68 protein-coding genes and 10 pseudogenes are annotated in these 88,635 nt (G+C 69.5%); 41 read left to right on the top strand and 37 right to left on the bottom strand.

Annotated features, from left to right (window positions below):
• Window positions 1–120 (top strand): annotated as a pseudogene (locus ACIF80_RS33885) (rhomboid family intramembrane serine protease); the annotation flags it as partial.
• Between the two features lie 978 nt (window positions 121–1,098).
• Here ACIF80_RS33885 and ACIF80_RS33880 read toward each other — a convergent pair.
• The 5 genes and pseudogenes from ACIF80_RS33880 to ACIF80_RS33860 all read right to left on the bottom strand — a co-directional run.
• Window positions 1,099–1,215 (bottom strand): annotated as a pseudogene (locus ACIF80_RS33880) (4-hydroxy-2-oxovalerate aldolase); the annotation flags it as partial.
• A gap of 100 nt (window positions 1,216–1,315) precedes the next feature.
• The gene (locus ACIF80_RS33875) at window positions 1,316–2,302 is read right to left on the bottom strand and encodes an ABC transporter substrate-binding protein (protein WP_399811875.1); all 987 of its coding nucleotides are present in this window, start codon (window positions 2,300–2,302) and stop codon (window positions 1,316–1,318) included.
• 1 nt (window position 2,303) lies between these two features.
• Window positions 2,304–3,179: an alpha/beta fold hydrolase gene (locus tag ACIF80_RS33870; RefSeq protein WP_399811873.1), complete on the bottom strand. Its 876-nt coding sequence runs from the start codon at window positions 3,177–3,179 to the stop codon at window positions 2,304–2,306.
• A 19-nt stretch (window positions 3,180–3,198) separates the two neighbouring features.
• Window positions 3,199–3,456: a hypothetical protein gene (locus tag ACIF80_RS33865; protein ID WP_399811870.1), complete on the bottom strand. Its 258-nt coding sequence runs from the start codon at window positions 3,454–3,456 to the stop codon at window positions 3,199–3,201.
• Window positions 3,453–4,271: a hypothetical protein gene (locus ACIF80_RS33860; RefSeq protein ID WP_399811867.1), complete on the bottom strand. Its 819-nt coding sequence runs from the start codon at window positions 4,269–4,271 to the stop codon at window positions 3,453–3,455. Before ACIF80_RS33860 ends, ACIF80_RS33865 begins: the two co-directional genes overlap by 4 nt.
• Before the next feature lie 417 nt (window positions 4,272–4,688).
• Here ACIF80_RS33860 and ACIF80_RS33855 point away from each other — a divergent pair, with 417 nt between their 5' ends.
• From ACIF80_RS33855 to ACIF80_RS33840, 4 genes and pseudogenes are all read left to right on the top strand, one after another.
• Complete coding sequence (locus ACIF80_RS33855) at window positions 4,689–5,291, top strand: TetR/AcrR family transcriptional regulator (RefSeq protein ID WP_399811865.1); 603 nt, start codon at window positions 4,689–4,691, stop codon at window positions 5,289–5,291.
• Between the two features lie 226 nt (window positions 5,292–5,517).
• Complete coding sequence (locus ACIF80_RS33850) at window positions 5,518–7,641, top strand: hydantoinase/oxoprolinase family protein (RefSeq protein WP_399811862.1); 2,124 nt, start codon at window positions 5,518–5,520, stop codon at window positions 7,639–7,641.
• 2 nt (window positions 7,642–7,643) lie between these two features.
• The gene (locus ACIF80_RS33845) at window positions 7,644–9,830 is read left to right on the top strand and encodes a hydantoinase B/oxoprolinase family protein (RefSeq protein WP_399811859.1); all 2,187 of its coding nucleotides are present in this window, start codon (window positions 7,644–7,646) and stop codon (window positions 9,828–9,830) included.
• A 587-nt stretch (window positions 9,831–10,417) separates the two neighbouring features.
• Window positions 10,418–10,879: pseudogene (locus tag ACIF80_RS33840) on the top strand (rhomboid family intramembrane serine protease); the annotation flags it as partial.
• Between the two features lie 829 nt (window positions 10,880–11,708).
• Here ACIF80_RS33840 and ACIF80_RS33835 read toward each other — a convergent pair.
• From ACIF80_RS33835 to ACIF80_RS33825, 3 genes and pseudogenes are all read right to left on the bottom strand, one after another.
• Complete coding sequence (locus tag ACIF80_RS33835) at window positions 11,709–12,086, bottom strand: hypothetical protein (protein ID WP_399811880.1); 378 nt, start codon at window positions 12,084–12,086, stop codon at window positions 11,709–11,711.
• A 127-nt stretch (window positions 12,087–12,213) separates the two neighbouring features.
• Window positions 12,214–12,600, bottom strand: a pseudogene (locus ACIF80_RS33830) (ISAs1 family transposase); the annotation flags it as partial.
• Between the two features lie 83 nt (window positions 12,601–12,683).
• Window positions 12,684–12,953 (bottom strand): annotated as a pseudogene (locus ACIF80_RS33825) (transposase family protein); the annotation flags it as partial.
• Window positions 12,954–13,370: 417 nt separating this feature from the next.
• On the opposite strand from ACIF80_RS33825, the gene ACIF80_RS33820 reads away from it, so the two are divergent.
• Together ACIF80_RS33820 and ACIF80_RS33815 are read left to right on the top strand one after the other, a co-directional pair.
• Entirely contained in the window at window positions 13,371–13,676 is a 306-nt protein-coding gene (locus tag ACIF80_RS33820) for a winged helix-turn-helix domain-containing protein (protein WP_399811857.1), read from the top strand.
• Complete coding sequence (locus tag ACIF80_RS33815; RefSeq protein ID WP_399811854.1) at window positions 13,673–14,200, top strand: transposase; 528 nt, start codon at window positions 13,673–13,675, stop codon at window positions 14,198–14,200. The genes ACIF80_RS33820 and ACIF80_RS33815 overlap by 4 nt, the downstream gene beginning before the upstream one ends.
• A 38-nt stretch (window positions 14,201–14,238) precedes the next feature.
• Here the strand turns inward: ACIF80_RS33815 and ACIF80_RS33810 are convergent, their stop codons facing one another.
• Window positions 14,239–15,090 (bottom strand): hypothetical protein, encoded by an 852-nt coding sequence (locus tag ACIF80_RS33810; RefSeq protein WP_399811852.1) that lies wholly within the window; start codon window positions 15,088–15,090, stop codon window positions 14,239–14,241.
• Between the two features lie 148 nt (window positions 15,091–15,238).
• On the opposite strand from ACIF80_RS33810, the gene ACIF80_RS33805 reads away from it, so the two are divergent.
• The 4 genes from ACIF80_RS33805 (at window position 15,239) to ACIF80_RS33790 (ending at window position 20,447) form a co-directional block, all read left to right on the top strand.
• Window positions 15,239–16,099 carry a VOC family protein gene (locus ACIF80_RS33805; protein ID WP_399811849.1) on the top strand — a complete coding sequence of 287 codons (861 nt, stop codon included), beginning with the start codon at window positions 15,239–15,241 and terminating at the stop codon, window positions 16,097–16,099.
• Between the two features lie 98 nt (window positions 16,100–16,197).
• On the top strand, window positions 16,198–17,013 hold the full coding sequence (locus tag ACIF80_RS33800; RefSeq protein WP_399811845.1) for a phytanoyl-CoA dioxygenase family protein: 816 nt from the start codon (window positions 16,198–16,200) through the stop codon (window positions 17,011–17,013).
• A 54-nt stretch (window positions 17,014–17,067) separates the two neighbouring features.
• Window positions 17,068–19,047 (top strand): FAD-dependent oxidoreductase, encoded by a 1,980-nt coding sequence (locus ACIF80_RS33795; protein WP_399811843.1) that lies wholly within the window; start codon window positions 17,068–17,070, stop codon window positions 19,045–19,047.
• Window positions 19,044–20,447: an MmgE/PrpD family protein gene (locus tag ACIF80_RS33790; protein WP_399811840.1), complete on the top strand. Its 1,404-nt coding sequence runs from the start codon at window positions 19,044–19,046 to the stop codon at window positions 20,445–20,447. Before ACIF80_RS33795 ends, ACIF80_RS33790 begins: the two co-directional genes overlap by 4 nt.
• Here ACIF80_RS33790 and ACIF80_RS33785 read toward each other — a convergent pair.
• The 3 genes from ACIF80_RS33785 to ACIF80_RS33775 are packed head-to-tail and all read right to left on the bottom strand — an operon-like array spanning window position 20,437 to window position 23,734.
• On the bottom strand, window positions 20,437–21,426 hold the full coding sequence (locus ACIF80_RS33785) for an ABC transporter substrate-binding protein (protein ID WP_399811837.1): 990 nt from the start codon (window positions 21,424–21,426) through the stop codon (window positions 20,437–20,439). The genes ACIF80_RS33790 and ACIF80_RS33785 overlap by 11 nt on opposite strands.
• 20 nt (window positions 21,427–21,446) lie before the next feature.
• Window positions 21,447–22,655 (bottom strand): FAD-dependent oxidoreductase, encoded by a 1,209-nt coding sequence (locus tag ACIF80_RS33780; RefSeq protein WP_399811835.1) that lies wholly within the window; start codon window positions 22,653–22,655, stop codon window positions 21,447–21,449.
• Entirely contained in the window at window positions 22,652–23,734 is a 1,083-nt protein-coding gene (locus ACIF80_RS33775; protein WP_399811832.1) for a cupin domain-containing protein, read from the bottom strand. The genes ACIF80_RS33780 and ACIF80_RS33775 overlap by 4 nt, the downstream gene beginning before the upstream one ends.
• A 134-nt stretch (window positions 23,735–23,868) precedes the next feature.
• Here ACIF80_RS33775 and ACIF80_RS33770 point away from each other — a divergent pair, with 134 nt between their 5' ends.
• Both ACIF80_RS33770 and ACIF80_RS33765 read left to right on the top strand, forming a co-directional pair.
• Window positions 23,869–24,096 (top strand): hypothetical protein, encoded by a 228-nt coding sequence (locus tag ACIF80_RS33770; RefSeq protein ID WP_399811830.1) that lies wholly within the window; start codon window positions 23,869–23,871, stop codon window positions 24,094–24,096.
• 32 nt (window positions 24,097–24,128) lie between these two features.
• Window positions 24,129–24,983 carry a fumarylacetoacetate hydrolase family protein gene (locus ACIF80_RS33765; RefSeq protein WP_399811827.1) on the top strand — a complete coding sequence of 285 codons (855 nt, stop codon included), beginning with the start codon at window positions 24,129–24,131 and terminating at the stop codon, window positions 24,981–24,983.
• An 82-nt stretch (window positions 24,984–25,065) separates the two neighbouring features.
• Here ACIF80_RS33765 and ACIF80_RS33760 read toward each other — a convergent pair whose 3' ends face one another.
• Entirely contained in the window at window positions 25,066–25,818 is a 753-nt protein-coding gene (locus ACIF80_RS33760) for an SDR family NAD(P)-dependent oxidoreductase (RefSeq protein WP_399811825.1), read from the bottom strand.
• Window positions 25,819–26,078: 260 nt separating this feature from the next.
• On the opposite strand from ACIF80_RS33760, the gene ACIF80_RS33755 reads away from it, so the two are divergent.
• Window positions 26,079–26,813: a GntR family transcriptional regulator gene (locus ACIF80_RS33755; RefSeq protein ID WP_399811823.1), complete on the top strand. Its 735-nt coding sequence runs from the start codon at window positions 26,079–26,081 to the stop codon at window positions 26,811–26,813.
• Between the two features lie 303 nt (window positions 26,814–27,116).
• Complete coding sequence (locus ACIF80_RS33750) at window positions 27,117–27,992, top strand: IclR family transcriptional regulator (protein ID WP_399811821.1); 876 nt, start codon at window positions 27,117–27,119, stop codon at window positions 27,990–27,992.
• Between the two features lie 104 nt (window positions 27,993–28,096).
• Here the strand turns inward: ACIF80_RS33750 and ACIF80_RS33745 are convergent, their stop codons facing one another.
• From ACIF80_RS33745 to ACIF80_RS33725, 5 genes are all read right to left on the bottom strand, one after another.
• Entirely contained in the window at window positions 28,097–29,413 is a 1,317-nt protein-coding gene (locus ACIF80_RS33745) for an MFS transporter (protein WP_399811818.1), read from the bottom strand.
• Window positions 29,414–29,603: 190 nt separating this feature from the next.
• Window positions 29,604–30,803, bottom strand: a complete 1,200-nt coding sequence (locus ACIF80_RS33740; RefSeq protein ID WP_399811816.1) for a flavin reductase — start codon at window positions 30,801–30,803, stop codon at window positions 29,604–29,606.
• Entirely contained in the window at window positions 30,793–32,151 is a 1,359-nt protein-coding gene (locus ACIF80_RS33735) for an MFS transporter (RefSeq protein WP_399811814.1), read from the bottom strand. Before ACIF80_RS33735 ends, ACIF80_RS33740 begins: the two co-directional genes overlap by 11 nt.
• Window positions 32,144–33,391 (bottom strand): acyl-CoA dehydrogenase family protein, encoded by a 1,248-nt coding sequence (locus ACIF80_RS33730; RefSeq protein WP_111002251.1) that lies wholly within the window; start codon window positions 33,389–33,391, stop codon window positions 32,144–32,146. The genes ACIF80_RS33735 and ACIF80_RS33730 overlap by 8 nt, the downstream gene beginning before the upstream one ends.
• An 85-nt stretch (window positions 33,392–33,476) precedes the next feature.
• Entirely contained in the window at window positions 33,477–34,478 is a 1,002-nt protein-coding gene (locus ACIF80_RS33725; protein ID WP_355243476.1) for an alpha/beta hydrolase, read from the bottom strand.
• A gap of 493 nt (window positions 34,479–34,971) precedes the next feature.
• On the opposite strand from ACIF80_RS33725, the gene ACIF80_RS33720 reads away from it, so the two are divergent.
• Window positions 34,972–35,202 (top strand): transposase, encoded by a 231-nt coding sequence (locus tag ACIF80_RS33720; protein WP_399811809.1) that lies wholly within the window; start codon window positions 34,972–34,974, stop codon window positions 35,200–35,202.
• Window positions 35,203–35,478: 276 nt separating this feature from the next.
• On the opposite strand, the gene ACIF80_RS33715 is transcribed toward ACIF80_RS33720, so the two are convergent.
• Window positions 35,479–36,342, bottom strand: a complete 864-nt coding sequence (locus ACIF80_RS33715) for a fumarylacetoacetate hydrolase family protein (protein ID WP_399811806.1) — start codon at window positions 36,340–36,342, stop codon at window positions 35,479–35,481.
• 363 nt (window positions 36,343–36,705) lie between these two features.
• Between ACIF80_RS33715 and ACIF80_RS33710 the strand changes: the two genes are divergently transcribed.
• From ACIF80_RS33710 to ACIF80_RS33665, 10 genes are all read left to right on the top strand, one after another.
• Entirely contained in the window at window positions 36,706–37,467 is a 762-nt protein-coding gene (locus ACIF80_RS33710; RefSeq protein WP_055592520.1) for an SDR family NAD(P)-dependent oxidoreductase, read from the top strand.
• Window positions 37,468–37,591: 124 nt separating this feature from the next.
• Window positions 37,592–38,413, top strand: a complete 822-nt coding sequence (locus ACIF80_RS33705; protein WP_399811803.1) for a phytanoyl-CoA dioxygenase family protein — start codon at window positions 37,592–37,594, stop codon at window positions 38,411–38,413.
• 294 nt (window positions 38,414–38,707) lie between these two features.
• Window positions 38,708–39,757, top strand: a complete 1,050-nt coding sequence (locus ACIF80_RS33700) for an extracellular solute-binding protein (protein WP_399811801.1) — start codon at window positions 38,708–38,710, stop codon at window positions 39,755–39,757.
• Between the two features lie 9 nt (window positions 39,758–39,766).
• Window positions 39,767–41,560, top strand: coding sequence for an ABC transporter permease (locus tag ACIF80_RS33695; RefSeq protein WP_399811798.1), 1,794 nt, complete (start codon window positions 39,767–39,769; stop codon window positions 41,558–41,560).
• 13 nt (window positions 41,561–41,573) lie between these two features.
• On the top strand, window positions 41,574–42,764 hold the full coding sequence (locus tag ACIF80_RS33690; RefSeq protein ID WP_399811796.1) for an ABC transporter ATP-binding protein: 1,191 nt from the start codon (window positions 41,574–41,576) through the stop codon (window positions 42,762–42,764).
• Window positions 42,765–42,919: 155 nt separating this feature from the next.
• On the top strand, window positions 42,920–43,681 hold the full coding sequence (locus tag ACIF80_RS33685; protein ID WP_079034623.1) for a GntR family transcriptional regulator: 762 nt from the start codon (window positions 42,920–42,922) through the stop codon (window positions 43,679–43,681).
• A gap of 156 nt (window positions 43,682–43,837) precedes the next feature.
• Window positions 43,838–44,911, top strand: coding sequence for a cupin domain-containing protein (locus ACIF80_RS33680; protein WP_399811794.1), 1,074 nt, complete (start codon window positions 43,838–43,840; stop codon window positions 44,909–44,911).
• Window positions 44,912–44,941: 30 nt separating this feature from the next.
• Window positions 44,942–46,162 (top strand): FAD-dependent oxidoreductase, encoded by a 1,221-nt coding sequence (locus ACIF80_RS33675; RefSeq protein ID WP_399811792.1) that lies wholly within the window; start codon window positions 44,942–44,944, stop codon window positions 46,160–46,162.
• 1 nt (window position 46,163) lies between these two features.
• Window positions 46,164–47,147: an ABC transporter substrate-binding protein gene (locus ACIF80_RS33670; protein ID WP_399811790.1), complete on the top strand. Its 984-nt coding sequence runs from the start codon at window positions 46,164–46,166 to the stop codon at window positions 47,145–47,147.
• A gap of 48 nt (window positions 47,148–47,195) precedes the next feature.
• The gene (locus ACIF80_RS33665) at window positions 47,196–49,175 is read left to right on the top strand and encodes an FAD-dependent oxidoreductase (protein WP_399811788.1); all 1,980 of its coding nucleotides are present in this window, start codon (window positions 47,196–47,198) and stop codon (window positions 49,173–49,175) included.
• Between the two features lie 266 nt (window positions 49,176–49,441).
• Here ACIF80_RS33665 and ACIF80_RS33660 read toward each other — a convergent pair whose 3' ends face one another.
• The 3 genes and pseudogenes from ACIF80_RS33660 to ACIF80_RS33650 all read right to left on the bottom strand — a co-directional run.
• Entirely contained in the window at window positions 49,442–49,651 is a 210-nt protein-coding gene (locus tag ACIF80_RS33660; protein ID WP_399811786.1) for an integrase core domain-containing protein, read from the bottom strand.
• A 104-nt stretch (window positions 49,652–49,755) separates the two neighbouring features.
• A pseudogene (locus ACIF80_RS33655) lies at window positions 49,756–49,884 on the bottom strand (cupin domain-containing protein); the annotation flags it as partial.
• Window positions 49,878–50,027 (bottom strand): annotated as a pseudogene (locus ACIF80_RS33650) (alcohol dehydrogenase); the annotation flags it as partial. The pseudogenes ACIF80_RS33655 and ACIF80_RS33650, both read right to left, overlap by 7 nt.
• Before the next feature lie 181 nt (window positions 50,028–50,208).
• On the opposite strand from ACIF80_RS33650, the pseudogene ACIF80_RS33645 reads away from it, so the two are divergent.
• The 3 genes and pseudogenes from ACIF80_RS33645 to ACIF80_RS33635 all read left to right on the top strand — a co-directional run.
• Window positions 50,209–50,445 (top strand): annotated as a pseudogene (locus tag ACIF80_RS33645) (transcriptional regulator); the annotation flags it as partial.
• A gap of 17 nt (window positions 50,446–50,462) precedes the next feature.
• A complete protein-coding gene (locus tag ACIF80_RS33640) occupies window positions 50,463–51,191 on the top strand; it encodes an SDR family NAD(P)-dependent oxidoreductase (protein ID WP_399811784.1) in 729 nt (242 codons plus the stop codon).
• 23 nt (window positions 51,192–51,214) lie between these two features.
• Window positions 51,215–51,577: pseudogene (locus ACIF80_RS33635) on the top strand (rhomboid family intramembrane serine protease); the annotation flags it as partial.
• A gap of 13 nt (window positions 51,578–51,590) precedes the next feature.
• On the opposite strand, the gene hemE reads toward ACIF80_RS33635, so the two are convergent.
• A complete protein-coding gene (hemE, locus tag ACIF80_RS33630) occupies window positions 51,591–52,658 on the bottom strand; it encodes a uroporphyrinogen decarboxylase (RefSeq protein WP_399811782.1) in 1,068 nt (355 codons plus the stop codon).
• A 178-nt stretch (window positions 52,659–52,836) separates the two neighbouring features.
• Between hemE and ACIF80_RS33625 the strand changes: the two genes are divergently transcribed.
• The 3 genes from ACIF80_RS33625 to ACIF80_RS33615 all read left to right on the top strand — a co-directional run bounded on the left by ACIF80_RS33625 (window position 52,837) and on the right by ACIF80_RS33615 (window position 56,181).
• A complete protein-coding gene (locus ACIF80_RS33625; RefSeq protein ID WP_399811780.1) occupies window positions 52,837–53,514 on the top strand; it encodes a DUF3000 domain-containing protein in 678 nt (225 codons plus the stop codon).
• A gap of 505 nt (window positions 53,515–54,019) precedes the next feature.
• Window positions 54,020–54,676 (top strand): response regulator transcription factor, encoded by a 657-nt coding sequence (locus tag ACIF80_RS33620; protein ID WP_042164084.1) that lies wholly within the window; start codon window positions 54,020–54,022, stop codon window positions 54,674–54,676.
• A 206-nt stretch (window positions 54,677–54,882) separates the two neighbouring features.
• Window positions 54,883–56,181 (top strand): HRDC domain-containing protein, encoded by a 1,299-nt coding sequence (locus ACIF80_RS33615; protein ID WP_399811777.1) that lies wholly within the window; start codon window positions 54,883–54,885, stop codon window positions 56,179–56,181.
• Window positions 56,182–56,311: 130 nt separating this feature from the next.
• Here ACIF80_RS33615 and ACIF80_RS33610 read toward each other — a convergent pair.
• Window positions 56,312–56,972 (bottom strand): annotated as a pseudogene (locus ACIF80_RS33610) (carbohydrate ABC transporter permease); the annotation flags it as partial.
• Between the two features lie 159 nt (window positions 56,973–57,131).
• Here ACIF80_RS33610 and ACIF80_RS33605 point away from each other — a divergent pair.
• The 4 genes from ACIF80_RS33605 to ACIF80_RS33590 all read left to right on the top strand — a co-directional run bounded on the left by ACIF80_RS33605 (window position 57,132) and on the right by ACIF80_RS33590 (window position 61,556).
• Window positions 57,132–58,349 carry a thiolase family protein gene (locus tag ACIF80_RS33605; RefSeq protein ID WP_399811775.1) on the top strand — a complete coding sequence of 406 codons (1,218 nt, stop codon included), beginning with the start codon at window positions 57,132–57,134 and terminating at the stop codon, window positions 58,347–58,349.
• Window positions 58,346–60,475, top strand: a complete 2,130-nt coding sequence (locus tag ACIF80_RS33600) for a 3-hydroxyacyl-CoA dehydrogenase NAD-binding domain-containing protein (protein WP_399811772.1) — start codon at window positions 58,346–58,348, stop codon at window positions 60,473–60,475. The genes ACIF80_RS33605 and ACIF80_RS33600 overlap by 4 nt, the downstream gene beginning before the upstream one ends.
• An 86-nt stretch (window positions 60,476–60,561) precedes the next feature.
• Window positions 60,562–60,933 (top strand): NTP pyrophosphohydrolase, encoded by a 372-nt coding sequence (locus ACIF80_RS33595; RefSeq protein WP_399811769.1) that lies wholly within the window; start codon window positions 60,562–60,564, stop codon window positions 60,931–60,933.
• A 374-nt stretch (window positions 60,934–61,307) separates the two neighbouring features.
• Entirely contained in the window at window positions 61,308–61,556 is a 249-nt protein-coding gene (locus tag ACIF80_RS33590; protein ID WP_399811767.1) for a hypothetical protein, read from the top strand.
• Between the two features lie 71 nt (window positions 61,557–61,627).
• On the opposite strand, the gene ACIF80_RS33585 is transcribed toward ACIF80_RS33590, so the two are convergent.
• From ACIF80_RS33585 to ngcE, 9 genes are all read right to left on the bottom strand, one after another.
• The gene (locus ACIF80_RS33585; protein WP_399811764.1) at window positions 61,628–63,151 is read right to left on the bottom strand and encodes an amino acid permease; all 1,524 of its coding nucleotides are present in this window, start codon (window positions 63,149–63,151) and stop codon (window positions 61,628–61,630) included.
• A 331-nt stretch (window positions 63,152–63,482) separates the two neighbouring features.
• Window positions 63,483–65,405: a 1-deoxy-D-xylulose-5-phosphate synthase gene (gene dxs / locus ACIF80_RS33580; protein WP_399811762.1), complete on the bottom strand. Its 1,923-nt coding sequence runs from the start codon at window positions 65,403–65,405 to the stop codon at window positions 63,483–63,485.
• 252 nt (window positions 65,406–65,657) lie between these two features.
• Window positions 65,658–66,947 carry a sugar ABC transporter permease gene (locus tag ACIF80_RS33575; RefSeq protein WP_399811760.1) on the bottom strand — a complete coding sequence of 430 codons (1,290 nt, stop codon included), beginning with the start codon at window positions 66,945–66,947 and terminating at the stop codon, window positions 65,658–65,660.
• The gene (locus ACIF80_RS33570) at window positions 66,944–67,735 is read right to left on the bottom strand and encodes an ATP-binding cassette domain-containing protein (RefSeq protein ID WP_399811757.1); all 792 of its coding nucleotides are present in this window, start codon (window positions 67,733–67,735) and stop codon (window positions 66,944–66,946) included. Before ACIF80_RS33570 ends, ACIF80_RS33575 begins: the two co-directional genes overlap by 4 nt.
• Window positions 67,736–67,926: 191 nt before the next feature.
• On the bottom strand, window positions 67,927–69,030 hold the full coding sequence (locus ACIF80_RS33565) for a substrate-binding domain-containing protein (RefSeq protein ID WP_399811877.1): 1,104 nt from the start codon (window positions 69,028–69,030) through the stop codon (window positions 67,927–67,929).
• 133 nt (window positions 69,031–69,163) lie between these two features.
• Window positions 69,164–70,375 (bottom strand): ROK family protein, encoded by a 1,212-nt coding sequence (locus tag ACIF80_RS33560; RefSeq protein ID WP_399811754.1) that lies wholly within the window; start codon window positions 70,373–70,375, stop codon window positions 69,164–69,166.
• Between the two features lie 265 nt (window positions 70,376–70,640).
• Window positions 70,641–71,564: a carbohydrate ABC transporter permease gene (locus ACIF80_RS33555; RefSeq protein WP_399811752.1), complete on the bottom strand. Its 924-nt coding sequence runs from the start codon at window positions 71,562–71,564 to the stop codon at window positions 70,641–70,643.
• Window positions 71,565–71,568: 4 nt separating this feature from the next.
• Window positions 71,569–72,495 (bottom strand): carbohydrate ABC transporter permease, encoded by a 927-nt coding sequence (locus ACIF80_RS33550; RefSeq protein WP_399811750.1) that lies wholly within the window; start codon window positions 72,493–72,495, stop codon window positions 71,569–71,571.
• Window positions 72,496–72,610: 115 nt separating this feature from the next.
• A complete protein-coding gene (gene ngcE, locus ACIF80_RS33545; protein WP_399811747.1) occupies window positions 72,611–74,101 on the bottom strand; it encodes an N-acetylglucosamine/diacetylchitobiose ABC transporter substrate-binding protein in 1,491 nt (496 codons plus the stop codon).
• A gap of 421 nt (window positions 74,102–74,522) precedes the next feature.
• Here ngcE and ACIF80_RS33540 point away from each other — a divergent pair, with 421 nt between their 5' ends.
• The gene (locus tag ACIF80_RS33540) at window positions 74,523–78,344 is read left to right on the top strand and encodes a GH92 family glycosyl hydrolase (RefSeq protein ID WP_399811745.1); all 3,822 of its coding nucleotides are present in this window, start codon (window positions 74,523–74,525) and stop codon (window positions 78,342–78,344) included.
• 110 nt (window positions 78,345–78,454) lie between these two features.
• Here ACIF80_RS33540 and ACIF80_RS33535 read toward each other — a convergent pair whose 3' ends face one another.
• From ACIF80_RS33535 to acnA, 4 genes are all read right to left on the bottom strand, one after another.
• The gene (locus ACIF80_RS33535) at window positions 78,455–79,543 is read right to left on the bottom strand and encodes a lytic polysaccharide monooxygenase (protein ID WP_399811742.1); all 1,089 of its coding nucleotides are present in this window, start codon (window positions 79,541–79,543) and stop codon (window positions 78,455–78,457) included.
• Between the two features lie 291 nt (window positions 79,544–79,834).
• Window positions 79,835–81,379: a caspase family protein gene (locus tag ACIF80_RS33530; RefSeq protein ID WP_399811739.1), complete on the bottom strand. Its 1,545-nt coding sequence runs from the start codon at window positions 81,377–81,379 to the stop codon at window positions 79,835–79,837.
• An 11-nt stretch (window positions 81,380–81,390) separates the two neighbouring features.
• A complete protein-coding gene (locus ACIF80_RS33525) occupies window positions 81,391–81,831 on the bottom strand; it encodes a hypothetical protein (protein ID WP_399811736.1) in 441 nt (146 codons plus the stop codon).
• A 233-nt stretch (window positions 81,832–82,064) separates the two neighbouring features.
• On the bottom strand, window positions 82,065–84,788 hold the full coding sequence (gene acnA, locus ACIF80_RS33520; protein ID WP_399811733.1) for an aconitate hydratase AcnA: 2,724 nt from the start codon (window positions 84,786–84,788) through the stop codon (window positions 82,065–82,067).
• A gap of 444 nt (window positions 84,789–85,232) precedes the next feature.
• Between acnA and ACIF80_RS33515 the strand changes: the two genes are divergently transcribed.
• From ACIF80_RS33515 to ACIF80_RS33500, 4 genes are all read left to right on the top strand, one after another.
• Window positions 85,233–85,433: a DUF4236 domain-containing protein gene (locus tag ACIF80_RS33515; protein ID WP_388436246.1), complete on the top strand. Its 201-nt coding sequence runs from the start codon at window positions 85,233–85,235 to the stop codon at window positions 85,431–85,433.
• 81 nt (window positions 85,434–85,514) lie between these two features.
• Window positions 85,515–87,044 carry a UDP-N-acetylglucosamine 1-carboxyvinyltransferase gene (locus ACIF80_RS33510; RefSeq protein WP_399811729.1) on the top strand — a complete coding sequence of 510 codons (1,530 nt, stop codon included), beginning with the start codon at window positions 85,515–85,517 and terminating at the stop codon, window positions 87,042–87,044.
• Window positions 87,045–87,384: 340 nt separating this feature from the next.
• The gene (locus tag ACIF80_RS33505) at window positions 87,385–87,777 is read left to right on the top strand and encodes a hypothetical protein (RefSeq protein ID WP_399811726.1); all 393 of its coding nucleotides are present in this window, start codon (window positions 87,385–87,387) and stop codon (window positions 87,775–87,777) included.
• 5 nt (window positions 87,778–87,782) lie between these two features.
• A complete protein-coding gene (locus ACIF80_RS33500) occupies window positions 87,783–88,451 on the top strand; it encodes a nucleotidyl transferase AbiEii/AbiGii toxin family protein (RefSeq protein WP_399811724.1) in 669 nt (222 codons plus the stop codon).
• Window positions 88,452–88,635 lie beyond the last annotated feature (184 nt).

The raw sequence follows: 88,635 nt of genomic DNA, 5'->3' as shown, positions 1-88,635 counted from the left end.
GCCCACGTGGCCGGTTTCGTCGTGGGCATGCTGATCGCCTGGCCCCTCAAACCGGGCACTCCCCCACCGCCCGAACCGGGCGGCATCCTCTTCGGGCGGCAGACCCGACGGGGCTGGTAGGCCGCACACCAAGGGCCGGGCAGCACAAGGAAACCTGGAACCACTTCGCATAGGAGACGTTTACATTTCCGGGTCGGCCGTCGATTGTTGATCGATTCAACCACCTGCATATTTTGCCAAATTTTTGAGCCTCTGACAGGACTCATGCTGACCCATTGCTGGCCTTCCTGACGCCCCATCAGACAGAGAGCGTCCCACAGGAGTCACTCCGAGCCCATTCATCACGGCTCGGAGTGGAGGCCCCCAGGGGCTCACAGCCGAGTCCGACAGGGCCCCCGAGCGCCCTACGTCGAAGGTGCCGCATCACGAGGCGGCGCGGAGCATGGCCGGAGTTCCCCGGTTGGCCAAACCGGCGTTACTCCGCATCATTCTCCTACCTCGACCAAGCCGGTCATCCGTCTTGACGAATGACCCTCGGGCCCCGATGGGTACCTCACCGAACAGAGAAGAGATGCCGATGCACACGGGACGGAACCGCTCCGAGAAGACCCCTCGGCCTCATTCCGCTGGGGGCAGCAGCTCCGCTGTGGAGCCCATACTCATGGATACTTCCGAGCTCGCAGCCATGATCAACATGTCCTAGAGCTGGGTATCCAGAGAAGCCCGAAAGCTGGGGCTCAAGGGCTACAAGCTTGGTCGGGGCAGAAACGCGAAGGTCCAGTACAAGAGGTCCGATGTCTTCAGATGGCTGGAACAGCAAAAGCTGCGCTGACGTACTGACAGCCACGGGCACGAGCAGGCCCAATTCTTCGAAGGCAAGGCCAAGGAAGAGGCGGGCTCAACCAACCGACGCCCCAAACGCTGGCTGTCAGCGGTTCGCCCTGGTCTGCAAAGCCGGGATCGCGGCGATCTTGGCCGCGTCAAGGTGGTTCCAGAGGATCTCCAACTGGCTTCAAGCCGCTTGACAGGCGACAGGAGCATCGGCGGTGGGACCGGCCCCGCCAGGTGCCGACGGGGCCCGGCACCGGTCGCTCCTGGTCAGCCGACGGGGCGAGACGCCGCGAGGTCGAGGGCGATGTCGGTGATCATGTCCTCCTGGCCGCCGACCATCCCCCGGCGCCCGACCTCCACCAGGATCGCGCGGGTGTCGAGGCCGCGTACGGGCGAGCATGCGGTGGAGTTCGTCCGGGGGCCTGGCGCGGCCTCGATGGGCCGATCGTCGGTGGGGCCCGCCGCTGGGCCGGTGGGGCCAGGATCAGACCAGGGTCGACTCGAGGGTCTCCGGCGCGAAGAGTTCTTCGGGTTCGAGCGGGCGGGCGGCGAGCCCCTGGTCGTAGGAGTAGCGGAGGAAGGTGCGGAGTGCCTCGCGGTTGGCCTCGAGTCCGTAGGGCCAGAAGTCGTCGCCCAGGATCGAGCGGGTGCGGTCGACCTCGTCGAGCAGCCACGGCAGCATGTAGCGCAGCGCGGCGGTCTCCGCGAAGTTCTCCTCGCACAGGCGCTTCGCCTCGGCAAAGGCGTCGTACAGGGACCGCGCGAGCCACCGGTGGCGTTCGTAGACCTCGCGGCGCAGCACGACGACATGCATGATCGGGAAGATGCCGGTGCGCCGGAAGTAGGCGGCCTCGGCTGGTCCGGCGGGGTCGAAGAGCCTGCGCACCCGGCCGTCCCCGACGGTGAAGGAGCGCGGCTCCCGAGGTGTGTAGACGGCGTCGATCTCGCCTGCCGCGAGCAGGTCGGACAGCGTCTGGTCCGGGCCGATGGGCCGCACGGTGACGCCGGACGGCAGGTCGACCTTGAGCTTCTCTGGCCGCCCCGGGTCATGGAGGCCACCGGTGCGGTAGGTCACCGACTCCACCGGTACGCCGTGATCGTCGGCGAGGAAGCCGCGGATCCACACGTTCGCCGTCAGCTGGTACTCCGCGATGCCGACCTGCTTGCCGGCCAGGTCCTGCGGCTTCTCGATCCCGGACGTGGCAGAGACATAGATGCCGCTGTGCCGGAAGAATCGCGAGGGGAACACGGGGATCGCGACGAACGGCGCCTCACGGGTGAGACCGATGACGTAGCTCGACAGCGACATCTCCGCCGCGTCGAACTCCTGGAACCTGGCCATGCGGAAGAAGGTCTCCTCCACCTGCTGCGGCAGGTAGGTGAGGTCCACTCCGGCCGGACGGACCCGGCCGTCGCGCAGGGCCTCGGTCCTGTCGTAGCGCTCGCACGCGAGCGTGAGAGGGATGCTCATGTCACTTGTCCTTGGTGAGGAACGCGCCGACGATCTTGTTGAACTCCTCGGGCTGCTCGAACATCGGCCAGTGGCCTGCGCCGTTGATCATCGCGAACGAGCCGTTGGGGAGGAGCTCCGCAGCACGCCGCCCCACCTCGGCCGGCGTGGTCGGGTTGTGGTCCGACCAGAGGACCAGCGTCTCGTGCTCGAGGGCACGCAGGTCTGCCTCGGTGAGCAGGTACGGCCGGTTCGCCTCGCCGGGCGCCTCGGCGACGAGCTTAGGCATGGCGGCCTGGCTGTCGGGCAGGGTATAGATCCGGTACCGCGCCTCGACCAGCTCGTCGGTCACCGTGGCGGAGTCGAGCATCAGCCACTCGAGGCGGGTGCGCACGCTCTCCCGGGTGGGCGCGGCCAGGGCACGCTGGGTGACGGTGCGGACCCGGTCGCCGACCTCCTTGCTCTCCTGGGCGCGGGCGTCGTCGTCGAGAAGGATGCCGGCGCCGGTGACGTGGACCAGCTTCCCGACCCGCTCGGGGTAGGTCTTGGCGGTGTGGAGCGCGATCCACCCGCCGAGGCTCTGGCCGACCAGGTGGGCCTTCTCGATACCGAGCGCGTCGAGGAACGCGATCACATGGCGGGCGAAGAGCGGACAGGAGTACTCGACGTCGGTGGGCTTGTCGGTGAAACCGTGCCCGACCACGTCGATGGCGTGGACGTGCAGGCCCTGCTCGGCCAGCGCCACGACGTTGCGCGTCCAGCCCTCGACATGGCCGGTGATCCCGCTGAGCAGCACCACGTGCTGGTCACCGGTTCCCGCCTCCAGAGTCCGGGTCCGCCACGGGCCGGCCTGATGAAATCGCACCTCGGCGCCGAGCGCATCGGTCCACAGTGACATGTCCGTTCCTTTCGCGATGTCAGCCGCGCAGCCCGCGGTCGTGGGTGTAGAGGTCCGGGTTCGGGACGCCGGCCGTGACGAGCAGCGTGCGCATGACGAGGGGGTGGACGCCCAGCTCGACGAGCGTGGACGCGTCCAGGTCGAGCACGGCCGTGCGCTCGGCCTCGGTGAGCGGGTACTCGGCGAGGAGGTCGTCGGGGTCCGCGAGCAACCGGGCCCGCGTGGTCTCCTGGCGCTCGACGTCCCGTACGAGACGGTGCAGGGCGACGACGCTCATGCGGTCACCGCCAGTTCGACGATGCCGATGCCGGTGACCCAGGCGTGCATCGGTGCGTAGGCCAGCAGGCGGCCTCCCGAGGACCCGGCACACGCCGCGGCGACGATCCAGGTGCGGATCTCGAGGGCGCCGTTCCCGGCGTCGGCATCGATCTGGTCGTCCGTCATGGCGAGGACGGGGTCGAGATCGCCGGACTCGATGAGCTCCAGGAACCGGCGGTCCCATGCCTCGTTGATGTCACCGGTCCGGGGCACGCCGACCCAGTGCGAGACGCCGCCGGTCCCGATCACGGCGACCCGCAGGCCCTCGGGCAGCCGCTCGATCGCCTCACGGAGCGCGGAGCCGAGATCGCGGCACCGGCGCAGCGCGGGCAACGGCGGCGTGTTGCAGTTGACGAAGAAGGGGATGATGCGGCGCTCGTCGAGGCCCAGCCGCTGGACCGGGACCGTGAATCCGTGGTCGAGCCGCATGTCCATGCTGCGTGCCACGTCGAACCCGGCGGCCACCAGCTCGGTGTGGAGCGTGAGGGCGGCCCGCTCGTCGCCGCGCACGGTGCGGCCGGGAATGCCGTGCTCGTTCCAGGGCTCGTGCTGGTCGGCGGCACCGATGCAGAAGATCGGGTAGTTCTCCAGGCCGAACGTCTCGTAGTGGTCGGTGGCGATCACGATGACGACGTCCGGATCGGCCGCTTCGAGAGCGGCCGCCATGTCCTGCCATGCCCGGTCCAGGCGCGGGCTGTGCTCGGGATGCGCGTCTGGGTTGCGGATGATCCCGCTCACGTGCGATGTCGCGCCGGCGTACACCAGTGTGCCCATCGTCCTCACTCCTTCCGTCCACCTGCGGAGGTCGGCTCGGGGAGCGGATCCCCGAGCTCTGCGAAAGGTGCCATTAACACGACTCCACGTCAAGTGGATCGCCGCAGTGTATCTTTACTGGACACTCTGTAGCGCGATCTCTGCGGGGACGACATGTGAGCCGGCGACACTCGGCCGCGCCGGAGCCCGGTTCCCGACGGCTCCCCCGAACCGGCGCCTGCTCGCGGATCGACGTCGGGCGACGCGACGGCCTCGGGCGGCGGGGCGGGCCGATCGCGGGCCGCAGTCGCCCCCGGACACGGCCGCCCGGTCGGTCACGCAGCACCCATCGGGGCAGGTAAGGCCCGGCGCCTCCGTGGATCCGCCCTGCGGTGCGAGGCGTCCAGGACCCCGACCGGCCTCCGATACGCTTGCCTCATGTCGAGCCTGCGTACCGCCCAGAAGCAGATGACCCGGAGCCGGTTGCTGGCCTCCGGAATCGAGCTGTTCCAGAAAAAGGGGTACGCCGCGACGACCGTCGACGACATCGCTGCCGGCGCGGGCGCAACCCGCTCGACGTTCTATCTGCACTTCGCCTCGAAGACCCAGCTGATGATCGCGCTGATCGACGAGATCAACGACAAGGTCGTTGCCTCCGACGTACCGCGGCTCACCCAGGTCGTCGCGACAGGAGACCGCGACCAGATCCGCACCTGGCTCTCCCGCCGCTTTGACCAGTGGCCCGAGATAATGCCGTACGTCACCGCCGGCCATCAGGCGGCCGGAACCGACCCCGAGATCGCGGCGGCGGTCAGGAGGTGGCTGGAGAGCGCGGTCGACGAGATCCACGCGGGCTTGGACCAGGCCGGCCGATTCGCCCCGGCCTCGCGCCGCGTCCGCGCCGTGCTGGCCTTCGGCCAGGTCGAGTTCCTGTCCCGCCGCTGGTTCTCCGAGGGCTGGGACGAGTCCGTCGACCGCGACGCCACCCTCCAGGCCCTCACCGACACCTGGCACTACCTCCTACTCGAGCCGGCCGCCTGACGCCTGCCCCGATCAGCCCCTCGGCACTGCCGAACCACCGAAGCCCCGCGGACTTGGTCCGCGGGGCTTCGGCGTGTCCGAACCCGGGCGATCGAACACCGCGTGACTCCGCCGGAACATACAAATCACACTGTCGTGCCGGTTGACGAAGCAACCATTCAATAGACAGCATGTCCACTCACGGGTCCCTGTGGCCCGCGACACTGTCCACAGAGAGGTGAAAACAGTGGGCTATTTCGTCGGCATCGACATAGGTGGGACCTTCACCGACGCCGTACTTCTCGACGACCAGGGCGTGGCGCGGCTGCTGAAGACGCCGACGACCCTCGACGAGCCGGCACGCGGCGTGAACCACGCGCTCGCCCTGGCGGAGCGTGAGCTGGAGCTCCCCGAGGGCTCGCTCCTGGGCCGGGTCGGCTACTTCGGCCTCGGCACCACGGTCGCGACGAACGCGCTCATCGAGCGCAAGGGCGTCAGGACCGGCATCATCACGACCAAGGGCTTCCGCGACACCCTCCTCGTCCAGCGAGGTATGGGTCACTGGGCCGGCCGGGAGACTCACGAGATCGCGCACTTCTCGCGGCGCAGGCATCCGGACCCGGTCGTGCCGCGCGGGCTGATCGAGGAGGTCGTGGAGCGGATCGACTACAAGGGCTCCGTCGTCACGCCGCTCGACGAGGCCGACGTGCGCCGCGCCGTGCGAACGCTGCTCGACCAGGGCGTCCAGGCGATCGCGGTCTGCCTGCTGTGGTCGTTCCGCGAGCCCGCCCACGAGCAGCGGGTCGCCGAGATCATCACGGAGATGGCCCCGGAGGTCCACCTCTCCACGTCGAGCGACCTGGCCCCGGTCCTCGGCGAGTACGAGCGCACCGCCACCACGGCGATGAACGCCTACCTCGGACCACACGTCAAGCGGTACATGAGCAACCTCGACACCTCACTGCGCGAGCGCGGCATGACCGGCACCCTGCGCATCGTCGACTCCGGCGGCGGGGTCATCACGCCCGAGCGCTGCGGACAGACCGCCGTCTCGATCCTCACCTCCGGCCCGACCGGCGGCGTGCTGGCCAGTGCCAAGCTCGCCCAACAGCTCGGCACGCCGAACGTGCTGACCACCGACATGGGCGGCACCTCCTTCGACGTGGGCATAATCGTCGAATACGAGCCGGTCGTCACGCCCCGGCAGGAGGTGAACGGCTACCACATCCTCAAGCCCGCGGTACAGGTGACCGCGATCGGCGCCGGCGGCGGCTCGATCGCCCAGGTGGTCGACGGGAAGCTGCTGGTCGGCCCGGAGAGCGCCGGGTCGGTCCCCGGCCCCGCCTGCTACGGGCGCGGCGGCACTCTGCCGACCGTCACCGATGCCGACGTCGTCCTCGGCATCATCGACCCGGACTACTTCCTCGGTGGGACCTTCTCCCTCGACAAGGAAGCCGCGATCCGCGCGGTGCGCGACCACGTCGCCGTCCCCCTGGGCATCGGCGTCGAGGAGGCCGCAGCCGGCATCAAGGAGATCGCCGACCACCGCATGGCGGATCTCCTGGACACCCTCACGGTCGGCAAGGGCCACGACCCTCGCGACTTCGTGATCTACGCGTACGGCGGCGCGGGCGGCGCCCACTGCCACAGCTTCGGCGCGGAGCTCGGCTGCCAGTCGGTGATCGTCCCCTCGACCGCGACCGTGCACTCCGCGTTCGGCGCGGTGATGAGCGACCTGCACACCATCGCCGAGCTGTCCGACCCGATGCACTCGGTGAGCTGGGAGAACGCCTCCGACGTCCTGGACCCGGAGCGGATCACCCGCAATCTGCGACGGCTGGAGGAGCAGACCGTCGCGCAGCTCACCGAGTCCGGTGCGGCGCGTGACCGGATCGAGCTGCACCGCTCGGCCGAGGTGAAGTTCCGCATGCAGGCCAAGAGCCTCACCGTGCCGGTCCCGGCCGGAGACCTCACCCGCGAGTCGATCGCACAGCTGCTCGACTCTTTCCTGCGGCAGTTCACGGAGACCTACGGCAGCGAGGCCGTCTTCCTCGGTGCGGGCGTCGAGATCGTCTCGCTGCGTGTGCAGGCCCGCGGCCTCCTGGACAAGCCGGACATCAAACGTGTGGTCAGCGGCGGCTCGGCGATCAGGGACGAGGGCCCGCGGAGCCGGCAGATCTACCTGGGCCGCGAACTCGGCTGGACCACCGCCGCCGTCGTGCGCGGGACCGACCTCAAGGAGGGCGACGTGCTCACCGGCCCCACGGTCGTCGAACACCCGGGCACCACGATCTTCATCGGCCCCGGCCAGACCGCCAGGATCGACCACCTCGAGAACACCGTCATCACGACCAGCCCGAAGGGAGTCTGACCATGGCACTGGCACCTGACCTGAGCATCGCCACGCTGGACGTCGACCCGGTGACCTACGAGGTCATCCGGCACCGCCTCATGGCCATCGTGGCGCAGCAGTCCGCCGTCCTCAAGAACGTCTCCGGGTCGCCGCTGGTGACCGAGGCCAACGACTGCAACACTGGCCTCTACCTGCCCGACGGGCAGATCGCCGCCATGGGCCCGCACATCGTCTTCCACTCGGGCTCGATGGAGCTGGTGGTGTCCCACATCATCGCTGACTGCGCATCGAACCCCGGGATCAACGACGGCGACGTCTTCATCACCAACGATCCGTACAAGGGCGCCCTCCATCTCCCCGACGTCACCATGCTGGAGCCGGTGATCCATGACGGCGTCCGCGTCGGCTGGGTCGGCTCGTGCTGCCACGTCCTCGACATCGGCGGCATGACACCGTCGAGCTGGTGCCCCGATGCTACCGAGAGCTACCAGGAGGGATTGATCCTGCCGCCGACGAAGCTCGTCGAAGGCGGCACGATCCGCAGTGACGTCTGGCGGCTCATCCTCTCGGCCTCGCGCCTGCCGGCGAACCTCGGCCTCGACCTCAAGGCCATGATCGCGGCGAACCATCACGCGAAGCGCGGCCTGCTGCGGCTCATCGAGCGCTACGGCGTCGAGACCGTGACCTCGGTCATGCACACCATGCTCGACACCTCCGAGACCGCAGCCCGCAAGCGGATCCAGGCCCTGCCCGACGGCGTCTTCCGCGCGCGGAACTACTTCGACCACGACGGCCGCAAGAACAGCCTGACCCGCATCGCCGTCGAGCTGACCAAACAGAACGACGAACTGGTCTTCGACTACGCGGGGTCCAGCCCCCAGATGCCCGGCATCTACAACTGCACCCGGTCCGGTCTGCTCGGCGGTGTCTTCGCCTCGGTCCTGCCGGTGATCGCCCCGGACATCCCGTGGAACAGCGGCATCATGCGCGCCATCAAGGTGCGGGCCCCCGAGGGCACTGTCGTGAACGCGAAGCACCCGGCCCCGTGCGGTGCCGCCACGGTCGGCGGCTCCTACATGGTCAAGAACGTCGCCCATGCCGTTGTCTCCGCCCTCGCCGGCACCGATGACGCAACCCGCGGCGAGGGAATGGCCGGCACCACCGGTTCCATCCCCGTATTCCACCTCGGCGGCCGCAACCAGTACGGCGAAGGCTTCGGCGGAGCCGTCACCGAGGCACTCGCCGGCGGCGGCGGCGCGACCGCCGGAGCCAACGGGATCGACTACGCCGGCCCGCACGAGATCCTCTCGTACCAGATCACCAACGTGGAGGGCGACGAGGCGACCTTCCCCCTGCTGTGGCTGCGCCGCGAAGTGAACACCGACAGCGGCGGCGCCGGACGGCAGCACGGGGGCACCTCGCTCAGCGCCGCCTTCACCGTGCACGACGTCGACTTCGTACACGGCGTACTGATGTGCCACAGCCTCTCCATGCCCTCCACCTCCGGGCTGCACGGCGGCTTGCCGGGCTCCACCCACCGGGTCTCGGTGTCCCGCGGCACGAATGTCGCCGACGCGCTCGCCACCGGTGCGGGCTGTACGGGAATCACCGCACTGAGCGGTGAGGTCACCGACTACGCCGGCACCCCCGGTGAGCTCCTGCTGCACCCCGGCGACGTCCTCGACTGGTCCTTCCACGGTGGCGGCGGCTGGGGCGACGCCCTCGACGCCGACCCCGCCGGCGTCCTCGCCGACGTCCGCACCGGCCGCATCTCCACCGCGGCCGCCGAACGGTACTACGGCGTGGTCATCACCGACGACGCCCTCGACACCGCGGCGACGCAGGCCGCCCGGGAACGGCAGCGCGCACAGCGGCGAGCCTGGCCGCGAACCCGCACGGCGGACCTGCCGGCCGTGGCGGCGGACGCCCCCCGACGCCTGGTCGGCGACCGACTGGTCGTCACGGAGGCGGTGGACGAGACCTCGGTACTCGGCTGCACCTGCGGCGAGCTTCTCTCACCCGCGTCCGAGAACTGGAAGGAATTCTCCTGTCGGTCGCCGCTGTCGGCCGACGACCTGGGTGCGAAGGTGCGGCTGCACCCCGAACTCCTCGCCGAAGGCTTCGCCTGCCCGGGGTGCGGTTCCCTGCTGGCGGTCGAAGTGCGCTGGCACCGGGACGAGCCGCTCCACGACCTCCAGATCGGCTGAGCCAGGCGTAAGTCACGCCACCCTGCCTCTGGCAGTGCGCCGGCGCACTGCCAGAGGCAGGGTGCGTGTCCGCGCGAGCCGACCACGTCCGCCTCGACCTCGGCAAGACGCGGCGCGCCGTGGGTCACGCCGCTCTTTGTCGCATGATGCAGCTTCAGCCCCGACACCCTCCCCTCCTCGGCTCGGTGATCAACAACACTGGTCGGGTGGCCCGAGGGAGTCTCGCCCCGGGCTCCCACAGAACGGAGCGTGACAGTCTCCCGTCACTCCGCCCTTGTCACTCTGATCACCAGAAGCACGGCATCCATGCCCAGTGGGCGAAGAGCCTGGGGTGCCAGCTGGTGATGCGCCGCCAGCACCGGTGGGCTGCTTTGAACGGCTGGAACCGTTTGTACTTCTTGCAGATAAGGAGCCCATGTCGCGGGCGAGCCGACGAGCCAAGGAGCGACACCTTCCGGAGGACGAGTGAACCAGCGGACCCGGTCCCGCTGACGCGCCCCGCGGTCGGCAGGGCGGGGCCTCCCGCTCGCCACTTGCTGACCACTTGCTGACCCAGGGCTCAGCAATCACGCCTGTGACCTGCACTGATGTCCACCCTTCAGATCTTCGGCAACAACATCGAGGACCGCATGGGGCATGTGCGGTACCTGCTGTTCTACCTCGTCTGCGGGTACGCGGCCGCATACGGATTCGCACTCACGAACACCGACTCCACCACCCCCCTGATCGGCGCCTCGGGAGCCGTCGCCGGCGTCCTCGGCGCCTACCTGGTGCTCTACCCGAGGGCACGCGTCTGGGTCCTCGTCCCCTTCCTGATCTTCCTGCCGCTGCGGCTGCCCGCCTGGACCGTGCTCGGCCTGTGGTTCGTGCTCCAGGCGGTGTACTCGTCCGGCGCGGGCGTCACCGACGCCGGGTCCGTGGCGTACGCGGCCCACGTGGCCGGTTTCGTCGTGGGCATGCTGATCGCCTGGCCCCTCAAACCGGGCACTCCCCCACCGCCCGAACCGGGCGGCATCCTCTTCGGACGCCAGGCGCGACGACCCTGGTAGGGCCACCCGCCAGGGCCAGGCAGCGCAGGGAAAATCTGGATGACCTTACATAAGCGGCATTTGCGCTCCCGGGCCAGCCGCCAGTCGTTGAACGATTCAACCACCTACATGTTCTGCCAGATCTTTGAGCCTCTGGCAGGGCTCATGCTGACCCATTGCCGACTTCTCTGACGCGCCGTCAGGCGAGAAGCGTCCCCCGCGAGGGTCGCACCGAGCCCGTCCATCACAGCCCGGAGCGGATGCCCCGGGGGCTCACAGCCAAGCCCGACGGGCCCCGAGCACCCCATGTCGAAGGTGCCGCATCACGAGGCGGCGCGGAACATGGCTGGAGTTCCCCGGTTGGCCAAACCGGCGATACTCCGCATCATTCTCCTACCTCGACCAAGCCGGTCATCCGTCTTGACGAATGACCCTCGGGCCCCGATGGGTACCTCACCGAACAGAGAAGAGATGCCGATGCACACGGGACGGAACCGCTCCGAGAAGACCCCTCGGCCTCATTCCGCTGGGGGCAGCAGCTCCGCTGTGGAGCCCATACTCATGGATACTTCCGAGCTCGCAGCCATGATCAACATGTCCTAGAGCTGGGTATCCAGAGAAGCCCGAAAGCTGGGGCTCAAGGGCTACAAGCTTGGTCGGGGCAGAAACGCGAAGGTCCAGTACAAGAGGTCCGATGTCTTCAGATGGCTGGAACAGCAAAAGCTGCACTGACGTACTGGCAGCCATAGGCACGAGCGGGCTCAAATCTTCGAAGGCAAGGCCAGGAAAGAGGCGGACTCAACCCCATGACACAGGGCTTCGGCAAAGTTGCTCGATGCCCGATTCGTGATCACGTGAGTCCAAGGAAGGTGTGCGGTCGGCGGACGTCGCGGGCGTTGTGCCGAAGGGCGGAAGCGATGCTGGTCTTGCCGGCCATGCGGAGGGCTCCGATGGCGAGGTTGCGCCAGGTCGCCATGGCGCGGGGTGCGGCGCCTGTCCGCAGCTGGGGGGCGTCTTCGGCGAAGGTCACGTCGCGGATGTGGTGGAGGACCTCGATCTTCCAGTGATCGCGGATGAGCGCCGCGAGCTGGGCCGGAGTGGCCTGCTCCGCGGTCAAGTCGGTGACGGTGTAGACGGTCTTGATGCTGACCTTGCCGGTCTTCCGGTCGACTCGGCGACGCTTGAGCTGCACAACCTGAAGCGCCCCGGGGAAGAGCAGGTTGTTCACGGTGCACACCTTGATCCTGGGGGTTGGCCCCTCCGGGGAGGATCTCGCCGCGGCCATGGCCGGTGCCGCGGGTGCGGCCCTGCAGCGGGATCCGCTTCCAGGGAAGGGACTTCAGCTGCTTGCGGAGCTTCTTCTGGTTTCCCTTGACGATCACGATGTAGTGCGCCGCCCGGCCGAGCAGGTACTCGGCGTGCTCGCACTGGGTGTGCATCGCATCGCTGGTCACGACGGTGCCCGCCAGGTCGGCGACGGTCTTCAGCAGTGGCTGGAAGCAGGTGATTTCGTTGGTCTTCTCGCCCACGTCGAGCTGTGCCAGGACCAGGCCGGTGGTGTGCTCGCAGGCGGCGAGCAGGTGGATCTTGCGCCCGGTCGCTTTGGCGGCGCCGCGCAGGCTCTTGCCGTCGACCGCCAGTCCGCGCAGTTGGCCGTCGGTACTGGTGCGCCGGTCGGCCAGCCAGCGGCCCACTGTCTGGTCCAGCGCGTCGCCATCGATGCGGCCCAGCAGTCGCCGCACCGTTGTTTCCGCAGGCAGAGACCGTTTCGGGAACAGCGGATCGGGGCGTACGCCGAGGCGTTCCACAGGACCGAGGAGGGGGCGTCAGCGATCCACTCGCCGACCGCGAGCAGGGAGGTCGCTCCGGCCAGTACCGCGCACGCGGTCAGCGCAAGCACAACGACCAGAGCGTGCCGCACGCCTCGCGGATCTCGCGGGTCGGGCACCTCGGCCGGCCGCTCCAGCAGACCCGGGACCTCCTCGGCCACGGCCTCGGGGTGCTCGCGGAGTTGGTCAAAGGCAGGCGGGATCGGCGATGACGCGTCGGCAGGCACGGTCTTCCAACTCGGGTCACGGGGCGTAGAGAACTCCATGATCCACAGGCGCCGTGCCCGCTCTGTGTCCGGAGCCCGCCGCATGATCAAATCGGGCGAACGCGACTCTCCCCGGGGCCTTTTCCCTGCAGGTCACGCCGATATAGGCCGGCAGTCGGATGCTACTGAACTTGATTGGGTGAAGTCGGGTCGTCTGTCTGACGGTTGGGTGGCGGTTCCGGTAGGTCTGTGCGGGTGAGATACGCGCAGGGCGGTGGGCTGTCCGACGCCGGGAGGGCCGCGCGGGAGCGTATCCGGCTGCAGGCCGTGGAACGCTTCGAGCTCGGGGAGAAGAACAAGGGACATCGCCGTCGCACTGCGGGTGTCGGAGCGGTCGGTGGAGCGCTGGCGGAAGTCCTGGCGTGAGTGGGCCTGTCGAAGGGGTCACCGGGCCGCCCAAGGCTTACGCCGGCCCAGATGGAGCGTCTGGAGCGGAAGCTAAAGCGTGGTCCGCTCGCGCACGGCCGGCCGGATCAGCGGTGGACGCTGGCGCGGATCAGGGCGCTGATCGGCCGGCTGTTCCACGTCTCGTACACCATCGAGGGCACCTGGCTGCTGCTGAGGCGGCACGGCTGGTCCTGGCAGCAGCCCGCCCGGCGGGCGATCGAGCGGGACGACGAGGCGGTCGAGCTGTGGAAGAAGGAGGTCTGGCCGCAGGTAAAAGACAGGCCGCGGCCCGGGTTGCGTGGATCGCCTTCGAGGACGAGGCCGGGCAGTCGATGACGCCGCCCAGGGCCAGGACCTGGGGCCGGGTCGGCCGCACGCCGGTGGTCAGGGTCCGCGGCCGGGGCAGTGGCCGCCTGTCCATGGTGGGCATGTGCTGCTTCAAGCCGGGGTCCCGGTCGCGGCTGATCTACGGGCTGCGGGAGTACCAGGGCCGCAGGGGCGGGCCGAAGGGCTTCGGCTGGCGCGACTTCTGTCGCCTCCTGGTCCGGGCCCGGATCCAGCTCGGCGGCCCGATCGTGCTGGTCTGGGACAACGTACGCCTCCAACTCACCCGCGACATGCGGGAGTTCATCGAGAAGAACGCCGACTGGCTGTCCGTGTTCCAGCTGCCCACCTACGCGCCGGACCTCAACCCGCAGGAGGGCATCTGGTCGCTGGTCAAGCGCGAGATCGGCAACCTCGCGGCCGCCGGTCTCTCCCAGGTCACCCGGGCCGTCAGGCGCAGGCTCGAGCAGATCCGGTACCGGCCCGACGTGGTCGACGGCTGTCTCGCCGGTACCGGCCTGACCATGAACGACTGACCGACATCACGAATTCAAGTTCAGTATCGTGACGCAAGTCAGCTCGCGGGCGTCAGGGGCTCGAACCCCTCCTCATAGCTGCCCTGGCCGTGGCTGACCCGCACGGTTCCGAAAGACCCGGCGGTCAGCGTCGCGGTGGCGTCCGGTGCGAGCTCGAGAGCACGCCCCTCGCATGGCAGGACCACGACCTCACCGGGTTGGACCGGGCCGAACAGCGCGATCGAACGACGCAGCGCATGGGCGAGCTGCGTCCACGTCCCCGCAGACAGCCAAAAACGTCCCGCGGCGGTGTCCGTCGCCAGGTCGAGCCCGATCGAGGCGAGGTCTACGCCCGTGGGAGCGAGCCAGGTGTCGGAGACGACGACATGCCCCGCGTGCGCGTTGTCCGCGATGCGCTCCAGCGTCGTCGAGGGCTCGTCGATGACGGTCCGCCGACTGTTGACCACCAGCGCTGCGTACATCCCTGTGGCGGCGGCATGGATCTCAGGCACGGTGACGTCGAGGTGGTGCAGCGGGGTGCCGATCCGGATGGCGAAGGCACCCGTGACCAGCGGTTGGACGAGCTGGTTGCTCGGGATCACCGCTCCCGAGCCGTGCACCGAGCCGCTGAGGTAGTAGCCACCGACAGCGACCGCCCCGTCCGGAGACTCCGGCAAGGACACCGCCCGCCCGGCCACACGGCAGCCCTCGTCCGTGGCTCGCCGGAAGTTGAGTGACGCGACTGTCTCCGCGCCTTGTTCGGCGTACGGCTCCAGCAGGGCGGTGACGCCTCGGGCCGGACGTCCGGTCAGGTCGGCGTTGAGGAGCATGTTGGCCGCGCGTTCGAGGTCGGCGTGTTTCCGGGTCTCGTCCCACGGCGGCGGCTGCGTGGTCTGAGGGTTGGCGGGCATCGGCACATGGTGTCCCGGCATGTGGTTTGGGTCGCTGTATGCGGTTTCACGCAGTGGCACCACAGGAATGAGCGATGCGCGTGACCGGCACCACACTCCGAGAAGGCATGCACAACGGCCTGGGACCTGCATGCAACGAGGAGGAGAGATGAGACGCATCCGCGAGTTCGGATACCTGGTCGCGACCGTACGCGACATCGACGCCTGGAAGGTCTTCGCCGGCGATGTGCACGGCATGCAGATCGTCGAGCACACCGAGGACCGGCTGAAGCTCCGGCTCGACGAACGCAGTTGGCGCATCGACCTTCACCGGGGCGAGGTCGAGCACATCGACGCGGTGGGCTGGGAGGTCCGGGGTCCGGGCGACATCGAGGCAATCGAAAAGAAGTTGCGCGATCACGGCTACACCCCGCACCGCGCCACGACCGAGGAGGCCGCCTCCCGAGAGGTCACCGACTATCTCGCCTTCGAGGACCCCGATGGCAACGGCGTCGAGGTCTACTACGGCGCCCGGCGCGACCAGACGCCGTTCATCTCGCCGACGGGCGCCCGCTTCGTCACCAAGAACATGGGCATCGGCCACGTGATGTTCGCGGTCAGTTCCTCGGTCCCCTTCCGCGAGCTCTACCTGGACATCTTCGAGCTCGGGCTGAGCGACTTCATCGACATCGGTCCCGACCCGGGAACCTTCCTGCACTGCAACCCGCGCCACCACTCCATCGCCTTCGCCAACCGGCCCGGCGTCGCTCCTCGCCTGGGCCACCTGATGGTGCAGGTCGACGACATGGACACGGTCGGACGTGCGTACGACAAGGTCCTCGACGGGGCCGCCGCACTCGGCTCGACGCTGGGCAAGCACACCAACGACGAGATGGTCTCCTACTACGTCAAGACGCCGTCGGGCTGGGAGATGGAGTACGGCTACGGCGGCCTGGAGATCGATGAGGAGACCTGGGTCCCCGGGCGCTGGAGCGCCGCGCACTTCTGGGGCCACAAGCGGGTCGGCTGAGCCGTACGTGCGGCAAAAGAATGAGTCATTCGGTTGACCGGATGAATTCCATCTGGTGTTCTGGTCTTACGGAACTACGCATGAATAGGGGCTCATCCATGACTGCAACACTCGCCGAGTCCCGCGTCGAGGACTACCGACGCGACGGCTTCCTCTTCCCGATGCGCGCCATGAGCGCCGAGCAGGCGGCGTCCTACCGGGCTCGGCTGGAGGCCTTCGAGGCCGAGCACGGGCCGCAGGCCGGCCCTGTCCTCCGCTCCAAGTCCCACCTGGTGCTGCCCTGGGTCAACGAGATCATCCGGCTCGACCCGGTGCTGGACGTGGTCGAGAGCATCATCGGCCCCGACATCTACTGCTGGGGCTCGTCGTTCTTCATCAAAGACCCGCACCACCCCGGCTTCGTCGCCTGGCACCAGGACGCGCCGTTCTCCAACATCCCCGCGGGCGGGGAGATGCTCACCGCCTGGATCGCCCTGGCTCCCAGCATCCCCGAGAACGGCTGCCTCAAGGTCGTGGCCGGCACGCACACCGAGCAGGCGCCGCACTCCTTCGTCGAAGGCACGGACAACCTGCTCTCGCAGGGCCAGGAGATCGCCGTCGAGGTGAACGAGGACGACGCCACCTCACTCGCCCTGGAGCCGGGGGAGTTCTCCCTGCACCACCAGTTCATCTTCCACGGTTCGGCCCCGAGCCGCTCCGACCAGCGCCGCGTCGGCATCGCGGTGCGCTACATGGCGCCGTACGAGCGCGAGGGCGAGCCCACCGACTACGCCACGCTCGTACGCGGCGAGGACCCGTACAACGCCTTCATCCCCGAGCCCGTCCCGTCCTCCGACATGGACCCGGCTGCGGTGGCCTACCGCAACGACCAGCTGGTGCGACTCCACGGTGACCGCTACCGGACCACGATGTGACGCGCCTTCGGACGACGTCGTAGGACCTCACCGCGTAAAGGACGGAAGACCCCCATGCCCGACGCTGCCTACAGCCGCCTGCTCTCCCCGGTCACGGTCGGGAGCTTCACGATCCCGAACCGGATCATGCTCACCACGCACAACCCGAAGCTGAGCGAGGAGCGCTACCTCAAGTACCTCGAGACCCGAGTGGCCGGCGGCGTCGGGCTGGTCGGGATCCCGGTGCTCCACGAGGCCATCTCCACCCTCGCCTTCGTGGACACCGGGCACCTCGACCATGTCGGCGTCCACGACATCGACAACGGTCCGGACGCCGAGACCGAGGAGGGCGACGCCTACTACGACGAGCGCCTCCTGCCGCCGCTCCGGGCTCGCGCCGAGATCGTGCACCGGCACGGCGGGGTCGCCTTCGGCCAGGTCGCCAACCGGGGCGCGATCCGGCTGCCCGAGACGTTCCAGGCGATGGTGTCTCCCAGCGGCCTGCCCGACCCACAGGTGCGAGCCCAGCCGCACGAGCTGTCCACCAGCGAGGTCAAGCGGGTCGTGCGCCTCTTCGCACGTGCGGCCTCCCGCGTCCAGCGGGCCGGCCTCGACGGTGTCGAGATCCACGCCACCCACGGCTACCTGATCGAGCAGTTCCTCTCCCGCACCACCAACCGTCGCACCGACGAGTACGGCGGCTCGCTGGAGAACCGGACACGATTCCTCGTCGAGACGATCGCGGCGATCCGCGAGGCATGCGGCCCCGACTTCCCGATCGCGATGCGGATCAGCGGCCACCAGGCCGAGACCGACGGGCTCACCACCGAGGAGATCTGCCGGATCGTCAAGGCGGTCGAGAAGGACCTCGTCTACGTCAACATCACCGCCGGCACGATCATGGCGCTGCACGACGGGGTCGTTCTCCCGTACGTCGCCTCCACCCTCTTCGAGCCAGGCTTCAACGCCGAGGCCGCAGCGGCCGTCAAGGCCGCCGTCTCGATCCCGGTGGGCCTGACCGGCCGGATGAACAGCCCCCAGCTGATGGAGCGGCTCCTCGAAGAGGGCGTCTGCGACCTGATCGGCACCACCCGGGCGCTGCTGGCCGACCCCGACTTCATCCGGAAGACCGCCGGCGGGCGTGCCGACCGGATCCACCGATGCATCGGCATCAACGAGTGCCACTACCCCGACCGGGCCTCCTCCTGCCCGGTCAACCCCTGGGCCGGCCGGGAGGACGAGCTCGACCTGCCCGACCCCGTCCGCCGCAAGAAGGTGCTCGTCATCGGCGGCGGCCCGGCCGGTCTGATGACCGCCAGGACCGCCGCTCAGCGCGGGCACGACGTCGTGCTCGCCGAACGGTCCGACCGGCTCGGCGGCAAGATCGCGACCCTCGTGAGCGACCCGTTCCGCAAGGAGATGGCCAACCTGCTCGGCGACCTGGTCCGGGAGGTCCACGAGGCGGGCGTCGAGGTGCAGCTCGGCCGCGAGGTCGGGCCCGGGGACATCGCCGCGTACGGTGCCGACGCGTTGGTCGTGGCCACGGGCTCGGTGCCCGACATCCCCGACATGGCCGGGATCGACGACGTGCCGGTCTACTCCGGGCTCTCGCTGCTGGAGGAGGACCTCGACCGGATCGGTGACCGGGTGCTGGTCGTGGGCGGGCTCAACGACCACGTCGCCCCGCTGGCGGCGGCCGATTACCTCGCCCAGGCGGGCAGGAGCGTCACGCTGATCTCGGAGTGCCTGCTCCCCGGGCAGAGCGCCGAGCCGTCCATCCTCCACCTGCTCACCAAGCGGCTCCACGAGAAGCAGGTCGACATCCGGCCGGTCACCCGGTTCCACAAGGCGGGGGTGGAGCCTGAGCTGCGCGACGTCTTCAGCGGCCGGATCAGCTCGCTCGGGCAGGTCGACGCGGTGGTCTTCGTGACCACCTCCACACCGGTGCCCTTCCCCGAGACCGCCGGCGAGTTCTATCGCGTGGGGGACGCCCTGGCACCCCGCCGACTGGTCCACGCGACCCTCGACGGTGCCCGCACGGGGAGCCGGATATGACGGCGCCCGCCCCCTCCGAGGTCACGGCGGCGATCCTCGCCGCCGTGACGCGCACGCGTTTCGAGGACCTCCCCGCGGCAACCGTCCGGCACGCGAAGCAGCGGATCACCGACATCGTCGGGTGCGTCATCGGCGGTGCGGACACCGCCGGCAGCCCTGAACTGCGCAGCCTCCTCGTCGCTCGGGGCGGAAGGCCCGGCGCCACGGTCCTGCCCGGCGGAGAGCGCCTCCCGACCGCCCCGGCCGCGTTCGCGAACGCCATCGCGGCCCGCGGCAACGACTTCGGCGTGCTCATCCCCTACATCGGCACCACACCGGTCTGGTCGCACATCTCCGAGTCCACCGTGCCGGCCGCCCTCGCGATGGCGGAGAGCACCGGCGCGTCCGGTCGTGAGCTGATCACCGCCCTCGTTCTCGGCGACGACCTGGCCGCCCGGCTCACGGCGGGAGCGACGTACGTCCCCGGAGCCGGATGGGACAGTCCGGGGCTGGTCAACAAGTTCGGCGTCGCAGCGATCGCCGGCAGGCTCCTCGGCCTGGACGAACTCCGGCTGCGCGACGCGTTCGGGATCGTGCTCCACCAGCTCGGTGGCACCTTCCAGGCGATCGACGCCGGCGCCCACACCTTCAAGCTGGCCCAGGGCCTGGCCGCCCGCGACGGCATCGAGGCGGCGGAGCTCGCGGCTCACGGCTGGACCGGCAGCCCCGATCCGTTCTTCGGTCCGAACGGCTACATCGACATGTACTGCGACGGCGTCGACCTGGACGTCGTGGCGGACGGTCTCGGCGCCGTCTTCCACGGTGACGCGACCTTCAAGCCCTATCCCTCATGCCGCTTCACCCACTCGGCGATCGACTGCGCGCTCGAGGTCGCCGCCCGGCTCCGTGAGGCCGGCACGGACGCCGGACAGATCGGCCGGATCCACCTCGACGTCGCGCCGATGCACGTCGACTCACCGCTGGACCAGCCGTTCGCCCCCGGCCGGAACCCGCAGGGCCACGCGATCTTCAGTCTGAGGTACGCCGCGGCCAGCGCGCTGCTCCGCGGCCGGGCAACTCTGGCGGAATACACCGAGGAGGCGGTCGGCGACCCCGCCGTCGCGGCGCTGGCCGACCGCGTCTCGATCACGGGTGGCCGTCCGACGGCGACCCCCGAGGCAGCGACTCTCACGGTCGGGCTGCGGGACGGTACGTCCCTGACCGCCGGCCGCGACACGGCCACGGGCAACCCGCTCTCGTCCCCGCTCAGTGCGGCCCGGATCGAGGCCAAGTTCCGTGCCAACTGGTGCTTCACCGGGATGCTCGAGCCGGCCCGTGCCGACGACGCCCTCGAACTGCTCGGCCGGCTCGACGAGGTCGACGACCTCGCCGAGCTGACGGCGATCCTGGTCAGACCGTGAAGCCGGCGGCGGTGGTGGTCTGGGCGAAGAGCTCCTCCGGGCTCCACTTCCGCTTGGCGAGTCCCTGACGCCTGGAGTAGCGCAGGAACGTCTCCAGGGTGTGGCGGTTGGCCTCCGCCCCGTACTTCCAGAAGTCCTCGCCCATCACCTCGACGGTCTCCTCGAGGTGATGGGCCAGCCACGGCAGCATCAGCTTGAGCGAGCTGCGGTACTCGAGGTCCTCCCGGGCCAGGGCGAGCGACTGCTCGAACGCCTTGAAGAGCGACAGCGGCACCCACGGGTTCGTCTCGACGACGTCACGTCTGATCGCCACCACGTGCATGATCGGGAAGATCCCGGTGCGCCGGTAGTAGTCGGCCTCGACCGCCTTGTAGTCCGGAAAGAGCCGGGTCACGTCGGGGCTGGTGTGGAAGCTGGACGGCGTGCTGGCGCTGAAGACCGCGTCGAGCTCACCGGCCGCGAGCATCTGCGAGAGCGTCTGCTCGGGACCGATGGGCCGCACGGAGATGCCCTCGGGCAGGTCGAGCCGGATCTTCTCGCTGCGGCCCCTGTCCTCGACGCCTCCGGTGAAGAACCGCATGTCCTCGACGGCGACGCCGTACTCGTCCTCCAGCATGCCGCGCTGCCAGACACCCGCGGTGATCTGGTACTCGGGCAGGCCGACGCGCTTACCCCTCAGGTCGGCCGGTGAGGCGATGCCGCTGTTGCGGTTGACGAACATCGACTGGTGCCGGAAGTAACGTGACGGGAAGGCGGGGACGGCGACGAACGGCGCGCCCTGCTCCAGCGTGAGCACGTACGACGACAGGCTCATCTCGCTCAGGTCGAACTCGTGGTGCTTGATCTGGCGGTGGAAGATCTCCTCGACCGGGAGGGTCAGGTAGTTGAGGTCGATGCCCTCGGCCCGCACCCGTCCGTCCTGCAGAGCGCGCAGGCGGTCGTAGTTGGTGGCCGCGAAGGTCAGGTTGAGCTTGCTCATCGGAGGATCGTCAGCCGCCTTCAGCTCTTGGAGTAGATGTCCATGTGGCCGGGCACCCTCGGCGGTGCGACGCCGTCGGTGCCGTAGAGCCACTGGGCCAGGGAGTAGTCGTTGTCGGCGAGCGTGCCGAGGTAGGCGTCGCGCAGGATGGCGCCGGCGCCGCCGAGGTGGACCATCTCGCCGAAGAACCGGGTGTTCTCCTGCACCGCGCTGGTGCGCGGGTAGCGGATCTCCTCGTACTTCGCGAGGGCGGCCGGGACGTCCGCGGCGCCGCTTCCCAGAGCGTCGGCGAGCACGACCGCGTCCTCCATGGCCTGACCGGCGCCCTGCGCGAGGTACTGCCGCATCGGGTGCGCGGCATCGCCGAGCAGGGTGATGCGGCCGTCACTCCAGCCGGCCATCGGCTTGCGGTCGAACTGCACCCATCGGGTCTCCAGATCGAGAGTGTGCAGCGACTCCTTGATGTGGTCGCAGGTGTTCGCGAACCGCTCGAAGAGCTCCTCGCGGGTGGCCCATTCCTCACTGCCGGGTGCCGCCGTGCGGCTACGGAAGGAGAGCACCCGGTTGAGCAGCTCGCCGCCCTGGACGGGGTACTGCATGAGGTGGATCTCGTCGCCGGCGAAGAGCATGACGGCGTCCTCGGTGCCCTCCGGCCGGGGCCCGGGACCGCGGTAGATGACGTACTCCGACCGGATCGGCTCGGAGTCGTCCAGCGTCAGCCTGCGTACGGCCGAGCGCAGGCCGTCGGCGCCGATGACGGCGTCGCCCCGATAGGTGCTGCCGTCGGCGCACCGGACGTGCGCGGCGGTGTCGGTCTGCTCGACGGCGACGACCTCCTTGCCGGTCACGACCTCGACGTTGCCGGTGGCGAGGGCGACCTCCAGCAGCGCGTCGAGCAGGTCGGCGCGGTGGATGACGGTGTACGGGGCGCCGTACCGCTGCACGAACTCCTTGCCCATCGTGGCCTGGTAGATCTCGTTGCCCGTGTAGATGTCGCGCAGGACGAAGCGGTGCGGGAGAACCGCGGTGCGCAGGACGGCGTCCATGACGCCGAGGTCCTGGAGGACGCGTCCGGCGTTCGGGCCGAGCTGGAGGCCGGCGCCGATCTCCTTGATCTCGGGGGCGCGCTCCAGGACGGTGACCTCCATCCCGCGCTTGGCGAGGGCGACGGCGGCGCTCACGCCGCCGATTCCCCCGCCCACGACGACGATCGTGCCAGGTGCGGTCATGACTGCTCCTCCCGCTCTTCGCGGTAGAGCCCGAACGGCTCGTACAGGGGTCGGTCGTTCATGCTGAAGAGAACCGCGTCGGTTCCGTCGTCGGCGACGTGCCGGTACGTCGACCAGGACGGGATCGCGAGGAAGTCGTGCTGCTCCCAGTCGAAGCGCTCGCCGTCGATGACCGTGTGGCCGGCCCCCTCGACGGCGCAGAAGATGACGCTCGAGGTGTGCCGGCGCGTGATCGAGGCGTTGCCGGCGGGCACCAGGTGCATCCCGCAGGTCATCGTCGGAAGGACCGGCCCGCCGGTGAGGGGGTTGGTGAACTCCAATTCGACCCCGTGCTCCGGGGAGCCCTCGTCCACCCGCAGTTTGGTGAGGGCCTCCTTCGTCGCGGCGTACGGGTATTTGGTCAGGGGCGAGTGCAACGTCCCGGAGCGGGTGCCGTACGGAACCATCCCGGTGCCGTACCGGTTGGTGCTCGCGTCCTCGGCCTGGGTGAGCGGCTGGAGCTGCTTGCCGGGAAAGTCCTCGTAGAACTGGGCGTTCATCGTCTGCACGAAGGGGACATCGAGCGCGTCGAGCCAGAGCATGGGCTCGTCGCCGTCGTTACGGTGATCGTGCCAGGTCCAGCCGGGGGTCAGGATGAGGTCGCCCGGGTTCATCAGCATCGGCTCTCCCTCGACCATGGTGTGGCCGGAGCCGGAGAGCATGAGCCGGATCGCGGACGGCGTGTGCCGGTGCGCGGGGGCTGTCTCGCCGGGCAGGACGAGTTGGTAGCCGGCGATCATCGTGTGCGTGGTGCCCTTGCGGCGCGCGGGGTTGACGGCGTTGAGGGCGCGGCGATCGGACTCACCGCCCAGGTCGACCGCCGTGGCGGCCTCGTCCATGAGCGCCATGACGTCGCGTCGGTGCCAGACGTGGGGAACGTCGGTGACCACCGGCTCCGGAGCGTCGGTGCCGGGGACACGCCACAGGGGGGCGAGATGGGCCTCGCCCAGACGCCCGTAGAAGGCGGCGTCGGGTTCTCCCGGAACCGCGAAGTTCGGACCGGTGCTCGCCGCTGCACGGCTTTCGGCTGTCGTACTCAAGCTGTTCCTCCAGAGGTGGGGAGGGTGGTGCCCAGAAGAGTCCTTCGTGTCGCGGGGAACGAGCCATGCGGCTGTGTCACCAGGTGGCATCGCGTTCAGGTGGGCGTGCTGATCGGTGCCTAGGCTCCGCAGGGGTGCCTCCGTCCACCGATCTCACCGGGACCCGCACCGGGAAGGAACCGTGCACGGCGGTGTTCCTCGGTGCTGTCGGGGCCCTGAGCGACGGGGCACTCGCCGAGTCGTCCCGCCTGCCCGGCGACGGCGTCGTCACCGGCCGGATCGCCCCGGGCCACGCGGCGGCCCTCGTCGCCCGGCCGGCCGGGCGCGCCTCGACAGGTCCCGGGCCCGGGTCCTGGATCTGACCCCACTCACACCAGCCCACCAAGGAGTCCGGATGCGCTTCGGAGTACTCGACGACCGCCTCATCGCCGTCCTGCCGGACGGCGCGGCCCACGACGTCACCGGCCTGGCAGGCCCGCCGACCGGTCCGGCCGGCCCGCTCCAGAGGCTGATCGAGCGCGGTCGGCCGCTGAGCGCCGCCGAGGTCCGCACCGCCCCGGCGGTCGACGTCGGCGGTGCGGCCTGGGACGCGCCACTGCCGTTCCCGCGGAAGGTCATCGGTGCGCCGGCGAACTATCGCGCTCACGTCGCGGAGATGGGCAACCCGAACACGATCGTGGAGTGGGGCGTCTTCCTCAAGGCCAGTACGTCCGTGATCGGGCCGGGTCGGACGGTCGAGCTGCCCTACACCGACGTGCGCACCGACCAGGAGGGCGAGCTCGCGGTCGTCATCGGGAAGGAGGCCCGGCACGTGTCGGCGTCGGACGCCTTGGACCACGTCTTCGGTTACACCTGCGTCCTCGACATCACGACCCGCTCGACCGAGGACCGCTCGACCAGGAAGTCCTACGACACGTTCACGCCCCTCGGCCCGCTCGTCGTCACCCCCGAAGAGGTCGGCGACCCGGACGACCTCGCCCTGAGGTGCTGGGTCGGCGGGGAGCTGCGCCAGGACTCGAACACCAGCCGGATGATCTACGGTGTCCGCCGGCTCATCGCGTACGCGAGCTCCGTGATGACCCTGCAGCCGGGTGACGTGATCGCCACCGGCACCCCGGAGGGGGTCGGCCCCCTCGCCGACGGGGACGAGATCGTCGTCGAGATCGAGCGGGTCGGCCGGCTCGCCGTGACCGTCTCGGCCGCCGGCGCGCTGCCGTACGGGAACCGCATGGGCATGCCGACCGCCTGACGGGGCGCGGAGCGGGGACCGGCATCCCGTCATGGGCGCGGTGCCGGTCCGCGGCCCGATCGGGTCGGCCGGGGGTCCGTCGTCAGCGTGCGGTGTAGCCGCCGTCCACCGGCAGGACGGCGCCGGTGAGGTAGGACGCGGCATCGGAGCCCAGGAAGGCGATGCACGAGGCGATCTCGCCGGGCTCGGCGAAGCGCCGCCCGAGGAGGCGATCACGCTGATCCTCGGGAAGGGCACCGCGTTCGGTGATCCGTTCGGTGAGCGTCAGGCCCGGGCAGACCGCGTTGGCCCGGAGGCCGGCTGCGGAGTGCTCTGCGGCCAGTTGCTTGGTGAATCCGATCAGTCCGGCCTTCGAGGTCGCATAGCTGGCGGCGCCGGGCATGCCGACCAGTCCGTGGGCCGAGGAGACGTTGACGACGCTTCCGCCGGTCGGGCACTCCAGCAGCGGGTCGAGCAGTGCCTGGGTGAGGAAGACGTTCGCGCTCAGGTTGAGGTCGAGGGCACGGTGCCAGCGCTCTCGGGTGGTGTCCGAGGCGGCCAGTTTGTCGTTGACGCCGACGTTGTTGACCAACGTCTTCAGGGGTACGCCGCTGGACGCCACCGCCCGGACGATCCGGTCCATGTGGCCGGCGCAGGTGACATCCGCGGTCACCAGCGTGTGCCGGGCGTCGCCGAGGCTCTCGGCGAGCACCGGGAGCCGTTCGCTGTCGCGGTCGACCGCGATGACGTACGCCCCCAGCTCCGCGAAGGCGCGGGCCGTCGCCGCGCCGATCCCCGCGGCCGCGCCGGTGACCACGACGCCCTGGCCGTCGAACCGCATTCTCTCGAGAAGCACCGCATCCACCCCATCAGTCACTGTCATCCGCACTTCCGTATGAATAGACTAGGGTCGGTGTCTCCGCAGGGCCGTGGCCATGGTGCTGCACAGTGGCACAGGCCGAAGAGGAGCTGAACGTGGCACCTGAGGGACACTGGTCCGATCGGGGCGTGCGCGTACCTCCCTGCCCGGAATCGCGGTGTGCCGCTGTTCCGGTGACCGGCACGGCAGGCTGACCGGGCCCCGGGCCGGGGGCCGGACCGAGAAGGGGGACCGAGATGGCGTTCACGCCGATACCGGCGCCGCTCTACCAGCGCATCTTCGCGGTGCTCTCCCAGCGGATCAGCCAGGGCGGTTACGTGCCCGGCTCCCGGTTCGCCACGGAGGACGAACTGGTGGCGGAGTTCGGCGTCAGCAAGGCGACCGTCCGCAGAGCGGTCGGTGAGCTGGTCGCGCGTGGTCAGCTCATCCGGCGACAGGGGAGCGGTACGTACGTCCGAGGCTCCGGGGACGACCCCGCGGCACGCGGCTTCGTGGGGTCCGTCGGCGATCTGATCCGCGGTACGCCACAGCTGAAGGTCCTCGACGTCCACGTCGAGGAGGACGTCCGGTTCCCCGCGAGCGTGCGGCAGGCCCTCGGAACGGACACCGAGACGGGCACCGTCTATCGCACCAGGCGGCTGTGGGGGGATCAGCCCTTCGTGTACTCGGTCCACTACGTCGGTCCCACCGTCGCGGCGGTTCTCGGCCGTGCCGAGCTCGCGGAGGAAGGGCTGATGAGCCTCCTGCGCCGGGAGAACGTCGAGATGAGCGAAGCGGAGCAGACCCTGTCCGCGCGACTCGCGGACGTGGAGGTCGCGGACCGGCTGAACATCGGGCTGGGAGCCGCCGTCCTCTTCGCCGAGCGGGTCCTGCGCTCGCCCTCCGGACCGCTCGACTGCCTGCACAGCTGGTACCGGGGGGACCTCTACCGCTGGCAGGCACGGCTCGCCGTCGAGCCGGCCGGTCGTTGAGTCCGCGTCGGCCCCGTCGGTCAGCGGGGGTGGTCCGCTGCACGGACGCGTCGGCAGGGTTCTGGGCCCGGCTCCACTCCGTGCGCCGACGCATCGCTTTCCTTGCCCTGCGTTCCGCGTCCTCCGACGGCGTGGAGTCGCGAATCCGGGGTTCGTTCTCCGAGACCGGCGATCCGTACGCCGTTCCTTGGGATCGGGCTGACCAGGGCACTCGAGGCCTTGCGGGTTGTCCTCCCTCGGGAAATCATCGGTCGGACATCGGTGTGCGCCCGTACGGCGTCGGGGGAGGGAAGGAAGTTGACCATGGCTGACGAGCATGCGGGCGGAGGCTCGGATCCTCTCGAAGCTTCCTTCCGCGTCAAACCGAGTGTCGCGGTCAGCCGGGCCCTGGCTCTCCTCGATGCCTTCCTCGAGGCCGGGCACACCGTCAGTGTCACCGAACTGGCACAGCGGACCGACATCCCGAAGTCGACCGCCTTCCGCATCCTCGTCCAGCTCACCAAGAGCGGTCACGTCATCCGCAGCGGGAACAGCTACCGGCTCGGCCTACGCATGTTCGAACTCGGAAACCACTTCGTCCACGCGCGTCCCGAGGGTCTGAGGGAGGTCGCGGCTCCGCTGCTGGGTGATCTCTTCCTCGAGCTCGGTGCGGCGGTAGGCCTGTCGGTCCTGGACGGCTCCGACGTCATCCTGATCGACCAGGTCACGAGTTCACGGAGCAGCATCGCCTCCTCCGTGGTCGGCGTACGGGAAGACGCGTTGACGACGGCATCGGGCAAGGCGATGCTCGCCTTCGTCAACGCCGCGAACCGCGACCGTGCGATCGCGCAGCACCTCGAGCTCTCCCGCCGCACGCGGCACACCGTGATGCACGCCGGACGGCTGCGGGCGCAACTGCAGCTGACGCACGGGACGTGCCTCGCCTACACGCACGAGGAATACACCATGGGCGAGGGGGCCGTCGCGTCTCCGGTCCTGGTGAACGGCCGCCCCATCGCCGCGGTCAGCGTCTCGGCGCCGAGCAGTCGCATCGACAAGGCCAGGACGGACGGAGCGGTGCTGCGCACCGCGCGTCTGGTGGCCGGCCGGTTCATCCGCGCTCGCGAGCTCGCGGAGGACTACGGGCTCCAGGACGTCCACTGGGACATGGAGGCGGAGTTCCCGCACGGCTGTTCCTGAGAGGCCGTCACGCCGCGCCCGTCGCGCCGCCGGCATCACCACGACCCACGCGGTGCCCGGCCGGGAGTCCGGCCGGGCACCGCGTGACGGATTCGGAAGTCCGATCAGGAGACGGGGGACGGGCTCGCCGGCACCTGCGCCCGGTGGACTTTGCCCGCATCTCCCTTCTGCAGTCGGCCCAGGACGATGATGCAGACCGTGCCGATCGCGAGGGGTACGGCCATCAGGTAGAACAGGCTCCCCGCGGACCAGCCGCCGTCAAGGAGGTAACCGATGCTGATCGGCGAGACGATCGACACCAGCCGTCCGACACCGAGCATCCAGCCGACACCGGTGCCGCGCAGCGCCGCCGGGTAGACCTCGGGTGCCACGGCGTAGAAGCCGGCCACCGCGGCGACCGCGAGAACCCCCAGGAGGACTCCCAGGACGACGGCGAGCCAGGCGACCCCGAACGTGGCCCCGTAGGCAACGGTGCCGACCACGCTGAGGGCCATGGTGACCTGCAGGATCCTCCTCGGCAGCACCCGTATCGCGACGGCCGCGAAGAGCAGGCTGCCGAGGATGCCGCCGAAGTTGAGGAAGGAGCCGACCGTGGTGCCCATCTGATCGTCACCGGTCGACTCCGCGGCCAGTTTGGGAATCCAGGAGTTCGCGAAGTAGTAGGCCGCCATCAGGCAGGCGTAGCCGAGCCACAGTACGAGTGTCTTGCGCCCGGTGGCACCACCGAAGACCGCGGTGACACTGAGGTGCGCACGCTCGGCCTCGGTCACTTCGGGCAACTCCTTCAGGCTTGGCCGCCCCATCTTGTTGAGGACGGTGTTGACCCGTTCGAGGGCGTTCTTGGGACGGCGGGCCACCAGGAAGTCGATCGACTCCGGAAGGAACGCCCATGACACGACGAGCATGACGAGAGCCAGGACCGCACCGGCCACGAACATCGACTTCCAGCCGGCCGGTTCGACGAGCAGGCTCGCGGCCACGCCGGCCAGGGTGGCACCGATCGGAAATCCGGTGGCGTAGATCCCGACCACCGTTCCGCGACGGCGATCGGAGGCGAACTCCGAGACGTACGCGTTGAGCTGCGACATCGCTCCGATGCCGAACCCGGTGAGGAACCGGGCCACGATCAGGACGGTCACGTTCGGGGCCACCGCGGCGAGCACCATACCGACCAGCACGATGGTCACCGAGATGGTCGCCAGCGGTCGGCGGCCGAGGCGGTCACCGACCGGGCTGAACAGGATCGCACCCGCGGCCATACCGAAGAGGCTCGCGCTGAGCACGATCCCGAGCGTCGCATCACTCACGCCCCACGCGTCCGCCATCGGCTTGGCGGTGAAAGCCATCATCGCGATCTCGAAGCCGTCCATGATGATCAACGCCATCGCGACTGCCACGGCGCGGATCTGGAGACCGGTCATTCTGGACGACCGGACTTCAGCCAACACATCCATCGAACATCCTCTTCTCCGGTCGCGTCCCAGACCTGGATCACCAGGCGGCCGAGACGCGATCGATAAGACGGTCACCTTCCCGCGAGGTGAGTGAGGCCACACGTTGGCTGTATCACAGCGGTTGGCTCGATCCTGCTGTGCCACCAGGTGGCCGCTGTCACAGAACGGGGGTCAATGTCCGTTCGATGGCCCTCGCGGACAGGCGCAGCCGGTCGACGAAGGCGATGATTCCGGCCCCTGAGGAGCTTCCCGGGAGCCCGGACAGGCGCAGGACGAGAACAACGTTCTCATCGGCGTCACAGACCGGCACCGACACCTGCAGAACGTTGTACGACCGGTCGGGCACGATCTGCTCCGGCTCGTGGAACGCCGTCATCCGGCGCAGCGCCTCCAGCAGACGCCGTTCGTTGTCCGGTGTGCGTGCCGGCTCGCTGAACGCGTCGACGAGTTCGTCGAGCAGTGCGGTCGCGAGCGGACCGTGCAGGGTCAGGGACCAGCCGCGCTCCTGGGTCCGGCGCAGTTGGACGGCGGCAGCCTCCCGCACCTGTGGTGCCGAAGCCGGCACACGGTCGAGCCATTGCCCGGCCGAGGGAGCCCCGGGATGCCCGACCAACAGCATTCCCAGGGGCGGAGCGAAGGGCAGCCGGGTTCCGGGAGGGGGCGAGGAGGTTCCGCCGGAGGAGCCGGCCGTGGCCACGAACGCGAACTCGTCGCCGAGCGGCGCGAGCAGGCTCACCTCCGCGCCCAGCTCCGAGGCCAGATGCTCCAGCTCCAGGCGACCGCGTTCGGCGACGCCGACGGCCGCGGCGAGGGAACGGTGGTCGGAGGTCATCAGCAGGCCCGGCGTGAAGCGGCCGTACCCACGCTGGAAGAACAGCAGCGGCAGACAGTCGCGCTCGGCGGCGAGCGACTGGATGGCGCCGAGCACGAAGTAGTGGTCGCCCACCTCGATGACATCGGCCCAGGTGCATTCGATCCAGGCGGTCACGCCCTCGATGACGGGAGCGCCGCCGGGCGCGGCACGCCACCGCAGGCCGCGGAACTTCTCCTCCGGGGGCCGCATGAACGACCCGCACACGTCGCTCTGGTCGGCGGCCAGGATATTGACACAGAAGGACGCGCACTCGCGCAGTGCGGTGAAGGTCCGCGACGTCTTCATCGGCATGAACGAGACCAGCGGCGGCTCCATCGACACGGAGCTGAACGTTCCCACCACCATCCCGAGAAGTGTGCCGTCGGGCGCGCGTCCGGTGACGACGGCGACCCCGGTGGGATAGTTGCCCAGCACCTGCCTCATGACCTGGGGGTCGATGGCCTCGGGGGCGGACGTGGACAGCACGGGGGCGTCAGGAGGCATCGGTTCTTGTCCTTTCGTGAGCGGTCGAAGCGCCTGGGGAGGCGCTGGAGGAAGCCGGCTCCGGCGTGACGGAGACGTACGACTCGTCCCTGGAGCCGTCGAGACGGCGCAGGCTCAGGCGATGGGAGCCCACGGCCAGGAGGGCGGCGGCCAGGACGAGGAGCGCGGCGGCACCGAGCACGGTCGCCCTCAGACCGAGCCAGTCCCCGATCCCGCCCTGGACGGCGGCCCCCAGGGAGACGGAGCCGGTGTAGACGATGACGTTGATGGACAGCACCCGTCCGCGCACCCGGTCGGCGACCAGCATCTGTATCGTGTTCTGTGCGACGGACAGGGCGAGAAGGAAGAAGACACCGACACCGACGGTGGCGAGGGTCGCGGTCAGGAGGCTGGGGGCCAGCCCGAAGACGGCGAAGGTGATGCCGTAGCCGCACATCGCGATCGCCACGACGGTCGAACGCCTCATGATCCGCAGCATTCCGCCCAGCACGGGCACACCCGCCAGGGTTCCGGCACCGAGACCCAGGTTGAGGAGGGCCACGCCGAGCGCACCGGAGTCGAACACCTGTTCCGCGAAGGTGATCACGTGTTGGAAGATCGGCATGCCGAGGCTGCCCACCAGGAAGACGACCGTCAGGGCCGTCATCACCCCCGGGGAGCCCCAGGTGTAGCGCAACGCCTCACGGAAACCACCGTCCGCGACGCGATCCTTGCGGGCTCGTCGCGGCTGTGGGTTGACCGGTTCGGTGACCAGCAGGACCACCACGACCACGAGCACCATCACGAAGCTGACGAAGAAGGCGGCCGCCGGGCCCACCCAGAACAGCACCAGACCCGCCACGGCAGGGCCCAGCGAGCGGGCGAGGTTGAACTGGATGGTGTTCAGCGACGCGGCCGAGTCGAGCGCCTCACGCGGCACGTAGTCGTTGACCAGCGCCTGCCAGCTCGGCATCGAGATGCCCTGGGCGCACCCCGTCAGCACCGCGAGGCCCACGAGCAGCAGCGGGTCGTGCCGGCCCGACCACCAGCACACGCACATGGCCAGCGCCACCAGCGAACGGGCCAGCTGCGTGACCATGACCAGCCGGCGGCGGTCCAGCCGGTCGGCCGCCACGCCCGCCCACGGACCCAGCACCATGATCGGGACGAACTGCGCCGCGGTCGCGAGACCGACCCAGAAGGCGCTCCCGGTGAGCTGGAGGAGGACGAACGGTACCGCCAGCGACTGGAACCAGCCGCCCGCGCTGGCCAGGAAGGCCCCCAGCCAGAACTGCACGAAGGGGCGGTGCCTCAGCGCCGACGCCAGGGAGCCCTCGCGAGCCGGGCCTGCCTTGGCAGGGTCAGCCATAGAGCCGCTTCGAACGGTCGACCGCCGCGGTGCGCTCGGCTTCGCTGAGCAGGAAGGTGGCGGCCGCCGGGTTGCCCATCTCGAGGTTGGCCGCGGTGGCGGCGGCGAAGTCGGTGTTCTGGGTGAAGTGCTGGCGGGCCACGATCAGATCCCGGTACAGCCGCGACAACGGGTTCAGCTCGTGCACCACCCGCGCCGACATGGTGGGCATCAGCTGCTGGGCGACGTACAGCGCGGCTTCGGCGGTGCGTGCGGCGTCGTAGATCCCCCGCGCGGCCTCGAGGTCGCCCGGCACCTGGCCCAGTTCGGCGAGCCGGTAGCCCTCATCGAGGATCCGCAGGGCGACCTTCTGCTGGTCGTCGAGGCGCACCCGCACGTCGTTCGTACGCAGCAGCTCGACCCGGTCCTCGCTCAGCTTCGCGTTGTCGAAGCGGCGCGTGAACTTCTTCAGCTGGTCGACGTACTCCTCGTAGAACGCCCAGCCCGCGCCCAGCGCGGGCGCGCCGGCGACGAGGTTGTAGAGGTAGCCCTGTGGCACGCGGTACAGCGGGCCGTCGTTCTTCTTCAGACCGGGACCGGCCTGGGCCAGCAGAATCTGGCGGTCGAGCGCCCGGTGCGCGGGGACGAAGACCTGGTCGAGCTCGACGGAACGGGACCCGGTCCCCCGCATGCCCAGCACGAACCAGTCGTCGATGATCCGTCCCTCGGCCAGCGGCACGACGAAGTTGTGCATGAGCGGCTTGCCGTCGACCTCCACGCTGGCGCCGAGGATGACCCACGACGCGTGGGTGACGCCCGAGGAGGACTTCCACGAACCGTTGAGGATGTAGCCGCCCTCGACGGGGGTGGCGGTGCCGTGGGGCGCGTACGAGGAGGACAGCAGGGTCGTCGGGTCGTCACCGAACAGCTCGTCCTGCAGCTGCTCGGTCATGTGCGAGACCTCCCAGTTGTGCACGCCGAGCAGCATCAGAACCCAGCCGGTCGACGTGCAGGACTTGGCGACCTCGATGACGGCCTCGACGAACTCGACCGGGTGCGCCTCCTCGCCGCCGTACCGGGCCGGCTGGAGGGCTCGCGTGAGTCCGCAGTCGACCATGGCCTGGACGGCCTCGTCGGCCACCACACGATGGGCGTCGTTGTCGGCCGCGTACTTCGCGACGACGGGAGCGATCTCCCGGGCCCGGTCAACCAGCGAGGTGCGGTGGTGCGCACGAACAGTGGCTCCGGTCGGTGTGGTCATGAAGGTCTCCTTGGTGGTCGATGGCTCATCAGTGCTGGTCTGGGCTGATCCGCGCTGATGGAGCAGGTTCCGATCGCTTCGTGAATCAGCTGGTGAAGGGGGCATCCGTCGGGATGCCGACGAGATCGGGGTTCGGTGGGCGGCGCGTGGAGATGCCCGCGGCCCGGGCGGTTTCCCAGGAGACCTTGCCGTCGCGGAAGAACTCCAGGAACACCTGGTGGTGCAGTTCCGGGCGGTCGGTCTGCCCCTGGTGACCGGTGTTCTCGGGGTAGAAGAACTGGACGTTCGGCAGGGCGTTCTCCTGAAGGTGCGCCGCCTCGACGGCGTACAGGACGTCCTTGTCGCCGAACATCGCGATGCCCGGAATCGTCGCCTTGTCCAGGCGCCCCTTGGTGGTGAGCCGGATCAGCTCGTTCGGGTCGGTGGGCCGCAGCACCCGGCCCATGTTGAGGTCGTAGTAGTCGCGGTTGCGGTTGGCGGCCGCGGTGCGCATGCTGACGAGTTCGTCGGTGACACCGGACCGGTCGACGACCATGGACTCGATCATGGCGCGCATCATGGTCTCGGAGCCGTCGTAGGTTCCGCCGCTGCCGGGCAGCGGGCCCTGCTTGGCGCGGTTGTCGACGGCACGCATCTCGTCGCGGGTGACCAGGTCGCCGATCATGCCGGCGATGACGGCGAACCGCTCCACTCGCTCGGGGTGCGCCACGACGTAGTTGACGCTTGTCTGGCAGCCCATCGAGTTGCCGCCCAGGCAGAACGTGTCCAGCGCGACCGCGTTGACGAAGTCCTGCAGGTAGTCGACCTGTCCGCCCTGCCCGTAGGCATAGAAGCGACCTGGATCCTCGGTCAGGCCGAACCCGGGGAAATCGGGGCAATATACGCGGAAGCCCTGCGCGCCGAGGAACGGAGCCATGTAGCGGAAACCCGCGGAGCCCGATGAGCCGGGGATGCCGCCGTGCAGCAGCACGACAGCCGGACCGGCCTCACCCGAGGTCGAATAGTGCGCCTTCACACCCGACTGCAGCCGGACAAACCGGCTGAGCAGTCCTGGGACCTTGATCTCCTGCTCTTCGGTCAGAGCCACTGCCCCTCCTTCGCTGGTGGACGTCTCGTGGAGCGTCGGCCAGTCTTGAGGCAAGTGCGTGAGATCGCCCACCGCGAGATGCCAACAGGTGAAACCCGGTGACTCGGAATCAACCATTCCGGTGCGCTCACGGCAGTGACACCGACATCGGTGGCGCGACCACGTGTCTCGTCCCGAGGGTTCGCACTTGTCAGACCCATTCGCACTCGTCAGACCCACCTGCGGGGGGCCTGTCAGTCATGACGACTCCCCGTAGGCCGGCAAGTCCAACGGCCGTCCCTCGGATGACGGTCACTCGCCGACCCGGGGCACCACACCACTCGAGGCCGGCGCAAAGAAGGCGTCGCGGCAGCCGGCTCTTCCGATTCCTGAGGGAGATGTCAAGTGAGTCTTCCCTCGTAGCGTGGAGACCATGACCGCAGGGGAAGTTGAGAGTCATGGCAGAGAAGCGACGGAAGTTCGAGCGGAGTTCCGTGAGGGGGCAGTACGGATCGTGACGGAGACCGGCAAGTCGGTCCCGGAGGTCGTAAAGGACTTGGGGATCAACGGGACCACGCTGGCCAGCTGGGTGTCCCGGGCCCGCCGCACAGGGAGTGCGCCGGCCGGTACGAGTGACGAGCTGGAGCGGCTGCGGCGGGAAAATGCTCAGCTCAAGCGGGACAACAAGGAGCTGGCGATGGAGCGTGAAGTCCTCAAACGCTGCATGGTCCTGTGGGTGAAGTAGCCGTGGGGGACCCGGCGGCCGTCGTCGGGGCGATCAGCGACCTCAGGACCGAGCACGGCATCCCGCACCGCGTCGGCTACACAGCGTGTGCGGGTTCAAAAGCCCGATCGACTACGAACACGACCACCGAGCCGCCCTCACCGAGGAGCTGGCTGCAGAGGAAGGTCTCCACTATCCGAGGGGATTGACAGTTGCGGCGGCCGGCTTCCCGGGCCGGTGCCCGCCGCGGCGTCACGGCTCCCTGGCCGCTCGTGGCGGGGCCCCGGCCCCGGGAAATCAGTTCGTGCCGCGGCCCAGGCGGGAGACGTACGGGAGTGCGCCGTCGGCAGTCACGCCCACCTCCAGGCGTCCGACCTTCTCGACCTCCATGGCGATGCGGTCGCCGTCGGCCAGTGGGCCCACGCCTTCCGGGGTGCCGGTGGCGATGACGTCGCCGGGCATGAGGGTCATCACGGAACTGGCGTACTCGATGAGCCGCGGCACGCTGTAGATCATCAGGGAGGTCCGGCTGTGCTGACGCGACTCGTCGTTGACCCAGCAGCGCAGTTCCAGGTCGTCGGGGTCGCCGACCTCGTCCCTGGTGACGACGAACGGGCCGATCGGAGTGAAGGTGTCAAAGGACTTGCGGGTGGAACGGTCCTCGGTCGAGCGGATGGTGATGTCCAGGACACAGGTGTAGCCGAAGACGTAGTCGAGTGCCTCCTCCCGGCTCACGTTGCGGGCCCGCCTGCCAATGACGACTCCGAGTTCGGCCTCCTGGTCGGTGCGCACGTCGCTGTAGGGGAGCCTGACGAGTTCGTCCGGGCCGATGACGGAGGACGTGGCCTTCAGGAACAGACCCCACTCGGCGATGGTGTTCGGGTTGTTCATCTCGGCCACGTGCGCCCGGTAGTTGGCCGGCGCGCCGATGATCTTGTGCGGCCGGGGCAGGGGGGCGGACCAGGCCACCTTCTCCGGGTCGATCCGGGGGGAGTCGCGCAGTGCCTCCGGGGCGGCAAGGACGTGACCGAGGTTCTGCTCCAACAGCCGTTGCAGCGGGCCCTGTGGTGTGTCGGGGCCCGGGACCAGGTCTGTCACATCGATAACTTCCGTGTCCGTCGAGACCGCGAGGCGGTTCCCGTCGAAGACTCCAAGACGCATCTGCGCCTCCTTCTCTTCCGACCCTTGAACGGTCGGCTCCGGCGGTGAGGCGGCCGCAGGGCGGGGGTGCGACCGAAGCCCTGAAGATTCATCCGCTGATCAGGATGACTGGAGGATAGGGCCGGTCGACAGGGGGCGCAATGGCGCTGCCGAGGTCCTTTTGGTCGACAGAAAAGGGCTGGCAGGCCCTTGGAAAGGTTGCCGCACACCTCTGGTGCGACCGCGGGGAGCCATGTACGTTGCAGCTGATTCATCCGGAGAAGCGGATGACTGAATTTCTTGTCGGGTCGATGCGAGCCGCGTCGACCGCATCGACCGCATCGACCGACCTTTGCTCGTCCTTCCTTCCAAGGGGGTGACCGCATGCTGGAAAAGTCCGGATTCGACGGCCTGGGAGTCGTCGTCACGGGAGCCGCCGCCGGAATCGGCGCCGCGACCGCCGAGGTGCTCGGCGGACTCGGTGCGCACGTCCTGGCCATCGACATCGACGCCGACGGTCTGACCGAACTCGCCGCACGTCTGGCCGGTTCGGGTGCCGCCTGCACCGTTGTCGAGGCCGATCTCACCGACCGGTCCGACGTGGAGCGGATCCCCCGGGCGGTGGACGAGTCCGGGATCGTGATCAAGGGGCTGGTCAACAACGTCGGGGTCAACAGCCGGCGTTCGATCCAAGACCTGGACCCGGAACAGTGGGACCGGGACCTCGCTCGCAACCTCACCAGTGCCTACCTGCTCACCCGGGCACTGCTGCCGGCGCTGCTCGCGGCACCGCGCGGCGGGTCGGTCGTGAACGTCTCGTCGACACACGCTCTGGCTGCCAACCCGGCGGCGCTGGGCTACGCCACCACCAAGTCAGGACTGCTGGGCTTCACCCGGCAGTTGGCCGCCGAGTTCGCGGACCGCGGTCTGCGGGTCAACGCAGTCTGTCCCGGACTGACGATGACCACACGGATCGCCGACCGGGGCATCCCGCAACCGCAGGAACGCCTGCGGGACCGGCTCCTCGGCGGCAGGTTCGCCGAGCCCGAGGAGGTCGCGAACGGTATCGCGTTCCTCGCCTCGGACGCCGCCTCGTACATCACCGGCGTGACCCTGCCCATCGACGGCGGCTTCACGGCCCGTTGACCCGGGCGGTCGCATGCGGTCTCACCGCCCGTCCACCCGGCCCGTCGAGGGCGGCTTCACCGGCCGTCGACCCGGGCGGGTCCCTTCGGCACGGCCAGAACCCAACCAGAGAGAGGTGTGTTCCATGACCACAGCGACGACCGGGGCCCTGTCCCCGGGCCAGGTCGACGATTACCGCCGGAACGGCTTCCTGTTCCCGCTGGATGCCATGACGGCCGATCAGGCGGCTTCCTACCGTTCGAAGCTGGAGGCGTTCGAGGCCGAATACGGCGAACGCGGCTCAGCCATCCTGCGCTCGAAGGCCCACCTGGTGCTCCCCTGGGTCAACGAGCTGATCCGGCTGGAGCCCGTGCTGGACGTGGTCGAGAGCCTTCTCGGCCCCGACATCTACTGCTGGGGCTCCTCCTTCTTCATCAAGAACCCGCACCACCCCGGATATGTGGCCTGGCACCAGGACGCCCCGTTCTCCAGCATCCCGAAGGGCGGGGAGATCATCACCGCCTGGATCGCGCTGGCGCCCAGCATGGTGGAGAACGGCTGCCTGAAGGTGGTCGCCGGCACCCACACCAAGGAGGCCGAGCACACCTTCAACAGCGACGGCTCCAACATGCTCTCCCAGGGGCAGGAGATCGCCGTCGAGGTGGACGAGAACGACGCCACGCTGATCCAGCTCCGGCCCGGGCAGTTCTCGCTGCACCACCAGTTCATCTTCCACGGCTCGGGGCCGAGCCACAGCGACGAGCGGCGCATCGGCATCGCCGTCCGCTACATGAAGCCCTTCAATCGGGAGGAGGGCACCACCGACACCGCCACTCTGGTGCGCGGCAGCGACCCGTACGGGACCTTCATCCCCGAGCCGGTACCGACCGCCGACATGGCCCCCGAGTCCGTCGCCTACCTCGACGAGCAGTTGGTCAGCCGGCACGGAGACCGCTACCGCAAGTGACCCGCCGGGCGGGGCTGTCGCGCCGTACGGCACAAGCCCCGCAGGGACCGCCCCGCCCGTTCGCGTGAGCGCCGGCCGCCCGGGGCCGTCCCGCCCCGCACGTGTCCGCCGCCCTGCCCCGTCCTTCCCGCACGCGTCAGCCGTGGGACGGTCGGTGCCACCGCCCCCCACTCCCCCGCCTGCCCCCGAGCGATGTGCCGGATCCGTCCTCCGCGACGAGCACGCCCGAACACGGCGCGGCACCGAAAGACCGACACCGGCTGTGAAACAGCCTCGCGACGAGAGGTATAGAACATGGAGTACCGCCCGCACCGGACCGGTGTGCTCACCGTGGCCGTCCTCGCCTCCCTGGCTGTGCTTACCGCCTGCGGAAAAGGCGGGCCGGGGGTGAAGGCCGGCGAGGTCGCCGCCACCGGCGAGACCCTGGTGGCCGCAGCCGCAAAGGAGGGCCAGGTCGTCTTCTACTGTTCCCTCACCCCCGCCTCGTGCGAAGCACTGGCCAAGGGGTTCGAGAAGGAATACCGGGGAGTCTCCGTCAAGGTCCTCAGAGCGACCAGCCCCGACCTCTCGGCGCGGTACGCGACCGAGAAGAAGTCGGCGGCCGAAACCGCCGACGTCATCCTGCACGCCGATGTCCCGTTCATCCAGACGGCCCTCAAGGAAGGGCTCATCACGTCCTTCGAGGACGCCGGAATGCTGCCCGCCGACCACCCCGAGAAGTGGCTCCTCGACAGCGAGGGGATCGCCGGCACGCCGTACATCGTCGACGCCCTCGGCATCGGCATCAACACCGACCTGGTGAAGCCTCAGGACCGCCCGAAGTCCTGGGCCGACCTGGGCGACCCCAAGTGGAAGGGCAAGATGAACGGCCCGCACAAGGACGGCTCCGGCTACGCCACCTACTACGGCACCGTCGACGACCACGTCGACGGCTTCCTGGAGAGCCTGAGCAAGCAGGAGATCTTCCCCGACCCCGGCGGCATGGTCAGCCTGACCGAGTCGCTGGCCGCCGGTCAGTACGCGATCCAGAGCGTGGCCAGCAAGGCCGCCATCGACAACGCCAAGGCCAAGGGCGCGCCGGTCGACATCGTCTTCCCGGAGCCCGGCGCCACGGGACCGGCCTTCGCCTACACGCTCAACCCCGAGCCCGGCCATCCCAACGCCCAGAAGCTGTTCGCCGGCTACGTCCTGTCCGAGAAGGCCGGCCAGGCGCTGCACGGCGCCAACAGCGCGATAGCCGCGCCTCAGGTGGAGACCGAGTTCGAACTGCTGCACCCCAACCTCGAGTACTACCGGCCCGCCAAGGTCGAAGAGGTCGCCAAGATCCTCAACGGCGGCAGGTGAGCGGGCACCATGAGCGAGAACTCCGTCATCGACGCCGAGCGGACCCCCGCGTCCGCCGGCCCGCCAGATGTCCCGGTGCGCCCCCTGAGCGCTCCACGCCGCAAGGCCTCCCCCACCGCCTTCCGTCTCGTCGTCCTGCTGGTGGCGGCCGGAGTGGCGCTGCTGATCGGCTATCCCCTGGTGCGGATCGTCCTCGGTCTGGTGTGGGTGGACGGCACACTGACCTTCTCGGCCGTCTCCGAGACCCTGGCCCTGCCCGGACTGGGTGACACCCTGCTCGACACGTTCATCGTGACCGGCAGCTCCGTCACGCTGGCCCTGGTCATCGGTTCGGCCTTCGCCTGGCTCAACGAGCGGACCGACGCCCGGATGGGCGTCCTCACCGACGTGCTCCCCGTCGTCAACTTCCTGATGCCCGGCATCGCGACGGCGGTGGGCTGGCTGCTGCTGATGTCCTCGGACGCCGGATACGTCAACAAGGTCATCCGCGCGGTGGCCAACGGGGTGTTCGGGGCGAACCTGACCTCCGGGCCGTTCAGCGCCAACTCCTGGTACACCGTCATCGGCGTCTACACCCTCACCCTGGTCCCGTTCGTCTACCTGGTGGTCTCGGCCGGGCTGCGCAACCTGGACTCGCGGCTGGAGGAGCAGTCCCGGATGTGCGGGGCCGGTGTGTTCACGACCCTGGTCCGGGTGACGCTGCCCGCGCTGCGCCCGAGCCTGCTCAGCGCGGCCTTCCTGGCCGTGTGGTTCGGCTTCGCGGTCTTCTCGGTACCGGTGGTGCTCGCCGAGCCGGCGGGCATCCAGATGCTGTCGGTGGAGATCGTCCACCTGCTCACCTCCTCCTACCCGCCCCAGACCGGTGCGGCGATCGGGCTGAGCAGCCTGGAACTGGTGGTGCTGGGCGTGATCTGGCTGCTCCAGCAGCGGTCCCTGCGCGGCGGCCGTACGGCGGTGATGGGCGGCAAGGGATCGGGCACCGAGCGCATCCCGCTGGGCCGGCTGCGTGGGATGGCCCGGGCGGCGATGCTGCTCTACCTGTTCTGCGCCGTGCTCCTCCCCGTGGGCGCGCTGACCCTGGTCACCCTCAACGGCTACTGGGGCAACCCCTCCTGGGAGAACTTCGGCCTGGGCTCCTTCTGGTCGATCCTCACCGACCCCGCCAACCAGCAGGCGATCGTGAACAGCCTCCTGTTCGCTCTGGTCACCGCGACGGTCGCGGTCGTGATCGGCGGCGGCATCGCCTGGCTGTCGGTCCATTCCCCGGGCACCGTGGCGAAGGCCGCCGCGGTCGTGTCCAAGGTCCCGGCCGCCATCCCGCCGGTCGTCGTCGCGGTGGGCATGGTGCTGGCCTTCGCCGGAGAGCCGTTCTTCCTCGGCGGCACCGCCCTGATCCTGCTGATGGGCTTCCTGGTGGTCGCGATGCCGGAGGCATCCATCACCTCGGAGGCCGCCGCCGGCCAGGTCGGTAAGGAACTGGGGCAGGCGTCCTCGCTCTCCGGGGCCTCGCAGGGACGCACCTTCCGGTCCGTCTACCTCCCCCTGATGCTGCCGGGCCTGGCCGCCGGCTGGACGCTGATCTTCGTCCGGATCATGGCGGACGTCGAGGCCTCGGCCCTCCTGGCGAGCACCGGGACGCCGGTGATCGGCTTCCAGCTCCTGGCCATCTTCGAAGGTGGCGGCGGATACGCCGAACTGGCGGCGCTGGCCCTCTTCGTGTCCCTCGTCTCCATGGTGATGGTGGCGGTGGTCCTGAGCGCCACCTCGATGTGGCAGGCACGCAGAAACCGTCAACAGTCCTAGAAGGAGAGCCGTCATGGCGAATGTCGTATCCCTGGACACGGGAGACGTCACGGCCCGCGAGGCCGCCGCGCACCCTCCGGCACCGGCCGCTCCGGAGCCGGCGCTCAGGATCAGGGGTGTCCGCAAGATGTACCGCCGCAGCGACGGGGAGTCGGTGCCCGCCGTCGATGACACCACCCTGGACATCCACGAGGGTGAGGTGCTGGTGCTGCTCGGTGCCAGCGGCTGCGGGAAGAGCACCTTCCTGCGGTGCATCGCCGGTCTGGAGAAGCCCGACGCCGGAAGCATCGAGAGCCGCGGGAAGATCCTGTCCTCCGCCGAGGACGGTGTCTTCGTCCCGCCCGAGCAGCGCGACATCAGCATGATCTTCCAGTCGTACGCCCTGTGGCCGCACATGACCATCTTCAAGAACGTCGCCTACCCGCTGACCACGGGCCACCACAAGGGCCTGACCCGGGAGCAGGTCCGGGAGCGGGTGATGGACGTGCTGGAGATGATGGGCATCGCGCATCTCGCGGAACAGCACCCGGCGCAGATCAGCGGCGGCCAGCAGCAGCGCGTCGCGCTGGCCCGGGCACTGGTCAAGGACTCCGGGATCGTCCTGTTCGACGAGCCGCTGTCCAACGTCGACGCCCGGGTGCGCGACCAGTTGCGCGTGGAGATCCGGGAGATGCAGAAGCGCCTGGGCTTCACCGCGGTCTACGTCACCCACGACCAGGAGGAGGCGATCGGGATGGCCGACCGTATCGCCGTCATCGACCACGGGGTCGTGGCCCATGTCGCCACTCCGCGCGAGGTCTACCTCAGGCCGGCCAACCTCAGGGTGGCGCGGTTCATCGGCAAGCTCAACGAGGTGGAGGGCACGGTCACGGCCGCCCGGGACGACGGCAGCTTCACGGTCGCCACCGCGCTGGGCGACATCGAGGCCGCCACCGGACAGGACGGCCTGCGCACCGGGCAGGAGATCGCCGCGGTCTGGCGGCCCGACCGCACGGTCCTCAACGGCGCCGACGACGGCGGGAACCGCTGGCCGGGGACGGTGCGGACCTCGGAGTTCTACGGATCCTTCACCGACAGCCGCATCACGCTGGGGGACCGGGAGCACGAGGTCATGCACTGGGCGACGGGGGACGTGCCCCTGGAGACGGGCGGCTCCGTGCGGCTCTCGGTCGCGCCGTCCGACGTCAGGGTGCTGGCGCGGTAGCCGAACGGCCGTGCCGACGACCAGGGCGCCGGCGTTCCGGATGGGAGAGACTTCTTCCTTCCGGAACGTCCGCCGAGAGAATTCCGTCCACCCGCGTACCGGTTTATCCGGCTGTTACCATGCAGGGTTGAAATGCTCCGTGACCTCCTAGGGGAATGATGCAGCACACGCCACCCCCCGCTCCTCTGTATCAGCGAGTATTCGGGGTGATCTACCAGCGGATTCGCCTGGGTGACTACCCGGCGGGAGAAGCGCTGCCCACCGAGGACCGGCTCGTCGCCGAGTTCTCGGTGAGCAAGGCGACCATCCGCAAGGCCGTGGACGAGCTCATCGCCCGCGGACTGGTATTTCGCCGGCAGGGGAAAGGGACGTTCGTGTACGGGGACGCGGAAGAGAAGATCGGCAGTGTCTTCCGGGGGTCCCTGCTCGACCTCATCTCCGGTACGCCGCGCATGCCGCTCCATGACGTCGGGGTGGAGATCGGGGTCCGTTTTCCCGCCTCGGTCCGCGCGACCCTCGGCACCGACCGGGAGACCGGCAACGTCGTCTGGAACCGGCGTACCGCCGGCGGCACGGTGTTCGTCTACTCGACCCATTATCTGGCCCCGCAGATCGAGCATTTCGCACGGGACCCCCGCCTGCGCACCGACGGGCTGCTGGCGGTGCTGCACAGCGACGGGGTGGCCATGGAGGGAGCCGAGCAGCGGGTGTCGGCGCAGCTCGCCGACACCGAGGTGGCCCGACATCTGGAGACCGAACTGGGTGCGCCGGTGCTGTTCTCCCAGCGGATCCTGAGCTCCGCGGACGGCCCCATCGACGTACTGCACAGCTGGTACCGCGGTGATCTGTACGAATGGCGTTCACGCCTGGACATCAGGAGTGACGGTGGCGTGGTCATGGTGCCCGAGGAAAGCTGACGCCCTGCACGCCGGATAAGGCAGGAATACGAGAAAGCGCACCTTCTCCAGCTTTCTGGAAAGGGTGTGCGGGTTCGGCGCTGCCTTTTCCGGTGATTTCTACGACGTTTTCGATGACCCGGTACCGGGTGTCCGAATCAGAGGAGTGGAGGAAATATGACGACGGTGGAAAACCGAATCGATTCCCTGGCCGATTCCTCGGCCAATTCACCGGCCGATTCACCGGCGGACTTCTACGAAAGGCTGGCCGGGGCGCATGTGGTGCCGCTGTGGCGGGTCCCGGGCACGGACGCTCCGGAGCCCGAACCGGCCGAGGTCCCGCACGTGTGGCGCTGGCGGGAGCTGATCCCCCTCATGGAGGAGGCGGGCCGCACCATCGACCTGGGCAGCGAGGCGGAGCGCCGGGCGCTCAACGGCGTCAACCCCGCCCGCCAGTGGGGCACGACGCACACCATGGTCGCCGGCTACCAGCTGGTCCTGCCGGGTGAGGAGGCCACCGCGCACCGGCACACCCCCGCCGCGGTCCGGCTGATGCTCGCCGGCCGGGGGCACACCACCGTCGAGGGCGAGCCGGTGCTGATGGAGCCCGGCGACCTGGTCCTCACCCCCGGATGGAACTGGCACGACCACCGCAACGCGGGCGACGAGCCCATGATCTGGCTCGACGGCCTCGACGTTCCCTTCGTCCGCGGCCTCAACGCCCAGTTCTACGAGGACTACGAGGACAAGCGGATGCAGCCGGCGCGGGTCGCCGAGGACGACAGCGTGGCGCGGTACGGCGCCGGCATCGTACCGGCCGGCCCGCGGACCGGCCGGGCGCACTCGCCCCTGATGAAGTACTCCTACGCCACCACCCTGGAGAGTCTGGAGCGGCTGCGGGAGTCGGAGGGCGACCCGGAGCACGGGGTCACCGTCGAGTACACCGATCCGCAGACCGGCGGTCCGGTGATGCCCACCCTGGGCTGTGCCGCGCAGCTGCTGCCGGCCGGGCGCCGCACCCGCCGTCGCCGGCACACCTCCAGCACGGTGTTCTGCGTGACCCGGGGCTCGGGCCACAGCGTGATCGGCGGCCGACGCTACGACTGGGATCAGAACGACTTCTTCGTCGTCCCCTCCTGGACCTGGTACGAGCACGTCGCGGCGGACGGAAGCCCGGACGTCACCCTGTTCGCCATGAGCGACCGGCCGATGCTCGAACCCTTCGGTCTCTACCGCGAACAGCTCGCCTGACCCATGACGACTCCGAGGAAAGAGGTCCCCATGGCCGGCCCGGAAAGCAGGCCGCACGTTCTCGTGATCGGCGGCGGAATCGGTGGCTTCACCACAGCCCTGGCGTGCGCCAGGCGCGGTATGTCGGTGTACGTCCTGGAACGCGCGCCGGAGATCAAGGAGATCGGCGCCGGGCTGCAACTCGGCCCGAACGCCGGCCGGCTGCTCGGCGAACTCGGCGTGCTGGACAGCGTGCTGCGCACCGCCGTGCTCCCGGAACGGTTCGTGATCCTGGACGCCTACACGGGCCGGGAGATCTACCAGGCACGGTTCGGGCAGGCGCTCGCCGAGCGGTTCGGCGCGCCGTACACGGTGATGCACCGCGCCGACCTGCTCGACACGCTGCTCCAGAGCAGCCTCGCCACCGGCCTGGTGACGGCGTTCACCGGCAAGGAGGTCGTCGGCGTCGAACAGGACGCCCGCGGCGCCACCGTCACCTGCGCCGACGGGTCGACCCACTCGGCCGACGTCGTCATCGGCGCCGACGGCCTGCGGTCCGCCGTCCGCCGCGAGGTGCTCGACGACAGCGAGCCGGCCGTCTCCCGGTACGCCATCTACCGCGGCCCCGGACCCCGCCCCGAGGGGGTGGAGGACGCGGTCACCCTGTACGCGGGCGACGGGCTGCACCTGATGCAGTACCCGATCCAGGGCGGCGAACTGCTCAACAGGGTGGCCTCGTTCCGCAGCGACCGCGGTGCGCCGGGCAGCGACACCTGGGCCACCCCGGAGGAGCTCTTCGAGAAGTTCGCCGACACCTGCGACCCCGTGCGGGAGGCGCTGCACCACCTGGACCTCGGCAAGCGGTGGGAGCAGTTCGACAGAAAGCCCATGCCCGGCTGGGCCCAGGGACGCGTCGCGCTGCTGGGCGACGCCGCCCACCCCATGCGCCAGTACCTCGCACAGGGCGCCGGCCAGGCCATGGAGGACGCCGTCGCGCTCGCCGCCGCCCTCGCCGCCAGCCCGGACGAGCCGGTCACGGCGCTCAAGGAGTACGAGGAGAACCGCTTCCCGAGGGCCGCCGCAGTGCAGCGCAACACCCGCTTCTTCGGGGAGATGGTCCACCTGGGCGGCGTCGGCGCGGTCCTGCGCGACTTCGCGTTCAGCTCCCTGACAGCGGACGACTACTCGCTCGCCGAGTGGCTCTACGGCACCGGCGGGGCGCCCGCCCCGCAGCCGCCCGCCCGGCTCGACTTCTACACCGAGGGGCGATGAAGTGACCATCGACCTGACCGTGGCCTGCGGGCCCTACGACCGCACGGCGGCGCTCGCCGACGGCCGGGTGCGCGTCCCCGGAGTAAACCTCACCTGGCTGCCCTTGAGCGCCGAGGAGATCTTCTTCCGGATGGCGCGGCACGGCGAGTTCTCCGCCTCCGAGATGTCGCTGTCCTCGTACACGCTGACGCTGGAGCGGGACCGGCCGTTCGTGGCGATCCCGGTGTTCCCCTCGCGCACCTTCCGGCACCACGCGGTGTACGTCCACGCCGACAGCGAATTCACCCACCCCGAGCAGCTCAAGGGGAAGACCGTCGGCATCCCCGAATACCAGATGACGGCCGCGGTGTGGATGCGGGGCATCTTCGACGAGCACTACGGGCTTCCGGTGGACTCGGTCTCCTACCGCACCGGTGGACTGCTGGAACCCGGCCGGACCGAGAAGCTGACCATCCACGTCCCCGGCGTGGACATCACGCCGATCGCAGAGGGGCAGAACCTCTCCGACATGCTGGAGGCCGGCGAGATCGACGCCCTCTACACCGCCCGGGTGCCCCGCCACTTCACCGACGGCACCCGCCGGGTGCGCCGGCTGTGGGCGGACCCTGCCGCCGCCGAGAAGGAGTACTTCGAGCGGACCGGCATCTTCCCGATCATGCACACCGTAGTGCTGCGACGCGACGTCTACGAGCGCAACCGCTGGCTCGCCAGGGCACTGACCGACGCCTTCCAGGAGGCCAAGGAACACGCAGACCGGGCGCTCGGCGAGACCGTCGCGCTGTCCGGGATGCTGCCGTGGGGCCATCTGGCGGCGCAGTCGGCACGAGACGTCATGGGCGAGGACATCTGGCCCTACGGCCTGGCGCCCAACCACGCCTGCCTGACGGCCTTCCTGCGCTACCTGCACGAGCAGGGGCTCACCGGACGGCTGCTGGCCCCCGAGGAACTGTTCGCCCCGGAGACCCACGAGAGCTTCGTCGTGTAGTGGGCGGCGCGCGAGCGCCGCATATGACCTACCCATTGGGAGACGCTGATGAGCAGCGGTGAGTTCGCAACGCTTCTGAGCCCCTTCGCCATCGGTGGCAAGACGGTCCGCAACCGGATCATGCTCACCACCCACAACCCGAAGATGAGCGAGGAGCGTTACCTGCAGTACCTGGAGACCCGGGTCGCGGGCGGGGTCGGGATGGTCGGCATACCGGTCCTGAACGAGACCATCTCGGCCCTGGCCTATGTCACGCCCGGCCAGCTCGACGGGATCTCCGCCCGGGACCTGGACGGCACCGCCGACCCCGAGACCGAGGAGGGCAGGGAGTTCTTCGACTCCCTCCTCCTGCCGCCGCTGCGGGCTCGCGCCGAGATCGCGCACCGGCACGGGGCGCTGGTCTTCGGCCAGGTGGCCAACCGCGGCTCCATCCGGCTGCCCGAGACCTTCCAGGCGATGGTCTCGCCCAGCGGCATACCGGACCCGCACGTGCGGGCCCAGCCGCGCGAGATGACCACCGGCGAAGTGGAGCGGGTGGTGCGGCTGTTCGCCCGGTCCGCCTCGCGCATCCAGCGGGGCGGGCTCGACGGCGTCGAGGTGCACGCCACCCACGGCTACCTGGTCGAGCAGTTCCTCTCGCCGTCCACCAACCGTCGCACGGACCGCTACGGCGGCTCACTGGACAACCGGATGCGCTTCCTGACTGAGGTGCTCGAGGCGATCCGCGAGGAGTGCGGAGCGGACTTCCCCATCGGGATGCGCATCAGCGGCCTCCAGGCCCACCCCGGCGGGCTGACCACGGACGACATCGCGGCCGTCGTCAAGACCGTGGAGTCCTCCCTGGCCTACGTCAACATCACGGCCGGGACGATCGGCGCCCTGCACGACGGCGTGGTGCTCCCCTACGTCGCCTCCAGCCACTACGAGCCCGGCTTCAACGCGGACGCCGCGGCCACCGTCCGGGAGGCGGTCTCCGTGCCGGTGATCCTCACAGGCCGGATGAACGACCCCGCGCTGATGGAGGACGTGCTCCGCAGCGGTGTCGCGGACCTGGTGGGCACCACCCGTGCCCTGATCGCCGACCCGGAGTTCGTGAAGAAGACCGCGGCCGGGCGGGCGGACCGCATCCACAAGTGCATCGGCATCAACGAATGCCACTACCCCGACCGGGTCTCCTCCTGCCCGGTGAACCCGTGGGCGGGCCGGGAGCGCGAGCTGGACGTGCCTGCTCCCACCCGGCGCAAGCGGGTCCTGGTGGTGGGCGGTGGCCCCGCCGGCCTGATGTGCGCCCGCACAGCGGCGAGCCGGGGCCACTCGGTGGTGCTGGCGGAGAAGAAGGAGACGCTGGGCGGCAAGATCACCCTGCTCTCCCGTGACCCGCACCGCCGCGAGATGGCCTCGCTGATCGACGACCTCACCCGGGAGGTGGCGGAGGCCGGGGTAGAGGTGCGGCTCGGTTTCGAGGTGACCCCCGAGTCCGTGGCCGAGATCACGCCGGACACGGTGGTCGTCGCCACCGGCGCGCTCCCGGCCCTCCCGGACCTCCCCGGCCTGGAGGAAACCCGCACCTACACCGCCCTGGACATCCTCGACACGGACCTCACGGAGCTGGGTGAGAACGTGCTGGTCGTCGGCGGCCTCAACGACCACCTCGCGCCGCTGGCCGCCGCCGACCTGCTGGCCGGCCACGGCAAGAAGGTCGTGCTGCTGTCGGAGTGCATCCTGCCCGGTCAGGCCGCCGAGCCGTCGATCCTGCACCTGCTGACGAAGCGGCTGCTGGAGAAGCACGTACGGATCGAGGCGCTCACCCAGCTGGTGAAGGGGGGAGCACGCCCGCAGGTGCGCAACGTCTTCTCCGGGGAGACCTCCGACATCGGCGCCTTCGACTCGGTGGTGTTCGCCACCGGCGCCGAGCCGGTCGACTTCCCCGAGACCGGCGGCGAGTTCTACCGCATCGGCGACTGCCTGGCGCCGCGACGGCTGGTGCATGCCACGCTCGACGGCGCCCGTATCGGCTCCCGTCTCTGAGGGGGCGCCGGAAGGCGGGCAGGGGTCTGGCGATCCCTGCCCGCCTTCCGGCGCCGGCCGGATCAGCCCTCCGTGAGATGTCTTGGTGATGGCGACGCTGCCGGCGTCAGGCTCGAAGTTCTCCGTAGGGCGTTGGAGGTGGGGGGCGTCGGCTCGACCGGTGCTTCCCGGCCAGAGTCTTCAGCATCGACGTCTCCATGACCCACCGGAGACGGCCCAGGCGGAACTGAGCTGCCCCGAGTTTCGTGGAGTTCGCGATCGTGTGATCAAGCGGTCTGCGGGACTTGCTCCTGTCTCGTCCAGTACGTCTGTTCGTACTCGTCGGGGGGCACGTAGCCGAGGGCGGAGTGGAGCCGTTCACCGTTGTACCACGCGACCCACTGGAAGACGGTCCGCTCGACCTCGTCGAAGTCCCGCCACGGACCCTGATGGTCGATCAATTCGGCCTTGAACGTGCCGTTCAAGGCCTCGGCCATCGCATTGTCTACGAGTCCGCGACGGAGCCGACCGACGCCGAGGCGCCGACCTCGGCGAGACGCTCCGTATACCGAATGGACATGTATTGCGACCCGCGGTCGCTGTGATGCATGAACCGGTCGGAGGCGGCACCGTGCCAGTGCTCTTCGCCGGGCGGGCAGCTGACGGTTTCCCCGGGGTGTGCTTCGAGGACGGTGCCGTCGCGGGTGCCGATCAGGGCGATGCCGGAGACGGCCAGCGGAAGGGCCACAGGTCCGATCCGCGCACGCAGGTGACAGCGGTGCGGATGATCGCGTCGGTGGGCTGGAGGATCTTCGGGTCGTCGAGCGTCTCGAAGCGGACGTCGCCGGGGGCGTGGATCACTGCTCCGCGCATGAGGGTGGTTCCTTACGTGCTGAGGGGACGGGCAGCAGGCGCCCGCGTGAAGTCGGCCGGGGCACCCGAGTGTGCCCTGCCACTTCCGGGCAACCGCTCCTCCACACGTACAGCGAGTCACGGGTGAGGGATGTACCGGCAGTACATCGCTCCGGCAGCACTCGGCCCGTACGGTCGAGACATGGACAACCGCGATGAGGTCCGCGAGTTCCTGACCTCGCGGCGAGCCAGGATCACCCCGGAGCGGGCCGGGCTGCCGGGCGGGTCCCGGTGCCGCGTGCCGGGACTGCGCAGAGGCGAGGTCGCCGCGCCGGCTGACATGAGCGTGGAGTACTACGCGAAGCTGGAGCGGGGCAGCCTCGCTGGCGGCTCTCCGGCCGTCCTGGAAGCCGCCGCCCGCGCAGCAGCCCACGACGAGCTGAGAGCGGTGCGATCGTGAGTCGGATCCTGGTGACAGGCTCTGCCGACGGGCTGGGGCGGGCCGCGGCAGACGCACTGCTGTCCGCCGGCCACGAAGTCGTGGTGCACGCCCGCAATGAGGAGCGCGCGGCCGGCGTGCAGGGACTGGTCGACCGCGGGGCGGGCCTGGTCCTGGGCGATTTCGCGGATCGTGACGTGGTGCGGCGCATCGCCGCCGAACTCAACGAGGCCGCACCGCTCGATGCCGTGATCCACAATGCCGGCGTATGGAGCGGGCCTGCGGTCATGCCGGTCAACATCATCGCCCCGTACCTGCTCACGGCCCTGCTGCGCGGGCCGCGTCGGCTGGTCTACTTGAGCAGCGGCTCGCACTACCAGGGGCGGATCTTCCTCAACGGCATCGACTGGCAAGGTGACCAGCCCGGCTCGTACGCCGACAGCAAGCTGTTCCTCACCACGCTCGCAGCCGCGGTGGCCCGCCTGCGCCCCGGAGTACTGAGCAATGCCGTGGACCCGGGCTGGGTGCCCACCAAGATGGGCGGCCCCGGCGCGCCGGACGATCTCGAGCTCGGTCACCGGACGCAGGCGTGGCTGGCCTCCAGCGATGACCCGCAGGCACTGACCAGCGGCGGCTACTGGTACCACCAGCAACGTCAACAGCCGCACGCCTCGGTGCTCGACGAGAACTTCCAGGACCGTCTCCTGCACACGCTGGGCGAAGAGACGGGCACCGCCCTCGCCTGACCGGCGACGCACGTCCACGCGGTGCGCTGGTGAACGCGGGCTCGGGCACGCCGCTGATCGGCGCGTCCGGGGCGGTCGCGGGGGTGCCGGGCGCGTATCTGGTGCTGTATCCGAAGGCGCGCGTCTGGGTGCTGGTGCCGTTCCTGATCTTCCTGCCGCTGCGGCTGCAGGCCTGGATCGTGCTGGGCCGGTGGTTCGTGCTGCAGGCGGTGTACTCGTCCGGCGCGGGCGTCACCGACGCCGGAACGGTGGCGTACGTGGCGCATGTCGTGGGCTTCGTGGCCGGCATGCTGATCGCCTGGCCGCTGCGCCCCGGCACTCCCCCGCCGCCGGAGCCGCGCGGCCTGCTGTTCGGCAGGCGGGCACGGCCCCGGCACCCGTGGTGAGTGCCCCGCGTGGTCAGCGGGCGGTGACGGTGTGGACGTGGTCGACGAGGCGGGTCAGCGCGTCGGCGTCGGTGTTCGGCATGACACCGTGACCCAGGTTGAAGACGTGGCCCTCGAGACCCTCGGCCGCGGCCAGCACCTCGCGGGTCTTCGCCTCCACCGCCTCCGTGCCGGCGAACAGCACGGTCGGGTCGAGGTTGCCCTGGAGCGCCTTGCCGGGGCCGACCCGGCGGACGGCCTCGTCCAGCGGGACGCGCCAGTCGACGCCGACGACGTCCGCGCCGGCCTCGCCCATCAGGCCGAGGAGTTCACCGGTGCCGACGCCGAAGTGGATGCGGGGGACGCCGTAGCCGGACACCGTGTCGAGGACCTTGGCCGAGGCGGGCAGCACCGAGCGCCGGTAGTCGGCCGGGGCGAGCGCGCCGGCCCAGGAGTCGAACAGCTGGACCGCGGAGGCGCCGGCCTCGATCTGCACGGTGAGGAACGCGGCGGTGATGTCCGCGAGGCGGTCGAGGAGGTCGGCCCAGAGCTCCGGGTCGCCGTACATCATCGCCTTGGCGTTCTCGTAGGTGCGGGACGGGCCGCCCTCGACGAGGTAGCTGGCGAGGGTGAACGGGGCGCCCGCGAAGCCGATCAGCGGGGTGGAGCCCAGCTCGGCGGTCAGCAGGCCGTACGCCTCGGTGACGTAGGAGACGTCCTCCGGGGTGAGGTCGCGCAGCCGGGCCAGGTCGGCGCGGGTGCGGAAGGGCTGCTCGACGACGGGGCCGACACCGGGCTTGATGTCGAGGTCGATACCGATGGCCTTGAGCGGGACGACGATGTCGCTGAAGTAGATCGCCGCGTCGACGTTGTGCCGGCGCACCGGCTGGAGCGTGATCTCGGCGACGAGGTCGGGGCGCATGCAGGAGTCGAGCATCGCGATGCCCTCGCGCACCTTGCGGTACTCCGGCAATGAGCGGCCCGCCTGCCGCATGAACCACACCGGAGTGTGCGGCACCGGCTCACGCCGGCACGCCTTGAGGAAGGCACTGTCGTACGTCTGGGTCGGCTGCTTGCCCCGGGGGCTGACATTGGCACTCACCCGGCCAGTCTCGCATGGTCGGCCGACGGCCCCGCACCGCAGGTCACCCGGGCATCGCGGCCCGCGCCACGTCGGGCACCGCGTCCGCGCCACGCCGGTGCGACACGATCCGGCCACCGTTGCCCGCCCCGGGTGTCCCTCCCCGCGCCGGGGCCCGCTTCCGCTTAACCTTCCCCGCATGGCTGCGGCTCAGGGACGACTGTCGGACGGCACGGGCGGAATGGACGAAGCGAAGGACACCGATGCGGATCTCGGGGGCGGGGGCACGGCACCCCCGTTGCCCTTCCGGACCGCCGTCGAGGGGTTGCGGGGCGCGCGGCTCCGGCCGCAGATCGAAGTGGAGACCACCCCGGCGCCCAAACGGCTCGCCCCGTACGCGTACGCGCTGGAGGCGGCGGTCGTGGACGGCGACCAGGACCTGGCCGACGGCCGGCTGGTGCTGCTGCACGACCCGGCCGGACACGATGCCTGGCAAGGGACCTTCCGGCTGGTGACGCTGGTACGCGCGGAACTGGAGCCGGAGATGGCGGCGGATCCGCTGCTTCCGGAGGTGTGCTGGTCCTGGCTGACCGGTGCGCTCGCGGCGCGCGGTCTGACGTACGGCGAGCCGAGCGGCACGGTCACGCGGGCGAGTTCGCACTACTTCGGCGGGCTGTCCGAGCGCCCTGCCGCCTCGCAGATCGAGATCCGCGCCTCGTGGACGCCGGGTGAGGGCAGGGGCGGGGTGCCGGACGCGGCCACGCATCTGATGTCGTGGTGCGATCTGCTGGCGCAGGTCGCCGGGCTGCCGCCGGCCGCTCCGGGGGACGCGTCGGTGGTGACGCTGCCGCAGCGCAGGGGGCCGCAGTCACGCTGAGCCCGCCGTCCCGCTGAGCCCGCCGCAGGCACGGAACCTGCGGCCCTTGCCGTGCCGAGCCCCTCGTGGGGCTTCCGGCGATCCTCCGGACCGGTCTTCGGACCGGTCTCTTTGTCGTTCCCGGGCCGGTGACCGGTCCGGTCAACGGGCCGGTCACCGAGGCGGTTACTGAACAGGTCACCGGGGCGCTCACGGACCGGTCTCTTTGTCGATCTCCTCGGCCTCCCCCCTTGTCGATCTTCTCCGGATCTCTTTGACGACCTTTTTGGGGATCTCTTTGTCGATACGACCACTTCCGGAAGCGTTGCGACGCGGACCGAAACCGTTCGATCTTCGAATGATCGACCGCATGTCCGAATTGCGCAGATTTTTACTCACCGGATCGTGATCATTCTCTAAAGGAGACCGGGTTTGCTGCCGAAGACGACAGTGACCTTGAAAGCACGGTTGAGCCCGGCCTCACCCCACGAGCCGGCCCCGTCCCGCCGCCACCCCAGGAGGCCTGGTGTCCGTTCTCCTCGAGCAGCCTGCAAGCCTGGTCGCCTACCGCCCGAACAAGCCGACCGCCATGGTGGTCGTGGCCGACCCCCGCGTCCGCTCCACCGTCACCCGCCATCTGTGGGCGCTCGGTGTACGCGACGTGATCGAGGCCTCGTCCGTCGCTGAGGCTCGTCCCCGCATCGGCAACCCCCGCGACATCTGCGTCGCCGACGTCCATCTGCCGGACGGTTCCGGCCTCACCCTCCTCTCGGAGACCCGGGCCGCAGGCTGGCCCAACGGCCTCGCCCTGTCCGCCGCCGACGACATCGGCGCCGTGCGCAACGCCCTCGCCGGCGGAGTGAAGGGCTACGTCGTCACCGGCACCCGCACCAACCTCGGGCTCCCCTCCCGCCCCGGTGCCGCCCCCATCGGCGGCGCCCGTCTGCACCGCCGCCCTCCGGGTGCCCCGAGCCACCCGGGCGGCTACCGCGAACTGTCCGGCCGTGAGGTCGAGGTGCTGCGGCTGGTGGCGGAGGGGCAGTCGAACAAGGCCATCGGCGTCTCGATGGGTCTGTCCGCGCTGACCGTCAAGAGCCACCTCGCCCGCATCGCCCGCAAGCTCGGTACGGGCGACCGCGCCGGGATGGTCGCGGTCGCCCTGCGCACCGGCATCATCCACTGACCCCCGCGGCACCGACCTCCGCGGCCGCGCCTCCTCCTTCCCCTCCTCCTTCCCCTCCTCCGTCCCTTTCCTCCCTTCTCCCCCGCCCTCCGATCCGCTTCCCTGCGGCCGGGCACGCACCGGCCTGACTTGTTTACGACCCCCTGGAGCCCGCCGCCGGAACGTTCCGTCGGCGGGCCCCTTCGCGGCATGGATACTCTTGACAGGTGACCGACGCCCACGACACCGCAGCAGACAGTGCCCTGCGAACCACCGGAGGCGCCCCTCCGGACGACGACGGATCTTCTGCTACGGAGGCGCCGATCCCCTTGCTCGAACCGCGCGAGGGCATTCCGCCCGTGATCACGGACGACGCCGCGCTCGCCGAGGTGATCGCCGCCTTCGCCGCGGGCACCGGCCCCGTCGCCGTCGACGCCGAGCGGGCCTCCGGCTACCGCTACGGCCAGCGCGCCTACCTCGTCCAACTGCGCCGCGAGGGCGCCGGGTCCGCGCTGATCGACCCCGTCGCCTGCCCCGACCTGTCGGGCCTGGGCGAGGCGCTGTCAGGCGTCGAGTGGGTGCTGCACGCCGCCACGCAGGACCTGCCCTGCCTGCGCGAGATAGGGATGCTGCCCACCCGCCTCTTCGACACCGAGCTGGCCGGCCGCCTCGCCGGTTTCCCCCGCGTCGGGCTCGGCGCGATGGTCGAGAACGTGCTCGGTTTCGTCCTGGAGAAGGGCCACTCCGCCGTCGACTGGTCCACCCGCCCGCTGCCCGAACCCTGGCTGCGGTACGCCGCCCTCGACGTCGAGCTCCTGGTCGACCTGCGGGACGCCCTGGAGAAGGAACTGGACCGGCAGGGCAAGCTGGAGTGGGCGTGGCAGGAGTTCGACGCGATCGCGTCCGCACCGCCGCCGGAGCCCCGGAAGGATCCCTGGCGGCGCACCTCCGGCATGCACAAGGTGCGCCGGCGCCGGCAGATGGCCGTCGTACGGGAGCTGTGGCAGACCCGGGACCGGATCGCGCAGCGCCGGGACGTCTCCCCGGGCAAGGTGCTCTCCGACGCGGCCATCGTCGAGGCCGCTCTCGCCCTGCCGGCCAACGCGCACGCCCTGGCCGCGCTGAACGGGTTCGGGCCACGGGCGGGGCGGCGTCAGCTGGACCAGTGGCAGGCGGCCGTGGACCGGGCGCGGGCACTGAGCGAGGCGCAGCTGCCGCAGCCCGGCCAGCCGGTGACCGGTCCCCCGCCGCCGCGCGCCTGGGCGGACAAGGACCCGGTGGCCGCCGCCCGGCTGTCCGCGGCCCGCGCGGGAGTGAGCGCGCTCGCCGAGCGGTTGAACATGCCGCAGGAGAACCTGATCACCCCGGACACGGTACGGAGGGTGTGCTGGGAACCGCCGCAGCCCGCCGGCCCGGAGTCCGTCGCGGCTGCGCTGGCGGGGTACGGGGCGCGGCCGTGGCAGGTGGAGCAGGTGACGCCGGTCCTCGTCACCGCGCTGGCCTCCGGCGGTTCCGAAGTCGCCTGAGCGCGGTGGGACCCGCCGGTCCCGCCGCCCGCGGCGGTGCCGTTCCCCTGTCCTACTTCGTCGCCCCCTCATGAAACCGTTGTAGTTGACTTCCTCCCCCGCCTGAAGGCGGGGGCATCCGCGAGAGGAATCAGATGAAGCGCTGGAGGGTCAGGAAGACGATCAGGGTGGGGAGGATGACCAGGATCGCGCCTGCCGAGATGGTTTCCCAGTGGGCTCCGAAGGGGCCCTTGAAGCGGAACAGGGACGTCGAGATCACGCCAAGATCTTCGGAGGGCATGTAGAGGAAGGGGATGGAGAAGTCGCTGTAGACGTTGATCCCCTTCACGATCACCACCGTCGTGATCGCCGGTCTGAGGAGCGGGAGGATCACCTTCCGGTAGACCGTGAACGCGTTGGCGCCGTGCCGCCTCGTCCAGGGAGACGGGGATGGAGCGGATGAACTGCAGGAAGATGTAGATCGACACGATGTCCGTGCCCATGTAGAGGGCGATCGGCGCCCACAGGCTGTCGAACATGCCGAAGCTGTTGACGATCCGGAAGGTCGCCACCCGGGTGGTCACGCCGGGGACGAGCGCGGCGAGCAGGAACAGGGCGACGACCGGTTTCCGGAAGCGGAAGGTGAAGCGGTCGATCGCGTACGCCGTCATCGAACCGATGAGGACGGTGCCGCCGACGGCGACGACCAGGATGACCGCCGTGTTGCCGAAGGCGGAGAGCATCCGGCCGTCCTGGAACGCGGTGACGTAGTTGCCGAGGTTCAGCGGGTCGTCGGGCGGGGCGGGGGCCCCGGCCCGTTCCGCGCCGTACGGCGACTCGCCCGGCGGTGTGACCTTCACCGCTCGGCGGCACAGGACTGGGCAGCTACATTACCCACAAGTAGCATAGGCTCTGAGCGCGCGCTCAGCGCAACGCAGCAGTGCCATCCCGCACCCTGGAGGAGAGCCATCGTGCCTCGTACCGTCAGGGACGTCGTCTTCGTCGACGGCGTCCGCACCCCGTTCGGCAAGGCGGGCCCGAAGGGCATCTACCACGAGACCCGGGCCGACGATCTCGTGGTGAAGGCGATCCGGGAGCTGCTGCGCCGCAACCCCGGACTCGACCCGAAGAAGATCGACGAGGTCGCGGTCGCCGCGACCACGCAGATCGGCGACCAGGGCCTGACCATCGGCCGTACCGCCGGCATCCTCGCGGGCCTGCCCACCACGGTCCCGGGTTACTCCATCGACCGCATGTGCGCGGGCGCCCTGACCGCCGTGACCACGGTGGCCGGCTCCGTCGCCTTCGGCGCGTACGACGTCGCCATCGCGGGCGGAGTCGAGCACATGGGCCGCCACCCGATGGGCGAGGGCGTCGACCCGAACCCGCGGCTGGTCTCCGAGAAGCTGGTCGACGAGTCCGCCATGTTCATGGGCATGACGGCGGAGAACCTGCACGACCGCTACCCGACGATCACCAAGCAGCGCGCCGACGAGTACGCGGTCCGCTCGCAGGAGAAGGCCGCCAAGGCGTACGCCGACGGCAAGATCCAGGCCGACCTGGTACCGGTCTCGGTGCGCCGCACCAACGCAGAGGCGGGCGAGACGGGCTGGGGCCTGGTCACCGCCGACGAGCCGATGCGCCCCGGCACCACCCTGGAGAACCTGGCCGGTCTCAAGACGCCGTTCCGCGTCCACGGCCGGGTCACCGCCGGTAACGCGGCCGGTCTGAACGACGGCGCCACCGCCTCGGTCATCGCCTCCGAGGACTTCGCCCGCGAGAACGGGCTGCCGGTCAAGATGCGTCTGGTCTCCTACTCCTTCGCGGGTGTGGAGCCGGAGGTCATGGGCTACGGCCCGATCCCGGCGACGGAGAAGGCACTGGCCCAGGCGGGGCTGTCCATCTCCGACATCGGCCTGTTCGAGATCAACGAGGCCTTCGCCGTCCAGGTGCTGGCCTTCCTGGAGCACTACGGCATCGCCGACGACGACGCGCGCGTCAACCAGTACGGCGGCGCCATCGCCTTCGGCCACCCACTGGCCTCCTCCGGCGTCCGCCTGATGACGCAGCTGGCCCGCCAGTTCGAGGAGCAGCCGCACGTCCGCTACGGCCTGACCACCATGTGCGTCGGCTTCGGCATGGGCGCGACGGTCATCTGGGAGAACCCGCACTTCGAGGGGGACAAGTGAGCACCACCGCCGAACTGTTGAAGGGCGCGGCCGCGCTCTTCCCGGACGAGGTCGTCACGACGGCCCACGTACGCCATTTCGAACTGCCCCTGGGCGCCGGGCGCTTCGCCCTGATCACGCTCGACAACGGGCTGGACCACACCAAGCCGACCACCTTCGGCCCGCAGTCGCTGGCGAACCTGGACGCCGCCATCGACCAGGTCGAGAAGGAGGCCGCGGACGGCACGATCGTCGGTGTCGGCATCACCGGCAAGCCGTTCATCTTCGCCGTCGGCGCCGACCTCAAGGGCGTCGAGCAGCTGAAGGAGTGGGACCACGCCCACGCCATCGGCAAGGGCGGCCACGACGTCTTCAAGCGGCTCTCGAAGCTCGCCGTCCCGACCTTCGCGTACTACAACGGCGCGGCCATGGGCGGCGGCGTCGAGGTCGGCCTGCACTGCGCCTACCGCACGGTGTCGTCGGCCATCCCCGCCTTCTCCCTGCCCGAGGTCTTCCTCGGCCTGGTTCCCGGCTGGGGCGGCTGCGCCCTCCTGCCGAACCTGATCGGCGCCGAGAAGGCCGTCTCGGTGATCATCGAGAACAGCCTCAACCAGAACAAGCAGCTCAAGGGCAAGCAGGTCTACGAACTCGGCATCGCGGACGCGATCTTCGAGGGCGCGGACTTCCTGGAGCAGTCGCTGATCTGGACGGCGGCCGTCCTCAAGGGCGAGATCGTCGTCGAGCGCCCGGTGATCGACCGCGGCGAGGCCTGGGACCAGGCCGTCGCCAAGGGCCGGTTCATCGCCGACTCCAAGGTGCACGGCGCCGCCCCGGCCGCCTACCGGGCGCTGGACATCATCGCCGCCGCCAAGGACGGCGACCTCCAGCAGGGCTACGACGCCGAGGACAAGGCGCTCGCCGACCTGATCATGGGCGGTGAACTGCGCTCCGGTCTCTACGCGTTCAACCTGGTGCAGAAGCGCGCCAAGCGCCCCGCCGGCGCCCCGGACAAGAACCTGGCCCGTCCGGTCACCAAGGTCGGTGTCGTCGGCGCCGGCCTGATGGCCTCACAGCTCGCGCTGCTGTTCCTGCGCCGCCTCGAGGTACCGGTCGTCCTGACCGACATCGACCAGGAGCGCATCGACAAGGGTGTGGGCTACGTCCACGCCGAGATCGACAAGCTGCTCGGCAAGGGCCGCATCAACCAGGACAAGGCCAACCGCCTCAAGGCGCTGGTCACCGGTGTGCTGGACAAGGCCGAGGGCTTCGCGGACGCCGACTTCGTCATCGAAGCGGTCTTCGAGGAGATGGGCGTCAAGCAGCAGGTGTTCGCCGAGGTCGAGGCGGTCGCTCCGGCGCACGCGATCCTCGCCACCAACACCTCCTCGCTGTCGGTGTCGGAGATGGCGTCGAAGCTGAAGAACCCCGAGCGGGTCGTCGGCTTCCACTTCTTCAACCCGGTCGCGATCCTGCCGCTCCTCGAGATCGTCCGCGGCGAGCAGACCGACGACGCCTCGCTGGCGACGGCGTTCGCGGTGGCCCGGAAGCTGAAGAAGACCGCGGTGCTGGTCAAGGACGCCCCGGCGTTCGTCGTGAACCGCATCCTGACCCGCTTCATGGGCGAGATCCAGAACGTCATCGACGAGGGCACCCCCGTCGAGACCGCCGAGAAGGCCGTCGAGCCGCTCGGTCTGCCGATGTCCCCGCTGGTCCTCCTCGAGCTGGTCGGCCCGGCGATCGGTCTGCACGTCTCCGAGACGCTCAACCGGTCCTTCCCGGACCGCTTCACCGTCTCGCCGAACCTCAAGGCGGTCGTCGAGGCCGGCAAGCGCGGCTTCTACGTCTACGACAGCGGCAGGCCGGAGCTGGACCCCGAGGTCGCCGCGCTGCTCAAGCAGGGCGACACCGTCCTCACCGAGGAGCAGGTGCGGGCCCGGGTGCTCGACGCGGTGGCGCAGGAGATCGGGCTGATGCTCGACGAGGGCGTCGTCGCCGAGGCCCAGGACATCGACCTGTGCCTGATCACCGGCGCCGGCTGGCCCTTCCACCTGGGCGGCATCACGCCGTACCTGGACCGTGAGGGCGTCTCCGAGCGCGTCAACGGCAAGCGGTTCCTGGCCCCGGGCGTGGCGAGCGTTCCCGCCTGACCGGCAGGTCCTGAAGGAGGGGGCGGGCCGCACGGAGACGATCCGTGCGGCCCGCCCCCTCTTTCGTTCCGTGGGAGCCTGGCCGCATGGAGAACAGCGCCGCCCTGCTCGTGATCGTCGACGCCGCCAACGTCGTCGGGTCGGTGCCCGACGGCTGGTGGCGGGACCGCCGCGGTGCCGCCGAACGCCTGCGCGACCGCTTGGCGTCGGACGGCCTGCCGGGCCGGTCCGGGCCGGTGGAGATCGTCCTGGTCGTCGAGGGGGCGGCCCGCGGGGTGGAGTCCGTCCCGGGCGTCCGGGTGGAGGCCGCCCCGGGCAGCGGCGACGACCACATGGTCGCCCTGGCGGCCGGCGCCGGCGACCGCCCCGTCCTGGTCGTCACGGCCGACCGCGAACTGCGCCGCAGGGTGACGGCCCTGGGGGCGGACGTCACCGGCCCGCGGTCCGTGCCCCGCTGAGGCCCGTGGCCCCGCCCGCCGCACCGGGGACCTCGGTACAGCGGGCGTCCGCCTCCGTCCGCCTCCGTCCGCTCCGTCCACTCCTGCTCGCCGGTGCCCGGGCCCGGTCGCTGGTGGACCGGGCGGGCGGAGTGGGGCGGGGTGCGTCCGGTGGCCGGGCCGGCCGGTGCGAGGCGAAGGTCGAAGAGGTCCCTCGCCCGGGCCAGGAACTGCGTGCCCAGCGGCGGGTCCCGTCCGAAGCCGGTGACGCCGTGCGTGGCGTCCAGGCCGGCCGGAGTGGTTGCAGGGCACCCGGAAGGCCCACGGCACCTCCACATCGCTCGACGACGCCGGCGAGGCGGTCCTGATCGCGCGCGCACTGCCGCACCGCCCCGGTGCCACCGCGCCCAAGGCCGCTCGGTCACGGCCTGGGGGCGGCGGGCGCCGTCGAGGCGGCACTGACCGTGCTCACCCTCCGGCACCGCACGGTGCCGCCGATCGCGAACCCGCGGGCCCGGCGCCCGGGTTCGACATCGACCGCGTCACCGGGGAGCCCCGTCGGCAGGACGTCCGCGTCGCCGCCGGCCACTCCTTCGGCTTCGGCGGCCAACGATGTCGTCCTCGCTCCGGCCGGGGCCTCCTGACCGGCACCGCGCCTTGATCCGGTCCGGTCCGGACGAAGGACCCCGGCGGTTCGGGGCCGGGGTCCTTCGGTTCAGCGGGATTCCGGGCCGGACGGTTGGAGGGGCTCCTCCGGTTTCATCCCCTCGCCGCGGCCCAGGCGGCTGTGGCTGCGGCCGTAGAGGAAGTAGACGACGACGCCGATCACCATCCAGATGGCGAACCGCAACCAGGTCTCGGCGGGCAGGTTCAGCATCAGCCACAGCGAGGCGGCGACCGACAGGATCGGCAGGAACGGCACCCACGGGGTGCGGAAGGCCCGCGGCAGGTCGGGCCGGGTCCGGCGCAGGATGATCACGCTGAGCGCGACGATGACGAAGGCGAACAGCGTGCCGATGTTCACCAGTTCGGCGAGTTCCGTCAGCGGGGTGAAGCCGGCCAGGATCGCGATGATGACGCCGAGCAGGATGGTCGGCCGGTGCGGGGTCCTGAAGCGGGGGTGGACGCGGGAGAAGAAGCGGGGCAGCAGTCCGTCCCGGCTCATCGCGAAGAACACCCGGGTCTGGCCGAGCAGCAGGATCATGCAGACCGTGGTCAGGCCGACGGCGGCGCCGAAGCTGATGAAGCCCGCGTACCAGGGATGCCCGGTGGCCTTGAACGCGTCCGCGAGCGGGGCGTCCACGGACAGCTTGCTGTAGTGCTGCATGCCGGTGACGACGATCGACACGGCGACGTACAGCACGGTGCAGATGAACAGGGAGCCGAGGATGCCGCGGGGCATGTCCCGCTGCGGGTTCCTGGTCTCCTCGGCGGCCGTGGCGACGATGTCGAAGCCGATGAAGGCGAAGAAGACCACCGAGGCCGCGGTGAAGATGCCCATCACCCCGAAGTCGGACGGCGCCCAGCCGAACATGAGCTGGATGAGCGGTGAGTGGAGACCGTCACCGGCCTCGACGGGCTTCGCCTCGGGGATGAACGGGTCGTAGTTGTCGGCGGTGATGAAGAAGGCGCCGGCGACGATGACGACGAGGACGACGAGGACCTTGATGGCGACGACGATCGTGGTGACCCGCGCGGACAGCTTCATGCCGAGGACGAGGATGCCGGTGAGGACCAGCACCAGGGCGGCGGCCAGGATGTCGAAGCCGAAGACCTCGGCGCCGTCCCGGACACCGAGCGAGGCGGGCAGTTGCCAGCCCGCGTTGTCCAGCAGCGAGTGGATGTACCCGGACCAGCCGACGGCCACCACCGCCGTGCCGAGCGCGAACTCCAGCACCAGGTCCCAGCCGATGATCCACGCGGGCAGTTCGCCCAGGGACGCGTACGAAAAGGTGTAGGCGGAGCCCGCCACCGGGACGGTGGAGGCGAACTCGGCGTAGCAGAGCGCGGCGAGCGCGCAGACGACGCCGGCCACCACGAAGGCCAGGGCCACCGACGGCCCGGCGTTGTTCTTGGCGACCGTACCGGTGAGGACGAAGATGCCGGTGCCGATGATGACACCGACGCCGAAGACGGTCAGATCCAGCGCGGACAAGGACTTCTTGAGCGCGTGCTCCGGTTCCTCGGTGTCACGGATGGACTGCTCGACCTTCTTCGTCCGGAAGAGGGTGCTGCTCACGGGTACCTCCCACGCTGTGTCGTCCCCGACATGATCGAGAGGGGGCCTGGGTCTGCCTGACACATACCCGTCGTCCGCCCGGAGGGCGGGTTCAGCGGCGTCTGGTGCGTGCGATCGCAAGGCGCCGGAGCGTCCTCGTGGCGGAGCCACGTGGGCGTTTCGGCAACGCGGCGAGCGTGCGTGCCAGACGCCGCTGAGCAGGCGGGTATGTGTCAGGCAGACCCTAAACCGTGTGCCCCGGCACAGGCGCCTTCACGCGAACGGGTCGCCCGCACCACTCTTCACAGTGGCACAGGCGACCCGTTCGGGCGTATCGGCGGGAGGTGCAGGTTCAGTCGCGGACCTGCTCCACCGAGTCGGCGGCGGAGCGCGCGTATCCGCCGTCCAGCTTCGCGACCAGGCCGGTGACCTGGCGGGCGATGTCGGGGGCGGTGAGGCCGATCTCCGCCATCACCTCGGCGCGCGAGGCGTGGTCGAGGAAGCGCGGCGGGATGCCGAAGTCGCGCAGCGGCAGGTCGACGCCCGCGTCGCGCAGGGCCTGCGCGATCGTCGAACCGACCCCGCCGACGCGGGAGTTGTCCTCGACGGTGACGACGACGCGGTGCTTCTCGGCGAGCGGGGCCATGGCCTCGTCGACGGGCTTGACCCAGCGCGGGTCGACGACGGTGGTGGAGATGCCCTGCTTCTCGAGCAGGCCGGCGATCTCCAGGCACATCGGCGCGAGGGCGCCCACGGAGACCAGCAGCACGTCCGGGGTGTCGGTGCCGGGCTCGCGCAGTACGTCCATGCCGCCCACGCGGCCCACGGCCGGTACCGCGGGCCCGACGGCGCCCTTGGAGAAGCGGACCACGGTCGGCGCGTCGGTGACCTCGACGGCCTCGCGGAGCTGGGCGCGGACCTGGTCGGCGTCGCGCGGGGCGGCCAGCCGCAGGCCGGGGACGACCTGGAGGATCGACATGTCCCACATGCCGTTGTGGGAGGCGCCGTCGGTGCCGGTGATGCCGGCCCGGTCCAGGACGAAGGTGACGCCGCACTTGTGCAGGGCCACGTCCATCAGCACCTGGTCGAAGGCGCGGTTGAGGAAGGTGGCGTACACGGCGAAGACGGGGTGGACCCCGCCGTGGGCCAGGCCCGCCGCGGAGACGGCGCCGTGCTGCTCGGCGATGCCGACGTCGTAGACCCGGTCGGGGAACCGCTTGGCGAACCTGTCGAGGCCGACGGGCTGGAGCATGGCCGCGGTGATGGCGACGACGTCCTCGCGCTCCTCGCCGAGCTTGACCATCTCCTCGCCGAAGACGGACGTCCAGTCGGCGCCGGAGGAGGCGATCGGCAGGCCCGTGTCGGGGTGGATCTTGCCGACGGCGTGGAAGCGGTCCGCCTCGTCCGCCAGGGCGGGCTGGTAGCCGCGGCCCTTCTCGGTGAGGCAGTGCACGATCACGGGGCCGCCGAAGCCCTTGGCGCGGGTGAGGGCGGACTCCAGGGCCTCGATGTCGTGGCCGTCGATGGGGCCGACGTACTTCAGGCCCAGGTCCTCGAACATGCCCTGCGGGGCGATGAAGTCCTTCAGGCCCTTCTTGGCGCCGTGCAGGGTGTCGTAGAGCGGCCGGCCGACGACGGGGGTGCGCTCCAGGAGGTCCTTGGTGCGGGTCAGGAAGCGCTCGTAGCCGTCGGTGGTGCGCAGGGTCGCCAGGTGGTTGGCGAGGCCCCCGATGGTGGGCGAGTAGGAGCGCTCGTTGTCGTTGACGACGATGACGAGCGGGCGGTCCCTGGCGTCGGCGATGTTGTTCAGCGCCTCCCAGGCCATGCCGCCGGTGAGCGCGCCGTCACCGATGACGGCGACGACGTGGTCCCCGGTCCTCCTCAGCTGGTTGGCCTTGGCGAGGCCGTCGGCCCAGCCGAGGACGGTGGAGGCGTGGCTGTTCTCGATGACGTCGTGCTCGGACTCGGCCTGCGAGGGGTAGCCGGAGAGGCCGCCCTTCATCTTCAGCTTGGAGAAGTCCTGGCGGCCGGTCAGCAGTTTGTGCACGTAGGACTGGTGTCCGGTGTCCCAGAGCACTTTGTCCCTGGGGGATTCGAAGACGCGGTGCAGGGCGAGGGTGAGCTCCACCACGCCCAGGTTGGGGCCGAGGTGGCCACCGGTCTTGGAGACCGCCTCGACGAGGAAGGTGCGGATCTCCTCGGCCAGCCGGTCGAGCTCCTCCAGGGTGAGCCGGTCCAGATCGCGCGGTCCCCTGATACGGGTCAGCAGCGGCACCCGTGCCTCCTTGCAGTAGAGCTGATCGAGCTGTTGCCGGGCTCGTCGAGTCTAATGTTCCGGCCGGGCGCCCTGCGTCCGGGCGGTGCGTCGTACATCACGCCGTCGGTCCTGCCCATGATCGGACCGGGCCGGGTCCGTGCCGGACGGGCCCCGCAACTCCGTGCCGGACAGGCCCCGTGACACGGCTGTGCCCGGTACCGCACGGGTACCGGGCACAGGATGTCGCGGACGGTGCCGCGGCGGGAGCGGCTAGGCGCGGCCCGCTGTCTTCTGGGTCTTGCGGGTGACGGCGTCGATGACGACGGTCGCCAGCAGGACGCCACCGGTGATCATGTACTGGACCGGCGAGGCGATGCCCTCGAGGGCCAGGCCGTACTGGATCGAGACGATGACCATCACACCGAGCAGCGCGTCCCAGGTGCGGCCGCGGCCGCCGAAGAGGGACGTACCGCCGATCACGGCCGCGGCGATGACGTTCATCAGGAACTCACCGGTGCCCGCGCCCTGGTTGGCGGAGGCGATCTTCGAGGCGACGAAGAGGCCGCCGATCGCGGCGAAGGTGCCGGCGATCGCGAAGACCGAGATCCGGACCAGCTCCACGTTGATACCGGCACGGCGGGACGCCTCCACGCTGCCGCCGAGCGCGAAGACCTTGCGGCCGTAGGCGGTGCGGCGCAGCACGAAGTCCGTGAACACCAGGACCGCGAGGAAGATCACCACGGCCAGCGGCAGGCCCTTGTACTGGTTGAAGACGATCGCCGCGGCGAACGCCAGCACGGCCAGCAGCACGGTCCGCACGATGATCTCGTTGAGCGGCCGGGACGGCACCCCGGCGGCCTCACGGCGGCGGTTGTCGAAGAACGCGGCGAGGAAGTAGCCCCCGGTCACGACGATCGCCAGACCGTAGGCGGCGGCCACGTCGGAGAAGTAGTGGCTGGTCAGCTTGGCGACCAGGCCCTCGGAGTCGAGGTTGATGGTGCCGTTGCTGCCCAGGATCTGCAGCATGAAGCCCTGCCAGAACAGCAGGCCGGCCAGGGTCACGGCGAAGGCCGGGACGCCGATGCGGGCGAAGATGAAGCCGTGGATGGCTCCGGCCACCGTGCCGGTGAGGATGGCCAGCACCAGGGCCAGCACCTCGTTCATGCCGTGCGTGACGCTCATCACCGCGAAGGCGGCGCCCGCGACACCGCTGACCGAGCCGACCGACAGGTCGATCTCGCCGAGCAGCAGGACGAAGACGATACCGACCGCGATCATGCCCGTGCCGACCATGGCGACCGACATGTCGGAGAAGTTGCCCGCGGTGAGGAAGTTGGAGTTCAGGCTGGTGAAGATGCCCCAGATGATCAGCAGGCCCACCACGACGGGGAGGGAGCCGAGGTCACCGGCCTTCAGCTTCCGCTTGAACTCGCCGAGGTAGCCGGCGAGGCCCTGCTCGCGCACGAGCAGTCGCGGGTCGACGACGGTGACCGCCGCGGCGGCCGCCTCGGTGTTCTCGACCGTGTCGGCGGCGGGCGTCGAGGTCTTCTCGGTGCTCACTTGCTGACCTCCCCATTGGTGCGCGCCGCACGACGGGTCACGGCGTTCTCCGTGGCGCCGGTGATGGCGGAGATGATCTCTTCCTGAGAGGTCGACTTGACCTCGAATATGCCGTTGTTGCGCCCGAGGCGCAGGACGGCGACCTTGTCCGCCACGGCCTTGACGTCGGCCATGTTGTGGCTGATGAGGATGACCGCGTGGCCGCGCTCGCGCAGCCGCTCGACCAGGTCGAGGACCTGCGCGGTCTGCTCGACGCCGAGGGCGGCGGTGGGCTCGTCGAGGATCACCAGCTTGGGCTCGCCGAGCATGGACCGGGCGATCGCCACGACCTGGCGCTGGCCGCCGGAGAGCGAGGCGATCGGGATGCGGACGCTGGGGATGCGGATCGACAGCGTGTCGAGCAGCTCACGGGAGCGCCGCTCCATCTCCACCTCGTCCAGGACACCGCGCTTGCGGAGCTCCCGGCCCAGGTAGAGGTTGCCGACGACGTCGATGTTGTCGCACAGCGCGAGGTCCTGGTAGACCGTGGCGATGCCCAGGTTCTGGGCGTCGTGCGGCCTGTTGATCTGGACGGCCCTGCCGTCCCACTCGATGACGCCCTCATCGATGGGGTGCACGCCGGCGATCGTCTTGACCAGCGTGGACTTTCCGGCGCCGTTGTCGCCCACCAGGGCGACCACTTCACCGGCACGGACCTCAAGCTCTACGTCGGTGAGCGCCTGGACGGCACCGAATCGCTTGGAGACCCCGCGCAACGCCAGCACGGGCGTAGCGGACACGTGAACCATCTCCTTCGCCGCCTGACCCGGCGGGAGGTTGTGCAGAAGTATGGGGGGTGTTCCGACCGGCGCCCCGCGTAGCTTGCGGGGCTGGTGTGTGCGGGGCGCCGGCGGAGCTCATGGCAGTCGGTCCCGTACGGGAGTCCGGTGGGAACTCCCGTACAGCTCGGGGGACTTGGGACTGCTTACCGCGAAGCGGTCTACTTGAGGCCGATCTTGTCGCAGGCGGCCTTGTACTTGCCCGTGCAGATCTCGTCGACGGTGTAGACACCGTCCTTGATCACGGTGTCGTTGATGTTCTCCTGCGTCAGCGACACGACCGGGACGAGGACCGACGGCACACCCTTGGTGGTGGGGCTGTCGACCGAGTCCTTGGCGATGGAGTCCAGCGACTTGCCCTGGGCGAGCGCGACGGCCATCTCGGCGGCGGCGTCGGCCTCCGGGGCGTACGGCTTGTAGACGCTCATGTACTGCTCACCGGTCACGATGCGCTGCACACCCGCGAGTTCGGCGTCCTGGCCGGTGACCGGGATGTCGTCGATGCCGGCGGCCTTCAGAGCGGTGATGATGCCGCCCGCCATGCCGTCGTTGGCGGAGTAGACACCGACGATCTTGTTCTTGCCGATGGCGGAGATGGCGCCTTCCATGTTGGCGTTGGCGTTCTCCGGCTTCCACTCCTTGGTGTCGTACTCGCGGCCGACCTTGACCTTGCCGTCGAGGACGGAGTGCGCGCCCTCCTTGAACTTGGCGGCGTTCGGGTCGGTGGAGGAGCCGTTCATCATGACGATCTGGCCGTCCTTGGCCTTGTCGCCCAGCGCCTCGAGCAGGGCCTCGCCCTGCGTCTTGCCGACGGTCACGTTGTCGAACGAGGTGTAGGCGTCGATCGGACCCTCGGCGAGGCGGTCGTAGGCCACGACCGGGATGCCGGCCTCCTTGGCCTTCTTCACCGAGCCGGCGATGGCCTTGGCGTCCACCGCGTCCAGGATCAGCACGTCGACCTTGTTGGTCACCATCGTGTCGACCTGCTGGTTCTGCTGGCTGGCGTCCTGCTTGGCGTTGGCGTAGATGACCTCGCCCTTGTTGTTCGTGAGCTCCTTGATCTTCTTCTCGATCAGGGGCTTGTCGAACTTCTCGTACCGCGCGGTCTGGTTCTCCGGCAGGAGCAGACCGACCTTGATGTTGTCGCCCTTGGCGGCGGAGTCGCCCGAGTCGCTGTCCTTGTCACCGGACTCGGCGGCGCTGCCGCAGGCCGCGAGAGAAACGGCCAGCGCTCCGGCGGCAACGGCAACGGCGGTACGACGCATACGCGTGTTCACTTCAGAAACCTCCCTGACGAGGCCGCGACGTTGCGGCCGAGGTGGCTGGAAGTCAACTCGGCCACACGTGCGACGTCAAGAAGTAAATCCTTAACGAGATGGCAACGGTGCCAATCGTTCTCTAAGTGAAGGCAGGGGAGGCCGCGGCGAGGGTGCCGCCCGCCGTGCCGTCCAACAGGGTCGAATCGCCCATTTCGCTCAAGGCGAGGGCGAGCGCGCCGAGTACCTCCGCACGGCCCCCAAGTGCCCCGGGGAGCACGGACAGTTGGCGGGCGGCGCTGGGGATCGCGTAGCGGCCGACGGACTCCCTTATGGGGCCGAGGACCAGCTCGCCGGCCTCGGCGAGGTCACCGCCGAGGACCACCCGGCTCGGGTTCAACAGATTGCAGAGATTGGCGACTCCACTGCCGATGTGACGGCCGACGTCGGCGATCACCCTACGGCAGCCCGGATCGCCGTCGCGCGCCAGCCGTACGACACCTTCCATCGTCAGATCCGTGCCGTGGCTGGGCTGGAGCAGGGGCAGCACGTAGCGGGCCGCCGTGAAGGTCTCCAGGCAGCCGCGATTGCCGCAGCGGCAGACGGGGCCGGACTCGTCGAGCGTGATGTGCCCGATCTCCCCCGCGGTGCCGCCCGGCCCGCGGTAGATCTTCCCGCTGATCACCAGACCGGCGCCGACACCGCTGGCGACCTTGATGTACGCCAGGTCGCGCACGCCCCGGCCGCTGCCCCAGACCATCTCGCCGAGGGCGCCCAGGTTCGCGTCGTTGTCCACGTGCACGGGCACGCCGAGCCGCCCCCGCAGCTCCTCGGCGGGCTTGGTGCCGGTCCAGCCGGGCAGGATCGCGGTCGAGCCCAGGGTGCCGGACTCCACGTCGATGGGTCCGGGCACGCCGAGGCCGATCCCGGCGATCTTGGTACGATCCACGCCGGTCGCCTCGATCAGCCGGTTGACCAGTTGTTCCGCCCGGTCGAAGCCCTGGGCCGCGGAGGCGTCCACGTCCAGCGGCTCGGACTCCTCGGCGAGCACCTGGTGGGCCAGGTTCCCGACCGCGACCCGCAGGTGGGTGTGCCCGAAGTCCACTCCCACGACGATCCCGGCGTCCCCGCTGAGCGATACGCTGCGGGCCCGGCGGCCGCCCGAGGAGGTGGGCGTGACCTCGACGGTCCCGCTCTCCTTCAGCTCCCGGACGATATTGGATACCGTCGCCGCGGACAGGCCCGTGGTCCTCGCGATCTCGGCCTGGGTGAGGGAGCCCGCCAGACGTACTGCTCGAACGACCCGTTCAAGATTGGCTCGGTGCAGCGACGACTGCGACCCCGGAGTCTCCACGACGACCTCCTGCGCGCGGGGCCGCTTCGGTGAGGCCCCGTTCCGTGTCCAACTAGTGAACTCTAAGATGAGCCGTTCGGGTCGCCTCCCGTCAAGAGGTTGAACCGTTTCCGGGTCCTTGGACGCCGACGCACCCGTCGCTCCCTGGGGTGGGAGCTGCGGGTGCGCGGGGCAATCCGGAGGGTGACTTCAGAGGGTCCGGGGACGGCTTCCCGGGGCGTCTTCCGAGCAGCGCCGGCCGACTGCCCGGAAGGGGGACCGGAGGCTACTTCAGGGCGCCCGCGGTGAGGCCCTGCACGACCTGGCGCTGGAAGACGATGTACGCGGCGAGCACGGGGAGCATCGCCATCACGAGGCCGGCGAAGAGACCGGACCAGTCCCCCTTGTAGCCCTGGCTGACGGCCAGCTGCACCAGGCCCTGGGTGAGGACGTGCTTGTCCTCGTCGGTGTTGAGCACGGTGGGCAGCATGTACTGGTTCCACTGGCCCAGGAAGTTGAAGATCCCCACGCTGATCAGGCCCGGTTTGGCCATCGGGAGCATGATCTGGAAGAACGTCCTGCTGTGCGAGGCGCCGTCCACGAACGCGGCCTCCGCCACACTGCTGGGCAGGGTCCGGAAGAACGCGGTCAGGAAGAACACCGTGAACGGCAGCGAGTACGCGATGTAGACCAGGATCAGCCCGTGGATCGTGTTCAGCAGGCCCATGTTGTTGACGACGTAGAACAGCGGGACCAGCGCGAGCATGATCGGGAAGCTCATGCCGCCGATGAACAGGTAGTAGATGAACCGGTTGCCCGGGAACTCGAAGCGGGCCAGCACGTAGGCGGCCATCGAGCCCAGCACCAGGGTCCCGATGAGCGAGCCGCCCACCACCAGGACGGTGTTGAGGAAGTAGTCGCTCATGTGGGCCTGGGTCCAGGCCCGTGACCAGTTCTCGAAGTGGAGCTTGTCCGGCAGCGACCAGGGCGAGCCGAAGATGGAGGCGTCGTCCTTGAAGGACGTCATCACCGCCCACACCAGCGGCAGGGCCACCATGATCGCCCAGATCACCAGGATCCCGTGCGAGAAGACGTTGAGGACGCCGCTCGCTTTCTTCTCCTCGGGGGGTGCGCCGGCGGGGACGCCGGCCTTGGTGACGGTGACACCGGACTCGGCCGGTACGGGAGCGGGGGGCTCGGTCGTCTTCATGTGATCAGTACTCCAGCCGCTCGCGCCGCCCCAGCTTCATCACCAGGGCGGCGAAGGCCAGGGTGACGAGGAGGAGGGCGACGCCGATGGTGGTGGCGTAGGCGGCCTGACCGTCGCGGAACGCCTTCTGGTACACGTACAGGACCATGACGGTGGTCGAGTAGTCGGGGCCGCCGGGACCGGTCGTCATGATGTGTACGACCGCGAACGATTCGGCACCCAGGGCGAGGATGCCCATGTAGACCCAGCCGGACTGCACGGTGTCCCACAGCAGCGGCAGGGTGATGCGGAAGAAGGTGGTGATCCGGTTGGCGCCGTCCAGCAGCGCCGCCTCGTAGAGGTCCATCGGGATGGATGCCATCCCGGCGGAGAAGAGGACCACGAAGAAGCCCACCGTGGACCAGACGATCACCGCCATGACGGCCCACAGGGCGAGGTCCGGATCGCCCAGCCAGAGCGGCTGGATGCCGCCGAGCCCGACCGCCCGCAGGAACGAGTTGATCGCACCGCTGTCGGGGTTGTACGCGAACGCGAACAGCAGGGCGACGATCGCGATCGAGAGCACCTGCGGGAAGAAGTAGACGATCTTGTAGAAGGCGGAGCCCCGGACCCCCGAGATCACCGGTCCGCCACGGCGCCGCCGGCCGCCCACATTGATCATGAAGGAGAGGAACAGCGCCAGGCCGATCGTCACCACCGGTACCAGCAGGGCGAACAGCAGACTGTGCTGCAACGACTTCCAGAAGATGCCGTCGTCCAGCATGCGTTCGTAGTTGGCGAACCCGACCATCTTGAAGTCGGGGCTCAGACCGGTCCAGTCCGTGAACGAATAGTAGATCGACTGGACGAACGGCCAGACGACGAAGAGCGCGTACAGCCCCAGGGGAACCGCCAGGAACCCCACGATGAACCGGTACTTGCCGTGCTGCATTACTGCGACCCCGTTCTGCGCGCGGGCTGCCGCCGGGGCCCGCCCGGCAACGGTGCGCCGGACAGGCCCCGGTGGCGGATGCTCACCGATTGCTCACTGACAGCTCATTGACCGCTCACTGGTGCTTGTAGTGCTTGATCGACGAGTCCTTGGCCGTCTCGTCGGCGAAGGCCTGGATCTTCTTGATGGTCTCGGCCGGGGTCGCGCGGCCGGCCATCATCTCGCCGATCCCGGAGACGCCGATCTTCTCCTTCTGGAGCTGCACGTACCAGTCCTGGAGGCGCGGGTTCACCACGTTCTCCCCGGCCACGTCCAGCGCGGCGACACCGGACTTCAAACCCGGGGTCAGCTCGATGCCGTCGGTGCCGCCGTTGTACGCGGTCAGCGACTTCACCTTGCCGGTGAAGTTCTTCGAGGACGCCTCGCTCAGCATGATGCGCAGCTGTTCCATGCCTCCGGCGGTGTTCGCCGCCTTGGCGGGGACCACGAAGGGCTCGCCGCCGGAGGCCCAGATGGTGCCGAAGGGCAGCTTGTCGGAGGAGTCCAGGCCGGTGGGCGCGGAGACGGCCAGGTCGAAGTCGTCGGGCATGACGTTCGCCGACTCGTTCTCCACCCAGGAGCCGTTCGGGATGAACAGCGCGTCGCCCTTGGCCCAGGCGGTCTGGGACTGGATGTGGTCCAGGCCCGGGGTGCCCTTGAGGACGTAGCCCTTCTGCTGGAGTTCGTAGTAGGCCTCGAAGCACGCCTTGACGGCGGGGTGCTTCCAGGCGTTCGGCTCCAGGTTGTCGATGGCATCGAGCACCTCGCGCCCGCCGACCTTGCCGATCATCGGGTACAGCGAGAAGGGGACGTAGTACGGGTACTTGCCGGCGTAGGTCCAGCCGGCCATGCCCTTCTTCTTGGCCTTCGCGCAGACCGCGAGCATCTGGTCCCAGGTCTCGGGGTACTGCTCGTCGAGCGAGTCCAGCGCCTTCTGCGAGTACCAGACGCCGTAGACCGTGTAGGCGTAGTAGAGGATCCAGACCTGCTCGCCGTCGAACTGGCCCATCTCGACGATGCCGGGGCGCAGCGTGTCGCGGACCTTGGTGCCCGGGTCGTCGTAGGAGGGGGCGTCCAGCAGCGGGGTGAGGTCGGCGAGCTGCTTCTTGCCGACCAGGGTGCCCATGTCCATCTGCTCGGCGCCGGAGTTGTCGATGAGGTCGGGCGGAGTGCCCTGGTTGAAGCGCGGCTGCAGGGTGGACTGGATCTTCTGGGTGGCGGAGAATTTCACCTTCGCCCCGGGGAAGGCCTTTTCGTACACCTTGACGGCGTCCTCGGCGTACTCCTTGCCGAAACCGCCGTCGAACAGGACGAATTCCATCTGCGCGGTGTCATTGACGCCGAGCGGGTTCTTCGCGGTCTTCTTGCCCGCCTCGGCCTTCTCCTGATCGTCCCCGCCGCCGCTGGCACACGCGGACAGGAAGCTCATCGTGGGGACGGAGATCAGGCCGAGCGCCGCGGACCGCTTGATCAGGTCGCGGCGGCCCACTCCCGTGGTGCCGTGGCCGGTTCGGCCGCGGGTGCCGTGCTCGTGGGCGCCGTCGTACTCGGCGGAGTTGGATCCCATGCTCAAGTCCTCGCCTTCTCCAGGACTCAGGCGGTGAACCGGATCCTTCCCGGCACCGCGTTCGGGTCGCGCTGGGTCGTGCAGGAAGTGCTGGAAGTGCGGCTGGTGCCGGCGGCACCAGTGGTACGGGACGTGATGGCGTTCGCTGTTCGGGCGCTGTGCGGATGCCCCGGAGTGCCGACAGGTATAGTCCACTTTCCGCCGCCGGAGCAAGATCGAACACAAGGTTCGCCGTTGGTCTTTTCCGAGTTGAGACCTGGCGGAAATATGAGCGGCCGTCGCGTTCCACAACGGAAGAATCCTCGCCTCCGAACCTGAATGCCGCATTCAACACCCTTGACACCACGCGCCACTTGACCCACTACTGGTGCTTGCGCAGCAATTCTGACAACGTTGTCCAAGCCAGGGAGGGTGCTCGCGCATGCACCACGGAGTTCGGCACAGAATTCGGCACAGATGGGGCCCGGCGGTCGTCGCGACGACCGCCTTTGCCGTGGCGGCGGCCTCCCCGGGCGTCGCGGTCGCACTGCCCGGGGAGGCCGCGAAGGCGGACCGGGAGTTCGCTTCGTCGTTCGAGGCCGGGGAACCCGCCCCCGACTGGCTGAACACCGTCGACACCACGCGGGGCGGCAAGAAGCGCGCCTCGGGTGTCGACGGCGGCTACAGCAGCGGCATACCGGGCAACGTCACCGACCATGTCACGGACGTGCGCGCCAGCTCGGAGAACGCGGGCGGCGGGGAGGTGAAGGAGAACCTCGTCGACGGCGAACCCAGCAGCAAGTGGCTGGCCTTCACGTCCACCGGCTGGGCCGAGTTCGACCTGGACGCACCGGTCGAGGTGGTCCGGTACGCGCTCACCTCGGCCAACGACTTCGCCCCGCGCGACCCGCGGGACTGGACCCTGAAGGGTTCGGCCGACGGGGAGGACTGGACGACCCTCGACACCCGTTCGGGCGAGACGTTCGCGGAGCGGTTCCAGACCAAGGTCTACGACCTGGACGCGTCGGCCGTCGCCGGGTACCGGCACTTCCGGCTGGAGATCACCAAGAATGGCGGGGCGGACGCGCTCCAGCTCGCCGACGTCCAGTTCTCCACCGGCGACACCGAGGAGCCCACCCCGCAGGACATGCTCTCGCTGGTCGACCGCGGACCGAGCGGTTCCCCGACGGCGAAGTCGGGCGCCGGATTCACCGGAAAGCGTGCACTGCGCTACGCCGGACGGCACACGGCCGACGGGCGGGCCTACTCGTACAACAAGGTCTTCGACGTCCATGTGAAGGTCGACCGTCGTACGGAGCTGTCGTACAAGATCTTTCCGTCGATGGCGGACGGCGACCTCGACTACGACGCCACGAACGTCTCCGTCGACCTGGCCTTCACCGACGGCACCCATCTGAGCGAGCTGCGCGCCACCGACCGGCACGGCTTCCCGCTGACCCCGCGGGGACAGGGCGACGCGAAGGTCCTGTACGTCAACCAGTGGAACAGCGTCGAGTCGGGGATCGGCTCGGTCGCGGCCGGCAAGACCGTCGACCGGATCCTGGTGGCGTACGACTCCCCCAAGGGCCCCGCGAAGTTCCGGGGCTGGCTGGACGACGTGTCGCTGAAGTCGGTGCGGCCCGAGCGGCCGAAGGCCCATCTGTCCGACTACGCGGTGACGACCCGGGGCACCAACTCCAGCGGCGGCTTCTCGCGCGGCAACAACTTCCCGGCGACCGCCGTGCCGCACGGCTTCAACTTCTGGACGCCGGTGACCAACGCCGGTTCCCTGAGCTGGCTGTACGACTACGCGCGCGGCAACAACGCGGACAACCTGCCGACGATCCAGGCGTTCAGCGCGAGCCACGAGCCGAGCCCCTGGATGGGCGACCGGCAGACCTTCCAGGTACTGCCGTCCGCCGCCTCCGGCACCCCGGAACTGGGCCGTGAGGCACGGGAGCTGGCCTTCCGGCACGAGAACGAGACCGCGCGGCCGTACTACTACGGGGTGCGGTTCGAGAACGGCCAGAAGGCGGAGATCGCGCCGACGGACCACGCGGCGGTCATGCGCTTCACCTACCCGGGTGACGACGCGAGTGTCCTGTTCGACAACGTCACCGACCAGGCCGGCCTGACGCTCGACGAGGAGAACGGCACCTTCAGCGGCTACTCGGACGTGAAGTCCGGGCTGTCCACGGGCGCCACCCGGCTGTTCGTGCACGGCGAGTTCGACAAGCCGGTGACGGACGGTTCCGCCGCGGGCGTCAAGGGCCATCTGCGGTTCGACGCGGGCAAGGACCGGACGGTCACCCTGCGCCTGGCCACCTCGCTGATCAGCGTCGACCAGGCGAAGGACAACCTGCGCCAGGAGATCCCCGCGGGCCGGTCCTTCGAGTCGGTCAAGCAGAGCGCCCAGCGGCAGTGGGACAAGCTGCTCGGCAAGGTCGAGGTCGAGGGTGCCACGCCGGACCAGCTGACCACGCTCTACTCGAGCCTCTACCGGCTGTACCTGTACCCGAACTCGGGCTTCGAGAAGGTCGGCGGGACGTACAAGTACGCCTCCCCGTTCTCGAAGATGCCGGGGCCGGACACCCCGACGCACACCGGCGCCAAGATCGTCGACGGCAAGGTGTACGTCAACAACGGCTTCTGGGACACCTACCGGACCACCTGGCCGGCGTACTCCTTCCTGACCCCCTCCAAGGCGGGTGAGCTGGTCGACGGGTTCGTGCAGCACTACAAGGACGGCGGCTGGACCTCCCGCTGGTCCTCCCCCGGCTACGCCGACCTGATGACCGGCACCTCCTCGGACGTCGCGTTCGCCGACGCGTACGTCAAGGGCGTGGACTTCGACGCGGAGGCGGCGTACGACGCGGCCGTGAAGAACGCCACCGTCGTGCCCCCGTCGTCGGGCGTCGGCCGCAAGGGCATGGCGACCTCGCCCTTCCTCGGCTACACCGGCACCGAGACCCACGAGGGCCTGTCGTGGGCCCTGGAGGGCTACCTCAACGACTACGGCATCGCGCAGATGGGCAAGGCCCTCCACAAGAAGACCGGCGACAAGCGCTACGAGGAGGAGTCCGCCTACTTCCTCGACCGGGCCCAGGAGTACGTCAACCTGTTCGACTCCGAGGCCGGGTTCTTCCAGGGGAAGAGCACGAAGGGCGACTGGCGCGTCGAGTCCTCGAAGTACGACCCGCGAATATGGGGCTACGACTACACCGAGACGAACGGCTGGGGCTACGCCTTCACCGCCCCGCAGGACAGCCGGGGCCTGGCCAATCTGTACGGCGGGCGCGACGGCCTCGGCGACAAGCTCGACGAGTACCTCGCCACCCCGGAGACGGCCTCCCCGGAGTTCAAGGGCTCCTACGGCGGTGTCATCCACGAGATGACCGAGGCGCGGGACGTCCGGATGGGCATGTACGGGCACTCCAACCAGGTGGCCCACCACGCCATGTACATGTACGACGCGGCCGGGCAGCCCTGGAAGACCCAGAAGAACGTCCGTGAGGTGCTGTCGCGGCTCTACACCGGCAGCGAGATCGGGCAGGGCTACCACGGGGACGAGGACAACGGCGAGCAGTCGGCCTGGTACCTGTTCTCCTCCCTCGGCTTCTACCCGCTGGTGATGGGCAGCGGCGAGTACGCCATCGGCTCCCCGCTGTTCAAGAAGGTGACCGTGCACCTGGAGAACGGCCGCGAACTGGTCGTCAAGGCACCGAAGAACAGCGCGAAGAACGTGTACGTGCAGGGGCTGAAGGTCAACGGCAAGCGCTGGGACTCCACTTCGCTTCCCCACTCGGTGGTCGCGAAGGGCGGGGTCCTGGAGTTCGACATGGGCCCGCGGCCGTCGTCGTGGGGCACCGGCAAGAAGGCGGCTCCCGTGTCGATCACCCAGGACGACGAGGTGCCCACGCCCCGCGAGGACGTGCTGAAGGGCGCGGGCGCCCTGTTCGACGACTCCTCGGCGACCGGCGCCACGGTGTCCACGGTCGACCTGCCCGTGAAGGGGGACGCGTTGGCGGTCCAGTACACGCTGACGTCCTCGGACCACGCCGAGGCGCCCACGGGCTGGACCCTCCAGGGGTCGGCCGACGGCACGACGTGGAAGACCCTCGACAAGCGGGCGGACGACCCCGACGCCTTCCGCTGGGACCGGCAGACACGGGCCTTCTCGGTGGACAAGCCGGGGAAGTACGGCCACTACCGGCTGGTCCTCAGCGGTGAGGCGACGCTGACGGAGGTGGAACTGCTGAGCTGAGCCGGCCGCGCGCCGCAGGCGGGTCCGGGCCTGATGGCCCGGACCCGCTTCGCCGTGCCGGGGCACGTTGCGTCAGCGGCACGTCATGTCACCGCCGTGCCGGGGCGGGTTCAGCCGACCCGGCAGGGCAGGCTCGTCGTACTGTCGCCGCCGGAGCCGGAGACGACGTAGCCGAAGGTGGCGCTCTGCCCCGGATTCAGTGAGCCGTTGTGGCCGGCGTTGTGGACCATGACGGCCTGGCCCTGGTAGGTGGCGTTGCCGTTCCACAGGCTGTCGACCCGCTGGCCGGCCGGGAGGGTCCAGTCGACCATCCAGCCGAGCATGGGGATGTCACCGCTGTTGGTGACGGTCACCTGGGACTGGTAGCCGCCGTTCCAGCTGCCCGTCGTGCTGCGGGTGGCGGTGCACTGGCCGGGAACGGGATCGGTCGGGGGGTTGCCGGGCTCCTTGATGCCGGTCACCTCGCCGTTGCCGCCGTCGAAGACGACGTCGGAGCAGGAGTAGAAGGTCTCCGCGCTGTCCGAACGCTGCCAGACCATGTAGACGATGTGGCGGCCCGACTTGCCCTCCGGAAGCTGCCCGGTCCAGGAGTAGTTGGCCTCGACGGTGCCCGGGGACCCGTTGAGCGGCGGGTGGTCGACGGAGAGGAACGGCTGCTCCTCCATGTCGTCCCAGGTGAGGGTCTGTTTCGGGTCGAAGCCGTCCTTGGTGATGTACACGTAGAACCAGCCCGGGTGCGCGGCCCAGGCGTTGTAGGAGAAGTCGACGGTCGCACCCGAGGTGAGGTGGGTGAGCGGCCAGTCGTCGCGCGGCTGGTTGAAACCGGTGAAGCTGGTGTTGCCGCCGCTGCACAGCTGCCCGTCCGGCACGAAGCCGTCGGTGCGGCCGGCGCCGTCGGAGCGCAGTACGGAGAACCAGTTGTAGAACGGCGTGGTGCCGCTGACCTGCGCGGCGGCCTTGCACGCCGGGTTGACCGGCTTGATCTCGCCGGTGTCGGTCAGCCCGTCCTGCCAGCACAGGAAGGTCCGGCTGGCGGGCTTCATCGGCGTCCCGTGCGCCTCCGCCTCGCCGCCCGCGCTCATGACCAGGCCGACGGCCGGGAGGGTGGCGAGCAGGGAGACGAGGACCAGGAAGAGGGCTCTGGCGCGGGTGGGGAGTGTGAGCCGGGGAGGGGTGCCGCCCCTCGCCCTTGTTCTCATTTTTGTCATGATCATGACATACCTGTCCGTCGCTGTGGGTGCTACGGGTCACGGGTCGTGCGCGTGGGTGCGCGTGCAGGGGCGCGCGGGTGCGTGTGCGGGGGCCGTGCGCGGGGGGGGGCGCATGCACGCGTGGGGCCGAGCGAGACGGGAGCGTCCCTGCGGCGGGTTCCGGTCCGACGAAGAATGGGAGCGCTCCCATCTCACTCGTACGGGGAAGGTAGCGCCGGAGGCTCCGCTTGTAAACGGGTGGCGCAGTGGAGGGTGCGTGGGGGGACGTCTACGAGCCGTTCAGGACGGCTCGGCGAGGAGCCGTTCGACGGCGGCGGCCGCCTGCGCTCCTTCGAAGAGCCCGACCACGCTCGCCAGCACGCGGTCCCCGCGCGGGGCGTTCAGCGCCGCCCGGACGATCACCACCACGTCCTCGCGGAGCCGGGTCCCGCGCGGGTCGACCGGGCGGTCCAGCTGCTCCCCCAGGACGGACGCGAACAGGGCCCGGCCCTGTGTGTCCGCCATGCACGACAGCGCGCTCAACTCTCCGGTGAGGCGCAGGATGAGGGTCACCTTCCGGGAGCGGCGGGGGGAGTCGGAACGGAGGGCGGGACCGGACTCCGGCTCCCGGGCCGGGCGGGGGGTCGCGGGCTCCGCGAGGGTGGCGGAGGCCGGGGGGACGGAGGCGGAGGCGGAAGCGGCCCTGCTGCCCTGGGCCAGTTGTCGCTCCAACCCGGCCGCCACGCCCTGCCCTTCGAAGAACTCGACCGTCCACAACAGCGCACGCACGCCTCCGCTCTGCTTCACCGCGGCCCACGCCATCATCGCCACGTCCTCCCGCAGCCGGACGCCCCTCAGGTCGACGCGGCGGCTCAGCTCCTCCCCCAGCACCATCGCGAACTCCGCCCGGCTCCGGACGTCCTCCATGCATGCCAGCCCGCTCAGCAACTCGGCGACCAGCACCAACTCGGTGAGCCACGCGGAGGGGCCCTCGTCACTCGGCGAGGGCTCCGGCGACACCGGCCCGTGTCCCTGCCGCTGCTCCTGTCCCTGCCCTTGTCCTCGTTCCTGTTCCTGCCCCTGCTCCTGTCTCTGCCGCCGTCCGCGCACCGAGCGCGCGACCACGACCCGGTGCTCCAGCTCGGCCCACATCTGAGGGCGTTGGACGACCTGGGCCGCCTGCAGTTCGTCGTACACGTAGTCGTAGAGCTCGTGGACGCCGATCACCCCGTCCCCGTCGCGGTCCGCCTCGCCCGAGCGCAGGCCCTTGATGACGGCACCGGTGAACTTCGAGGGCTGTGGCTCCAGTTCGTCGAGCCGATCGCCCTCCCAGGCGTACTCGGTGCGGTTGGTCGCGGTGAGCACCGCCCGGCCGTGTCCGGCGAGTTCGTCCCTGAGGTGCACCACGGTGTCGCCCTTGCTGCCCGGCAGGAAGGCACCGCTGTAGCAGCAGTCCAGGAGCAGGATGATGGATCGTGCCCGGCACCGGCGCATCTGGGTGTGCAGGAACGCGGCGGGGACGGAGGTGGAGGCGAGCAGCCGGTGGTCGGTGTCGGTGGTGGCGAAGTGCAGTTCGCCGTTGTCGTTCTTGACGCCGTGGCAGGAGAGGTGGAGCAGGAGGACGTCGTCGCGGCGGCGGTCGAGGAAGAAGAGCTCGACGGCCCGGGTCACTTCGTCGTGACGGCCGTCGACGACCCTGCCGACCTCGAAGTCGCCGATCAGCGGGTCCTCGAGCACTTCGGCCAGGCCGTGCGCGTCGCGCACGGGTGAACGGAGCTGTCTCAGCGCCTGGTTGTCGTAGCGGCCGGTGGCGACGAGCAGGGCGAAGCGGCGGCCTGTGGACACGGTCGTCCCCCTCAGCCCTCCGGCCCGGCATCGGGGGCGAGGGCAGGGGCGGGGGCGGGGGCGCTGTCGTCCGCGTCCCGGCCGCCGTCCTCGTTCGTCGCGGTGCGGGCGGCCAGGAAGGCCTCGATGAGGCGTTGCTGGTCCGCGGCGGAGACGGCCTCCAGCTCCAGGCTGTCGTCGCCCAGCGCGATGCTGACGGTGCGCACCGGCCGGTTCTCGATCCAGGTCTGCACGAGCCCCAGCACCGAGCGGAGCGCGATGGGGGCCAGGGTCACCGCGAGGGCGCCGACGGCGATCGCGTCCACCGGTTTGGCACCGGCGGGGACGTGGCCGGCGCGGACCGGCTCGACCCGGTCGACGTCCAGCTCGAGCAGGCGCTCGCGCAGGTGCCGGGTCAGTTCGTCGAGCTCTTCCTGGTCACTGTCCGGACCTCCGGTCAGTACAAGTTGCATGCGCTCACTGCCGCGGCTCACCGCCACCCCCGTCGCCTGGTGATGCTCCAGCGTACAACGGGGGCCGGGGTGGGGCCGGGGCGAGGGAAGGACGGGGGCGGGACCGGGACAGGAGTGGAACAGGGGCGGGACAAGGGTGGGACAACGGCGAGGGCCGCACCCCGGTGGACGGGATGCGGCCCTCAACTGCCCTGCGGCAACTGCCCTGCGATACCGCTTACTTGCCGATCAGGTCACTTGCTGATCAGGCTGCGCAGCACGTACTGCAGGATGCCGCCGTTGCGGTAGTAGTCCGCCTCGCCGGGGGTGTCGATGCGGACGACCGCGTCGAACTCGACACCGGTGTCGGTGGTGACCTTCACCGTGCTCGGGATGGTGCCGTCGTTCAGCTCGGTGACGCCGGTGAAGGAGAAGGTCTCCTCACCGGTGAGGCCGAGCGTCTCGGCGGTGTGGCCCTCCGGGAACTGGAGCGGCAGGACGCCCATGCCGATGAGGTTCGAGCGGTGGATGCGCTCGTACGACTCGGCGATGACGGCCTTGACGCCGAGCAGCGCGGTGCCCTTGGCGGCCCAGTCGCGGGACGAGCCGGAGCCGTACTCCTTGCCCGCCAGGACGACCAGCGGGATGCCCTGGTCGATGTAGTTGCGCGAGGCGTCGTAGATGAACGAGACGGGGGCGTCGTCCTTCGTGAAGTCGCGCGTGTAGCCGCCCTCGGTGCCCGGCGCGATCTGGTTGCGCAGGCGGATGTTGGCGAACGTACCGCGGATCATGACCTCGTGGTTGCCGCGGCGGGAGCCGTAGCTGTTGAAGTCGCGGCGCTCGACGCCGTGCTCCGTGAGGTACTTGCCGGCCGGGGTGTCGGCCTTGATGGCGCCGGCCGGGGAGATGTGGTCGGTGGTGACCGAGTCGCCCAGCTTGGCCAGCACGCGGGCGCCGGAGATGTCCTCGACCGGGGCCGGGTCCATGCCCATGCCCTCGAAGTACGGGGGCTTGCGGACGTAGGTGGACTCGGTGTCCCACTCGAAGGTGTTGCCGGTCGGGATCGGCAGTGCCTGCCACTGGGCGTCGCCGGCGAAGACGTCGGCGTAGGACTTGGAGAACATGTCCTCGCCGATGGTGTTGGCGACGACGTCGTTGACCTCGGCCTCGGTCGGCCAGATGTCCTTCAGGAAGACCGGGTTGCCGTCCTGGTCCAGGCCGAGGGACTCGCGGGTGATGTCCACCTTCATCGAACCGGCGATGGCGTAGGCCACGACCAGCGGCGGGGACGCCAGGTAGTTCATCTTGACGTCGGGGTTGATCCGGCCCTCGAAGTTGCGGTTGCCGGAGAGGACCGAGGTGACGGCGAGGTCGTGCTCGTTGACGGCCTGGGAGACCTCGTCCGGCAGCGGGCCGGAGTTGCCGATGCAGGTGGTGCAGCCGTAGCCGACCAGGTTGAAGCCGACCTTGTCGAGGTACGGGGTCAGGCCCGCCTTGTCGAAGTAGTCGGTGACGACCTTGGAGCCCGGGGCGAGGGTGGTCTTGACCCACGGCTTGCGGGTCAGGCCCTTCTCGACCGCCTTCTTCGCCACCAGGGCGGCGGCGACCATGACGTACGGGTTGGAGGTGTTGGTGCAGGAGGTGATCGCGGCGACGGTGACGTGGCCGTGGTCGAGCTCGTACTCCGTGCCGTCGGCGGCGGTGACCTTCACCTTGTGGCTGGGGGCGCCGTTGGAGATGGCCGGGGCGTCGGAGGCCGGGAAGGACTCCTTGCTGGCCTCGTCGACGTCGCCGCCGTCCTTGACGTAGTTGCGTACGTCCTGGGCGAACTGGGCCTTGGCGTCGGCGAGGACGATGCGGTCCTGCGGGCGCTTCGGGCCGGCGATGGAGGGCACGACGGTGGCCAGGTCCAGCTCGAGCTTCTCGGAGAAGTCCGGCTCGGCCTTCGGGTCCAGCCAGAGGCCCTGCTCCTTGGCGTACGCCTCGACCAGCGCGACCTGCTGGTCGCTGCGGCCGGTCAGGCGCATGTAGTTCAGCGTCTCGCCGTCGATCGGGAAGATCGCGGCGGTGGAGCCGAACTCCGGCGACATGTTGCCGATGGTGGCGCGGTTGGCCAGGCTCGTCGCGGAGACGCCCTCGCCGTAGAACTCGACGAACTTGCCGACGACGCCGTGCTTGCGCAGCATCTCGGTGATGGTCAGCACCAGGTCGGTGGCGGTGGTGCCGGGCTTGAGCTCGCCGGTCAGCTTGAAGCCGACGACGCGCGGGATCAGCATGGAGACCGGCTGGCCGAGCATGGCGGCCTCGGCCTCGATGCCGCCGACGCCCCAGCCGAGGACGCCGAGGCCGTTGACCATGGTGGTGTGCGAGTCGGTGCCGACCAGGGTGTCGGGGTAGGCCTTGCCGTCACGGGTCATGACGACGCGGGCCAGGTGCTCGATGTTCACCTGGTGGACGATGCCGGTGCCGGGCGGGACGACCTTGAACTCGTCGAAGGCGGTCTGGCCCCAGCGCAGGAACTGGTAGCGCTCCTTGTTGCGGCCGTACTCCAGGTCGACGTTCTGCTTGAAGGCGTCGTTGGTGCCGAACTTGTCGGCGATGACGGAGTGGTCGATGACCAGCTCGGCCGGTGCCAGCGGGTTGATCTTCGCCGGGTCACCGCCCAGCTCCTTGACGGCCTCGCGCATGGTGGCGAGGTCCACGACGCAGGGGACACCGGTGAAGTCCTGCATGATCACACGGGCCGGGGTGAACTGGATCTCCTCCGACGGCTGGGCCTGGGAGTCCCAGGAACCGAGCGCGCGGATGTGGTCGGCGGTGATGTTCGCGCCGTCCTCGGTACGGAGCAGGTTCTCCAGCAGCACCTTCAGGCTGTAGGGAAGGCGTGCGGCGCCCTCGACCTTGTCCAGCCGGAAGATCTCGTACGACTCGTCGCCCACCTGCAGCGTGCTGCGGGCGTCGAAGCTGTTCGCCGACACGACAGTCTCCTTCATTGATGTGCGCGTACCACCACACCGCAAACCCTTTGCGGCTACCGCCGCGTGGTGCCGCCACTGCGCCTGGACCAATCCGCTAAGGTAAGGCTAAGTTAGGCATCCCTTACCGGGTCGTGGCGGCTGCGGTGCACCTCGGCAGATATCTCGATGTCGAGATAACCCTAATACACAGCGGCCGAATGGTCATGCGCGGGCCCGCACCAGGAGACGCGCATGCCCGGTTTCCGGGCCCATGCCCCTTCCGGGTACCCCACCCGCCCCGGACGCACCACCCCGAACGACCCGGCCCCGGCCTTCCCCCTCCCGCCCCGCCACTCGTCGCCCATCGCCCGTCATCACCGGACCCGGACGGGGTATGCGCACCGGGACGGCGTCATGGACCGACGCCGTGAACCCGACGTCATGAACTCGGAGAGGGAGGCAGGGATGCCGCTCACGTTCCGCAAGAGCTTCAGGATCTTCCCGGGGGTGCGGCTGAACATCAACAAGCGCTCCTGGTCCATCACCACCGGCGGCGGGCGCGGCCCGCGGCACACCACGAGCAGCACGGGGCGTCGTACGACATCGATGGATTTGCCCGGACCTTTCGGGTGGCGGAGCACGCGCAGCACCCGGCGCGGCAGGTGATACTGACTCCGCATCACCCGAATGGCCCACTCGAGGAACCCCCAGGAGGCACCATCTCATATCTGAGATAGCCTCAGTCTCATGTCAGACGACTACCTCGTACGCATCGGTAAGCTCATCCGTGACGCCCGGCAACACCGCGGCTGGACACAGGCGCAGCTGGCGGAGGCACTCGCCACCAGCCAGAGCGCCGTCAACCGCATCGAACGCGGCAACCAGAACATCAGCCTTGAGATGATCGCCCGCATCGGCGAGGCGCTCGACAGCGAGATCGTCTCTCTCGGCTACGCCGGCCCCATGCACCTGCGGGTCGTCGGCGGCCGCCGCCTCTCGGGCGCCATCGATGTGAAGACGAGCAAGAACGCGTGCGTGGCACTGCTGTGCGCCTCACTGCTCAACAAGGGCCGCACGGTGCTGCGCCGCGTCGCCCGCATCGAGGAGGTGTACCGCCTCCTGGAGGTGCTGGGCTCGATCGGCGTCCGCACCCGGTGGATCAACGAGGGCGTCGACCTGGAGATCGTGCCGCCCGCCACGCTGGACCTCGGCTCCATCGACGCGGACGCGGCCCGGCGCACCCGCTCCATCATCATGTTCCTCGGCCCGCTGCTGCACCGCACGGACCGCTTCATGCTGCCGTACGCCGGCGGCTGCGACCTCGGTACGCGCACCGTCGAGCCGCACATGATCGCGCTGCGCCGGTTCGGCCTGGAGATCGCCGCGACGGAGGGCCAGTACCACGCGGTGGTGGACCGTTCCGTCAGCCCCGACCGCCCGATCGTGCTGACCGAACGCGGGGACACGGTCACCGAGAACGCGCTGCTGGCCGCCGCCCGGCACGACGGCGTCACCGTCATCCGCAACGCCTCCTCCAACTACATGGTCCAGGACCTGTGCTTCTTCCTGGAGGCCCTGGGCGTCAAGGTCGAGGGCATCGGCACCACCACGCTCACCGTGCACGGCATGCGGACGATCGACGTCGATGTGGACTACTCCCCCTCCGAGGACCCGGTCGAGGCGATGAGCCTGCTCGCCGCGGCCGTCGTCACGGAGTCCGAGCTGACGGTGCGCCGGGTGCCGATCGAGTTCCTGGAGATCGAGCTCGCGGTCCTGGAGGAGATGGGCCTCGACCACGACCGCACCCCCGAGTACGTCGCGGACAACGGCCGCACCCGGCTGGTCGACCTCACCGTCCGGCCCTCCAAGCTGGAGGCGCCGATCGACAAGATCCACCCGATGCCGTTCCCCGGCCTGAACATCGACAACGTCCCGTTCTTCGCGGCGATCGCGGCGGTGGCGCAGGGCCAGACCCTGATCCACGACTGGGTCTACGACAACCGCGCCATCTACCTGACCGACCTCAACCGCCTCGGCGGACGCCTCCAACTCCTGGACCCCCACCGCGTCCTGGTGGAGGGCCCCACCCGCTGGCGCGCCGCCGAGATGATGTGCCCGCCCGCCCTGCGCCCCGCCGTGGTCGTCCTGCTGGCGATGATGGCCGCCGAGGGCACGTCCGTCCTGCGCAACGTCTATGTCATCAACCGCGGTTACGAGGACCTGGCCGAGCGCCTCAACTCGGTGGGGGCGCAGATCGAGATCTTCCGGGACATCTGAAAGCTCTAAGAAAAGGTAACGCGAATCCCCTCCTGACCTGCACGTATGCGAGCCAGGAGGGGATTCGGCTTCGTCTGTGGGACTTCTCAGGGACTTTTAGGCCGAGCCGGGAGACTGCCGGTCTCGAGGGCTGAGGGGCGGATTGCCCGGCACTGCACGTGATGGGTCACGGGCAGGGCGTCGGCATGAGCGACTCATGGGCGAGGACAGGTCGGGCCGGGTTCTCGACTCACTGCTTTGCTGTCACGCTCAGACACCCTCTACGAGCCCGTCCCGCTCACTGCGGACGCAAGCTCGCGCATCATGCCCCTTACCGCTCCCCTACGGTCATAATGGAGGCATGCCCTCCACTCCACAGCGCCCCGCACCCGCGCCGAGCGGCCTCTCGGACGCGGCTGCCGAGGATCTCGCGTTGTACCGGGAGAAGTTCCGGCGGCGTCTGCCGGAGTCGCTGGACGAGTTGCGCGGCCCGACCCAGGGGGTCGTGGAGCTGCCATTGCACCTGGCCTGGTCGGGGATGACGTCGTACGACCTGGGCAAGCCGCGGCAGCGCATGGGCCTGTACCGCACCGTCCTGCACGAGGGCCTGCGCGACGACCTGCCCCGCTACCTCAACCAGGACCTGCTCCTGCAGCTGTGGCCGGTGCTGCGCACCCTCGTCGGTCGCACCGTGCGCACCGTATGGGAAGACACCTTCCCTCAGCTCGCGTCCCGCACCCGGGCAGCCGCGTGACGGACATGCCAGAGCTGCACACGCGGCTCCTGGCGGATGTGATCGCGCTCGGCTCGCCGTATCCCCTGGTTCTCACCGGTGGGTACGCCGTGCGGGCGCACCACCTCGTGAACCGCCCCAGCCAGGACCTCGATGTCGCCACCGAGAACCCGGCGCCCATGGCCGACATCGCCGCCACGCTCCGCGCCGGCCTGGAAGCCCGCGGCTGGAAAGTGCACGCGCTGGAAATTGCCCCGCTGTCCGCCCGCTTCACCGTGTCCGATCCGGCCACCGGGCAGGACTGCGAGGTCGACATCCTCAAGGAGATCTTCTGGCGACCGGTCGCCCAGAGTCCGTACGGGCCCGTCCTCGCGGAGGAGGACGTGATCGGGACCAAGGTCCGCGCTCTCGCCGACCGTGGAGCGCCCCGCGACCTGATCGACGTGTTCGCAGCCTCCCGCCGCTGGACCAATGCCGAGCTCGAGGAGTTCGGCCGCCGCCACGCCCGCGGCCGCTTCGAGCGCGAGGATCTGCAGTCGAATCTCACAGGCGCCGAGTGGACTGACGACGAAGCCTTCGCCGCCTACGGGCTCGATGACGCCACCATCACCGCTCTCCGCTCCTGGGCCGTGGAGTGGGCCGACAATCTGGCGGCCCGTCTCCTCGAAGAGGCCGATGATCCGGACATCGAGTAATCACGTCCGGATCAGATCGCATCTGCAAGCAACCAGAGGACGTTAAGTCCGATTTTCCTTAGTTCGTGATCACTCGTTCGTGGCGCTGGTTGCCGTCCAGGCTCGCCGGTGGGCATGTTCATGCGGAGGTTCATCGCATGGAGCGAGAACCGTATCCGAGCGACTTGGCGGATGAGCAATGGGC

It is taken from the genome of Streptomyces sp. NPDC085927 (genome assembly GCF_044540975.1).
Classification (GTDB): Bacteria; Actinomycetota; Actinomycetes; order Streptomycetales; family Streptomycetaceae; genus Streptomyces; species Streptomyces hirsutus.
The sequence above is the reverse complement of the archived record's forward strand: the minus strand, read 5'-3'. Positions and strand labels throughout refer to the sequence as shown.

What these genes read in the sequence shown, in the direction of transcription:
- ACIF80_RS33875 (WP_399811875.1), bottom strand. Translation starts at nt 2,302, where the DNA reads ATGAGCATCCCTCTCACGCTCGCGTGCGAGCGCTACGACAGGACCGAG.
- ACIF80_RS33800 (WP_399811845.1), top strand. Translation starts at nt 16,198, where the DNA reads ATGACTGCAACACTCGCCGAGTCCCGCGTCGAGGACTACCGACGCGAC.
- ACIF80_RS33750 (WP_399811821.1), top strand. Translation starts at nt 27,117, where the DNA reads ATGGCTGACGAGCATGCGGGCGGAGGCTCGGATCCTCTCGAAGCTTCC.
- ACIF80_RS33810 (WP_399811852.1), bottom strand. Translation starts at nt 15,090, where the DNA reads ATGCCCGCCAACCCTCAGACCACGCAGCCGCCGCCGTGGGACGAGACC.
- ACIF80_RS33820 (WP_399811857.1), top strand. Translation starts at nt 13,371, where the DNA reads ATGGAGCGTCTGGAGCGGAAGCTAAAGCGTGGTCCGCTCGCGCACGGC.
- ACIF80_RS33690 (WP_399811796.1), top strand. Translation starts at nt 41,574, where the DNA reads ATGGCGAATGTCGTATCCCTGGACACGGGAGACGTCACGGCCCGCGAG.
- ngcE (WP_399811747.1), bottom strand. Translation starts at nt 74,101, where the DNA reads ATGGGATCCAACTCCGCCGAGTACGACGGCGCCCACGAGCACGGCACC.
- ACIF80_RS33565 (WP_399811877.1), bottom strand. Translation starts at nt 69,030, where the DNA reads ATGCGTCGTACCGCCGTTGCCGTTGCCGCCGGAGCGCTGGCCGTTTCT.
- ACIF80_RS33540 (WP_399811745.1), top strand. Translation starts at nt 74,523, where the DNA reads ATGCACCACGGAGTTCGGCACAGAATTCGGCACAGATGGGGCCCGGCG.
- ACIF80_RS33625 (WP_399811780.1), top strand. Translation starts at nt 52,837, where the DNA reads ATGGCTGCGGCTCAGGGACGACTGTCGGACGGCACGGGCGGAATGGAC.
- ACIF80_RS33680 (WP_399811794.1), top strand. Translation starts at nt 43,838, where the DNA reads ATGACGACGGTGGAAAACCGAATCGATTCCCTGGCCGATTCCTCGGCC.
- ACIF80_RS33745 (WP_399811818.1), bottom strand. Translation starts at nt 29,413, where the DNA reads ATGACCGGTCTCCAGATCCGCGCCGTGGCAGTCGCGATGGCGTTGATC.
- ACIF80_RS33515 (WP_388436246.1), top strand. Translation starts at nt 85,233, where the DNA reads ATGCCGCTCACGTTCCGCAAGAGCTTCAGGATCTTCCCGGGGGTGCGG.
- ACIF80_RS33595 (WP_399811769.1), top strand. Translation starts at nt 60,562, where the DNA reads ATGGAGAACAGCGCCGCCCTGCTCGTGATCGTCGACGCCGCCAACGTC.
- ACIF80_RS33795 (WP_399811843.1), top strand. Translation starts at nt 17,068, where the DNA reads ATGCCCGACGCTGCCTACAGCCGCCTGCTCTCCCCGGTCACGGTCGGG.
- ACIF80_RS33535 (WP_399811742.1), bottom strand. Translation starts at nt 79,543, where the DNA reads ATGAGAACAAGGGCGAGGGGCGGCACCCCTCCCCGGCTCACACTCCCC.
- ACIF80_RS33765 (WP_399811827.1), top strand. Translation starts at nt 24,129, where the DNA reads ATGCGCTTCGGAGTACTCGACGACCGCCTCATCGCCGTCCTGCCGGAC.
- ACIF80_RS33555 (WP_399811752.1), bottom strand. Translation starts at nt 71,564, where the DNA reads ATGAAGACGACCGAGCCCCCCGCTCCCGTACCGGCCGAGTCCGGTGTC.
- ACIF80_RS33500 (WP_399811724.1), top strand. Translation starts at nt 87,783, where the DNA reads ATGCCAGAGCTGCACACGCGGCTCCTGGCGGATGTGATCGCGCTCGGC.
- ACIF80_RS33705 (WP_399811803.1), top strand. Translation starts at nt 37,592, where the DNA reads ATGACCACAGCGACGACCGGGGCCCTGTCCCCGGGCCAGGTCGACGAT.
- ACIF80_RS33675 (WP_399811792.1), top strand. Translation starts at nt 44,942, where the DNA reads ATGGCCGGCCCGGAAAGCAGGCCGCACGTTCTCGTGATCGGCGGCGGA.
- ACIF80_RS33735 (WP_399811814.1), bottom strand. Translation starts at nt 32,151, where the DNA reads ATGGCTGACCCTGCCAAGGCAGGCCCGGCTCGCGAGGGCTCCCTGGCG.
- ACIF80_RS33710 (WP_055592520.1), top strand. Translation starts at nt 36,706, where the DNA reads ATGCTGGAAAAGTCCGGATTCGACGGCCTGGGAGTCGTCGTCACGGGA.
- ACIF80_RS33845 (WP_399811859.1), top strand. Translation starts at nt 7,644, where the DNA reads ATGGCACTGGCACCTGACCTGAGCATCGCCACGCTGGACGTCGACCCG.
- ACIF80_RS33700 (WP_399811801.1), top strand. Translation starts at nt 38,708, where the DNA reads ATGGAGTACCGCCCGCACCGGACCGGTGTGCTCACCGTGGCCGTCCTC.
- ACIF80_RS33505 (WP_399811726.1), top strand. Translation starts at nt 87,385, where the DNA reads ATGCCCTCCACTCCACAGCGCCCCGCACCCGCGCCGAGCGGCCTCTCG.
- ACIF80_RS33510 (WP_399811729.1), top strand. Translation starts at nt 85,515, where the DNA reads ATGTCAGACGACTACCTCGTACGCATCGGTAAGCTCATCCGTGACGCC.
- ACIF80_RS33815 (WP_399811854.1), top strand. Translation starts at nt 13,673, where the DNA reads ATGACGCCGCCCAGGGCCAGGACCTGGGGCCGGGTCGGCCGCACGCCG.
- ACIF80_RS33740 (WP_399811816.1), bottom strand. Translation starts at nt 30,803, where the DNA reads ATGCCTCCTGACGCCCCCGTGCTGTCCACGTCCGCCCCCGAGGCCATC.
- ACIF80_RS33785 (WP_399811837.1), bottom strand. Translation starts at nt 21,426, where the DNA reads ATGAGCAAGCTCAACCTGACCTTCGCGGCCACCAACTACGACCGCCTG.
- ACIF80_RS33660 (WP_399811786.1), bottom strand. Translation starts at nt 49,651, where the DNA reads ATGGCCGAGGCCTTGAACGGCACGTTCAAGGCCGAATTGATCGACCAT.
- ACIF80_RS33685 (WP_079034623.1), top strand. Translation starts at nt 42,920, where the DNA reads ATGATGCAGCACACGCCACCCCCCGCTCCTCTGTATCAGCGAGTATTC.
- ACIF80_RS33755 (WP_399811823.1), top strand. Translation starts at nt 26,079, where the DNA reads ATGGCGTTCACGCCGATACCGGCGCCGCTCTACCAGCGCATCTTCGCG.
- ACIF80_RS33730 (WP_111002251.1), bottom strand. Translation starts at nt 33,391, where the DNA reads ATGACCACACCGACCGGAGCCACTGTTCGTGCGCACCACCGCACCTCG.
- ACIF80_RS33780 (WP_399811835.1), bottom strand. Translation starts at nt 22,655, where the DNA reads ATGACCGCACCTGGCACGATCGTCGTCGTGGGCGGGGGAATCGGCGGC.
- ACIF80_RS33570 (WP_399811757.1), bottom strand. Translation starts at nt 67,735, where the DNA reads ATGGTTCACGTGTCCGCTACGCCCGTGCTGGCGTTGCGCGGGGTCTCC.
- ACIF80_RS33855 (WP_399811865.1), top strand. Translation starts at nt 4,689, where the DNA reads ATGTCGAGCCTGCGTACCGCCCAGAAGCAGATGACCCGGAGCCGGTTG.
- ACIF80_RS33790 (WP_399811840.1), top strand. Translation starts at nt 19,044, where the DNA reads ATGACGGCGCCCGCCCCCTCCGAGGTCACGGCGGCGATCCTCGCCGCC.
- ACIF80_RS33550 (WP_399811750.1), bottom strand. Translation starts at nt 72,495, where the DNA reads ATGCAGCACGGCAAGTACCGGTTCATCGTGGGGTTCCTGGCGGTTCCC.
- ACIF80_RS33805 (WP_399811849.1), top strand. Translation starts at nt 15,239, where the DNA reads ATGAGACGCATCCGCGAGTTCGGATACCTGGTCGCGACCGTACGCGAC.
- ACIF80_RS33870 (WP_399811873.1), bottom strand. Translation starts at nt 3,179, where the DNA reads ATGTCACTGTGGACCGATGCGCTCGGCGCCGAGGTGCGATTTCATCAG.
- ACIF80_RS33525 (WP_399811736.1), bottom strand. Translation starts at nt 81,831, where the DNA reads ATGCAACTTGTACTGACCGGAGGTCCGGACAGTGACCAGGAAGAGCTC.
- ACIF80_RS33860 (WP_399811867.1), bottom strand. Translation starts at nt 4,271, where the DNA reads ATGGGCACACTGGTGTACGCCGGCGCGACATCGCACGTGAGCGGGATC.
- ACIF80_RS33715 (WP_399811806.1), bottom strand. Translation starts at nt 36,342, where the DNA reads ATGCGTCTTGGAGTCTTCGACGGGAACCGCCTCGCGGTCTCGACGGAC.
- ACIF80_RS33865 (WP_399811870.1), bottom strand. Translation starts at nt 3,456, where the DNA reads ATGAGCGTCGTCGCCCTGCACCGTCTCGTACGGGACGTCGAGCGCCAG.
- ACIF80_RS33695 (WP_399811798.1), top strand. Translation starts at nt 39,767, where the DNA reads ATGAGCGAGAACTCCGTCATCGACGCCGAGCGGACCCCCGCGTCCGCC.
- ACIF80_RS33665 (WP_399811788.1), top strand. Translation starts at nt 47,196, where the DNA reads ATGAGCAGCGGTGAGTTCGCAACGCTTCTGAGCCCCTTCGCCATCGGT.